Raw genomic sequence first — 115343 nt, 5'->3', positions numbered from 1 at the left:
TCTGGATCGGATCGGCCAATCATGACGAGAGGGTGTTCGCCAGCCCGGAGATGTTCGATATTCGCCGCAAGCCGAATCCGCATCTCGCTTTCGGCCAAGGTATCCATTTCTGTCTGGGCGCCGCACTGGCCCGGCTGGAAGCGAAGGTCGCCTTGTCCGCCTTGCTGAACCGCTTCCGTATGGTGCGCAGAGATCGTTCAGTTCCATTGGAGAGGCTGGACAGCAGCATCATATTTGGCGTGAAGCGCTTGCCTATTGCGTTGATGTAAAGTAGTGTGAATATGTGCAAGAATCCCGGTCGATAGCGGCCGGGCTATTGTCCGTGCGTGGCCCCACTTCGCATGAGAGTGAGATATCGTTCGTTAATGTTTTGGGGAGCTAGTTGGCGAGTAGCGTTACCCCTTCCGGAGTAGAATGTTATTATCTGATGTTCGACGTTGGGCGTTGGGCGTACGGCGTTGGGCGTACTTTGTTTGGTTTTCGTCGTTCGGCTTTCGTCGTTCGGTGCATCTACATCTAACTGGATTTCATGTCGTTAATTATGTCGGAATATTGCTTTTGGTCACAGTGAAATGGATTTTATGCTACTATTTCGGCTAAAAGTCGAGATGTTGTGCGGTTTGTCCGGAATCAACTGTACTTAATCCAGTTATAGGATGCGAGGGCGAAGAAACAGTAACATTAATGGCATAAAATCCAGTTGAACGAAACCGCTTGACGCGGTAGTGTCGTGAGCGCTTCCAATTAGCGGTGTCCATTCTGTATGGATACAACTTTACGGTAACTTTATGGTGTACATCGAGTATTGCTCACTACAATCCGGCCATGGTTTTTTGACTGATCCGAGGGTTATAATAATAGTAATAGTTGAAAACTTCCGATGAAAGAGTTGATAGACGTGAAGTTGATTAATGAACTGATCGATGCTTATTTGGACAATCATCTTGAGCATCCCTACTATCTTGATCTGCAGACAGGGGAAGTCGTTCTGGATTTGGGCGCAGTGTATACAGGTGAACCGGGTATCGATTGGGACGATGAAGAAAACGAGGAACGATATGTCGATATTCCCAAGGTCGGCTCGGACGAGGCATACCGAATAATGATTAAATTTGCTCAGCGGACGCCCTCCGACCCGGAGGACAAGCTGTTTGACGCTTTGAACGAAAATAGACCTTTTCGCAAGTTTAAAGATATGATCTATAGATTGGATTTGGAAGACGAGTGGTATGCGTTTGAACGTGACTATGCTGCGGAACAGTTGAAATACTGGCTAGAGCGCAATGATTTGGACTATAAAGAGCTAAGCGAAAAGTACAATCAACATCATACTGACAGTAAGTGGGATCTGTAACAATTGGGGGGGAAGATATGTTGAACATGAGCTGCAGAAGCTGCACCCTATTGACAAAGCATCCCGTATTTATGTCGACTTTGTAGGCGTTCACCCTTTCATTGAATGAGACTAACCTCGGTAATAACTCCCACGCATTTTCCATCCGTCCCCATTTGCCAAATGTAGACAGCAGCTTATAAAATGATAGACATATGATAAGGAGAGTGGACGGAGGGAAAAGGATGTCATCAGGAATGACGGGCTTGCCGGCGCAATCTTTGCGAGGTGTGCCGGAACTGAAATACATTAACGCAGACAACTTGGTGCGTTATCGCGCCATCATGCGATTTTTCTACCAAGAGTACAAGAAGCTGAGATACTGGCTGAAGCCGGAAGAGGTATACGAAGCGCTCTTAGTCTGGAAGGTGTGGCCGGATTACACGCTGGATATGTGTCAGAACGATCTGAATCAGCTGGTAGAATGGCAGAATCTTACTTCTCGGCACGACGGCGGTCGCTCTTCTACGCTGGAGGAGTATTTGAAGAAGAAGATGCAATATTTTCTCCGGCCCTATTCCATCGAGATTGAGCGTCTGCTGGAGTCGCTGGAGAAGGTGACGGGCTTCGGCGGCTCTTTGGAGGCTTCGCTATTCGATACGATTGCCGAGAAGCTGTTCCAGATTCGCGGCGAGCATCACGAGCTGGACGGGGAGCAAGCGCTGGAGCTCTGGAATACGCTCTATCGTTCCTTTGTCAGTCTGCATGAGAATGCGGCCGACTATATGGCGAGTCTGCATACGGCTCGTGCGGAAGAGATGATGGTGGCGGAATCGTTCCTTATTTTCAAAGAAAAGCTGACGGACTATCTGCAAAACTTCGTTCAGGCGCTGCAAAGGAGCGCTTATCAGATCGAGGGTAATTTGCTGCGCGTAAATGACTCGGTAAGGGATATGTTCCTGGAGCGTGTCGTGGAAGGCGAGCTGAATAAGCCGCGTCTGGAGGAGGCGCCGGAGCGGGAGGAACTGCTGGATGAGCTGCGGCAAGGGTGGACGAACATTAGACGCTGGTTCGTCGGAGAAGGCAACTCTCCCAGCGAGCTCACGCTGCTGGAGCGTGCGACCAAGGATGCGATAGCCCGTATCGTTCGCAGCGCAATTCGGATACAGGAGCGGAAGCGCTCCGGCCTGAGCAGGAAGAAGGAGCTGGAGCATCTGGCCCGGTGGTTCCACGATATGGACACGGTAGACGATGCGCATCGACTGGCGGCATTCGCATTCGGTCTGTTCCCTACGAGACATCTGCAAGGGGAAGACTTGCGCGATTCCGATCAGGCGGATATGTCATCCTGGGACGAACGGCCGATGATTCGCATGCTCCGCTCGCGCAGTCGCAAGCGCGGCTCGCGCCCGCAGTCCGAGCCGGTGCGGAACAATGAGGAGCGGAAGCAGCGAGAACGCGAAGCCTTCCGTCTGAAGCAAGCGGAGGAACGAAGAATGCTGGAGGAGATGCTTCGGCGAGGCAGAGTGCGAATCTCTGAGCTTGGCGTCGTGACGACGAAGGAACGGCTGCGGCTGCTGCAATGGATCAGCCGATGCATGACGGCGGGACGAACGCATGCCTTCGTTACGCCGGAAGGTGTCCGCATCCGCCTGGCTCATACTCGGGCGGTGGAGCGAACGGTACTGCGGTCTGAGGATGGAGAGCTGGAGATGGCCGATTACGAGCTGTATTTCACACTGGCTGAAGCGGAGAGTCTGCAGGAAGCGGCGGCGGCGACGGAATTGCAGCTAGAGGAAGGGGGAGAGGTCGGATGGCATCAAGAGCAGTAAGCCGAGCCGCCCGGAAAGCCCGCAATGCAGAGCAGTTGGCCGAGCGCAAGCGTGCTTGCATGCACGCCTTGCTGAATCGACCATGGATTACGAAGGAAGATGACTCCGATATGTACTATGCCGTTAAGGAGCATTATGAAGAGCTGCGGGACTGGTTCATGGATAAAGCGGGGTTCCCTCTTCTTGTGACCAGAACGATTGCGAAGCTGGACAAGACGCCGGTGAGAGTTTATCCGTGGATGGGCATCGAAGAGTTCCGGGAGAAGAAGGATTACATTTTCTTTACCTATGGATTATGGTATATGGAAGGCAAGACGGAGCTGGATCAATTCCTGCTCTCCGATATTGTGGAGGAGATCCGCGAGCAGATGGTGACGGATGGCATGGAGGCGGACTGGCGCGTTTATTATGACCGATTGTCGATGGCCAGAGCGCTTAAGAAGCTACGATCGCTGGGCGTGTTGTACAGTGTAGACGGCGATGAGAGCGGCTGGGCGCAGGATGCGGAGCGCAACGCGCTCTATGAGTGCTCACCTACGGTCAGATATGTGCTGCGACGGTTCCCGCGCGACTTGACGGAATGTTCCCGTCTGGAAGAGCTGGAGGACCCGATTCCTTATGCGGATACGCAAGACGGACAGTCGATGCGCCGCAGGCATCGCGTCTATCGCAGGCTGCTGCTGGAGCCGGCCGTCACCGACCGGCAGTGGGACGAGGACGATCTGAATTATGTGCTATGGCAGAGAAGGGCGATCATCGATCAGTTGGACAAGAATTTTGGCTGGGAGGGCAGAAGGTATCGGGAAGGTCTGTTCTTCTTCCATCCGGAGCTGACGGGCGTGAGCGAGCTGTTCCCTACGCTGTCTGCAATGTCGGATCTGGCGCTGCTAGTCGCTGGCGAAGTTCGGAAGAGGCTGGCTGACGGAAGCGGACTGTATGTGGAGGAGAACGGTACGGTCAGACTGACGAGGGCGGAGATGGAGATGTTACTGTACCGGCTGCAGGAGAGACATAAGGAATACTGGAGCAAGGAGCTGAGGGAATCCGCATCGCAGGACATAGCCCGCCAGGTGATGAATCATCTCGGCGAGTGGGGGCTAGGAGAGTGGGAATCGGATCATTCCTTCCTCCTCTCCCCGGTGCTGGGCAGATGGAATGCGGAGTACGGAAATACGGAATTTGACGCATGAGGGGAGAGACGAAGTTGGATAAGCGAACAACGGATGCGCAGGCGTCCGGCAGGTGGATGATGAATCGAGTAGGCATTCTGAACTTCTGGTATTACGATGAAGAAGAATTCCAGCTGGAGGATGGAAGGCTTATTCTCCGAGGTGCGAACGGCTCGGGCAAGTCGGTAACGATGCAGAGCTTCCTGCCGCTAGTGCTGGATGGGGACAAGCGGGCGCATCGGCTTGATCCGTTCGGGTCGCGAGACCGGCGGATCGAGTTCTACTTGCTCGGAGACGATGAGGGGGGCAAGGGCAAGACGGATGCGACAGGCTATCTGTGGATGGAATTCAAGCACGGGACGACAGGCGCGTACAAGACGGTCGGCATTGGACTTCGGGCGAGAAGGAATGCGGCCAGCGTGCAGTTCTGGGGATTTCTGCTGGAGGATGGGAGACGTATCGGGCATGACTTCTGGCTGTATGACCATAACCGTTGGCTGGAAGAGGGAGTGCGGATGCCCCTGGACAGGAAAGAGCTGGACGGGAAGATGGGGAACGGCGGACAAGTTGTCCAGGATCAGAAGTCTTATCAGGATATGGTCAACAAGCATATATTCGGATTCGCCGATGTGGAGGCTTATCAGGATCTGCTGCAGCTTATGATTCAACTGCGCAGCCCGAAGCTGTCCAAGGACTTCAAGCCAACAGCGATCTACGATATTCTCCATGAGGCGCTTCCGCCGCTTATGGAGGACGAGCTGAGGCCGTTGTCCGAAGTGCTGGAAGATATGGACCAGATGACCGATCGGTTGGATGAGATCAGAAGACATTATAGTGAAGTGGTCAAGCTTCAGGAGCGATATGACTTCTATAATAAACATATTCTGTACAGCGGCTCGGAGGAACTGTTGCATGCGAAGTCATCATATGACGAAGTGGCCTCGCGAATAAAGGCTAGTCAAGCGGCCTATGCGGAGGCGGAGGAGGACCAGTCTGCGGCTGCTTCCGAGCGGGACGGCATTAGCGGCAGACTGCAGGAAATTGCGGCGGAGCGAGAGCTGCTGGAGAAGCATGAGGCGATCGGCAAGCAGAGGGAGTATGAAGCGGTGCAGCAAGCGCTGGAGGATACGGAGAAGCAACTGGAGCGTTCCAGGGATAAGGCGGAGCGGGCGTATCGTAAGCAACAGAGCTTGGAGCGGGAACAGGGGGATGCTTCGAGCCGAGCTGACGCTTCCGAGCGGGAGCAGCGCGAGCTGTTGGACGAGATGGAAGAGATGGCCGGGGATATGGAGTTCGCCGGGCATGCCGTCTATCATCGCTATTGGATGCCGGAGGTTCCTTCCGGCGATGCCTGGAGAGAGAGCTGGCGTAAGGATATTCGCCAGCATCGCGCGGCAGTGGAGACAGCGCTGGCCAAGGCAGTGCAAGCGAGAGAAGCCGGCGCCATGGCGAAGGAGCGTGAGATTGAACTGGGCGAGGCCAGCAGGCTGCGTGACGAGGCCGAGCGTGTCAAGGGCGAGCGAGAAGAGCAACTGGAAGCGATGAAAGAGCGGTATCGCGATGAAGTTGTGCGTTGGCGCAGCGGATTGCAGCTGCTGCAGTTCGGAGATGAAGCGGTGCGGGAGACATTCGGCGCGGTCCGGGAATACGGTCCGGAGCAGCCTTCTCAGGAGCCGATACGAGAGACGATGCTGAAGCAATACGCAGCCAGTCGCGAGGCGATGGTGGAGAAGCGGCTCGGTATGGAGCGGCAGCGGACATCGCTGATCGAGCTGCGGGACGGGCTGCAGGAGGAGCAGCGCAGCTGGGAACAGAGCAGAGAGCCGGAACCGACACGGAGCAGTGCGCGAGCGGAGTTCCGCAGCCGGACCGGGCTTGGCGGTGCGCCGTTGTATGAAGTGTGCGACTTCAAGGCGGATGTACACGACGAAGTGCGTGCGCGGATCGAAGATGCGCTGGAGCGCTCCGGCTTGCTGGATGCCTGGATAGCGCCGGATGGGCGAGTGACGGAATGCTTGCACGGCGATGAGGAAGCTTGGATCGTGCCTAGACCTGTAGCATTCGGCTATACGCTGGCGGATATGCTCGCGCCTGTTCCTTCGGAGGAGAGCGGACTGTCGGCAGAGGCGATAGATGCAGTGCTTCGAAGCTTCTTGTGGGAGGAAGACGGCGGCGAGCAAGGGTATGAAGAGTGGAGCGGGTTCGTCTCTGCCGACGGATCTTACCGGATCGGGCCGCTTGCAGGCAAGGCCGGCGTGAAGCCTCGCGCCGAATATATCGGCAAGGAGACGCGCAAGCGGACGAGACTGCTGGAGATTGCGCGGCTGGCCGATGAGATTGCAGCAGTGGAGTCCGAGCTGGCAGCGCTGGAGAGCAGCCTGCAGCAATGCAGGGAATCCGAGCAGCGATTACAGGCTGAGCGGGACGAGTTCCCGGTCGGTAAGGAGCTGGCAGACGGAGTGCGTATATTGCAGGAAGCCGGCTACCAGCTGCAGGCTGCGTTCCGGCAAGAGGAGCTGGCCAATGAGCGATACAAGGCGAAGTCGGAGGAATGGCGCGCGCTTCAGCGAGAGCTGTACGATCTGACTGCCGGATGGACGCGGTTGAAGCGTGAACGCGAATTGAGCGAAGCTGCGGCAGTCATTCGCGATTACGAAGGCGCCGTGTCCGAGTTGCACTCGGCTTGGCGGCAATACCGGGATGCGCATGCGGCATGGCAGCGGCATAAGACGGAGCTGGAGTCGGTTATGACGGAACGCGAGGACGAGGAAGCGCTGAGCGATGAACTGGATGAGCGCCGCCGTCGTCAGCGCGCTCAGCGGGATACGTTGAAGAGTCTGATCGAGGAGCTGGGTCTTGCCGATGTGGCGCGGAAGCTGGAAGAACTGAGATCGGAGCAGAATTCGCATCTGCAGCAACGCAAGAAGCTCGAAGAGCGTCTGGAAGGGGCGAGAGACCGATTGTCTCGCGCGGCAGCGCAATTGGAGCTATTGGGTGAACAAGCTGACGATCGAGAGCATAGACTTCGGCAAGCGGCGGATCTTCTCTGGCGGGAGCTGGACAGAGGATTGGTGGGCGAATGGCGCGAGGTGCTTCAAGCGATAGCTGACCGTACGTTGACAAGCGCTGCGCAGGGGCTTGCCAAGGAGATTCGTCGAGCGTATGAACCTGTATTCGCTGGACGTATCGCGGAGAACATCATTAATCGGCTGCTGGAGCAGTTCACCTCGGCTAGAATGCTGCTGACGGAATATGTGCTGCAGACCGTGGAGGATGAGGCGACAGGACGCATCCTGGTGCTATCCATGCGCAACCCGAATCAGCCTCTGCCGCCTCAGGCGCTGTTAAGCGAGCTGGAGCAGGATGAAGCGCAGCAGAGCGCCTTGCTCAGCGAGCGGGATCGCGAGCTGTATGAGGAGATCATCTTGCGGAGTGTCGGCAAGGCGATCCGCCAGCGTATTCATCGCGCCGAGCAGTGGGTGCGGGAGATGAACCGGCTTATGGAAGAGCGGGATACGTCAAGCGGCTTGAGATTGAAGCTGGAATGGGAGCCGAAGCCTTCAAGTGGCGAGCAGCAGCTCGACGTTCTGGATCTGGTCGAGCTGCTGAAGCGTGATGCGCACAGGCTTCGGGAGGACGAGATTGATGCCATGATACAGCATTTCCGTTCACAGATATCCGGAGCCAAGCAGTCCGCGCAGGAGGAGCAGGAGTCGCTGCGCCATCATCTGTACAAGGTGCTTGACTACCGCAACTGGTTCCGCTTCGAATTGAAGTATAAGAAGGGGGAGCAGACGGGTTATCGCCCGCTGACAGACGCGCGATTCAACGTGCTCAGCGGCGGCGAGAAGGCGATGGCGATGTATATTCCGTTATTCGCCGCTACGTGGTCGCGTTATTCCGATGCGCGCCATGACGCTCCTCGCCTTATCTCGCTGGACGAAGCGTTCGCAGGCGTGGATGAAGAGAATATGAGGGACATGTTCAAGCTGCTCACCGATATGGGCTTCGATTACATGATGACCTCCCAAGTGCTGTGGGGCTGCTTCGATACGGTGCCGAAGCTAGCCATCTATGAGATCTATCGTCCGAAGGATGTGGATTTCGTCACCTTGTTCCGCTACAGGTGGAACGGCAAGCGAAGAGAGTATGTGGAGAGCGGCGCAGAATCATGACGGGCGAAGGGACGCGAGCTGCCCGAGCGAGGTCTTACTTCTCTCAGCCCGGATTCGGACGGATACTCCGGGAGATCTGGGATAAGTATGCCGGTCTGGAGAAGGCGGGTGGCCACGCGGTCATTAAGTCCGCATCGGCGGAGGAGTGCGAAGTCATTAATGCCTTCATGGGCTGGTATAAGCGGGCGGGCGAAGATGTGCGCATTCCGCTGGCGGAGTTCCAGCGCGAGCTTCTGAACTCCGCTTTTCCTTATACAATTCCAGAGCTGCATGTTGTGATTACAGGAAGACCACTGCTGACGAAGAGTGACCGCAAGCTGGTGTCGGCAGAAAAGTGGCGAAGCCTGTTCAGCTCGATTAAACGGCTGCTAGGGCGGGAAGGGGCGGATTGTCCTTCCGTCGTCGCAGAGTGGATAAGCGGGCTGGAGCAAGGTGCTGCGGCGGGATACCGCACGCTTCGGGAGCTGTGGCGGCAATCGCCGGACAAGGCGGAGAAGGAGCTGTGGTATGCCGTTCGCGCTTGGACATTGTTGATCGCGATGCGAAGAGATGCCCCATTCGGCAACGGCAGGAATGAAGGCGACATGGCCATTCGGCTGCCGGTGCTTGCGGCGCAAGCTGTCGGCGATCCCCATGCACTGGACCGTAATACAGCGGCAGGAAGGCTGCTGTTTCAAGCCCTTCAGGCTTCGCAGTCGTCCCCGCTGGAAGAAGGCATTCATGGCGCTTCGGATGTTGCAGACGATTCCGGCATGGCGGCTGCAGCTTCACTTGGTGCAGATAGCTTGAAGGTGCGGGAGATTTATCGAGGGGCAGGAGTGCTTGATGACGACATATCTTCATCTGTCCATTACTATCTCCCTGTGAGCAGGCAAGCGCGAGGGCCTGGGGTGTTGACTTTAAGGCAGGTTGAGGCGGATCTGTGTCTGGAAGCGGTGACGAGAATTTATATTGTGGAGAATCCGGCGGTATTCTCTAGTCTGGTCGATTGGTCGGAGCAACGCATAAGAGATGGCATCGTCGGCAGTGACCGTCATACGGGACCCTTGTTGTTATGTACAAGCGGTCCGGCTAGCGCGGCGGCTCTGCGATGGATAGATCGTTATGTACAAGAAGAGCGGCTGGGAGGGAATATCTATTATTCCGGCGATTTCGACGTGAAGGGGATTGAGATCGGCAATGTGCTGGCGACTCGCTATGCCTCCTGCTTCAAGCCGTGGAGGTTCGACGCTGCTGCTTACGAATCCGGCTGCGACCATGCTTTCTCACCGGGAGTTGTGTTCTCCGACGAGGACTGCATGCGGCTTGGCAAGCTACAGGCAGTATGGGATCAGTTGTTATGCGACAAGATGAGCCGGAAGAAGCGCAAGCTGTATCAGGAAGAGATATTAACCAGCCTGATTTTCGATTGGCGGGCGGCATTAGGAATAGAGTAATGACTAATAGACGGTATACAGGAGAACGAAATGGCAAAGGGGAAGCCGGCATGATCGTAACAGTACTGACGATCTCGCCACCCAACTAAATGAAATGGATTTCATGTCGTTAATTATGTCGGAATATTGCTTTTGGTCACAGTGAAATGGATTTTATGCTACTATTTCGGCTAAAAGTCGAGATGTTGTGCGGTTTGTCCGGAATCAACTGTACTTAATCCAGTTATAGGATGCGAGGGCGAAGAAACAGTAACATTAATGGCATAAAATCCAGTTAGCAGTCTCGGTGTCACAATACTTCCCCCTTCATAACGGCGAGGGCGGGCAAGGGGAAACGGCGAGAGCGGGCAAGGAGAAACGGCGAGGGCGGACGAGGGGATCGGGCAGTGGAAGTTCACGATTGAAAAGCGCTTAACCGGATGATTCCGGACAGGCGCTTATTTTTTCGTTGGCGAAAAAAGTGCGAATAAAGGTGTTGACAGCGATATGTCTTTATATTAAGATAAATACAACAACATGATTATAGTTAGTTAATCACTATTAGTTAGTATTGGATGAAAAAACGAAAGCGGAGGTAATGACAATGACAAGAACGGCATGGACAGTAGACGCATCGCACAGTTCGGTGGATTTCTCGGTGAAGCATATGATGATTGCGAAGGTAAAGGGGACGTTCCATCAATTTCAATCCAGCATTGTGGCGGATGTGAACGATCTGACTACGGCGGACATCTCATTCAACATCGATCTGAGCAGCATTGATACCCGCAACGGAGACCGCGACGCTCATCTGAAATCGACAGACTTCTTCGATGTCGAGAAGTTCCCGACGCTCGACTTCAAGGCAACATCCATTGTGAAGACAGGGGAAGGCGAATACGAGGTCACGGGCAATGTGACACTGCATGGTGTGACCCGGCCAGAGACGTTCGAGGTGGCTTTCGAAGGCTCCGGCAAGGACCCATGGGGTAATATGAAAGCAGGCTTCAGTGCGACAGGCGCCATCAAGCGCAGCGATTACGGCTTGACGTACAATGCCGCTCTGGAGACGGGCGGGGTGCTTATTGGGGATGAAGTGAAAATCTCGCTGGATATCGAAGTTCATCAACAAGCCTAATGTTCATGTCGATGACCCTGGCCCGACGCTACCTGCCGCCACGGAACTTGTAGCCGACGCCGCGCACCGTAAGGATATAACGGGGAAGACTGACGTCTTCCTCTATTTTCCGTCTCACATTGTGGATATGCACCATGACGGTCCGCTGGTCGCTCCAGCCATCCATTCCCCAGACGGACTCGTACAGTTGCTCGACGTTGAACACTTGATCGGGATGCTCCGCCAGCAGGAATAGCAGCTGCAGCTCCTTCGCAGGCAAGCGCAGTTCCTCGCCGTTCACCCTTATCTCCCGTCGTCCGAAGTGAAGCTCCAGCCTGCCATCCGTCCATTGCCGTTCTTTATCCGTCTTGGCATGCCCATCGCCGCCGGCCGAAGCTGAGCGTCTCAGCTGAGCCTTCACTCTGGCGACCATAACGTCGGGGTCGAACGGCTTGGTCATATAGTCGTCGCCGCCCAGCTCCAGACCGGCGATAATATCCTTCGGCTCCTTCCTGCTGCTCAAGAAAATAACCGGCAATGCGGAGCTCTGCCGCCGCACGCTCTGCACCCAATCCGTCCCTTCTCCGTCCGGAAGCATAATATCGCATAATACCAGCTGCGGCTGCAGCTTCTCGAGCAAGCGGTCAGCTTCCTTCAATGTGCCGGCTGTAGATGTATGAAAGCCCGCATTGTGCAAATAGATGGCGATCAGCTCGGCAATGTCAGCATCGTCTTCGACGATCAGAATGTGATGCTGTTCGAGTGAATGGTCTGTCGTGGTCATGCTTCTGTTGCTCCCTTCTCCATGCGCTCGTATACCGGCAGTCTGAAGTAGAATTCGCTGCCTCCGGGGGTACCGCTTCTAACCCCGATCTCCCCTTGGTGATAATCCATAATCTCTCTGCAGATTGCAAGTCCCAATCCCGAGCCGTTATGCGGCTTGCCGGCGTTCTGGCCCTGCAATTGCCCGAACCTCTCGAATATATGCTCATGCATGGACGGAGGAATGCCCGTCCCCGTATCGATGACGGATACTTCCGCTATCCATTGACTCTCTTCGCAGGGAATCAGCCTTGCTCGAACGGTAATTATGCCGCCTTCGGGCGTATGTCTGATCGCATTGGAGATCAGATTGGCGAATACTTGCTCCATGCGAATGGGATCGATGCGAGCATTCATAGAATTGGCCATAAGAGGAAAGTCGGAGCGATAGCGGATGCGCTGCTCCTCCATCTCCCATTCGTATTGCTGGAACAGCTCTTGCAGGAACGGTACGAGCTCACGCTCTTCCATAGTGAACTTCACCTGCTTCGTCTCCAGCTTGGTTAGCTCGATCAGATCGTGAATAAGCCGTTCCAGAAGAAGCGAGCGCTCATAGATTCTGCTGGCATATTTATGTGTATCAACCGTAATAATGCCGTCGCGCAACGCTTTGGCGAAGCCCTTAATGGACGTAATCGGCGTATTCAGCTCATGCGAGATATTGGACAACAGCCGGGTGCGGAATTGCTCGATATCGGCCATGCGCGCATTGGCTTCCGACAGCTGCGCATTGCTCTGCCGCAGTGATTGCGTCCGCTCCTCGACGGTGCGCTCCAAGATGCGGTTGTACTGCTGCAGCTTCTCCGACAGCTGCTCAGATTCCTGCATGGCGCGCGAGAAGCGGGCGGACAGATTGAGTGCTTGCGCCACCAGGAAGCAGAGCAAGCCGATGGACAGCAGATCGTCTGTCGCAAGCATGTCATTGTAGAACAGCATGTCGTTCACCGCGAACAACGTGAAGAACAGGAAGCCGATGGCGTTCATAAGCGAGCCTCTTCGGCGTCTGATCGCAGACAAGATATATACGCCCATCGTATACATAAGCACAGGAAACAGCACCCCCCACGTGAAGGGAGACAAATAGTAGGTGTAGACGCGAGCTGGCGTTAACAGAAAAAAGAGCATGCAGGCGAATAAGGCAATGCCGGCCATTCTCGTCGCCCATGGCGTGGAATCCTTGGGATATTCCTTGTTAATGAACAGCATGAGCAACAGAGCGGTTGCCGCGATAGAGAGATACTCTGCCTTGACAGCCCATTCCCAGGGAAGTTGGGGCAGCAGGTAGAGCGCGGTCGACTCCCCCAGCACAACCGTTCGAACGGCGACCGATAAGCAGAGCAGACCTAGCATGAGTGCGGAGATTTCCCGCCGGTAATTGAAGTAGACGAAGACGTAATAGAACGCCATGATGGTGAAAATGCCGACGACGAACAATTGAATGGCGACCCGAGCAGTGCGCAATCGGGATATGTCATCAGTCGCACCGAGCTCCATGTCCTGCCATATGCCGGCATTGCGCTGTGAGAAATTGGAGACTTGAATGATCAGCTCGTTCCACCCGGGCTGCGGCTCGAAGTAAATAACTTTGGGATAGCTGGACGGCTTCATGCTGTCTCGATTCATTCCGACCGTTCCGTTGCCGCCCTTTACACTGCCATTCACCCATAAGCGGTAAGCAGAGGCAATGCTCTTGGGATAGAGAGCGAGCGTACGGCTTGCCTCCAGATCATCCGGCAAGCGAATCATCAGGCGGTACGTGGCGTAGCCTTCGTTCGGCAGCGGCCGACCGTTCAGCCGGTAACTTGTCCATGGCCGGGGGACGTGGACGGCTTCGGCATCGGGGGCGGCAGCATCGCCTTGGAAGTGCCGAGGTTCCAGAAGCTCCTCCCAATAGAAGCTCCACTCGCCGGACAATGGGACAATGGGCCGTTCGTCAATTTTCCAGTCGCTTAAGTCCACGCTTCCGCCCTCCACCTGGAACGAGGCTGCAGCAGGCAAGGAAGGGAGGAGAAGCGATAGGATGATGAGCCCGATGACCAGAAAGATGAATCTGGCGGCAATTCTCAGACGGCGGATCAATTCCATGGTGACCGAACTCCTTCATGCTATAGATACGCTTGTCGCGTCTCATACAATATCGCTTTGACTAGTGCCATTATAGCAGGAGCGATGCGGACAGATTGGTTCTTTTTGCAAAAAAAAACGAAACTTAAACAAGAATTAAACAACGGCTGCTACTATTGGAGATCATATGTCCCAGTTTTGCGGGACTTCGGAACTGGATACCGCATATCGGATCTAGTCGTGAAGGAGGATGGACTTGGACTATTATTTGGCCGAATGTGCTACTGAAATGTACATGCGCAACTATATGGAGTTCTTGCTAGAGAACTATACTGAGCTTAAGCTGCCTTATTCGTTCCCCGTCGCATTCAGCTATCTTGCAAGTCCGGTGCTGCTGAGCAGAGAGTCCTTCCTGTGCTTCAATGAAGAGGACGAGGTTATAGGGGCGTTCGGTTATATCCACGGGACAGGGGAGCATGATTACGAGGATGTGCATGTCATTCAGCTTCAGGTTGCTTATATAAAGGAAGGGCATCGCCGTACGAGACTGTTCCTGGAGGGACTGCGATATTTATCGGAGTATCTGGCGGAGCGGGATGAAGGCGTGAGAGAGATTCGATTCTGGACAGGGGAGGATGCCTATTCCGAGCGGCTGTTCTCGAAGTTCGCCCGGCAGACGGCACGGGTGGAGAGCGAGCGCGGCATACTCTACGGCTATAATGTAGCCGTCCCTGATCTGCAAGACTATATTGCACGATTTCAAGTAGCCGTCCATTAGACTATTGCACAAGGGGACAAGCTTATGCTGGCAGTGATAGGGAAGCTATGGTCATTCATGCAGTCATGCAGAAGCAGGGTTGCGCTGTTCTTGCTGGCCGCTGCGGTAGAGATGACCGTTCTTGCACTGGCTCCGCTCAGCTTCAAGTTCATCATTGACCGCGCTATCATACCCGGCGATAGAGAAGTGTTCGCTCTTATCCTGCTCATCATCGGCACAGTAGGCATCTTCGGCATCGCAGCGGGTGTGGTAGGCGATCGCTTGCTGGCGGGAATCAATGCTGCAGTGCAGCAGCGGTTAAGGATGCGGCTGTTCTCCGCCATGCAGAGAATGGGGACGGAGCGCTTCCAGGCGACTCCATCAGGCGAGCATGTCTCCCGCTTCTCGGTGGATCTCCCCGCCATTGAAGGCGCGATGACGTCGATGATGACGATCGGGCTTCAATCGCTTTCCGTGGTGGCGATGAGCGCGGTTGTCCTGTTCTCGCTCCAATGGAGTATGGCGCTCATTATTCTGCTCGGGGCGGCTCTCATCTATCTCGGTCCCCAACTGCTGGAGAGGCGGGCTCGTTCGGCCTTCGCGGCTTATCGGGAAGAGTTCGGTGAGATGACGGCCGATGTAGGTGAATCCGTGAGGGGCCATGCCATCATTCAAGGATTCAGCTTGCAGCAGACGGTCATGGTCAGGTTCGCCGACAGGCTTCGCGGCTTGTTCGTTAGCCACTACCGGCGCAATGCAGCGTCGGCGACGCTGGATCGCGTGCCTATGGTCAGTCTGCTGCTGATGAACTTCGGCATTATCGGGTTCGGCTCTTATTTGGCGCTCACGCAAGTCATTACGCTGGGCGATCTGGTTGCTTTCTTCACCATCTATACTTCGATGGGCAACGCGGTCTACAATCTGACGGCCGTGCTTCCATCGGTCGTAGATGCCCGAGTGAGCCTGGATCGCGTGACGGAGCTGCTGGATATGCAAGAAGTGGAGGGGGGCGGCTTGCAGACGGTGCTGCCGCTGCAGACCGGACCGAAGCTCCGAATGGACAGCCTGTCATATGCTTATTCCGACGGCAGGGAGGCGTTGAAGCGGGTCAGCTTGACGATCGAAGCCGGTTCTACCGTCGCCTTCGTCGGTCCCAGCGGATCGGGCAAGAGCACACTGTTGCAGCTGCTGCTCGGGCTTCGCGAGCCAAGCGAGGGGACATTGCTGCTGAATGAAGCCGATCTGCGCGCTCTGGATGGCGAGTTATACAGGAGTTGCATCGGCGCGGTATTCCAGGAGCCGTTCCTGTTCCGCGGCACGCTGCTGGACAACATTCGGATCGGCAAGCCGGATTCGTCTATGGAAGAAGTGGCCGCGGCAGCTCAGCAAGCCGACATCGCCTCTTACATCGAAGCTTTGCCGGACGGCTACATGACGAAGGTTAGCGAGGACGGAGGCAATCTGTCCGGCGGGCAGAAGCAACGCATCGCGCTGGCCAGAGCCCTGCTGCGGAATCCTGCCTTGCTGCTGCTGGATGAGGTCACTTCGGCTCTCGATCCTCTATCGGAGGCTGCGGTAGGACGGACGATAAGCAAGCTGTCGCGCGGCAAGCGAACAATCGTCATCGTCTCTCATCGGCTTGCGACGATAGCGAATGCGGATCGCATATTCGTGCTGAGGGACGGGGAAGTGGCAGAGTGGGGCACGCATGACGAGCTGAGGAAGAAGAGAGGTCTCTACGATCAGATGTGGGAGCAACAGAGTGGCGATTCTACGATAGAAACAGGTGGGACAAGGAGGTGCATGCGATGCTGAAGCTAAAGGCGAACGATTGTCTGTGCGATGACGACTACGCGCGCTTTGCCAGATTTTATATTGCGCACAGCAAGGAGTTCCATAGCCTGTATTCCCTGCACGATGCCTTGCTGTATGTGATGGATACCGTTACTTCCTCCCGTCTCATGCTGCTTGACAACGAGGACGGACAGCTAAGCGCGTTCATTCAATACCGGTATGAAGATAACGGGACAGTCGCGCTCATTGATTCCGCCATTCTGGAGAGGACGTATCGTTCCAGCCGCATCTTCTTCACGGGGTTCCGCGATATCGTGCGCCAGATCGATCTGGAGAACGAGAGCGTGTGCAGAGTGAGATTCCATGCGCTGACGGATCATGCTTATCTGAATCGGCTGTATGGCAAGTTCGCCCGCCGCATAGGCGAGCGGGAAGGGACGAACGGCCGTGAAAATGTATATGAGACTTCCATGCAGGAGCTGCGGCGTTATTTAAGACTATAAATAATCGATATTGAAAGGAGGTGAACACCTATGTATCCAGCTAAACCGCAATTAAAAGAAGGTAAATTTGGAAGCAAAATTCTAAGAATTCTTATGCAAAACGAGCAGCAAAGAGTCGTTGCGACTCCTGCGAAGTAAGCAAGTCAAGCAAGCCCTGTTCAGGATGAACAGGTAGGTAAGTACAAACAAGCCGAGGAAATCCCCCGGCTTGTTTGTGCTCCTCAGCCATTTTCTTAAGAATGGACGGTTCAAACTTATAAATGAACAGCAGGTTCGCGCTATACCCTCTTTCTATATGGGATTAACTATCCCATATAGAAAGAGGGTAATTTTTTTATGTTCAGCAATCAACCGGCAATGCGTTGGCATTCTGTTGTATTAGCCAGCCTGTTTTGGCTCGTCCCCGGAGTCTATGAAGTCGAGAGAGCAGCTTATGGCGAATACGACATTCAACTGGGCGATGGGCATGGTGAAGACGCCGCCGGCTGATTCGGAAGAGAGCATCATCGCAGCCAATATCAAGACGATGATGGCCAATGAGGAAGCGAGAATCTATCTGGCGAATTCGGAAGAGGAAGCGCGCTAGGCTTACGCCAGTATGGTAGAGAAGGCGGAGAAGATGGGGCTGGAGAAGCTTATGGAATGGGCGAATGCCAAATATGCGGAAGCTCAAAAGCTGTTCCAGTAGCTTGCAAAGTCAATCGTATCGAGGCACAGCTTAGTCTGTGCCTTATTTCATGAAGCTGTGCCTGGGAGTCAGGTGGTTAGAATTCGATAAATAGGCGTTCATTCCCTCCATTCCCTCTGCGCCGCATAAGAACGATAATAAGGAGAATCTCTCGGAAAGCCGGTTATTCCGGCAGTATCCGTTCATTAGAAGCAGGCGGGGAATCTTCAAGAAGTCCGCGGTATTCGGAAGGAGAATAGCCGGTATGCTGCTTGAAGATGCGGGATAAGTAGTAGACGTCCATTCCGATCTCCGCCGCAATCTGTCCGACCGGCTGACGGGTAGAGGTGAGCAGCAGCTTCGCTTTTCTAATCCGGGCTCGTTGAATGTAGTGAACGGGAGTCATGCCCGTCATGCGTTTGAATATGCGTATGAAGTAATTGGGATGGAAGTGGGCGGACTCCGCCAGACGGGCGATGGACAGCTCTTCGTGCAGATGCTCCTCGATATGGCGGATCGCCAGCTTGACCCGGTCCATGTAGGCCGGCGTGCTCCATGAGATGAGTTGATTCGGGCAATGAGAGAAGTATTGCATGACGATCTCGTACAGCAGCGATCTGACACGAAGCGGGGCGTTCCAGTCCTCGCATGCGAAGGCGACAATCAGCTCGTCGAACAGGCTGTGAAGAACGTCGGCATTATCGGGCTCGATCACCCAAGGAAGCTGGAGCATATGGAACAGATTGAGCTCCCCTACCGTCGCAGTGAAGTGACACCAGTATTTCGTCAGTGCGCTGCCGGGCAGGGCGGAGAATGACAGCTTGCGTCCGGCAGGAAGCAGCAGCCATTGTCCTTGGCGCGGACGGAATTCCTCTCCGTCGATCTTCACCCAGCATTCGCCTTCGGTGATCAGGAAGAAGCGATTGAATGGACTTACGATATCGTAGGCTTGCCAATGCTTCGATACGGCATGGTATTCGACGATTTCCAGGTGGAGCTCCAGATTCTCGATCAGATTCCGCGCGAGAGAATGGGCTTGTGTCATGGCGGCGGTCCTTTCTCCGGGAGATGTTAGGAGTACGATAGCACAATTCGGATGAAAAAAGAAGTGAAAAACGCAGGGAGGGTACGATCTATGCATTATCGCAGATTGGGAAACAGCGGACTGAAAGTAAGTGAAATCGCTCTTGGGAGCTGGCTGACATACGGAGGCTCGGTGGAGGCGGCTTCGGCGGAAGCGGTCATTCATAAAGCCTACGAGCTTGGCATTAACTACTTCGATACAGCCAATATGTACGCGCGGGGCGAGGCCGAACGGATCGTAGGCCGTGCGCTTGCCTCCTACGATAGAGACTCCTATGTGCTCGGGACGAAGGTGTACTTCGACATGGGAGACGGACCGAACGACAGAGGCTTGTCGAGAAAGCATATTATGGAACAGTGCAATGCGAGCCTTAGACGGCTTGGCGTGGATTATATCGACTTGTATTACTGCCATAGATACGACGGCAATACGCCGCTGGAAGAAACGCTTCGTGCGATGGACGATCTGATTACGCAAGGCAAAGTGCTGTATGCCGGCATTAGCGAATGGAACGCCGGACAGATCGCAGACGCATGCGGTCTGGCGAAACAGCTGAACTTTGACCCGATCGTTGTCAATCAGCCGGAATACAATATGTTCACCAGAAGCATAGAGAAGGAAGTCGTGCCGATGTGCGAAGAGAAGGGCATCGGTCAAGTGGTTTTCTCCCCGCTTGCTCATGGCGTATTGACGGGCAAATACCGTAAGGGAGAGACACCTCCCCCGGGGACGCGGGCTGCGAATCCGGAGCATAATCATTGGATCAAGAGCCAGGGGCTGCTGTCGGAGCGTCGGCTGGATCAGATCGAGCAGCTGCAAGGAATTGCGAATCGGAACGGCATAAGCATGCCGCAGCTGGCGCTTGCCTGGAATCTGAGGCTGCCGAATGTGGCCAGCTGCATTATCGGAGCGACCCGTCCGGAGCAAGTGGAGCAGAATGCTTCCGCGGCAGGAATTCGGCTGTCGCCGGAGGACTTGGCGGAGATTGAAGGCATTTTGGCCTAGAGAACGTTACTATCGTTGAAGCGGTGAGTATATGGGAATGGTCAAAAAAATGATTGCCGGTTATATCTGCATCATCTTTATTCCCGTGCTCGCATTCGGATTCTGGCTGTACAACACCTCCTATCAAAGCTTGGCCGAGCAGTATATGAGGGGGAAGCAGCAAGTGCTGGAGCAGTCCTACGGCAACCTGAAGGTGCAGCTGGCCCAGATGGAAGCGGCGTACGGACTGTTCCAATATAACGGGAATGTGACGGAATACTTGAGCGGAGCGCATACTTCGGCGCTTGCAGCTATGGGAGAAGGAGGCTTGTCCGACGATCTATGGAACCAGGAGCTGTACGTGGAGGAGTTGGACTTGAATCTAATCATTGCAGATTCCGGCAGCGAGCTGTTCGCCGACATTCGGAAGAAGAAGAATACATCTGTTATCGTCATCGCGCTGTTATTGCTCGTCTTATCCTATTTATACTATATGTTCGCTTCCTTCGTTACGCGCAGGACTGAGACGGCGAATGAACGGAGAAGCGGGATTGGCGGAAGCGTCTCCTTCAGGGGGAGGCTTGGGGTTATGGAATGTTCACGAGAGAATCGGCATGTATTACGGCGAGAGCTCTGGGATTGAAGTGGAGAGTTCAATGGGAGAAGGGACGGTGGTGGTGCTGACACTTTAAGAGAAAAGAGGGGCCATGATGAAGATGATGATTGTGGATGACGAGCCGATTATTCTAAGAGGGATTGCGGCTATGGTGAGAGGCGGCATGGATCAACCGGATATAATGGAGGCGGCTGACGGATATGAGGCATTGGAGCGACTGCCTGACTTCAAGCCCGATCTGCTGATGGCCGATGTCAATATGCCGGAGATGTCAGGCTTGCAGCTTATCGAGGAAGCGCAACGGAGAGGCTACTGCAGCAGATTCATTATACTGACCGGATATGATGAATTTGAATATGCCCGCAAGGCGCTTCGGCTAGGGGTCAAGGATTATCTGCTGAAGCCGGTGCAGAGGGAAGAACTGCTGGGCGCTATATTCCAAGCTTCCGGCTATGGGGAGGAAGCCGCTGAAGGGAGGAATGCTGCTTCGGGCGGACAGGATGGCGGGGTGATAGACGCCGTGCTGTACTATCTTCGCCAGCATTATCAGCGGGATCTGTCACTGGATGAGGCGGCTCGGCATGCCGGCGTTCATCCCAATTATTTATGCCATATGATGAAGCGGGATCTGGGCATCGGCTTCGTAGCTTATCTGCGGCAGATCCGCATAGAGAAAGCGAAGGAACTGCTGGCTGGGGGGCCGGCTGTTCCGATCGGCGATGTCGCCCAAGCTGTCGGATATGAGCAGGCCCGCCACTTCTTCAAGGTGTTCAAGCGAATGACGGGCATGACGCCCGGGCAATACAGAAGCGCCAGCGATTCGCCGGGACGATAATCGCTTGTGTCAATGCCGATGACAGCAATGCGGCTGTTGCCGATTGCTTCGCGACCATCCTTGCAGATGAACCGCTGTACATATTTTTCCTGTGCAGTGGTACATTATGAGTAGCTATATGATCGATATAGCGCCAAGGATGGGAAGGGGATGACGTAACGGGATGGATTACTTGTTGTTGCTTGTCGGATTCGGCTTGCTTATTGCCGGGGCCAACTATTTCGTAGAGGGCTCCTCCAATATCGCAACGCTGCTGAAAGTGCCTCCCATGATTATCGGACTAACGATTGTCGCCTTCGGAACGGGTTCTCCGGAAGCGACGGTGAGCATTATTGCAGCTCTGAATGGCAGTGCGGGCGTATCGGTCGGCAATGTCATTGGCAGCAATGTGTTCAATACGACGCTGGTGATCGGAATGACTGCCATCATCCTGGCTGTGCAGGTGGAGAAGGAGACGCTCAGGAAGCAGATTCCCTTCACATTGTTGGCAAGCGTAGCGCTGCTGGTGCTCGTGGGCGACGTCCAACTGCAAGGGGACGCATTCGGCGTATTGACAAGAGGCGACGGTGTCGTCTTGTTATTGTTCTTCGGCATCTTCCTGTATTATCTGTTCGAGGTGGCCAGAGAGGGCCGGGCAGAGGGGAGCGTTGCAGAGAGAGCTGCGGATTCGGGCCAAGAAGGATCGAGGAAGGAAGCCGTGACTTCCGGAACCAAGGGCCGAAGCTCCTGGAGCAAGAATATTCTGTTCACCGTTGCCGGTCTGGCGGCCATTATATATGGCGGTCATCTGGTCGTTCAGAAGAGCACCAATATCGCATTGGCATGGGGCATGTCGGAGACGCTGGTCGGCCTTACTATCGTGTCGATCGGCACATCGCTGCCGGAGCTCGTTACGTCCATTACCGCAGCCTTGAAGAAGCAGAACGATATTGCCGTGGGCAACATTATCGGCAGCAACATCTTCAACATATTATTCGTACTGGGCGTATCCGCTGTCATCTTCCCCTTGCAGGTGGAGAGCGGCCTTATGATCGATATTCTGATCGTCATCGCACTCACGGTACTGCTCTTCATCGTCTCCAGAACGCAATATCGCGTGGGTCGAATCGAAGGCTCGCTGCTCGTGCTCAGCTACATCGTTTACATGGTCTATGTGGTGATACGGGGGTAGGGAAAAAGTGGCAGTTGAACTCGTAAGCTCAGAAATAGTGGAAAGGGAGGATGGCGCTCGGCTGAGCTTGCTATCCTCCCCTTGTTGTCCGCTAGTAGGAAATGCCATCGGGTATAGCAAGTGCGGGAACTCTATTGTCTGCCGATTCTGAACCAGTGGCTTGTCGGGCGACCATTGCTGCCAATTCGACTACGCGGCAGGCGTAAGCCCACTCGTTATCGTACCAGGCAAGCACCTTGATATGCTGACCCTGCTGCATAATCGACAAGCCGTCGATGATGGCGGAATGCGCATTGCCGATGTAATCGGCCGATACTAAAGGCTCCTCCGAGTATGCCACATAACCGGCGAATGTATGCGCCGCCGCCAGCTTGAAGGCTTCCTTCACGTCTGCCGCGCTTGCGCTGCGGCCGACTTGCACTGTCAGATCGACCAGCGACACGTCTTGCGTCGGCACGCGCAGGGACAGTCCCTCCACATGCGGCGCAAGATGCGGCAGAACATCGGCGAGCGCTTTGCGCACCCCGGTCGATGTAGGGATAATGGATTGTGTACAGGCCCGTGCTCTGCGCAAGTCCTTGTGAGGGTTATCCAGCAGATTCTGATCCGATGTGACGGCATGAACGGTTGTCATCCAGCCGCTTTTCACCTGGAAGCTGTCGTCCAGTATTTTCAGGACGGGAGCGACGCAGTTCGTCGTGCAGGATGCGGCGGACAGGATGCGATGGCGTGCGGGATCGAATTGCCGGTCGTTCACGCCCATTACGATCGTCAGGTCCATCTCTTTCCCCGGCGCCGTTAGGATTACTCGGCTGGCGCCGGCGGCGATATGGCGGCTCGCGCCTTCTCTGTCATTGAACTTGCCGGTGGCGTCCATAACGAGCTGTACACCCAGCTTCTTCCATGGAATGTCCTTCGGGTTGCGATGGCTGACGCAAGGAATCAGCCTTCCGTTAATCCGCAGCTTGCCGTCCTCGGCGGAGACGTCGGCTTTCCAAGTGCCGTGTACGGAGTCGTATTTCAACAGATGGGCGACTGTCTCGGCAGGATAGATGCTGTTGATGGCCTTCAATTGCTCCGCTATTTCTGCCCTGTCTATCAGGCTGCGAATCAACAGCCGTCCTATCCGGCCTGTGCCGCTAATGCCGATTCCCATCATAATAATCCCCCTTGATCAGTAAATGTGAGTCATTTATTCTGTTTGTAACTGTATTATAAATATATATGATGTAATATATCAAGGGTTATTTTTGGATATATGATGTAATATATGTGTCTGTGAGGAAGAGCGGCTGTCAGGTATGCGAAATGGGCTGGAAAGCGATTAATGCGAGGAAAGTGGACAAAAGATGCGGAATTAGGCCATGTAGCCTTGGAACAATGGCGAAAAGCGTCCAAAATGATGAATTGAAGCGGAAAAACGGTAAAAATAGCAATAGTAAAAAATGTTAGCAGCTAGTAGAATGGGTGTATTACCTATCGAAAGGATTGACCTTACAATGCCGTTAGTAGATATGCCGCTCGAGAAGCTGAAAGCGTATACGGGAAGGAACCCCCGTCCCGCTGATTTCGATGCGTACTGGGACCGGGCGCTGGCGGAGCTGCGTGCTGTAGATCCGCAGCTTGAAATGGTGCCAAGCTCCTTCCAGACACCGAATGCGGAATGCTTCGACTTATACTTCACAGGAGTGCGGGGAGCTCGCATCCACGCCCACTATGTCCGTCCGAAAGGCGTGCAGGAGCCTCATCCGGCGGTCGTCCTGTTCCATGGCTATACGGGTCATGCCGGAGACTGGTCCGCCAAGCTGTCTTATGCGTCGCTGGGCTTCTCCGTGCTCGCCATGGATTGCCGCGGCCAAGGCGGTTCTTCCGAGGATGTGGGCGGCGTGAAGGGCAATACGCAACGCGGCCATATTATTCGCGGATTGGACGACCATCCCGACAATCTGCTGTTCCGTCACATTTATCTGGATACGGCTCAATTAGCGGGCATTGCCCTCGGTCTTCCCGAGGTCGACCCGGAACGAGTATATGCAGCGGGCGGTTCGCAAGGCGGGGCGCTGACCATCGCATGCGCCGCTCTGGAGCCGAGAGTGAAGAAGCTCGCGCCTCAGTATCCGTTTCTATGCGACTATAAGCGCGTATGGGAGATGGATTTGGCGAAGGATGCCTATGAAGAGCTTCGCACGTACTTCCGTCACTTCGATCCGACGCATGAGCGTGAGGACGAGGTGTTCGAGAAGCTGGGTTACATCGACCTGCAGTATTTGGCAGATCGCATACGCGGAGAAGTGCTCATGTTCGTGGGGATGATGGATACAGTCTGTCCGCCGTCTACGCAATTCGCAGCGTATAACAAAATAACCGCGCCGAAGGACCTTGTCATTTATCCCGACTTCGGGCATGAAGGTCTGCCCGGCGCATCCGATCGCACTCTTGCATTTTTCTTGAAATAGCGATCGCTCATTGAAAGGTCTGGATTATGCTCGTTCAAGCCCGGAACAAGGCTGCTGCCGCAGCTTTTGTTTCGGGTTTTTCGTGTTGGTGCGAGACAGGACATGGTATACTTCCAATAGATACGACATTGTAGCGGGAGAAGATTACAAGCTACGTTCTAACAGAGGGAAGTGCATAATGGTTAAGCATAAGAGAACCGTTCTGATCGTCATTCTGGTGATGATCGCAGCAACTGCAGTCGGAAGCTTCATCATCAGCGGCAACGTCGCCAGGCAGCCGGCGATAACAGTTGAACAGGGTGAGCTGGATCTGACGAAGTGGGATTACGAGCACACGAAAGTGATTATGCTGGCAGGACAATGGAGCTTCTATTGGCAGCAATTGCTTGCCGGTCATGACTTTTCCGGCAATGCCCCAATGCCGAACGCCATGTATGCGAATGTGCCCAGTGTGTGGAATCAGTATGAAATAGATGGCCGCAGCTTGCCCGGCTATGGATATGCGACTTATCGCCTGAGGGTGAAGACAGACGGCAATCTTCCGAATCTGGCATTGAAAATTCCGATCATGTCTACGGCATACAACATTATGATCAACAGGGAAAGTGTGGCCGTCAACGGCAAGGTGGCGGAAGATCGGGAGCGGGCCGAGGCAGCATACAAGCCGCAATCGATTACGTTCCAGCCCCCGGCGGAAGATTTCGATATTATTGTACAGATCTCCAACTATATATATGCCCGCGGGGGCATGTGGTTCGCCATCGAGCTCGGAACGGAGGAGGGCATCGCGAGCCGGAACAAGGAACAGTTCGCGGTTAGCATGTTCATCGTAGGAAGCACGTTCATGATCGGTCTCTATCATATCATTGTCTTCTTGCTGCGCCGCAACAACCGTTCCGCTCTTTACTTCGGGCTGATCTGCTTAGTCGTTGTATTCCGGACATTGGCAATGAAGGATATGTTCCTGCTTCACCTGCTGCCGGATCTTTCGATCAGAACGCTTGTCTTTATTGAATATATGACCTATTACGGCGGAATGACGCTTACGGCCATGTTCATACGCGAGCTGTATCCGGAGGAATTCTCGCACAAGGTCAATAGGGGAATGACGATCGTCAGCTGCCTCTTTATGCTGTCGGTCATTGCGACCCCATTGGAATGGTATACACGCTGGACGAATATGTATCATCTATTCATACTGGCCAGCTGCTTGTACTATTTATACGGGTTGATGCTTGCCGTCAAGAGGAAGCGAAGCGGCGCCATGCTGCAGGTCGTCGGGGCGATCATACTCATGTCGGCCATGTTCCACGATATCTTGCTGCTGGAGTATCCCAATTCGTACCATTGGCTGGGGAGGCAGTACTTTCTTATTGGCGTATTCGCGCTAATCGTGATCGAGGCGACGGAGCTCGCCAGACGTTTCTCCCACGCGTTCAGTACGGTGGAGACGCTATCGGAGAAGCTGCTGTCGCTGGACCGGATGAAGGATGAGTTTCTTGCCAACACCTCCCATGAGCTTCGCACGCCTCTCCATGGGATCATCAATTTGTCCCAATCGGTGCTTGAGCGGGCTTCCGATCGGCTGAATACGGCGGAGAAGCACAACGTCGGCACGATTATCTCCGTCTCCAGACGTCTGTCCAATCTCATTAACGATATTTTGGACATGTCCAAGATGAAGAATGGAACGCTCGCGCTCAGAAGGACGGAGGTGGAATTGGGGCCGCTCGTTCAAGTCGTGCTGGATATGTTCCGCTTCTTGGCCGGCGATAAGGATATTCGGCTAGTCAGCGGCTTGCCCGCCCGCCCGACCTGGATCTACGCGGATGAAGACAGGGTGCTGCAGATTATGTACAATCTCGTGGGCAATGCATTGAAGTTCACGAAGTCCGGAGAGATTCGGGTGGAAGCCTACGAGAGAGGCGGCATGGCGGTCATTGCCGTTCATGATACGGGCATCGGCATTGTCGGCAGCAAGCTTCACAGCATCTTCGATTCCTACGAGCAAGGAGACGCTTCCTACGGCGGAACGGGTCTTGGCCTCTCCGTGTCCAAGCAGCTGGTAGAGCTGCATGGCGGTACGATCCGAGCATCGTCGCAAGTGAATAAAGGCTCTGTGTTCACCTTCACGATTCCGCTCGCACGACAGAAGGACGAACAGTCTGCGGCAGGGGCGCAGATGGAGAGAGTGGAGGAGCCGGCGGAGTATCCGCCGGACATGAGGGAAGCGGCTGCGGGCAGGATGGAGATTCTTCCGCAGGATGTGTTATTGTCGAAGGACGAGAATGCCTATACGATTCTTGTCGCCGACGACGATCCCGTCAATCGTCAGGTGCTGCATCATCTGCTGACTGCCGACAACTGCCAGGTGATAGCCGTGCCCGATGGCACCAAGGCGCTGGAGGCGCTGGAGAGCAATCACCGCATCGATCTCGCTGTGCTTGATCTGATGATGCCGGGATTGACCGGCTATGAGGTGTGCCGGGCTATCCGCAAGCGTTACCCTCTGTCCGAGCTTCCTGTGCTATTGCTGACAGCAAGAAGCAGGCCGGAGGATAAGCTGGCTGCGTTCGATGCGGGCGTGAACGACTTCTTGAGCAAGCCGGTTGAGGCGGGAGAGCTGCGGGCCCGTATCCGGACGCTGCTTAGCATGAAGACGTCCATTAGCGAGCTGATCAGCTCCGAGATGGCTTTCCTGCAAGCGCAGATCAAGCCGCATTTCCTATTCAATGCCTTCTCTACAATTCTATCGGTCAGCTATAAGGATATTGGCAAGGCGCAAAGCTTGCTGGTCGAGCTCAGTCTGTTCCTGCGCCACAGCTTCGACTTCCATAACCGGGACAAGCTTATTCCGATTCGTCAAGAGCTGGAGCTGGTGCATTCCTATCTCATGATCGAGAAGGCGCGATTCGGCGACCGGCTGCGGATGGTGATGGATGTGGAGGAAGGGCTCGATGGCCAGATACCGCCCCTCATTATTCAGCCGCTGGTCGAGAATGCCGTAAGGCACGGCATTATGGGCAAGGTGGAGGGCGGAGAGGTGCGATTGTCTATGCGGCGTGACGAAGCCCGGCTGTACATTGCAATTACCGATGATGGAATCGGAATTTCCGCAGATGTGCTTGCGCATCTGGGGGACAGGCGGCACACGCACTCAGGCGGCGGTGTAGGTCTGATCAATATCGAACGCAGGCTGCGCAATCATTACGGCGTTGGGCTGGAGATCGAAAGCGAGCAGGGGAAAGGCACGACGATCATCATCCGTATTCCGAACGTATAAAGCGGGGACTGGAGAAGGAGGTCCGATGCATGAACGGCATTCATTGCTACGAGGCCAAGCATCTGCAAGGGTATACGATCAAGGAGCATATGCACGATTACTATCAATTGCTGTACGTTATTGAAGGGGAGGGCGCATTGCGGCTGGACGGCAAGAGCCGCCCTCTTGGCGCAGGCCATGCCGCCGTCATCCCGCCGCATGCTTCCCACAGCGTCGCATCGGACAATGGCTTAACCTTGCTGGTGCTGGCTTACGACAAGGAGAGCGCAGGTGAACATGCGATGCCGCAAGGCTTGCAGAAGCCGTGGACAAGTCCGATGCATATGAAGCTGAACGTCATGGCTGCGGGTGAACTGCGGCTCTTGCTGCGCAAGGCGCTGTTCGAGCAGAAGCGAATGGATGCGTTCAGCGAATGGGCGCTGCGCATTCATCTGCAGGCGATGCTGCTGTTGCTGGCCAGAGCGGAGCAATCCGCTCTGGTTACGGATGCGGACGGGCTTCGTGCGGAACGGATCAGAGACTATATCGACTCCCATTATTACGAGCCGCTGACGCTGCGGGATCTGGCTTACAAGCTGGGGGTAAGCACCCGCCATACGACGACGATCTTCAAGAAGCAGTACCATCAGACGCCGATGCATTATTTGACGGAGGTTCGAATCGGAGTGGCCAAGAAGCTGCTGGCGGAGACGGAAGGAGAGATTGCATCGATCTGCTTCGAGATCGGGTACGAATCGGTTCCCGCCTTCTACCGTGCGTTCAAAAACAGCGCAGGCATGTCTCCCCACAAATACAGGCTGCAGCAGCAACACGGAGCTGCGGAGTAATGCGGAAAGCGACCGCTTCCGAATATGAGAAAAGCAATCGCAATACGATAAGACAGGGTCCCTCTCTTCCGGTAGGATAAAGAAAATCAAGCCGAAGGAGAGGGATTTTCATATGGGAATAATTCAAGTCGGAATCATTATGAATGGCGTAACGGGGCGTATGGGGACGAATCAGCATCTGATCCGGTCAATCAAGGCAATTCGGGAGGAAGGCGGCATCGTGCTGCCGGATGGCGATGTGATCATGCCGGACCCCGTTCTGGTGGGCAGGCAGGCGCATAAGGTGCAAGCGCTGGCGGAGAAGCACGGCATCTCGCGATGGAGCACGGATCTGGACGCCTGTCTGGCCGATTCTCATAATGTGATCTACTTCGACTCCCAGACGACGGTGCAGCGGGCGGCCGGCGTAGAGCGCGCCATTGCTGCGGGCAAGCATATATATTGCGAGAAGCCTACCGCTACGAATCTGGAGGAATCGCTTCGCTTGGCCCGGCTAGCCCGGGAGAAGGGCGTGAAGAACGGGGTAGTGCAGGACAAGCTGTTCCTGCCGGGGCTGCTGAAGCTGAAGCGATTGATCGATGCCGGCTTCTTCGGGAAAATATTGTCTGTGCGCATGGAGTTCGGCTACTGGGTGTTCGAAGGGGACTGGCAGCCCGGCCAGCGTCCGTCGTGGAACTATCGGAAGGAAGACGGCGGCGGCATTATTGTGGACATGTTCGCGCACTGGCGATATGTGCTGGATAACCTGTTCGGCGAGGTGAAGGCGGTATCCTGCTACGGGACGACGCATATACCGGAGCGGGTGGATGAGAAGGGAGAGCGGTATGCCTGTACAGCCGACGATGCTGCATACGCCACCTTCCTGCTGGAAGGGGATATTGTCGTGCAGGCGAACTCTTCTTGGGCGGTGCGGGTCAATCGTGAGGATCTGCTGACCATTCAGGTGGACGGTACGGAAGGAAGCGCCGTGGCAGGCTTGCGCGATTGCAAGACGCAGCATCGGATCAATACGCCGAAGCCGGTCTGGAATCCGGACATCCCCAATCCGATTCGATTCGTGGAGCAGTGGCAGGAAGTTCCGGACAACGCTTCGTTCGACAACGGCTTCAAGGTGCAGTGGGAAATGTTCCTGAAGCATGTTGTGACGGACTCGCCGTTCCCGTGGGATCTTCTGGAGGGAGCGAAGGGGACGCAGATGTCGGACCTGGGGCTTCAATCGTGGCGGGAGCGCCGCTTCGTCGACGTGCCGGAATTGACGCTATAGGAGGGATGGAAGATGACCAGCGTATTGCAACTGCCGGCAGCCGGCGGCACGGTTCACCCCTACACATTGAACCACACAGCACCCGTATTCACTAGTGGGCATGAAGCGCAGCGAGGGAGCGGCGGCCGCTTCCAGAGCAGGATCGCTTATGCCGCGGCACATGTCGTCTGCGACCCGCTTGCCGCGTACGATCCGCTGCACGACGTCTCCATCGACTGGGAGGCGACGATGGCGTACCGCCGCCATCTCTGGTCGCTGGGCTTCGCAGTGGCGGAGGCGATGGACACGGCACAGCGCGGAATGGGGCTGGATTGGTCGCGCGCGCAGGAATTGATCGCCCGTTCCATACGGGAAGCCGAAGCGGTAGGCGGTACGGTCGCTTGCGGTGCGGGAACCGATCATCTTCCGCCGGGGCCGTCGGTCAAGGTGGAGGACGTCATTGCCGCATACGAGGAGCAGTGCAGCTTCGTCGAGGAGCGCGGCGGAAGAATCATTCTGATGGCGAGCCGTGCTCTTGCCGCTTGCGCGCAGGGACCGGACGATTACGAGCGCGTATACGGCGCGATCTTGAGCCAAGTATCCTGGCCTGTCATCCTACATTGGCTCGGCGACATGTTCGATCCCGCTCTTGCAGGCTACTGGGGCTACGACGATACGGCAAGTGCAATGGACGTGTGCCTTCGCGTCATTCACAGCCATGCGGACAAGGTGGACGGCATCAAAATATCGCTGCTCGACGCAGCGCAGGAAATTAAAATGCGCCGGCTGCTGCCGGAAGGGGTAAAAATGTACACCGGCGACGACTTCAACTATCCGTCGCTCATTGAGGGTGATGAAGCGGGTTACAGCCATGCGCTTCTGGGCATCTTCGACGCCATCGCACCTGCGGCATCTGCGGCATTGGAGGCTCTGGACGGAGGAGACCTGCGGCGCTATCGCACCCTCATGGAGCCGACGGTCGCGTTGTCCAGACATATTTTCCGGAAGCCGACTTATGCGTATAAGACCGGCATTGTGTTCATGGCTTATTTGAACGGCCATCAGAATCACTTCCGCATGGTTGGAGGAGCCGAAGGGGCAAGGTCGATGCTTCATCTCGCCGAGCTGTTCAAGCTGGCCGATGCGGCGGGCTTGTTGGCCGATCCGGAGCTTGCCGTGCAGCGGATGAAGCGCGTGCTGGCGATTGCGGGGGTGGAGCAATGAAGCGGACAGCTAGCGAGGAGATGGCAGTGGAGCGGACACATAGACGGCATGAGGTGGAACCGCTGCAGACGATTGATCGGCTGAGCTTGAACCAGATTACGACAGACCGTTGGAGCCTGCGCGAGGCGGCCGAAGGCTGCGTCAGGGCGGGCGTGCCGTGGATCGCGTTGTGGCGGCATAAGGTGGCGGAGGCGGGACTGCAGGAGAGCCGGCGGATCATTCGCGATACGGGCTTGCAGGTATCCAGCTTATGCCGCGGCGGCATGTTCCCGGCGGCGACGGCCGCCGAGCGCGAAGCGCGAATCGACGATAACCGCCGCGCCGTGGACGAGGCGGCGGAGCTGGGCGCCGATACGCTGGTGCTCGTCTGCGGTCCCGCGCCCGACCGGGACATTGACGCAGCCCGCGCGATGGTGGAGGCGGGCATTGAACGGCTTGTCCCTTACGCCGAGTCTTGCGGCATCCGGCTTGGCATCGAACCGCTGCATCCTATGTATGCGGCGGAGCGGTCCGTCATCGTGACGTTGGAACAAGCGAATGCGGTCGCTCGCGCTTATGCGCCTGAGCAAGTCGGCGTCGTGATCGACGTGTTCCATGTATGGTGGGACCCGAAGCTGTACGAAGGCATTGCGGATGCAGCGGGCCGGATCGTCGGCTATCATGTATCGGACTGGATCGTGCCCACTCCGGATCTGCTCATGGGCCGCGGCATGATGGGCGACGGCGTGATCGAGCTCAGACGCATTCGCGCAGCCGTAGAAGCTGCCGGTTATAATGGACCGATTGAAGTGGAGATTTTCAACCGGGAACTGTGGGACCGGCCAGGCGACGAAGTGCTTGCGCTTATGAAGGAGCGTTACCTGGAGCATGTGTAGCATAAGATGATGCTTGAAGCCGAAGGACGGCGGACGCCAGCAACTCGCGCAGGCGGCGCCGTTCTTCGTTATTATGGCTGCTCTGGCTATGTTCGATGTAGAATTGCATGCGCTGCATCGTTCGCAATTCCCTTCGCAGAGCGGCGATTTCCCGCAGATCGGAGAAGTCGGTTCGGCGAAAGCGCAAGTCGTCGATGTGATATTGCAGCAGAGTGGCCAACTCGCTTAACGATCTGTCCTTCAAGGCGTGCTTCGGCATATGCTGCCCGCGAAGCGCTTGGCGAGACAGTTCCAGCATGCGCGGAACATGCCCGCCGAACATGCTGCGAAGCTCTGCGGTGTAATTGGGCCGGAAGAGCAGATAGTTGACAAGCGCGGAGACGATGACGCCGGTCATTGTCGTGCCGAGACGTATAAAGAAATTGATCAGGAAGTGATGATCGGTCAGCGGAATCATGTTGACGGCCGTTAATGTGGCGACGACGATCGTATCCCTCCAGCCGAGGCGATAGCAGACATAGATGGTCGCCAATGCCGACAAAGCGAAAGTAATCGGCTGCGGTCCGAGCCAGGCGTCGAACAGCATGGCGAAGGCAGCGCCGATTGCGGTCGAGGGAATGCGTATCCATCCTTTGGAGACGGATGCGTGTACGGTAGGCTCGATAGAGACGATGGCCGCTATGACGGCGAATATCATCGGCCAGCCCAGCAGATAGCATATTTCGGCGGTTATATATACCGCAACAGCGGTTTTGAGCAGTCGTTTTCCTTTTCGAAGTTGATTCATGGAAGCCTCCAGTCGAGGGAGTGGGGGACGGTGCGACTCCGCACATCTTATTACTATACCATATCCCCTACCAACCGTATCGCTCAGGTTCCCATGCTGCAGATGCCAGCTCTTGCTTCAAGCTGATGATGGTGCGGTCAGGCACGTCCTTATTCTTTTTTGCCATGCATCCATTACTTCAATGCCCCTTCTGTCAGTCCCGCGACGATATAGCGATGGAAGAAAATATACAAAATAATCATCGGAATGGTGATGATCGCGAGTGCGGAGAACAACAGCTTGTAATCTGTCATATACCGGCTGGAGAAGGCGAGCAGACCGACGGGAATCGTCTTGAGCTCGTCGTTCTGAATATAGAGCATCGCAAGCAGCAGCTCGTTCCAGGTATTCAAAGCAGAGAAAATGCCCACCGTTGCCATGCTCGGAATGAGCAAAGGGAAGATGACGCGGGCGAACAACGTTGCTTCGCCGCAGCCGTCGATCTTGGCCGCTTCCATTAGCTCGCGGGGGACGGAGTCCAGATAAGCCTTAAGCAGGAAAATGGCCAGCGGCAGCCCGACGCCGATATAAGGCAAAATGAGCCCCATATAGCTGTCCTTCAAGTTAAGTTGGTCGAAAATATAGCTCTGTGCAATGATGAAAGATTGCAGCGGCATGAACAGGCCAAATACGAACAGCAGCATAAGCGTCTTGCTTCCTTTGAACTTCAGCTTGCTGAAGGCGAATGCGGCCATGCTGGCGAATAGCAAAATGCCGATAATCGTCAAGGCGGTGACGATGACGCTGTTTTGGGCATAAGTGTTCATGTTGCCGGCTTGCCATGCATCGGCCCAGTTCTGCAGATTGATCTCGCTGGGGAGACGGAAAGGCGAAGCGAATATCTCCCTGTTCTGCCGGAAGGAAGAGAGCACAAGCCAGATCATGGGATAGAAAAACAGGCTGGACAATACGATCATGAAAGCATAATAGCCTATTCTGGAAGCTAAGCGCTGTGTCCGGTCTGAAGCTGCCGCCTTCCTTTCGTTTCTGTGAATGGCTGCGGTTGTCACGTTCTGCACCTCTTTTCTTCAATACTCCAACGCGCTCTCCTTGCGCTGCAGCTTACTGGCAATGAAACCGATAATTGCGATGACAAGGGTCATGATGACAGCCAGCGCGGAGCCATAACCGATGCTCATATGGCTAAAGACGACTTTAATGAGATAAGTCGTAACAATTTCCGTCGAGCTGTAAGGCCCTCCGTTTGTCATGACATAGAACAGGTCGAATGCCTGGAAGCCGGTAAGCACGCAAAGCATCGTGCCTGTGCTGATTAATCCTTTTATCATCGGGATTTTGATACTGAAAAAAATTGCACGTTCGCTTGCGCCGTCGAGATAGGCGGATTCATAGATGTCCTTAGGAATGCGTTGAATGCCGGAATAAAAAATCGTCATATAGAAGCCGGCGTATACCCATCCGGAGACGAGGCAGATCGCAAACAGAGCTGTATCGGGGTTGCCGAGCCATACCTGCGCCCAACTGTCCATCCCGATTGCTCTCAAAACGGAGTTGATCAGTCCGAAGTCGGAGTTGTAAACAAACTTCCACAGAAAGGATACGACGATCATAGGCAGCATGACAGGGGTGAAGAAGGCGATGCGGAATAATCCGCTGCCTCTGCGCTTCATCGTAATTAAGCCGGCCAGCCCGAGCCCGACGAGAACTTCCAGAAAGACGGTTGAGACGATATAGATCAAAATGTGTCCATACGAATCCAAATACACACGGTCCTGCAGCGCCCGGGCATAGTTATCCATGCCGGTGAAGGTCATCTCGCCATAGCCGTTCCAGTCATAGAAGCTGAAGGCGAAAGTCATCACGATGGGGAGCAGGATCGTAAAACCGAACAGCAGAAGCGCTGGTGCGATGAATAGATAAGGAGTGATAAGTTTTCGGGACATCTGCCCACCTCCAGGGTACGTTTAAGCAGAAAGACCGGCGAGTATGAACGCCGCCGGTCTTTTCGTCATTTTTTTAGAGGGGCAACAGTGGTGTCGACCTCAGCCAAAGCGTCTTCCGGCGACTTGGCGCCGCCCAGCACTTGAGAGGTTGCTTTGTTCAGCGCATTGGCCACCTCTATGTCATAACCCGTGTCAGGCGGCGATACGAGCATCGGGGCATTTTGCATCAGTTTATTCAAGCTCAAGGATAGAGGGTGCATAGATTCTTCATCTATGCCGTCCTTCGTAATTGGAACGGCGCCGGCTTCGGTCAGCTTCTTGGAAGATTCCGCGGAGCTGTAAACTTTCATGAATGCGATTGCTTCGTCAATATGCTTCGAATTTTTGTTGACGACCATGCCGTTCAGAACGCCGATTACACTGTTAAGATCGCCTTTGCCACCGGGGATGGCCGGCAGGTTGAAGTAATCCATCTCTATATTCGGCGCTTCCTCCACCGCAATTGGCACTAGCCAGCTTCCTATAGGATGCATCGCCGCCTGGCCGTTGAAGAACATCATATCCCCTTCATTGTCGGCAATCGCGTTAACGCTGTCATTGATATAACCTTTGTCCCAAAGTTCTTGCACATACCCATAAGCTGTAACAAAATCAGCAGAGTTGAATGGCTGTTTCAGTTGCAGGGCGTCACTGTATGCTTGTTCCCCGACAACTCTGGAAATCAGGTGGCCGATCCAGTTGCCGGCAGGCCACAGATCCTTGTTGCCAGATACGATCGGCGTAATGTCGGCTGCTTTCACTTTTTCACAGATTTCCAAAAATTCATCCCAAGTAGATGGAGGCTGCAAACCGAGGTCATTGAATATTTTCTTATTGTAGAACATGACATTGGTCACATCGCCGGCTGTTGGAATCATATATGTTTTTCCGTCAAATATCATGCCGTTGAAGGTGCCTTCGGAAAATTGATCTCTTAAGCCCGAGCTTTGCAGTTGATCTGTTATATCTGCGGCAAAGCCGTCATCGACTTTTGTTTTCAGCCTCTGTCCGGCCCACTCGAAGTAAAGGTCAGGAGCATTTTTGCCGTTCAGCAAGTTTTGCAGGCCAATCGTTTGATAAGTGTCGTCGTCCTGGAAGATGAACTCTACTTTTACGCTTTTATTCTCTTGCTCGAATTGCTCTCCGATGTCCTCCCATACTTTGATCAGTCCTTCACCCGGCGATACCATGGCAATGCGAAGAGTAACCTCGTCGCTGCTTGCATTGGAGCAGCCTGCTGAAGCGATAGCTAGCATGAGAGCAACAAGCCAGATCCCCCGCCTTCTCATTTTTCATCACTCCCTTTTCATAATGAATGAAAATTTGTTGTAACAATGTAACTTAATATTATTAATCTTCACTACCTATTGTCAATCATTTTGTTGCGGTAACTTATCGTTTGTTATAATGGCTAGTTATCGCGCCGTACTGTCGAATGACGTCGTTTATGGCATTATATCAATGAATTTGTCGTATTTCCGGGGAAATAATACTATTGTGTCGGGATTGCCGGAATAGGTTGACAATATGTTATGTTTATAAATACAATGTGAATGAAATGTTACTACAAATTAGACACGAGTATATAAAGTGGGAGGTGTGCATTTAATACAACAGCATTGCTGAAACCGCTGTCAAGTGATTTGGCTTTGACGAGAAGGACTTGCAGCATAGGCGAGATGAGGAGATGAGAATGGTGTTTGTACTGAGGAATGCAAAGAGGGAGGAAGGCCAATGAAATGGAAATGGAAGCAAGCGGTTGTACTCATCGCATTAGTGTCCGCAATGTCTGTGACGTCCGCGGCTGCAACAGGCGCTGCAGCGATGAAGGAAGAAATTCCTGAATGGGCATCCGAAGAAATTGCCGTCTGGCAGGAGCTTGGCCTGTTGAAGGGGAACGAGCGCGGGCAAGTGCTGCCATATGAGAAGGTGAAGAAAGCGGAGTTTGTTGCCTTTATCAATCGAGTATTTCAATATAAAGCGCAAAGCGGCGAGAGCTTCAAGGATGTTCCTCAAGATGCTTGGTATGCTGCGGATATAAGCAAGGCTGTCGCTTCAGGCGCTATTATTGGCGATGGCGACAGGAGGATTGCTCCGCTGGAATACCTGACAAGGGAAAAGGCGGCTATTATTGTTCAGCGCGTATTTCAAGTCCCAACAGCGAATGATGAGACTTCGTTGTTCAAGGATGATGATGACATATCGTCATGGGCGAAGGAAGCGGTTTATGCTCTCAAAGAAAAGGGGTACATGGAAGGTACGCCGGCAGGAGAGTTTTTGCCAAAGAAGTCGCTGTCCCGCGCGGAAGCGGTGAAGATGATCCATAACGCTATGGGGCGGCTCATTGCCGATCATGAGAGCTATTCGGATGTGACAGGCGATAATCTTGTGGTCAATACGGCTGGAGGAACGTTTGCAGCTATGGATTTAACAGGGGATATGTATATTGCGCCCGGTGTGGGTGATGGGGATTTATCGATATCAGATTCCGACATTGCAGGCACGCTGTTTGTGAATGGAGGAGGCGCTGAGAGCATTTATATTTCCAATAGTATGGTGAACAAGCTGGTTATTCTAAAGCCGCTGTCGCCTGTAAGGGTTGTACTCAGCGGCACAACACATGTGTCAACGATTATCGTGCGCTCGGACAGTGAGCTTGTAGTGGAGAATGAAGCTTCGGTAGAGGAATTGCATGCACATGCCGCTGTTGAAGTGTCTGGCAAGGGTATGATTGAGTCGGCTGTCATTCATGCATCTGGCGTGGTGTTCGAGCACTCTCCAAGACAATGGGCATTAAACGGCAATAAGACCAAGATTGCGGGCAAGCTCGTGACAGAAGACGGAAGTGTCAAGTCTCCTATTATTATTTATCCTTCTCCAAACCCGAACCCGGGGACAGTCAAGGAGCCTGATCACTACACTTATGCGGAAGCGACGGAACAGTTTGGATCGGATGGCGCGGAAGGACTCGTCAAAAGGTATATTGCTTTCTTGGAGGACCCTACTTACACGCCGTCGATCGCCAATCCGAATGTGTCTATGCCTGATTTTGCCAATGCCGTTACCTTTGTAGATTATCAGTTCGAGGTGCAGCCTTCTATCTTCGCAACGATGCCGGCGGTGAATACATCGCTATTGAATGAAGACCGGACGATGCTGTGGATTGGCACAGATGAAGGCATTACGAGCATTTCGCTCGGCAACAACAGGATGAAGAGCTACTCGAAGGAAGGCGGCCAACTGCTTGACGATAAAGTGCTGCTGCTTCTGTCCGATGGGGATGCAGGCGTGTTCGTGATAACGGAGACGGGTGTTACGCATATTTATCAGTGAGGAAAGGGGATATCTTCATGATGACTATATGGTCAAAGCGAGGGAAATGGATGGCCGGCGCATTGGCAATAGCGGTTGCGATGACGCTAGTCGCGATGCCGGTACATGCGGCTAAGCTGCCTTCAGCGGCATACAAGCCGATTCAATTGGAAGCTGTGCCGACGAAGGAAGTGGCTTATTACAGGAATGGCTCTGTTTCTTTGCCAGATACGATTGAATGGGTAACGGATAACAAAGCGCTGACTTTTCTGCCGCTGGCGGCGGTTGAGGGAGTTACCAGCGTTGTTCGGGATGCAGGCGATGTGTACTGGATCGGTACGGACAATGGCTTGCAGCGGGTGAATTTCTCTGAGGAGGATCCTGGAGACATCGTGCAGTATATGGCAGGTCCCCGTTATCTGTACGGAGGGGACAATCATATTACAGGATTGGCCAGTGACGGCAATGGCGGCATCTGGGCCCGTACGGACAGCGGCGTAACTCACATCACGATGCCGATGCGCACGATGTATGACAAGACGATCGTGTACGAGGAGTTGGATCAAACCGTCAACAACCGGTTGAATATGATTGCCGACACGACATTTATATTCCAGGAGAATGACCTGGCTAAAGATTACATTGATTACCATTCGCCTACGGGTGAATTTATATCTGTCCCCAAGACGCACGACAATGACGGTCTATGGACGAGCATGTACGCTATCGGCGAAATTTACCGGTATGCAACGTTATTGGAACAATACGGAGCTAACCCGACGAATGAACAGGAGCAAGAAATAGAGGAGGCAAAGGAGGTTGCGCTGCGCGCAACCAAAGCGGTTCTGTTGCTTGACTACGTCTCGGGAAGGGGCAACGGATTTCCTGCTCGCTCCTATATGCTGACTGACGATTCATACGCACAGACGGTAGATGGTTCGGTGTACGGCTATCAAGGGCAAAACGGATTTTGGTTCCAGCATTTCGTAGGTGAAGAGCATGTGAATCCGAATGGCATTATACCGAGCATGCAGCGTGATGACAGGGAGCCGATCGGTTACTCCATGGTGCGCGTTACGAAAGACTCCATGACGAAGAAGGGCTCCAACATCTTCGCCTCGGAAGGCAATGGGGTGATGAATTATAACGGTCTTGGCCTTAGCCCGGATTCCATCGAGGAGTTGAATAAATCAAGGCCCGACGGCCAGAAGCTGGGGATGAATATTCGCACGCAAGTGGATACGGAGGACGGAACGCCGGTCTATCAAGTGCTCCCGGTCGTTACGGCGGCTACGAATGACGCCCCGGCCTTTGAAGACAAGTCGACGGGAGAGGGCAATAAGCCGCTGTTCCAGCTGACGGTGCCGGTGTACGAGCGCATTCCAGCGTTTTTCAATGATCTGGTTCCGCTCTCAGCGCTTAAGGACGGACATATAGACATGAATCAAGTGGTGTACAAGGCGGATACGTCATCCGATGAAGTGGTCGGACACTATGCTCTGTTCTTCACGGCTTACAAATATCTGGTCGCAGACAGCATAGACCCTGAGTTGCTGGAGCTGAAGGGCTACATTGAAGAAGCGACCAAGCGAATGACAGATCTCATTCTGAAGAATGGACACTACTATATTGAGGATGCGACGGGCAAGTCGACTTCGTGGTCGAAGTGGTATGCGAAGTACTTCAATGACCATATGGCGGTCATGGAGCAGCAGCCGGAGTGGCAGTCGAAGGTAGGCGTAAGCGCGGATAAGGAGGACGCTCTGTCCTATGGTTTCGAAGACGGACCACTGAACGCGCTGGAGCTGATGTCGGCGCTGAAGACGGCGGGCTATGTGACGGAGAGCGCTTATCCGAGCGATGCGCAGAGGTATAAGGAAGCGTACGCTGCGGTGTTCGAGGGTGGCTACAGCAAGGAAGCGCCTTACGTGAACGGCAAGGGGTATATTGATCTGGCCTTGGAATATATCGACCGCAGGCTGATCCGTCAGGCGACGAATGCCTATGCGGTTAATGGCAACGAGGTGGTCGCGGAAGAGAGCTACACGTACACCAATGATATTGGAGACAATTCCAATATGAACGCAACTATTCACGGCGACTGGACGCAGTATATTAATTATTCGGATGAGGAGCTTGCCTGGTTCTCGATCTATCCCCTCCTATTGCTGGAGAACGACCCGGATAGACATGAGCTGATTACGGCTGCATTCGATCAATGGTATGAGAATATGGGGCGGGAGCACAATCCGTTCTACACATTCCTGTATCAGCTCGCTCATCCGGAACGAACGGATATCGACCTGGAATCGGCGGTGCGTTATCTGTACAAAATGCCGCAGTATCCCATCACGTTCCCCGCGAATTGGAACCGGCAAGACGTATTCTATATTGAGCCGGGCGATCGAGACAAGGAGAGGAAGCAGACCAACTATGTTCTGGACTTCGATGAGAGGGCGCTGATGAAAAATAACGGAAATCCGTTCGCGGCTTATAACCAAGCGGGCGGAGCCAATCCGAACTTCAATTATAATAACGGCGTATTCGAAGGAGGCACCATCTTCACCTTGCCTTATTGGATGGGACGTTATTTCGAGATGATCAAGGAATAAGCGAAGAGGGATGCTCTCGCCAGGTCGTTATTGACCCGGGGGAGCATCCTTCTTTCCTTCCTCAGAAGTGCCGTTCGATGGTGTAGCTGGAGAAGTCGCCGCGAAAAACGCCAAAGCTGTATTCCAGCGGGGTATCGTCTGTCAGGTAGGTGAAGCTCTTCACCTGCAGGCAAGGCGAGCCTTCTTTAATGCCAAGCAATTTATTGGCGGTTTTGTCGGCCAGTATCGGCTTCAGCTGTTCGACGGAGCGCTTTGGCTTCAATTGATATTTGGTTTCCAGGAAAGTGAACAGGGAGCCTTCCTTATAATCGTTAACGAGTCCAGGAGCCAAATTCCAAGGGATATATGTTCTTTCGTAGATGAGCGGCTCATTGTCGGCGTACCGGACGCGGAGAAGCTCATTGATCGGCGCGTGAAGCGGAGCTTGCAGGAATTCATGCAAAGGCATCTCGGCAGGCACCACCTTTGCCTCGACGATTTGGCTTGTCGGCTCTTTTCCTTGCATAAGCACATCCTCGGTAAAGCTGCGCGTATGGATAAGTTGCAGCTCTTTTCGCTTCACGAAGGTGCCTTTGCCCTGGATCCGCTCAACGATGCCTTGTACTTCAAGCTCGCTGAGGGCAAGCCGTATCGTCGTTCTACTGGCGGAGAAGATCTGGCATAGCTCAGCTTCCGTCGGCAGCCGCTCGCCGACCTTGTAGACGCCGGATTCGATCTGCTTCAGCAATTGCTCTTGAATATTAAAGTATAAAGAGTTCCCTGTTCTCTTTGTCATAACAAATTCCCCCGCGATTAAGTTGATCCTATTATATCATACTGAAACGCGGGATAAAACAAGAGGAAACAGGACCAATTATAGATTATAAGTCATAATGTTATGTGATACGTCCGTTAGATTAAATATATGCATCGTATCAAATGTTTCGATTGTTATAACCTATGTCTTTGATAGGGCAGGCTGGGGAGCTAGTTGCAGTCCCCACTGAATCCGTCGTTGTCCGCTTGCAATACGCGGTCGATAAAGGCTTGCAGCCCTTGCGACAGCCATCTGTCCCGATGATAGCCGGCGTATATGTTGCGCTCGATATAAGGAGCCGGCAGTGGTGCGTAGGCCAGCAAGCCGTGCTTGACTTCCTCCGTGACGGCTTGACGGGATATGAAAGAGATTCCGGCGCCCAGCATTAGCGCCCGCTTGATTGACTCCAGCGAATCCAGCTCCATGCTGGAGCTAAGCTGCAGTTGGTGCGCTTCAGACCATTGCTCGGTCATCCGTCGGGTGGTGGATTTCGTGCCGTGCAGAATGAATGGCTCTTTGGCGATGTCTTCAGCCTGAATGTTCGTCAGCCGAGCCAATCTGTGCTCTGCGGAGAAGACGACAACGAGCTCGTCGCTGCACAGGAAGTGCGTCTTGAGCTTGTCCTCCCGGAAGGGCTGCGAGGAGACAAAGCCAAGATCGATTTCATGCTCCAGCAGCAGCTGTTGAATGACAGGCGCTGGTTTGATCAGCAGCTTCATAGATACTCCCGGATAGTCGAAGCTGAAGTTGCTAATCATTCCTGGCAGCATGTACGTTCCCGGCACATAACTGGCGCCAATGACAATTGTGCCGCGTTCCACTTTGCGGTATTCCCGAAGCACCCGCTCCGTTTCATTGGCCAGAGCAGTCATTTTGCCGGCGTAATGCAGCAGCGCCTTGCCTGCCTCCGTTAGCATCATTCCCCCGCCTCGCGACTCGAACAGCTTGACGCCGTACTGCTTCTCCAGGCTCTTCATGTGGAAAGTGACTGTAGGCTGCTTCATCCCCAATATATCCGCAACGGCAGAGACCTTCCTGTATTGCGCAATGAGCAGGATGATCTCCAGCTTCTTAGTATTCACGTCATGAGGCCCCCTTCGCTTGGTGATTCCACAATTATAGAGAAAATCTATGACAATGAATATAAATTAACAAAACATTTAACAACCCCATAATAAAGACTTAACACTAGCAAGAAACTTCCATCGTACACTTGTAGCAGATTGTGAGATAGGAAGGGACTTGTCCATGAATGTTGTATTGAAGCAGGTGACAAAGTCGTTCGGTGAGATGCAAGTGCTCCAGCCGCTGAACCTGAGCATCGATTCGGGGGCGTTCACGACATTGCTAGGTCCGTCCGGCTGCGGCAAGACGACATTGTTGCGGATGATTGCGGGGCTTGAGACGCCGGACAGCGGCGAGATCTGGTTCGGCGGGGAGTGTGTATTCTCTTCGGCGGACGGTATCTCCATGCCGGTGCATAAGCGGATGCTGGGCATGGTGTTTCAAGATTTTGCGCTATGGCCGCATCTGACCGTCTACGAGAATGTCGCTTTCGGCTTAAGGGCAAGGAAGCTGACGGCGCGGCTGCAGGAGCGTGTTATGGATGCGATAAGCGCCGTGCGGCTTCAGGGGCTCGAGCAGCGCAAGCCGAATCAGTTGTCCGGCGGACAGCAGCAGAGAGTAGCGTTCGCCAGAGCAATCGCGGTTCAGCCGAGTCTTATCTTGTTCGATGAGCCGCTTAGTGCGCTGGACGCGCTTCTGAGAGAAGAGATGCGGGAAGAACTGCTGCAGCTTGTAAGCGCCAGAGGGCTGACGGCTGTCTATGTGACTCATGATCAGTTGGAAGCGATGTCGATGTCGGATCAGATCCTCGTCATGCAAGGCGGAAGATTGCTGCAGCAAGGCGCTCCGGAGTCCATCTACGGGGAGCCTGCCGATCCGTTCGTCGCCCGCTTCGTAGGCAAGTCGAACTGGGTGGAAGAAGGCGAGCTGATGATCCGTCCGGAGAAGCTTCGCTGGTCAGGGCGTCCGGGAGATTCGTTATGGAAGGTCCGTGTGAGGCGGATCAGCTATGCGGGGGACCGGTATGAAGTAGGGCTGGAGTTGGAAGACGGCAAGCAGTGGACGGCTTATCACGACAAGCGTCTACGGGTGGGAGAGCGAATGATTGTGTATGCCGCACCAGGCGATATGCACGCAATACAATCTATTAGGGAGGCTATAACAGGATGAACATGTTTTCATTAATGTCGGGCAAGAAGTGTGCTGCGGTTATGATGCTTATGCTCGTCATGGTGCTGTCTGCATGTACGGGCAATGGGGTCGTGGAGGAGAACGGCGGCAATAACTCGGCAACCACGGAGGCACCCGAGTCGGGGAAGACGGCTCAGATGGAAGCATCTGCTGCACCGAAGTCGGATAAGCTTGTCGTCTATACGGCAGGTCCGGCGGGCATGGCAGCCGGAATTAAGGAAGGCTTCGAAGCGGCTACAGGCATCAAGGTGGAGCAGTTCGACGGAACGACGGGCAAGGTGCTGGCACGACTGGAAGCGGAGAAGGGCAATCCTGTCGCGGATGTGGTCATTCTGGCTTCATGGCCGTCCGGCTTGTCGCTGAAGGAGCAGGGGATGACACAGAGCTACGTGGGAGCGGCTAATGCTGACCGGCTCTATGAGACGTGGGTAGACGGCGACAAGCATCTGTTCGGCTACAGCGCCTCGGCGCTCGGCATGACGTACAACACGAAGCTGGTGGACAATCCTCCCGTCGACTGGTCTGATCTGGCGAAGCCGGAGTGGAAGGATGCGGTCAATATTCCCGATCCCTCCTTGTCCGGTTCGGCGCTGGACTTCATCTCCGGTTACTTGAACGAGCGTGGCGATGCAGGCTGGGAGCTGTTCCAATCGCTGAAGGACAACGGCGTTGCGCTGGCCGGGGCGAATAAGGAAGCGTTGAACCCTGTTGTGACCGGCGCGAAGTCGGCCGTTATGGCCGGAGTCGATTATATGGCATACAGCGCTATAGCCAAGGGTGAGCCGATCGGCATCGCCTATCCGGCAAGCGGAACGGTAATCAACCCCCGTCCGGCCATGATATTGAAAGACGCGAAAAATGTGGAGAATGCCAAGCTGTTCATCGATTACCTGCTGTCGGATGAAGCGCAGAAGCTGGTGGCGGAAGCCTATCTGCTGCCGGGACGCTCCGATATAGAAGCGCATGCGGATCGGGTGGGCGTGAAGGATATTAAGCTTCTACAATACGATTGGAACTGGATGACCGAGCAAGGCGAGGCCATTACGGACAAATTCTTGACCATGTTCAAATAAGATAGGTAGATCCTAATGTGAAAAACGGAGTCTGACGCTCATGAAAACTACTTCTGCAAAAACGGCTCTGCCGTGGGGCATGGCGCTGGCGCTTATCCTGCTCGCCGTGCTGGTTCTGATGCCGCTCGTGTTCATATTAATGGAGAGCGTTAAACCGGATGGTCGGTGGAATCCGCTGGCGCCGCTGAACGTTATTGCACAGTCTGATCTAAGCGCCGTCTTCGTCAATTCGCTGCTGCTCGGCTTCTGGGTGGTGCTGGGAGCGTCGCTGCTGGCGCTGCCGATGGCATTCCTGACGGCGAAGACGGAGCTGTCCCGTCACAGATGGCTCGACGTGGTGCTCATTATCCCGTTCATGACGCCTCCCTATATCGGTTCGATGGGGTGGATGCTGTTCATGGAGCGGCGCGGCTTCCTGGAGCAGCTGCTTCCGTCCTCAGAGGCGCTGACGCCGTATTTCTTCTCTCTGGCCGGCATGGTCGCGATTATGAGCCTTCATCTATATCCCTTCCTGTATCTGATCCTGCGCAATGCGATGCGCCGGATCGGGGCGGGCTACGAGGAGGCGGGAGCCGTGTATGGCGGAGGCTTCGCCTACCGCTTCCGCAGAATACTGATGCCACTGCTGCTGGGGAGCTACGCGATGGGGGCGCTGCTCGTCTTCGTGAAGACGATAGCGGAGTTCGGCACGCCGGCGACGTTCGGCCGCAAGATCGGCTATTATGTGCTGACAAGCGAGATTCACCGGTTCACCTCCAGCTGGCCGATCGACTTCGGCAAGGCGACCGCCCTCGCTTCCGTGCTGCTGACGACTTGTCTGTTGTTCTGGTACATTCAGAACGTCATATCGAGACGCTACGACTATCAGACGGTGGGCGGCAAGGGAGCGAGACTGGTCCTGATGCCGCTGAAGGGATGGAAGCGGGCGCTGGCCTGGCTGTATATCCTGTTGCTGTTGGGTGCTTCTATCGGAATACCGTACTTCTCCGTCATTGTTGCCTCTCTGCAGAAGTTGAGGGGAGACGGCTTAAGTGCCGGTAATTTCACTCTGGCCCACTACAGCAAGCTGCTGGAGCCGGGGTCGCCGGGGCTCGATGCACTGCTGAACAGTCTGTGGCTGGCACTGGCTGCGGCCACGATAGCCATGCTCATCGGCCTCTTCCTCTCCTTGCAGATCAAGCGCGCGAACCGGCTTGGCGAGCGGCTGACGGACATATTCAGTCTGTTGCCCAATACCGTGCCCGGCATTGTGACGGTTGTCGGTCTTATTCTGCTGTGGAACGCCCCCTGGATGCCTGTTCCCCTCTACAACACGTACGGCATGGTAGTGCTGACCTATGTCGTTCTGTTCCTGCCGTACAGTGTGCAGTATGTGAAGGCGGCATATGGGCAGATTGACGGATCGCTAGCCTCCGCAAGCCGCGTATGCGGGGGAACGCCATGGTATACCGTGCGCAGAGTGGTGCTGCCGCTGCTCGTACCCGGCATGCTGGCGGGCTGGATGATGACTTTCACCATCTCCATACGAGAGCTTGTCGCGTCCTTGCTTATTCTGCCTCCTTCCATGAAGGTGTCGGCGACATATATTTTCTCGCAGTTCGAGCAAGGAGAAGTGTCGATGGGCATGGCGATGGCGGTTGTATCCGTAGGACTGACGACCGTCGTGCTGGCGATTATGAATCATCTGGGTGCTGACGGGAAGTGAACAAGCTATGATAAGTGCGAGGGTGTGGGGCGGTGCGGGCGAGCACGGACGTTCCTGCTACTGTATCCAGTTCCGCAACGATGCCGTATTGCTGGATTGCGGAGTGAAGAAAGGAAAGCAGCAAGACCATTATCCGCTGATGGATGAGGCGATGATCGGCGAGCTAAGCGCAGTTGTGCTGTCGCATGCCCATGAAGATCATTCCGCCGCCATTCCGCTGCTGTACCGGATGGGATTCGGGGGAGAAGTGTGGACGACGCGCGCGACTGCGGGCCAGCTCCCGCACTACTATGCCAGATGGCAGCGGACGGAGCGGGGAGCGACAGGAGTGAACGCTTATGCGGATGAACATATATCACAGGTCCGTTACCGCTTCATGGAGGAAGAAGCGGAGCCGGGGCGCTGGCTGGCGGTTAAGGACGGTCTGGAGCTCTGCTGGGGGCCAAGTGGTCATATGATCGGCGGAGTATGGACGATGCTGCGGCAGGCAGGAGAGATTGTATTCTATTCCGGAGATTTCTGCCAGCAGTCACGGCTGCTGGAATGGTCGTTCCCCCAACTGCCGTGCGAGGAAGCGATTGCGCTTGCTATCGTGGATGCGGCCTACGGAGACGACAAGCGGGAGCAGGAGCAGCTTGTCGGGGAATTGGCGGCAAGCTGCAGAGGGGTGTTGCAAGGCGGCGGACATGTCTGGCTCCCGGTTCCGCTGCAAGGCCGCGGCCATGAATTCATCCATCTGCTGGCGCAGCATCTGCCGGAATCAGAGCTAATATGCGACGAAGGGCTTGAAGCGGGCTATCAAGCGTTGCTGCAGGAGAGGCGCTGGCTCTGGCCGGAGGCTGCACGGCAGTTGGAGAGCGTCTGGCGCGAGCGATTGCGCGTAATGCCTGCGGAGGGGATGCTGTGCCGCGCCCGCCAAGGCAAGGGTGCGATCTTCCTCACATCGGACCCGCTGCTTCAATCTCCGGGATCGCGGCAGCTGCTTGAAGCGCTGCAAGAGAACGACAAGCATGCCGTGCTGCTAACGGGCCATGTCTATGCCGGTACGCTTGTTTCAGAGCTGCTTGCCCATCCTGCTCCGGCCATACAAGTGCTGCAATGCAGCTATAAAGTTCATCAAGGCTTGCCCGATGTGCGTCGTATGCTGGATGCGCTGCAGCCCGTCAATACACTGCTTGTCCACGGGGACAAGGGGAAGACGGATCGGCTGCAGACCGAACTGCAGGCATGCGGCTACCACGGCCTGATTTCATGCAGGCCGGGCCGAGAGATCAGGCATACACAGCTTTCCTAGTTACGGTTAGTGGCTCTCGTTTCCATTATTGGAGACGGGAGTCTTTTGTCATCCCCATATTAAATCCCAACCAACTCCAACCCCCAAGCGCCCCGAGAGAACTCCCAAATAAATAAAATCAAACAAAATCCTTTACAAATCATCAGCTTGCATTTAATTCCGGGTTGATAGTCCAACCGCAAAATAGAAATTGCAAGACTGGTTCAACAAATGCGGAGGTGGTCGTTGAGGACTTTTCTCTTAAAAATAGATTGTATGTCTATAGCGAGGTGCAGGAATGTCATTAATCGGTGAGGAACGAAAACGGATCATACTCGACATGCTGAACCTGGAAGGCAAGGTCCGGTCGGCGGATCTGGCCGTCAAGCTTCAAGTGTCGGGTGAGATGATCCGCCGCTATCTGGAGGATCTGGAGGCGGAGAAGAAGCTTCGCCGCATCTACGGCGGGGCCGTGAAGATGGAGTTGACGCGCGAGGAGCCTCCTTATCTGAAGCGCGAAGTCGTCAGGGTGGAGGAGAAGAAGCGGATCGGCAGGGCTGCCGCCGAGCTGGTGGAAGACAATGATGTCATCTTTATCGATGACGGAACGACGACGATGCAGATCATTCATTTTTTGCAGAACAAGCAGAATATTACGATTGTCTTATTCTCCTTTCATGTGCTTCATTTGCTGATGGACTACCAGAACGAGGGATTGTTCACGGGCCAGATTTATTTTCTGGGCGGCAGAGTGATGTCGAAGTACTCGCGGGTAACGGGCGGCATGGCGGAGAGCATGGCGGGCAATTTCCGGGTGGACAAGGCCTTTATCTCGGTGGACGGCCTTATGATGGACAGCGGCATTACGGGGTTCGACCTGGAGCGCGGATATTTGATTCGGAAGATCTCGGATCTTGCTCAGCTAACCGTCGCGATGACGGACCATACGAAGTTCGGAGGGGTACACCCCTACCAGATTATTGAGATGAAGGACATCGATGTGATTGTGACGGATGTTGCGGCGCCTTCGCAGTGGATGGCGGCTTTGAAGAAGAGCAGCGTGTCGTGGATACACGCCGAATAATCAGGAAAGCACAGGTGAGAAGATGAAAAAGTTTAAATTTATGTTTCTGTTAACGATTGTGATGGCAACCTTGCTGTCCGCTTGCGGATCAGGGGCGGGGAATACGAGTAACGGCGGCAATGCCGGAGGTCAAGGGAATGAAGCGGCACAAAATGGAAAAGGGAAAGGGAGTGAAACGTTGACGATTGCATGGCTGCCGAATGAGTCCAGCGGCGACTTGAAGGATACGCGCGATGCAATCGGCGAGGTTATTGAGGCGGCAACTGGCAAGAAGGTAGAGCATTTCACGACGACGGACTACATTATTGCAATTGAAGCGCTGGCGAACGGAAGCGCAGATATGGCGTATATGGGCGCCACCGCTTACGTGGAAGCGAAGAAGAAGAATGACAACCTGAAGCCGCTTGTAGTAAATTCCGGTGAATCCGGTACGCTTGACGATGCGGTATACTACGGCTGGATTGCCGTGAATGAAGAGAACAAGGAGCAATACATGGAGGGTGACGGCTATTCCATCAAGGGAATTAAAGGCCAGCGCTTCTCGTTCGTGTCCAACAGCTCTACATCCGGCTTCAAAGTACCTTCCAGCGGTATCGTTGCTGCATTCTCCAAGCAAGACGAGCATAAGGATATCAGTGCGGAAGATTTGCTGGAAGGCGGCAAAAACCAATTTTTCTCTGAAGTGCTGTATGGCGGTTCCCATCAAGGATCTGCAGTTAATCTGTTGACAGGAAAAGCGGATGCAGCGGCTTTCTGTGATACTTGCGTCGGCAATTATGTGGAACTGAAGGAAGGCGAGGCGAATCGTCCAGGAGCGATGTATGCCGTGAAGGACAATGCGGAGCAGCCGTTCGACAAGCTCGGCGGCAAGCCGTTCCGCCTCATCGCCGTTACCCCGGTATTGAACGGCCCGTTCGTAGCGAATCTCGATCAAGTCAGCGAAGAAGACTTTCAGGCGATTGTGGACGCGATGACATCCGACGAGACGACGAACAATGCGCGCATTTTCTTGCCGGAAGACTCGGAAGCTTCAGGCCTATTCTGGAAATCGGGCGATACGAAGTTCATGACGGTGGAAGATGCCTGGTTCAATCCGATTCGGGAACTGTCGAAGTAATGACGACCGGGATGATGATCAGTGGTCATCGTACAGCGATTAAAGGCATCTTGTTCGACAAAGACGGTACGCTGCTTGATTTCATCTCCTTATGGGGCAGCTGGACGGAATTATTGATGAATGGCGTATATGCCAGATTGCGGCAGGAGGTTCCGGCACACCGCTTGCCGGAATCTCTGGCCGCGCTGTTCGGTGTGGAGTGCGACATCGACGGCAAGGTTGTCTCCTATAATACGGAGGGATTATTGTCGACCGGATCAAGCGGAGCTATCCGGCAAGCGATCATCCGGTATGCGCAGCAGGCCGGCATGGATTCGTCGACCGCCGTCGCCATCGCGGACGAAAGTCTGGAAGAAGCCTATATCTGGATGGAGCAGCTTCGGCCCGTGCGGATTAAGCCGCATTTGATTCATGTGCTGAAGCACTTCAGTTCCCGGGGCTTGAAGCTTGCTGTCGTCACGGCCGACGAGACGGCGGATGCGGTGAAGCACTTGGAATGGCTCGGCATCGGAGAATATTTCGAGACGATTATCGGCAATGACAGTGTGCCGAACGGCAAGCCGAATCCCGATATGATTCATCTTGCTTGCCGCCGAATCGGCGTATCTCCGTCGGAGGTCGTCATGATCGGCGATACGGACTCCGATATGCGCATGGGCAAGGCGGCGGGCGTCGCATGGACGGTAGCGATCGTACCGGAGGAGCTTCCAGAGAATCAAGGGACGGAGTCGAGACCTTTCGGAAGCGCGGATGCTATTATTTCTTCCTACGATCAGTTGTTAGCCTCATTAACCCATATCAATCACGAAGGCGAGGAAATGCTCACATGAACAGGACACACCCAGCATGGCGCGCGCTCAGTATTATGCTGTCGTTCAGCATGCTGCTTGCAGTATTAAGCGTCGTTGGGCCGCAGCAGGCGCAAGCTTCAGGCTATGCACTGTCACCCGGGAAGTCCGCTTATATGAAAGGCGAGCCGATAACGATCTCGTACAGCGGAGCGGTCAATGCGACGGACTGGATCGGCATCTATGAAGCTGACCGGGAGCCGGGACCGGCGAATAATCCGATCGCTTCTCTGGATTGGAAGTATACGCCGGTAGGCGAAGGCGAGGTCGCCTTCTACACCGAGCTTCCTGCCGGAGATTACAAAGCGTATTTCCTGAAGAACGGTGGCTATGAATACGATGCGTTCGCAGCTTTCAGCATCTTCGAGCTGGCGGCTCCCGCAGCGCTTGCCGTGAACGGTGAGCGATCACAGGAGCAAGTGCTGAGTGGTCAGGCGGTTATTATGCCTTCTGCAGGCAATAGCACGGTGAAGGAGTATCGGCTGTATTGGGGAGGAACATCGGGAGCGCTGCCAGGCGAGCCGGCTATTGCGACCGTAACCTCGGCGACATACGACGAACAAGCGGTATTTGATTTTCCTGCTAATACGGTCATTCCGGAGGGAGCGGTGTCTGTGCTTGCATTCTCGCAATATGAGGGCAATCAGTCTCAAGGCTATGCGGCGGCGATACTGCCGGGCTATGAGCCTCCATCCCAGATGCAATTGACAATGATGAGCTTTAACATCTGGCAGTGGAAGATCGTCAGTGAGTTCGGTGAAGACGCGGCGGCGCAATATATTGCCGATGCCATTACCGCGACCGGGGCAGACGTAACGGGCATTCAGGAGACGAATGCGTCCGTCGTCCGCAAAGCGGCCAAGCTGTTAGGCTATCATATCAATGTAAGAGCGGGAACGGACCTGAGTCTGATCAGCAAATATCCTGTATTGGAACCGGACAGCAACAACGATTATTACTTTATTGAAGTGGCCCCCGGCAGAGCGGTGGCATTCGCCAATGTCCACTTGTCCCACGCGCCTTATGGCCCGTATGACATTGCGGATGGCAAGACGGTGGAAGAAGTGGTCAACAACGAATACGCCTTCCATATGAAGGAGATGGCCAATACGTTCAGCAAGCTTCCGGCGCTGGCGGAGCAAGGGATGCCGGTGTTCCTGACCGGTGATTTCAATGTGGCTTCTCATCTGGATTGGACGGAGGCGAACAAGGACAGATACTTCGGCCAGATTGTGGAGTGGCCGGTATCGAAGAAGCTTAAGGAATTAGGGATGAGAGATTCCTATCGGGAAGTGTATCCCGATCCCGTTGCGACCCCTGGCATAACCTGGGCAGCAGAAGGGACAGAGTGGAGAACCCCTGAAGTATACGACCGTATCGACTTTGTCTACACGGACGGTCCCTCGACAACGCTGGATAGTCAGGTTGTAGGCGAGAAGCCGGTGAACGGCGGTCCGTCTCCCGCAGACTTGGTGTTCGAAGGCTGGCTGTCCGATCATCGCGCAGTGCTGTCTACATTCCTGGTGGAGCCTCGTTCATACGATGATCTGACGCTGCCGGAAGGTCCCGTCCTGGAGCGGGCGACATTGCAAATGGATGATGCGGTTGTTGTGCAAGGCGAGCCGATTACGGTGAAGTATGAAGGAGCTCAAAGTACGCAGGATTGGATCGGCATTTATCGCAGCGGCGATACGCCAGGCACCGCAACACCTTCATTAAAGTGGGACTATACGCGCCAATTGCCTGACGGCGAGATGACGTTCCATGACGGCAGCATGGGGGACATCACTGCGATGGAGAATCTTTCGCCGGGCGAATATTATATGACCTTAATGCTTAACGGTGGTTATAAAGAGAATTCTGATCGTCTAGGCTTTGAGATCGTTCCAGTAGCGGTAACTAGTCTCAAGGCGACACCGGAATCGGTGGAGCTGGAGTTTGCAAACGGGATGGATAGCGTTCAATTGCTAGTGGAAGCGATCTTCAACAACGGGGAGATCACGGATGTGACGGCAGCCGAGGGCATTGTCTACGAGAGTGCGAATACCGAGATTGCAGCTGTGAATGAGCAAGGAACGGTCCAGGCTGTTGCAGCCGGAACAACAGCAATTACGGCTGCTTATGAGGGGATGAAGGTCCAAGTAGACATTGCTGTTCAGCAACAAGAGCCGGAGCCGACGCCGGAGCCGACGCCGGAGCCAACGCCGGAGCCAACGCCAGAACCAACGCCGGAGACGGGAGAGGGCGGCAAGAAGGTTGAAGAAGTGTTCACCGATATTGAGGCGGACGATAAGGCGAAAGAAGCGATTCAATCGCTGTATGACCTCGGTGTCGTGAAGGGCATGCCGGGCAATAAGTTCAATGGCGACAAGCCGCTTATTCGAGCCGACGCCGTCATTATGCTCAATCGTCTGTTCGGGATTGCAGGCAAGTCTGCCGCCGTATTCGCGGATGTGGCTACCGACAGCTACTATGCGCAAGCGATTGCCGGCGCCAGCGAGCTGGGGCTTGTGAACGGAATGGGCACGAATACGTTCAATCCGCATGGCGAGGTGCAACAACTGGATTATCTGGTCATGTTCTATCGTTATACAAGCCGGATGAAGCCGGCGGCGGACGAAGGAAGCAAGCGCGCTACCGAGGAAGAGCAAGCCAAGCTCCGGCATGTTCCGGCGTATGCGAGAGAAGCTGTAGCTTATTTCCTGCAAGAGGGCTTGCTGGATGAAGAAGAAGTATCGACCGGACTGGAGAAGAGCATAAACCGGAGAAATGCGGTCGTTCTTCTGGAGAAGCTGTACCGCACCTATATGAGGAACGATTAATGAATGAACAGAGCGGCCCCCGTACAACGATGTGCGGGGTTGCTCTTACTTCAAACAGGGGAGTTCTTATGACAACTTTATTAAAGCTGGACAATGTGTCCAAACAATACGGCAAGGACAGTTGGGCGCTGCAGGATGTTAGCTTCTCTGCGAAGAGCGGGGAGTTCGTATCCATTATCGGGCCGTCCGGTGCGGGCAAATCCACCATGCTGCGATGCGTGAACCGGATGATTGAGCCGAGCCAAGGCAGCATACAATTCCAGGGCAAGGAGACGACAAGCATGGGGCGTCAGGAGCTGCGCCGGCTGAGAAGAAGCATCGGCATGGTATTCCAGCACTTTAATCTTGTGGAGCGGCTAAGTGTGATCGAGAATGTGCTGCACGGACGTCTGGGGTACAAAAACCCGCTGGCAGGCGCTATCGGCATATACAGCCAGGTCGAGAAGCGGAAAGCGCAGGATATTCTGCATGCGCTGGGACTGACCGACCATATGTTCAAGCGATGCGACCAGCTGAGCGGCGGACAGAAGCAGCGTGTCGGCATTGCCCGCGCACTCGTACAAGAGCCTGAGCTGCTGCTGTGCGACGAGCCGATCGCCTCGCTTGATCCAAGCGCTTCGAAGACAATTATGGACCATCTTCGCAGCATTACGGAGTCTATGGGCATTACCGTACTGGTCAATCTCCACCAGGTTGATGTGGCGTTGCACTACTCCGACACCATCATCGGAGTGAACGGCGGGAAGGTTGTCTTCCGTGGAACGCCTGACGAGCTGACGCAAGATCGCATTCACCATATTTACGGCTCGGCATCCGGGGAGCTCATTATGGATGCGCCCGCGCAAGGGAAGCTGAAAGGGGAGGCGCAGCTGGCCTATGAGATTGGATAGCTATTTCGCCAGGAAACGGCTGCACACTATCCTGTTCACAGGTATTGTATTGCTGATCGGCTATGGCGCATCGCTGCTTACGCAATTCGATCCTCTGCAAGGCATTGCCTCCGTGCCGGAAGCGGCGTCGTGGGCTTGGCAGAATTTCTATCCCGATGCGAAAGCGATGGAGAGGCTGCCGCAGATTTTGCCCCGGCTGTTGGATACGGTTCTGATTTCCATTGCTTCCGCGGCTGTTGGAGCGGTGGCGGCGATAATATTCGCTGTGCTGGGCTCATCCACGACGAAGGTGAACGGCTTCTTCAGCGCCGCATGTCGCTTGATCGCCACCTTGTTTCGCAATATCGATGTGTCGGTATGGTCGCTCGTGCTGCTGTTTTCCTTTGGCCCTACAGATGTGACGGGATTCCTGGCGCTCTTCTTCGCAAGCTTCGGCTTCCTGACGAGAGCTTTCATGGAGACGATTGACGAGGTTGGCGGCGGCTCTGTGGAAGCGCTGCGGGCATCGGGAGCAGGTTATCTGTCCGTCGTCTGTCGTGCAGTCATTCCATCGGCATCTCCGCAGTTGATGAGCTGGCTGCTCTATATGATGGAGTCCAATATCCGCAGCGCCACGTTAGTAGGTCTGTTGACCGGGACGGGCATCGGATTTTCTTTCGATCTGTATTACAAGAGCTTGAATTACAGCTCCGCCAGTCTGGTCGTGCTGCTGATCGTTATAACCATCGTGCTGATCGAATGGGTTTCCGGTTCGATTCGCAAAGTGATCAAGTAGAAAGGTTGGGATTTCTATTCGTTCTCAGGGAACTGGCAACAGCTTCGGCAGTGTTATCGCGGGGGGACCGCCCTTGCCGCTTCGCAAGAAGCCGTTTGACCCCTCCGGATTTGTCGTCAAGCTTACTTTGTTAATCGTAGCCGTGTTAACGGGATATACTCTCTGGACTATGGACACCAAAGACGCTTCTTTTCTGGAGGGGGTGCGCCATACATTAAGCAATTTCGGCTCTATGTTCGGGGAAGCGCACTTCAAGCACTTTACATTCCGGGATGCGGTCATGTCCGTGCTCATTACGATTGGCCTAGCCGTAGTCACGACGTTGCTTGGCGCCATTATTGCGCTAGGTACAGGGCTGCTGGCTGCGCGCAATATAAGCGGCAACGCCGTCTCGCAATTCGTCAAAGCGGTCATGGCCGTCATTCGGGCTGTGCCGACGATATTGTGGGTGCTTATATTCGCGGTATCTTCGGGACTAGGCAGCGTGGCGGCCGTTCTCGGGATGACCTTCCACACCGTCAGCTACTTGACGAAGGCATATTCGGAATCGTTCGAGGAGCTGAATCCCGGCGTGCTGGAGGCGCTCCAGGGAAGCGGGGCGGGCAAGCTGCATATCGTGTTCCAGGCGGTGCTCCCTTCCTCGATGACTTATCTGCTGTCGTGGACGTTCCTGCGGCTGGAGATTAACTTCTCCAATGCGCTGGCGATGGGGGCTGCCGCAGGAGCGGGCGGCATCGGGTATGACATGTTTATGGCGAGCAGCCTATACTTCGATATTCGGGAGATGGGGACGCTCACGTACTTCATTCTGTTCTTTGCCGTACTGCTGGAGCTGTTCTCCACGCAACTGAAGAAGCGTCTGAAGTCGGGCGGCATGCAGATGAATTTAACGGGGAAATAGACTTGGAGAATAATACGAACTCCTAAAACCATTAAAGTATGGAGGGTTTCACAAGTGAAAAGGATTCTATCGTTTACTCTCGCATTAACGATGTTATTCGGTATGTTTTCAAGCAACGGATACGCAGCAACGGATACTGATGGCGCCAATGAAAGTCCGCTTCTGGCATCGATGACATTCGATAATCATCTGAAGAATGATGTCAATCAAGAGGATTTGATAGCAAATGGAAGTTACAGTTATGTAGACGGCATATTGCCCGGGACCAAAGCTTTGCACTTGGAAGGCGGAAACGGCAATTATGTCGGTACGGCGAATAGCTTGAGTGTTGGCGAAGATAGTTTTTCCGTATCCTTCTGGTATAAGGGCGACACCAATAATAATGAGGTTATCTTATCCAACAAGGATTTTAGCGACGGTTCTAATGCGGGCTGGGCGATCTATACATCGGCCAATTCAGTCAATATGAATTTTGGCTTTCCGGACGCAAAAGTAAAGAACATTTCCTTTGGGCGCAACACGTTCGATGCTTCCGATTGGCGTTACGTGACTTTCGTGGTGGATAGAGATCAAATGCATGCGACGTTGTATATTGATGCGTACAAAATGGCAGAAACATCGCTGAGGCACGGATCTTTGGATACTTCGAATCCCTTAAATATTGGCAGCGACGGATTGGGCAACCACGGAGGCAACTCATTCGATATCGCCGATCTGATGATTTGGGAAGGCGTATTAAGCACAGATGAGGTTCAGGCGAATTACAACAACTACGCTGCACATTCAGTAGATATGAACGCACTTAACGATGCAATAGTGGAAGCAAAGACAATCCTAGATGGAGGTCTGAACACTGGCTTCAGCCACATCGACTTTGATTATTTGAAAAAGGTTTATCATTATGCCAATACAGTTGCAACAACGCAAAGTGTCAAATTCTATACACAGGAAACGATCAATTATTACGAGCGTGAACTAAACAACGCGATATTCATCTACCAAAAAAGCAATAAAACAGCAACTCCCCCGGATTTGAATATAACAGTGAACAGCGACACGGAGATCAGCAGCAATCCCGCAGCAATCGAGCGCGTGGAAACAGATTTCAGAAAAGCAATGGGCGTATTCCCGCAGGCCGATGTCATGTTAATTCCTGGCGACGTTACCGGCGGTAACCAGGCCAGTGAATATGTGTGGATGGGAGAGCTTAAGAAGGTATACGAAAAGCTTCAGGATGAGGGCTTATTTGACAGTACGGAGTTGTTGATGGTAAGAGGCAATCATGATATGGGCGGCGCCGAAAGCTTAATACCGATTGGTACGGCGGGCGCGTGGAACGAATCTACGCAATCGTACGACAACAATTTCTTTAACGATGCTTATCGGGTCAAAGTAAAAGGATTCAATATTATCGGTTTTGACGCCAATTACAACAACGAAAATACGGTGGGGAAAACCAAGAATTTCCTAAACACAATCGCAGATGAATCTGATTATGATCCAACAAAACCTATATTTGTCATGTCTCACTACCCTGTAAGGGGAACCGTTTGGAGTGAGAGATGGAACAGCTCGGCAAGTAATGCTTTCGGAGATTTTATTGACGAGAATGAATTTTCGCAGGTGGTCTATTTTTCAGGCCATACGCAATACGATCCAACGGACGAACGCTCTCTCTATCAAGGCTCGGCTACCTATCTCGATTCCGGTGCGTCGTCCTATTCCAGTTATATTGATGCCGGTCCGTATGGAGGATATATAGAAGGTTCGTATATCAAATATAAAACCACGCCTCGCATCGTGAATTTCTTGGAGGTGTATGGGCCGAAAATTATTATCAAGCAATATAATTTGAGCACGGATGAGTTTGTAGGCATACCGTTTGTGGTTAACGCAGGCAGCGGCAGAAATGCCTTTACGTATAGCCAAAACGATATAAGAGAACTCATACCTCCGCAGTTTGAAGAGGGTATTACGATCAATTCCATCAACAGCAACGAGGTTACTTTTACGATAAAGCAAGCAAATGATAATGTGCGCGTCCTGGAATATAATGTGGAGCTTATCAATAAGCTCACAGGGGATCTGGACAAAAAATTCAACAGCCTTTCGCTGCCGCTGGACAAGCCCTTCGATGAGTACAGGCAATATACGATTACAGAGTTATCGCCGAATACGCCATATTTACTCCGGGTATTCGCCGCGGATTCCATGTATAACCGTTCGTCGCAGCAAATTGACATTATAACGGACAGTGCCAGATTGGATAGCATTACTGCGCCTGAAGCGGTATTTGCGCTTAACGGAACAGCGAAGACAGCAGAGGCTCTTCGATTGCCGCAAACGGTACGATTGGTTCTTGATGGTGGCGGGAATATGGATGCCGATGTGACTTGGGATGTTGACGCTTCAAACTATGATCCGGATATAAAGACTGCACAAACCTTCACGATAACCGGAATAGTAACGTTGCCATCAGGGGTGGAAAACCCAGGCAACGTGTCATTGACAACGAGCGTCAGTGCAACAGTGGATAAGGCTGTCACCTTGAATGATTACACGGCGATGTGGACCTTCAACGGCAATAGTGACGACAGCAGTTCTAATGCGTTTCATGCCACGTTAAATGGCGGCGCGACGTATAGCGAAGCAGACAAGGTGGAAGGCACAGCTTCGCTTATGTTGAGCGAAAGCGGCAGTTATGCCAGTGCCGATCTGGTCACCGCTAGTGTAGATAATGTAACAATGTCAACTTGGGTGAAGTGGAATGGAGTCACGGATGGCTCTCAAGTATTCCTGGTGAACGGCAGTACAGGTGGAAGCGGCTATGCTCTAATGCTGGACAAAGGCACAAATTTTAAAGTTGCACTCTTGCTTGGAGGAAAGGTTAAGTTTTTCTCAGAGTCTGCTCTTCCTGTAGGTCAGTGGACACATGTCGCTGCGGTAAGACATAGTGGAACATGGAAGCTGTACATCAATGGCAGCAGTGTAGCGTTATCAGGAGGCGATATCTCGACTTCACCAAACATGCCCACAGGGGGTACTTTTATCGGAAACAGCGAGGGCGGCATCCATACATTCAATGGATTGATGGATGATGTGAGAATGTATAACGCGCCGTTGTCCTCGGAACAAATCCGGTCGTTGGCAAGTGGGCCTGCTCCAATTACTTTGGCAGGCTTGGAGCAGGTGGATGAAGGCCAAACCTTTGATGTAACAATGGTATTCAATGGCGTAACGCAAAGCGAATACCAGTCGGTGTATGCCCAAGATATGACGCTTGGCTATGATCCGGAAATTTTGCAGCTCGATTCGATTATATCGCTGAAAGACGGATTCCAGGTCATCAATCAAAAGGAGACAGCGCCGGGACAAATTCGGATTGTGGCTGCCAGCGCAGGCGCAAGTATGCCCGTCGAAGGCGATTTACTCTCATTCAAGTTTATGGCTAAAACAGTAACTGAAGCTACCTATAAGACGAAGATTTCTTTGGATCATGTTGTGATTGCAAATGAACAGGGAAATGAGCTAGAGATAGATGGTGCCTCCCATGATATAGAGGTGTTGGACCAAGACGGTAACGAAGATAAAATTCCTGCTGTGCCTGCAGGCTTGAACGCAACAGCAGTAAGCAAGTCGCAAATCAACGTAACCTGGAACAATGTAACAGACGCAACGAGTTATGACCTGATGGTGGATGGCGTTATTCAAACGGATCTTTCCAGTCCGTTCGAACATACAGGTCTTGCAGAAAACTCGACTCATACGTATAAGGTACGGGCTAAAAATTCGGCAGGAGCCAGCGAATGGAGTGCTCAGATTAATGCCAGTACGAAGAGTAGCACACTGCCGCCAATCCCGCCAATCATTACAGAACCGACGGAACCGACAGAACCAACAGAACCAACGGAACCATCGGAAAATGTTTTCAACAGTAATATAGTGAATGAAACAAATCTGATAGATGCGATCGAATCCAAGGTAAAGGAAGCCAATAAATCTGATGTTGAGATTGAACTGGCTGACATCGAAGGACACTGGGCCGAAAAGACCATGGGTACATTCGTAAAGCTGCACTTTATCAATGGTTTCGAGGATGGATCGTTCCGTCCAGACGGTAAAATCACACGCGCTGAGTTCGCAACGATCATCGCTCGTGTATTCAATGTCAGTGGAAGTGCTAATGATGCGGATGAACTGATAGACATTAACGGTCATTGGGCTAAAAACGCGATTAAGCGGCTTGCGAACGCAGGAGTGATTGCCGGATACGGAGACGGAACCTTCAAGCCGGACAAAACAATCAGCCGCGAAGAAATGGTCATCATGGTGTCCCGTATTGTTGACTTGAATCAGGTGGATAAGGATGATTCCAAAGGCAACTTCACGGATCTGTCAAGCGCAAGCTCTTATGCAAAAAAACAAATTAAAGATGCGGCGCAAGCCGGCATCATCAACGGCAAGCCAATGGGGGCATTTGATCCGAAAGGAACCTCTACACGCGCTGAGGCTCTGACGATCATTATGAATACATTGAACCTTAACCCTCAACTTCAAACACTATTGGACAGCTTGAACTAAATCCTCATCGGCACAGCGTTACATGGCTTTAGTCCAATAATAGCTGTATAACGCTGCTGCCGAGGATAGCTAAGGTTTAGGTTTCATTAAGATGAAAATTGGGAGAAATGGGGAATGGCAAATGAACATAAAACGAAACTCGGTGCGTTTGATCGCTTGTTTCGCGTCAGTCATGATATTGCTTCTCAACGTATCCGCTGCATCTTTCATTCATGTCGCTGAAGCAGCTGCCGATCAGACTTTAACCATGGACAAACTCAAGTACCTAAAGGAGGAAGCCATCACCCTGTCGTACACAGGTGCCGGCGAAAACGGGAAAGATTGGGTCGGCATCTACAAAACCGGAGATGTTCCTCCAGGTGCAGGTGCATCGTTGAGATGGAGTTATTTAAAGGCTGGTGACGGAACGGTCAGTATCGGCAATGGGCTGGCTCCGGGTACGTATGATGCGCTCTTTCTGCTCAATGACGGTTATACGGAAGTGGATCGCAAGACATTCGAAGTCGTGGAACAGATCCCCGTTAACGGGGTGACGCTTGATCAACAGGACGTCGTCTTGACGGAAGGCGAAACCAAAACCTTAACGGCTACGGTTACGCCGGCCAATGCGTACAATACCCAAGTGTCGTGGGAAAGCAGCGATCCTACAGTCGTATCTGTAACCTATACAGGCGGCACAGCTCTGCTTAACGGCCTTATTCCTGGAGAGGCGACTGTGACAGTCACGACTGCTGACGGCAACTTTACGGCTTCCGCCAATGTGACAGTAAAGCAAGAGCTGTCATTGCAGAGCTTGATCGCGAGCGCTCAAGCCAAGCGCGATGAGGCAGTGGAAGGCGATGAGGACGGTCTGTATGCGGCAGGTTCCAAAGCGCAATTGCAGTCGGCAATCGATGCGGCTACCGAAGTAGCAAACGACTCGAATGCTGCTCAGGAGCAGGTAGATAGTGCGAAAGCGGCATTGAAAACAGCGCTTCAAGAGTTTGACGAGCAGATCATCAACGCAGATGTCAATGGCGACGAAAAACGCTCTGTTGGTGACCTGGGCATTGTTGCAGGGGCACACGGCCAATTGCAAGGTCAGGAGAACTGGAATGAAAATGCGGATGTGAATCATGACGGCAAGGTGGATCAAGTCGACCTTGAAATTGTAGCCAGAGCAATATTGCAATAAGATTGCTTTGCATATGTTGAAGTCTGCGAGAGGGAGATCCTTTGTCTTCCTCTCCTGGTCTTAATCTGGTCATTTTTTGAAAAGAGGCATATCTGATGAATGTACGAACTATGAATGCACGAACTTTCCTGTCCTTGTTGATGTTCGTATTGCTTCTTGGAACTTCAACACCTGTACTTGCGCATTCCGAAAGCTTGGGTTACTCCGCAATTACCGTTAAGGGAAATGAGATCAACTATGAGCTGTTTCTGGATAAACGAGATCTGCTGCCGCAGTTTGATGCCAACAAGGATGGCGAAATGGATAACGAGGAGGTGTCCTCGCAAAAAGAAGGTATCGCGACGTTTTTACGGAAATATCTTCGCATAGCTGTCGATTCCAACCCTTTGACAATGGAATTGCTGTCGATAGAAGCGGTAACCAGAGATGCTACAAGAGGCGTGGTGTTCCAATTGCAATTTACCGCCGATGAAGCAATCGAGCAATTTGATATGCATTACAATCTGGTGTACGAGGACGCCCCTTTCCATAAGAGCATACTCTCGGTCCAGGCAGGGGAATTTCTCTATCAGGACATTCTTGAGAATCATAGAAAAGATATTCAGGTAACCATGCCTCTGTCCCAGATTGACGCCTCTGCTCAGGCGGGTACCGGCTCTGTCTTGTGGAAGTACTTCGTAATTGGAATCGAGCATATTTTAATCGGCTATGATCACTTGCTGTTTCTGTTAGCGTTAGTATTAATCGCACCTCGCTTTAAGGATGCGTTAAAGATTGTTACCGCATTTACAATCGCCCATAGCATCACACTATTCCTGGTGGCGTCGGGCCGCATTCACGTCATCCCGTCATGGGTCGAAGCCTTGATCGCCCTATCCATCTGTTATGTGGCGGTGGAGAATCTGTTTGTGCACAAGGCGAAATGGCGGTGGATATGGACAACCGTATTTGGCCTGATTCACGGCATGGGCTTCGCCGGAGCCTTGGCTGACATTGGACTTCCCGAGCACAATCTGATCGGCTCGCTCGTGACGTTTAATTTAGGAGTGGAAGCGGGTCAGATCATGGTGCTGTGCTTATTGCTTCCAAGCTTGATATGGCTGCAGAGATTTCCGTGGTATCGTAAATTCATGCTCTCGACATCTTGCCTGATTTTCCTGGTAGCATTGTATTGGTTAATCGAAAGGCTGCAATGAGGCAAGCCTCCAACCCCGCTCTCATGCGGGTTTGGAGGCTTATTTGTTTGAAGCTGGGACAACCCCTTTATGGTTGGAAGCGTGCTTCACGCTTTTGTTATAGCGACAACCGCATTATGCTCGGCATTCTCCAAGGAGCATACGGCTGCGAAGATAGAACCGTCAGGTGCAAATGCGGGCGCGGACAGTACCGCAGACCCTGGCGCGTACGCGAAGGCCTGTGCCTTATCGAACGCATCGCCTGATGGCGCAAGCATATAGAGGGCATTATTGCCGAAGGGAGCATATGCGCCCTGGTGAAGCTGCTCGGCCGTTATATCCGTCGCCACCCACAATCGACCGAAAGGATCGAATGCCAGCGGACCGGGAGAGCTGATCGCCGAACGAAGGCCGCCTGTCACCATTTGATCGGATTGAAAGCCGGTTGCCGCAGCATCGTTATTCTTTTCCAGGATTCTAATAATGCTGCCATGGCCGTGTCCGGCCCGGTCATTGCCCGTCTGTGAGAGGAATACGGATTGATCGACGGGATGAAGCGCGATTCCCCGAGCATGCTCCAGCAACGTTGCTCCCAGCACCAGTGCCGATTCCTCCGCATAGGCCAGCACATCAGCCTGCTCCTTCAGCAAGCCGAGCAGTTCTTCGCGCAAACGTTGTACCCCTGCCGGCATCCGATAAGACGGGTCGCCCAGTATGCGTCTTATGGGCTCAACGGACAGTTCAAGCCACTGTCCTCCGCCCAGATCGGCTGCGTACAGCTTGCCATCCTCCAGCAAGCGAGAATTTCCTATTCCTGCGGCCGGATCGTATTTTCCGCGGCTAACATATTTGAAGAATACTTGTCCCCCCGTCATATAGACTACAGCATGTCCGCTTGCCGCGATGGCGATATTCATGCTGCCATGCGAGAACCGTCCCAAGGCGGTATGCTTATAAGCGGTGATGCCGGTGTCGGCGGAGTGGATTTCAGCCGTCCATCCGTACGACTGCGGATTGATGCCGGCGATATGAGCGCCCTTGTTGTATGTCGATTCCCCTGCCAGCATGGTGCCCCATGGCGTCATCCCGCCATAACCGTTGCTCCATACGCCTTGCGCGATTGAAGCTCCGTTCAGTGAACGAGCGTTTTTGCCCGGTCCGGTAAAGGCAAGCCGGCTATTCGCATTCAGCTCCCGGAAGCTGTCAGACTTCGTCCAAAGCCCATTGTGCCGGCGCTGTATGTCGATTAGAAGAGATCCGGAATCCGACAATGACGCTTCATGAGCAACGGTTTGACCGCATGCCCATAGGACTCCGGTATTTTCACGGTTGCCCTGCCAATATTCTACCTGACGTATATATTTGGCGTTAGACATAAGAGACGACGGGTCCGTGATTGGGCTTGCTATGTATCCCGATGCAACAGTCAGCCGATTAGTCTTTTGCGGAGCTAATTGCGGGAATGCAATAGGTTTGACCGCGGCTGGCGAGGCCGAGCCGGAAGCTGCCGCCGATTCTACCAGAGGGGACAGAGCGGAAGATGCGATAGCCGCGGTAGCTGCAGTAGAGCCTAGATAAGCTAAAAATTTCCGGCGTGATATAGATTGTTGGTTGCGGTTTTCGTTCATGGAAACCTCCATATTATTGTATTCATTGCAATAACAATAAGAGCGGGATTATAGAATTAATTGTTATTTTTGTATATTATCTTTCCCTATCATACATTCGACGCTATAATATTGGAAGGGAAATGATAGAAATTAATTCTTTTATATGATATTGAATATATCTGCTTTTAAGGAGGCTGCTATGCTGTTATCAACAGAAGAACAATGGCAACAGGAGCTGAACACGCCTTTCACCGCTCGCATTGCTGAGTCGTTTGCTACATTTCGACTTGTGGAAGTGAAGAGTCTTGGATGCGCTTCGGGTTATCGTACATACAGTTTATTATTTCAAGGCCCGCAAGAACCGTTGCTGGAGCAGCAGATGATTTCTTTATCTCATGAGGAGCGGGGCGATTGCAATCTCTTCTTGGTGCCTATAGCCAGGGAACAATCCGGCGTAATCTACGAGGCCGTCATGAACAACAGAGACGAGGAGGCAGATTCGTGTCAAGTAATCCGTTAGTTGGTGAAATTCAAATGTTTGCAGGCAACTTTGCGCCGAGTGGCTGGGCGTTTTGTGATGGTCGACTCTTGGCTATCTCGGAACATGACACCTTATACAGTCTGATCGGAACAACGTACGGAGGCGACGGGATAACGACATTCGGCTTGCCGGATTTGCGCGGACGGATTCCCATTCATCAAGGGACGGGACCTGGATTGTCAACATACCACTTAGGAGCGAAAGGCGGAGCGGAGAGCGTTACACTAACCGTCAATCAGGTTCCTCCGCACAGTCACAGCATGCGGGCGCGAGGCGAGCAAGGCAATACGAGCAATCCTGTCGACGCAGTGCCGGCCCTCTCGGCATTGGCCTCTTACAGTGAAGCCGGAAGTGCTCCGATTGGCGATATGGACAGCACAGCTCTGCTAGGTACCGGGGGCAGTCAGCCCCATAACAACATGATGCCGTTTGTATGCGTTCATTTTATTATTTCGTTATTTGGCATTTACCCTTCAAGGAGTTAAATAGAGGCTGGAAGATTAAAAGAGTTTATTACATGGAGGAGATATAATGGAAGCGCAATTAGGAGAAATTCGCATGGTTTCCTTTAATTTTGCGCCGCGGGGCTGGGCGCAGTGCGACGGCCAACTACTGCCTATCAATCAGAATCAAGCCCTGTTCAGTCTGCTTGGAACGACGTACGGCGGGGATGGACGTACGACTTTTGCCCTGCCGGATTTAAGAGGCAGGTCTCCATTGCATGTTGGATCGTCGAATTACGGCGGTCAATATTCCCCAGGGCAGAGAAGCGGCTCGGAGACACACACGCTTTCTGGGGCAGAGCTGCCTCCCCATACCCATGGATTGAAAACAACCAGCGCAGCAGCGTCGCTTCGATCGCCGGTCGGCGCTGTCTATGGCGCAACAGCGGTCAGCAACTACCATAGCTGGGGAGGCGGCGCTGGCGGTGTGGATCGTACGATGAGCGTCTCGGCAGTGGCAGCTGTTGGCGGAGGACAGCCGCATGAGAACAGGCAGCCTTATTTGGTTATAAACTTTGTTATTGCTCTGCAGGGAGTATTCCCGTCCAGCAATTAACTGAGGATAAGAGAACGGAGGATATTTACATATGATTGAACCATTTATCGGAACGATTATGATGTTCGGCGGCAACTTCGCTCCGCGGGGCTGGGCATTTTGCAATGGACAACTGTTGCCCATTTCTCAGAACACAGCATTGTTCTCCTTGCTTGGCATTACGTATGGCGGTGACGGTCGATCGACTTTCGCTCTGCCGAACCTTCAGGGAAGAGTTCCTATGCATCCTGAACAGGGGCCGGGCTTAACACTAAGAGGCTTAGGTGAGCAAGGGGGAGCTTCAACGGTTACATTAACAGAGGCGCAAATCCCTCAGCATGCCCATCAATTAAAGCATGGGTCCGCGGTTGTCCCGCAAGGAAATCCGTTAAATGCACTCCCGAGCGAGACCTCGGGGAGAAGAGGGGGCGAGCTTTATGCTGCGCCGGCAGTCGGAGAACTGATGCATCGCGATGTCTTGTCGACAGCCGGCGGTGGACAAGCGCACTCCAATATGAGCCCTTATTTGGGAATCAATTTTGTCATTGCTTTGTACGGGGTGTATCCTAGCCGATCGTAAGGGGAACCAACGTGGAAGAAGGAGACGAGGAGATGGGATTGCAAAAAGGCAGGAGAGGATCAGCTCGTGGTGTGGTTGCGCGTGCAAGCTTATTGTTGGCCATTGCTCTGCTGGCGATGTCGGGAATCGCGACGACGGCAGAGGCGGGAACGGTAGGGTGCGGCCCGGATCGCGTGAACGAATTGCGGGCGGCCATTACAGCGAGCAATGCATCAGCAGCTGTGGATACGATTCATCTGGGGGCTTGCGATTATGAACTGTCCGGTGGACCGTTGCAAGTGGAAGCGGCCGTTAGCCTGATCGGTTCCGGCAGCGGCGCCGGAGGGACGAGGCTTATTGGCAATGGCGATCGTGCCGTCGTGATTAACGAGCATGCATCGGATTCATTCGGGGATGTCCATATGGAAGCGTTGTCGATTATGAACGGACAAGCTCCTGACGGGATGGCTTTCGGCGGAGCAGGCATATTCGCGGATACGGGTGACGGAACTTTAACGCTACGAGATGTCGTAGTGAGTAACAATAGGACGGGGAATGACGGCTCCGGAGGCGGTTTGTATGTATCCGGACCGTCCGGCGGCAAGCTTGTATTGGACCGTGCGGTAATAGAAGACAACTTTGCCGCTGTTAACGGAGGCGGTTTATTCGTTGACGGCGATATCGCTCTAACGATTGATTCTACTAACTTCCAGAATAATGTAGCGGATCGATGGGCGGGTGGAGGCATGGCTGCAATGCCTGATGCCGGTACTGGAAAGCATGAAATTAAAAACAGCTCATTCATCGGCAATGAGGCAAGGGGAACGCTCGGCGGAGGCATGGGGGTCGGCGGAGGCGCTGCTGTATATGCTGCAGATACGGTTATCGTGAACAGTACGTTCAGCGGCAACCAAGCCAGAGATGGAGGCGGCGGTATGCTGATCGCTGCCAATCCTGTTCCGCAGAGTGCCGTTAGTCCGCGCTTGAGCCATATAACGATGACGAATAATAATAGTCAGTTAAAGCCCGGGGGCGGTATATTGCTTGCTGCCGGCTCTGCGGTATTAACCAGTTCGATTATATCCGGAAATACGGCCCCGTCTTGGCCGGACCGGGCGGATATCGGACTTGGCGCCGGCAATGTGCCGCAGCTTGACGCTGCAAGCAGTCAATACAATGTGCTGACGATGGCGGCAGGGGTGTTCAACGGAGATATGGAGTCGGGGCATAATATCATCGTGGGCAATGCCGGACTGCTTCCGCTGGCGGATAATGGGGGGTACACCCCTACTCATGCACTTGCGGCGGACAGTGCGGCAAGGAGCGTTGGAGGTCCAGTGACGACAGATTCAGAGTACGATCAGCGAGGATTTCCGCGTCTAGTGGATGACGCCGCTGCTGCCGGTTCATTCGAAGGGTGGAGCTTCGAAGTCACGGCTAATAACGCCTTCTCGCAATTGTTGAATATGAGAGATGCGACGGACTTGTCAGCCATGAGGAGCAGCGAGAATCCAAGCGGTCTTATTGCGAGCGACTTGCCGCTCGAAGAGATAGGGACGAATCGCACATTGAAGGTGACACCTGCGACAGGTAGAGCCGGGCATGTATCGTATACGTTAACGGCGACAAGAACGATAGACGGCGTCCCTCATTCCTTGAGCTCGACCTTGGAGCTGGAGGTTGTCGCTTATCCGGATCTGACAGTGGACATTACACCGATCGGCAGCTTCTATCAGACGCAGACAGGGGCGCAATATGAGATACAAGTAGCGAACAATGGAATTGTGGACACCAATGAAGCAGTAACATTGATGCGCGGGGCGCATAGCGGCTTAACGGTCACTGGTATTGATACGTCCGATGGCTGGTCATGCGTCGGCTTGACAGGCGCTTGCACGCGCTCTGTTCCGCTGGCGGCGGGTGCGACTTCTACGCTGACTGTCACTGTTGACGTTGCGGCCAATGCGACGAGCCCGGTCAATCTGACAGCACAGGTATCTGGCGGCGGAGAAAAGGCGACAAGCAACAACGAGGCTGCCGTACCGGTGCAGATTCATACCATTCCTCATGTGCAATCGCTGTCCGTGCCTGCCAATGCTGTGTACAAAGCGGGGGACACTCTTGCCTTCGAAGTGCTATATGATGGCAATGTGTCAGTCAACGAGACAGGCGGCAAGCCGGCCTTGATGCTTGACATTGGAGGGGAGCCGAAGCAAGCGCTATATAGCGGCGGCAGCGGCACCGCCGTACTCCGGTTTGCCTATACGATTGAAGAGGGAATGCAGGATTCCAACGGGATTGGATTAACGGGATTAGATCTGAATGGCGGTACGATGTTAAGCGATAACGGGGTGCCGGTTGGACTCGCATTAGCTGGAGTGCCTGCGCTCGGAGGCGTTCAGATCGATGCGAAGAGACCTGTTATAACAACGGTCGCCGTTCCTGCTGCAGCATGGTATAAGGAAGGCGATGAATGGATCTTCCAGGCGCAATTCGATGAGACCATCGAGGTTACGGGATCGCCTGTGCTGAAGCTTCGGATCGGAAGCTCCAGTATTGAAGCGCCGTTTGATACGCATAGCGGATCATCAGCAAGCTTCAAGCTGACCGTCCCAAGTGGGCAGATGGATGCGGACGGAATTGAAATGACAGGGCTTGAGCTGAATGGCGCAACGATTAAGGATGCGGCAGGCAATGCGGCCAATCTGGCGCTTCCGGGCAGCTTGGACACTTCAGGGATTAAAGTGGATAGTGTAGTTCCTTCTATAACGGGGATCATGACTATTGTCGTCAACGGAACCTATTCAGCAGGCGCTGAGCTTGACTTCAAGGTCAGCTTCCAAGAACCAGTGCATGTGGCGGGTGCGGGAACATCGAGATTGGCACTGCAAATAGGTGATGACAGGAAGTATGCCGACTATGTACAAGGTTCGAACAGCCAAGAACTTATCTATCGCTACACGGTGCAGTCCGGCGATCTGGACGGCGACGGCATAGCATTCGCAGGGATCGCGCCGCTGGAGCTGAACGGAGCAACGATTAAGGATGCGGCGGGCAATGCGGCGGATATAAGCTTCACGGCGCTGCCGGACATAAGCGGCATTATAGTGGATGCGACGGCACCGGCCATCACAAGCGTGGCAATCACGCCAGGCACCTACTTGACTGGGGCTACACTGCGCTTGACGGTGAACTACGATGAAGCGGTTATCGTAACGGGCGGCATGCCAAAGCTGCCGCTGACGATAGGCAGCCGGTCGGTTGAAGCAGCGTATGCTTCGGGAACAGGAAGCTCGGCGCTTGTCTTCACGTATACGCTGGAGGCGAATCTGGAGGATGCCGACGGCATCGAGTTGGCCGCGGCGGTGCTGCCGGGTACGGCGGAAGTGAAGGATGCCGCAGGCAACGAGGCTTCCCATGCCGTGCCGGCGCCGCTGCATCTGACGGACGTGCTGGTGGATACCGTTGTGCCAGTGGTGCAGTCGGTTGCACTGATAGACGGCGTATACCGGACGGGGGACGAACTGGCGATCACCGTCACTTATAGCGAAGCGGTAGAAGTGGATGCGGTGAACGGCACGCCGTTCATTGCATTCCGGATCGGCGGTACCGGCTACCGGGCATCCTACGATTCCGGCAGCGGCACCAATGCGCTGAAGTTTCTGTACACCGTTGCTGTGAATGATGGGAACGGGGAATCTGTGGATCTAAGCGGGGCAGCAGCCATTGAGCTGAACGGCGGAACGGTGAAGGATGCCAGCGGCAATGCGGCTGCGTTGACGCTGTCCGGCATTGGGGATACGTCCGAAGTCGTCGTGGACAGCACGATTCCGGCGATGACGGGAATGACAGTGCCAGCAGATGGCACGTATGTAGCAGGTGATGTACTTACCTTCCGTGTCACGGTCAGCGAGCCGGCAGCCGTGAATACGACAGGCGGCAAGCCCCTCTTGCAGCTTGATATGGGAGGCATTGCGAAGGAAGCGCAATATGATGGGACTGCATCCAGCCCTACTGAATTGGTGTTCGCGTACGAGGTGCAGTCCGGCGATCTGGACGGCGACGGCATAGCATTCGCAGGGATCGCGCCGCTGGAGCTGAACGGAGCAACGATTAAGGATGCGGCGGGCAATGCGGCGGATATAAGCTTCACGGCGCTGCCGGACATAAGCGGCATTATAGTGGATGCGACGGCACCTAACGCAGTGGAAGCGGATATTCCTTTGGAAGGCATCTATAAGGCTGGAGAAAAGCTGGAGTTCCATATTACAGTTAGCGAACCTGTAGTTGTCCATAATATTGGTGGTACACCATCGATAGAGCTTATTATCGGAGGGACAACGGTTCAAGCTGAATACGCAGGATCGAGTGCAATGCCAACTGACAAGCTGACGTTTGTCTACACAATTGCCGAAGGTGTGAACGATGAGGACGGCATAGAGTGGGGAACAACTATGAAGCTGAACGGCGGAGCTATAGCGGATGCGGCAGGCAATGCCCTTATGCTGTCATTGCCGTCTGTTGATCTGAGCGGTATACATGTGGATACGAAAGCGCCAGATGCTCCCGTATTTACGATAACGGATGGAGAAGCGTTCTTCACCCGCAATCCAATGATTAACGGTACTGCAGAAGCGGGAAGCGAGGTCACCGTTACAGCCGTTGATCTTCATATTCAAGGCGTCGCTACGACAGCGGCTGACGGAACGTGGTCCATTGAGTTGGTTGATGTGCCTCTTGGCAAAGTTGAACTGTTCGCAACGGCAACAGATGCGGCCGGCAATGTCAGTGAGGAGAGCAGCATGTTCATCTCTGTACAGACAATCGGCAGCGTTCATATCCCTTGGCACGAGCTTTCTGTTATTCGAATCGTGTCAGATGCTGGGAGTACGTCTTATGCGATCGCGCCGGAGCAAGCCCGTTCCGGACATAAGGTCATACATGTGGATACGGATAGCGAAACGCAGGTGAATATTAGTAGAAAAGTTCTAAATGATACATTAGCCATGAATAAGGACTTTGCTCTGGAGGTTCGAAATAATCGTGGTAGTGTGCTGCTTTCGTTCGCAAATGTAAAGAAGGCGTTCGCGGACAAAACAACGGCCGATATGGAGACGATCACCTTGAAGATTGGCGAGTCGGACAAGGCGGTTCATGCTAAAGTTCAACAGATCGCAAAGCGGCTTGGGGCTAGAACGGTGATTAGTCCTGTAACCTTTACTGTCCAGTATCGCGATATGCTAGGTGAAGAAGGGGGACTGGATGCGGAGGAGATGCTCAGCCTGTCGGTAACGGTAAGCGGAGAGAAGCCTGTGGAAGGCTCCATATTGGCTCAATGGGATGAGATTGCTCAGGAATTGAAGTTTATATCTTCCAACTTCCAGTATGATGAGCAACAGCACAAATGGTACGTTCAATCCAGTGGCCATTCAGCTGGAACTTATATGATCTTAAATCGTCCTGTAGCATTTCCTGATCTCGCGGATCATTGGTCCCGCCATGATGTGGAACTATTAGCTTCTATGCTCATTATTGAGGGGCGGAGCGATTCCAGATTTGATCCGGAAAGTTCAATTACTCGAGCGGAATTCACTTCTCTGCTGTCCAGGATATTAGGACTGGAAGCTGAAGAAGCAGAATCGCCATTCAGCGATGTGAACGGACGATGGTATGAGAAGGCTGTAACCGGAGCGACGAATGCAGGAATCGTTACGGGGTATCAGGATGGAACGTTCCGTCCGAATGCGGTCGTTACCCGTCAGGAAATGGCTATTATGATTGTTCGAACATTGCGTTACTTAAATATTGCTCTGGAAAACACGGACCAGTCATTCAACGATCAGGATGACATAGCAGATTGGGCAGAAGAGGCCGTTCAGCTTGCCGCTGCCGCCGGTATTGTCCGGGGGGACGAGCAAGGCAACTACCAGCCTGCTGACTATGCCAGCCGTGCTGAAGCGGCAGTCATGCTGATCAGACTAATGCGTTACAGCGGCTTGTCCATATGGTGAAGAGGTTAAAGCGAAGAAAGAGGGCGGCCGGGATGCCGCCCTCTTTCTTCCATTACAGGATGCTGTCATTATTCGAAAATCTGCCATCCTTCGGGATCGGACTCCAGCTCCACATCCTCGGAAGCCATCTCGTAGCTGAGCGTTGCGGAGGCATAAGAATGCTGACCGAATACGACGTAGGTGAAGCATTCGTCGACACCCAGCACATCGCCCCAGTGGGCTTGCGCGTAACCGTTCATGAAGGCGATCTTGTCTTCCTGCGACAGCTCGTTGAACTGCTGCAGATGCTCTTCCGAGCCCAGCTCGATGAACATCATCGCCTGCTGCGGAGTAAGTCCCAGATTATTGTTTTCGAAGCCGTCAATAACAAAATGATCCGCCCACATCCGCAGCTGCTTTATCGTATAAGCGGTGCTGTTGGACGTCTCCTCGGGATTCTCGTCGATCTCGCCGTCGAAGAACTGCCCAGCGTGGATAACGGTTCCGTCTGAAGCCTTCAGGACGCCCTGACCTTCCACCATGCCCTCGAACACATCGCCAATGTATCGTCTGCCGTCATCGTAGTAGAGGATGCCTACACCCGATTGCTCGAAGAAGGTTACGCTTCCACGGTATGTGAGCTCGCCTGCTTCATTGTAGAACGCGCCCATGCCATGCGGGTTGTTGTTCCGATAGTCGCCCTTGTACCACAGCTTCCCGTCTGCATAAGTCTCTCCCGCTATTTTGGAGCCATGGTACCATTCGCCCGTATTCGTCAGCTCCCCGTCTATATACTCCCGCCCGTTGCCATGGGCATAGCCGAGATAGAAGCCTCCTTCGTACTTGAAGCCTTCCCCGTGGTACGTGCCTTCCCCGTGGAATGCATCGTGCTGGAACATGCCTTCATAAATCAATTGATCTTCGGCTGTATACAGCTTGCCTTCACCTTTTCGCATGCCGTCAGCGTATTCGCCGATATGGTACGAGCCGTTGTCATAGACGGCCTTTCCAAGTCCATGGAAGCGGTTGTTGCGGAACTTTCCTTCATAGTAGGAATCGGGGTTGGCGGCATCGTACATGATGCCGTTGCCTTCAATGACGCCGTTGACGACTTCGCCCTCATACAGCAGAGTGTCTTTATAGAAGTACTTACCTTTTCCATCCGGCTTGCCGTCCACGTTGTCGCCTTCGTATACGGTATCGTTCGAGAACAGCATGCCGAAGTTATAGGAAATCACCGTCTGGTTAATGCCGACTGTCCGCGTATCGCCGTCCCACAGCACTCTTCTGCCTGTCGCCTCACCGACGAAGCGAAGCGGAATCATCGTATTGCCGTCCTTCAGCACCGGAGCTTGCAGCAGCGTTACCTCCAAGCCATTCACGCGGGCCGTCTTGCTGCCGATGATCAATTCGATCTTCAGCCGTTCCTTCGTGCCGGTGACCGTTCTTGTCTCTCCGTCCCAGCCGAGCTCCAGTCCGAATGCTTCGAAGAGCGGCCGGAATTGGACCATTGTCGTGCCGCTCTCGATATAGGGATCAATCTCGAACGTCAACTGCTCGGCATCATTGAAGACGGCGATAGGCTGCGGTTCGGGCTCCGGCAGGAGCGTATTCTCAACGGTAACGCCTCTCGCCTGCAATTCCGCTACTGCATATCAGAATAAACGAGCTTAACCATTTCTTACTGTGTGTTTGCAACAATTTGCATTTCTCCACCTTTCGACAGTCATGTATAATATAACGTAACTATAATTCGCTGTTGCTTTGGTATTTCCTTCTAATATTAGGGATGATGGTATGCGGGCAGGAGGCGTGCATATGAGAATAATGCTGGTTGATGACGAGAAGCTGTCGATTGTTCAGATGAGGATGCTGCTGGAGAAGATTGAAGGCATTGAAATTGCAGGAACCTATATGGACGCCATAGAGGCTATTCAGGCGGTGAAGGAGCTGCGGCCGGATGTGGTGTTCCTTGATATATCCATGCCCGTCATGAACGGGCTGCAAGCGGGCGTTCATATTCAGAATGAGCTGCCCGATATCGAGATCGTATTCGTGACTGCTTATGACAGCTATGCCATACAGGCTTTCGAGCTGAATGCGCTGGACTATCTGCTCAAGCCCGTTCATCATGAGCGGCTGCAGAAGACGATCGGACGGCTTCGTACGCGCATACAATCCGCCCCGTCGTCGGCGGGTCAGGCCAAGGAAGGGGAGCAGCGGATCTGCTTCTTCCAGAACATTCGCATCCAGCAGCCGGGGCGAGAGCCGGAGCTGATCAAGTGGCGCACGAACAAAGCGCAGGAGCTGTTCGCTTACTTGTTCCACTATCGCAACCAGATTGTAAGGAAGGATAGTCTGCTGGAGCTGCTGTGGTCGGGGATAGAGGAGAAGAAAGCTTCGCAGCAGCTCTATACGACAATCTATCAGACCCGCCGCACGTTGAAGGAGATTAGCGGCGAGGAGATACAGATTCAGAATGCGAGATTGACCGAGGGCTACAAGCTGTATTGGGGCAATGTTGCCGCCGATGTGAGCGAGTGGGAGGAGAAGCTCGGTGCTCTGGCGCCGCTTCACGCAAGCGGTATTCAAGGCTATGAACAGGTTCTTGCCGATTATGAGGGCGGTTATTTGGCGGATTACGACTATGCCTGGGCGCAAGCGGAGCAGGACCGGCTGAGACGGCTCTGGATTGCGCATGCCATCAAGCTGAGCGACTACTATATGGCAGAGGGGGCATGGGAAGATGCGATTCGCATTCAGCTGCATATGCAACGAGTGGACCCGCTGGTAGAGGAAAGCTATTTCAACCTTATGAAGCTGTATTACGATATTCAACATCCGACAGGGATGGAGGAGCAATACCGCTCGCTGGCCGCCATACTGGAGCAGGAGCTTGATGCGGTTCCAAGCGAAGAAGTGACGAAGTGGTATCATGCCCATCGTGCGTAGAGGAATAAAGAATAAAGGAGTTATCTATGAAGAGTTCTATCGATCATAACATTCCATTTATAGTACAAGGATTGGATTCGGAGCATCGCAAGTCCAATTCCGCATCCTACTTTCATTACCCTGCCGTCGTGCAGCGCATAAAGGATACGCTTCAGCAGCGATTCTCGACATCCTTCCAGCTGTATGAGGAGGACAATCAGGATCTGTGGCATGCGCTGGAGGAGGATATTCGCAGCGGTTACCCCGGAGTGGAGCATTGCGCAAGCCTGTTCGATCTGGCCAGTACGCGGACATTCAGCTATGTGCAGGAGGCCGGATTCCAGTCCGCTTATCATCTGCGTCCGTCCGTATTGAACAATTTGTTCCTGTACCCGGAGTATTGCGTCGCCTTCGCCAGAATTCCGTACGAGATGCACTACGGATTGGGCCATGAAGAGCTGATCTTCGCGGAGAATGACGATTGTATGCGGATGTTCCTGGAACATATTCGCAAGCGGCAGCTATCCGAGGGCAAGGTGCACGTGTTCACGGATACCGACGACGGGCTGGAGCAGGAGCGCAAGGGGGCGATGCAGGACGTCACGCGCGACGACGTATTCATGGAGGATTCGCTGAAGACGCATATCTATCGATCGGTGGACGAATTCTTCTCCAAGGACGGGGCGTTCTTCCGGCAATACGGCATCCCTTACAAGAGAGGAATTCTATTGTACGGCAAGCCGGGCAACGGCAAGACGACGCTGGTGAAGTCGATTGCGACAACAGTGAAAGCGCCGATCGCGTATTGGCAGATTACGGAGTATACCTCCAGCGATTCCATTAAGGAAGTATTCGCGGCGGCGATGAAGATGGCGCCGATGGTGCTGGTTATCGAGGATATCGATTCCATGCCGGAATCGTGCCGTTCCTACTTCCTGAATACGCTGGACGGGGCGAGCTCCAAGGAAGGCATATTCCTCATCGGCACGACGAATTACCCGGAGCGGATCGATCCGGCGCTTATGAATCGCGCCGGTCGCTTCGACCGGGCCTATGAGGTGAAGTCGCCGGTCGAGCAGCAGCGCCATGCTTATCTCATCCGCAAAGGTCTTGGCGGATTCCTCTGCGAAGAGCAGGTTGACGCCGCAGCGGAGCTGACGGAAGGCTTCACCTACGCCCAGCTCGGTGAGCTGTATGTGTCTGCCGCTCTGCAGATGCATTACGAGAGCGAAGTGCAGCTGGAAGGGCTCATTGCGGAGATGAAGTCCGACTTCTCCAAAGGTCACAGCGGCGATTGGATAAGCAAGGAGCGCTCCAGAACGTTGGGATTCGTATAACCGGCAGGCATGGCGGACTAAGTATCGTTCCAGGGAATGCGGAACGATACTGTCGTGCCTTCACCTTGCCTGGAGGATATCGCTAGGCCGCTGCCGTATAGCTGCAGCAGCCTTCTGTTCGTATTGTATACCCCGATCCCCCCGCTGTTCTTATGAGCCGTAAGCAACAGCTTATCCGCCATATGCTGATCCATGCCTTTCCCGTTATCCTCCACCTCAATCCGAATATCGCTGCCCTGCCGAGAGATGCGTATACAGATCTTCACACCTTCCCGCTGTGCATGAAGCCCGTGCTTGACGGCATTCTCCACCAGCGGCTGAATCGTCAGCGGAGGGAGGAGTACCCCGATGGACGAATCCGCTTCCCAGCGAATGTCCAGTCTTTCTTCGAAGCGCTGCTTCTCGATATAGAGATACGTCCGAACGAGCTCCAGCTCATACTGGAGCGGAACTAGCTCCCCGGCGTTCAGGAAGTCGAAGCTTATCCGCAAGTATGAGGTGAAAGCTTTTATCAGCTTAGACATCTTATCCTGATCGATATGGCTGAGCGCCATGATGGAATTCAACGTGTTGAACAGGAAGTGCGGCTGAATCTGGGCCTGCAAGTAGGCAGCCTCCAGCTGCAGTCTTTCCTTGACGGAATGCTTCAAGGCGGCAAGCGCTTCGATGCGGGCATTCAGCTCTGCAACATTGACCGGCTTGGCGATGTAATCGTTCGCTCCGGCCATGAAGCCAGCGTAAATATCGGTTGGCTGACTTCGTGCCGTCAACAGCAGAATCGGCAGCTCCGGCAGGGCATACTGCTCTCTTATTCTTCGCGTTAATTCATAGCCGGACATGTGCGGCATCATGACATCTATGATGAGCAAGTCCCACGGATTCATGCGCAGCAATCGAAGTGCCTCCTGGCCGGATGAGACGCAGGTGATCGAGTATTGCTCCGATGGCAGTATGCTTGTCAGCACCTTCAAGTTGATAGGATCATCGTCCACTGCCAAGATGTGAAATGTCCTCGCGGAGACAGCAACCGTCCTGGTATCGTTAAGCATCTCTTCTTCCAATCGCGATGATGGAAGCGGCTTGTAAGGATCAACTGTTGCAGGCTCCTCCCGAAGCAAAGGCTGCTGCCTCGCTGCCTCGATCATGCCGGAGTTGCTTAGCGGCAATGTGAAGCTGAAGGTCGATCCTCTTCCCGGTTCCGAGATAACGGCAATATCGCCGCCATGAAGTATGACGAGTTGTTTGCTGATGCTCAATCCTAGCCCGATGCCGCCTCTGCTGCTTGATTCTGTTATCCCTTGTTCGTAAGGCTGGAATAGGTTCGCTTGCGTATCCTTATCCATGCCTATGCCGCTATCTGTGACGGAGATGATGGCCATGCTTCCGCTTGTAGCGGCAGCAATTTCTATTACTCCTTCGTCCGTATAAGTGACTGCATTCTGCACAAGATTGATGAGAATCTGTACAAGCCGTTGTTCATCCGCTTCGATAAGCGGGAAGTCATCCCTGATATTCATCTGCAATTCAACCGGTTTCCCTTGTATCCGATAATGCAGCATATCGATGATTCCCGAAGCAATCGGGCCGATTCGCAGCTGCTCCTTCTGCAGGACAATCCGGCCTTCTCTCAACTGGGCGATCTCCAGCAAGTCGTCCAACAGATACGACATTCGCCTACTGATACTGACCAGCAGCTCCATATCCTTGCGATTGCTGCTGCTCATGGAAGCCTTCTCGCTAGTGGCAACATTCTGGGCGATGCTAATAATGCCGTGAAGAGGCGTTCTCAGCTCATGCGAAGTGTTGGCGAGGAACTGGTCCTTCAGCTTGTCGGCTTCCATCAGCTTCATGTTCATTCCGGCATTTTCTTCGGCATTGAGTATATACTTCTTGAACCAGTAGGACGAGAATCCGATAATCGCTGTAATAATATCGATGGGATAATACATACCGACTTTCTCGTAAGGCAAGAATATCCCCCATAAGACGCTGGATGCCACACTGGCGGCGGCAATCAGCAGGAATACGGCATTGCGGTGCTCCATTGCGACCAGCTTGCCGAACAGCCAGATGCACCATGTTAAAGGGAAGAGGTAGAGAAGCAAGGGCAGCCGTGTCAGAAGCGAGTAATAAACGGGTACGATAGGCGCTGCGAGAATAAATAGGGAATATAGAATGAGCGCAGCCCGATAGATTCCCCATAGCCGCTTTGCCGCTTTGGCGCGCAAGAAACTTTTGGCCAGCATCAGAGTGAAGAAAGGAAACCAAAGATAAGCCAATAACGTCAGCTTGGTTGACCATGTATAATTGATGAACAGCCATGTGTGCAGCAGTCCATCGTGACTTGTGATAATGGTCGCACCGGCTGTTAGAAGCAGCAGCAGAAATACCAGGAATAATGTCTGCTTGCGATTAAAGAAATAAAGGATGCAGCAATATAAGCTATGCAGCAACAGAATAATGAAGGTTGCAAGCTGAAGGCCGATGGAATTAAACCGCTTCTTATCAAGTTCGTACACCGAGGCGAATTGAATCGAATTCGTTAATCCTCCACTCCGCGGATTGACGTAATTGCCTACCTGGATCAGCAAGTCCATCTGGGACTGGCCTTCCGGCTCATAAGTGACAGTATAGGAACCCGTTCTGGGGGAGGTATCGCGACGGGAAGTTCCGGGCTTGCCATACTCGGCAAGCTTCTCCCCATTAATCTCCACAATAGATGAAGATTCCACGTCAAGCAACCATAAGGCAAGCGGATCTTGGATATCCGGGTTCAGCAGGATGCGCAATCGATACGTTCCCGTGCCGTAAGAAAGATGGTCGCCGCTTACAGAGTCCTTCCAATCACTAGGAACCGATATGAATTGCGGGATGTCTCCGCTGAGCTGCGCCAAATCCTGCTGCAACAAGAGCTGGTTCGGATAAAACTCCCATTCCCCGTCCAAGGTGATAGGAGGGGAGTGCTTGAAGTCCCATCCCCGAAGGTCGACAACACCTTGAACCGCGTGCGGGTGCTCGGGCGGAGTGTTGTCGGTCAGCCACCAAAGGCGGAGGGACAGCATGACAGTAAGATAGAGTATGATGAGCAATAAGTACTTGATCACTTTTCGTCGGTTTATAGGCTTCATAAGTGATGTTAATTCGACAAATTTCTTCATTTTCCTTCCATTTTATTGTGATACGGGCTGTGAACCGTAGCTTGGAATGCGGAAGGATACCGTCGTGCCCGCGCCAACTTCCGAGACTATATGCAGACCGTTGCCGTATAGCTGCATCAGCCTTCGGTTCGTATTATGGATTCCGATGCCGCCGGCGCTCCTCGCACCTTTGCCCAGCAGCGCATTGATTTGTTGCTGGCTCATGCCGCTGCCGTTGTCTTCGACTTCGACTATAACGGACTCGCCGCCATGCACGACTCGAATGACAACGGTCACGCCTTCACGCTGCGCATGAAGCCCGTGCTTGACGGCATTCTCCACCAGCGGCTGAATCGTCAGGGGCGGCAGCGGCGTCTCGATTGACGAATCTACCTCCCAGACGATAGTCAGCCTGTCGTCGAATCTCTCCTTCTCGATGAACAGATACGCTTGCACCAGCTTCAGCTCATGGGCAATCGGAACCTGCTCCCCGGCGTTCAGGAAGTCGAAGCTGATACGCAAGTAAGAGGTGAACGCTTCTACCAGCTCGGACATCTTGTTCTGATCAATATGGCTTAATGCCATTATGGAGTTCAAGGTGTTGAACAGGAAGTGCGGCTGTATCTGGGCTTGCAGGTAGGCCGCCTCCAGACGGAGCCTCTCCTTGACGGAATGCTTCAAGGCGGCAAGCGCCTTGATCCGGTAGTTCAACTCCAAGGCGTTGACCGGCTTGGTGACGTAATCGTTCGCTCCGGCCATGAAGCCGGCGTAGATGTCGGACGGCTGGCTTCGTGCCGTCAACAGCAGGATCGGCAGCTCCGACATGGTGAAGTGCTCTCTAATTCTACGTGTTAATTCGTAGCCGGACATATGTGGCATCATGACATCGGCCAAGACGAGATCCCATGACTGCGAGCGCAGAAGGCGAAGCGCTTCCTGAGCGGACGTGACGCAGGTAACCTGATAATGCTCTGCGGGCAGAATGCCGGTCAGCACCTTCAGGTTGACGGGATCGTCATCGATGGCCAGCAGCTGAATGCGAGACAAGACTTCTTCTGATGCGGCGGCATGAATGCTATCGCCGGCGACCGGTTCCTCGGTCCATAGGTCTGCGCGCAATGGCAGCTCGTAGCTACGCTCGGCATTCGGACTGTCCTTGCGCATAACCGTCGTACCGCTCGACGCTTCGCTCAGCGGGAGGGAGAAGCGGAAGACGGTACCCTTGCCAGGAGCGGATGTTACTGTCAGCTCGCTGCCATGCAGCTCGAGGAGCTGCTTGCAGATGCTGAGTCCAAGGCCGATACCGCTGCTTATGTTGACGGAGCCCTGCTCATAGGGCAGGAATATGCGCGATTGTGTTGCCGCGTCCATGCCTATGCCCGTATCCGATACCTGAATGATGGCTGAATTGCCGCTTCTCTCCGCCGAGACGGAGATTTCCCCTTCGTCTGTGAATTTGATCGCATTTTGCACCAGATTGATCAGCACTTGCGCCACACGCTTCTCATCTGCTGACACTGGCGGGAAGGATTCGTCAATCTTCATCAGAAGGCGTACAGGCTTGCCTTCTACCCGATAAGACAGCATGTCTAACGCTCCAGACGCTACTGACTGCAGATGTACAGCTTCCCTATACAGCACAATGCGATTCTCCCGCAGCTGGGCCATCTCCAGCAGATCGTCCAGCAGGTGCGACATCTGCCGGCTGATGCGTATGAGCAGTTCCAGATTCTTATAGCTCTGTTCATCCATATTCTCTCTCGCGCTGGCAGCCAGAGTCTGAGCGATATTCATCATGCCATGCAGCGGCGTTCTAAGCTCATGGGAGGTATTGGCCAGGAACTGATCCTTCAGCTTGTCGGTTTCCAGCAGCTGCTTGTTCAGTTGAATGTTGTCCTCCGAATTATGCATGAACTCCCTGAACCAATACGTCGAGAATCCAATAATCGCAATAATAATATCGAGCGGATAATACATGCCTACCTCGGTATGAGAGGAATAGAGCATTCCCCACAACACGCTGGAGATGACGCTGGCCGAAGCGAATAGCAATAGCATCGCATTGCGTTGCCTGGTCAGCACCAGCTTGCCCGACAGCCACACGCACCATGCCAGCGGCAGCAGATAGAGAGCGATTGTAATCGGATTGGTTTTCAGCTTGTCCATGATGGGAATAGACGTCAGGCACACCAGCAGCGTATAAGCAATCAATGCCGTCAAGTACAGACTATGCAATGGGCTGCTGATCCGCTTTCTCAGGAACGTTGTAATTAGATTCAGCAGGAAATACGGGAACCACAAGTAGGTAATCGTAAGGATTTTCACAGACCATTCGTATGAGATGGGAAACCATAGGAACAGGATGCGATCATGGTCGGCAATAATCGTAATTGCCGCGGCAATGAGCAGCAAGAACAAGCTTAGAAAGGATTGGTGCTTGGGGTTCAGCGGATTGATAAAGTAGAGAATACCGGCATACAAGGCGTGAAGCATAAGAATGATAAAGGTTGCCAGTTGAAAGCCAATGGAGTACCATCTCTGCGAATCCACCTCTGCCTGTTCACCGAATCGGATAGATCCGGTAATGCCCCCATAGTGCGGATGATCGTAATTGCTTACGCCAACCAGCAGTTCGATTGTCGTCTCCGTATCCGACTCATAGGTCACGGTATATGACGAATTGTCGGGTCTATAGCCTTCCTTGTCGGAAGAGGGCAGGCCGATAGGGTCCATCCGCTCGCCATTCACGACGATCATGGACGATGTCTGAATCTCCTGAATCCAGAAGGAAAGCGGCTCGGATGGAGGCTTGTCCAGCAATATGCGCAGCCTGTAAGTGCCATAACCGAAGGAAGGCTGTTCCTCACCCTGCATGACATCTCCCCAGTCTCCGGGCACAGCGATATAGTTGGGACGAATGAAATTCTCCGGCCTCCACGGTGCATCGGTTAACAGTTGATCCGGGTATAGCTCCCATTCTCCGTCCAGTGTAATCGGCAAGGAGCGGTCATTGCTCCATCCGCGCAAGTCAAGTACTCCCTGTACCGCGTTGGGATGGGCAGCGGGTGTATTGCTTGACAGCCACCACCAACGCAAGGTCAACAGCAGCGCTATAAACAATAGAAGTGCAATTGTCAGGAGAACATATCTTTTAGGTTGTATACGTATCATACTACTTAATATACGACAAACATTAGCCTATTCCAATCGTTTTTGGCGCGGGTATTGTCGAAGGTGAGCGAACTTATTCATTGACGGTCAGTACGATGTTGCCGTATTGCTCGCCCAGCTGCATTCTGGCGACCGCTCGGGCGGCTTCCTGCAGCGGGAATGTCGAATCGACAATCGGCCTCAACTGATGGCTCTCCATGAATTGAAGCATGGCCCGGAATTCCTCGCTACTGCCCATAGAGCTGCCCAGTACGTTGATTTGCGGGAAGAAGAGCGCCCGCATTGGAATGGTGAGATGATCGCCGGAGCTGGCCCCGAAGACGACGATGCGGCCATTCGGCTTGACGATATCCCAGTATTTATGGAAGGTGGCAGGTCCGATGCTGTCCAATATGAGATCGGCACGATCGCCGTTCCATGCTGCGCTCCAATCTCCGGCGCTGTCCACAGCATAGTGAGCGCCATGCTGCAGCGCCTTGTTTCTTTTGTACTCGCTCCTGGATGAGACGGTGACGGTCGCTCCTGCAGCCCGGGCCATCATCATGGCATAGGTGGCGACGCCTCCGCCGATGCCGGGGATGAACACATGTTGACCGCTCTGCAGTCCTCCTTTCGTGAACAGCAGCCGGTACGCGGTCAGCGCGGACAAGGGGAGTCCGCCGGCTTCCTCCCATGAGAGGTAGCGCGGCTTCGGCAGAGCATTGTGCGCCGGTACCGTGATATATTCCGCGAAAGTGCCGGGCGAGGGGCCGCCGACAATGGCCAAGTGCCGGGGAACTTCATCGGTTATCGGCCAGTTCAGGCTGGGATTGATGATGACTTCGGTTCCAGTGGCAAGCTCCGTCACGCCTTCTCCGACCGCATCCACTACTCCCGCCCCGTCTGAGCCGATAATCAGGGGTTCGTCCGTTTGACTGCGGCTGTCCATCAGGAACAGATCGCGATGGTTCAGCCCGGCAGCCCGTATGCGGATTTTCACTTCTCCCGGTCCGGGCGATGTGTCGTTGATTTCTCTTAAGCGCAATCCTTTAATTCCTGAGACTCCTTCGTGTACAATAGCTTTCATGTTCATTTCCTCCATTTCCATGACCGTTGCCTTAGATTATAGAGGGCGGAATCTCATGTATCAAATGGGGGATTTTCATATCCGTCATGAGCAAAAGCTCATGAAGTGGGGAGAGTGAAGGTGAGATGGGGGAGAGTGGGCAGTCGGTGAGCTGCAGACGATGAAACCTTGGTTGGAGGAGCGGAAGTAGCTAAATTGGGTGCTGCAAGGCATGTGGCATCGGCTGGAGTGTGACAGCTTACCAGTCCAGCGTCCAGCTATAAAGAAAAGAGAGCAGTAGGGCAGGTGTTGCCTACCCTATTGCTCTCTCTTGTACAGCGGAGATGACTATCCCGCGCAATTCGGCGTCAACGGGCCTGCCGCCCGCCAGCTCCAGCGCCCACAGAACTGCTCCGGCGGCGGGAGGAACCTCCAGCAGAATGTAGCGGCAAGGTCGATCAACCAGTTCGTCCACGTATTGCATATACAGGTCCCGCATGACCGGCGACTTCGCCTTCACCCAGACCGAACCGGCCATGACGATGTCGATGGCCTCCCCGGCGGCGAAATCCAGCTCCCGTGCACAGCCGGCCGTGGATAGTGCCATCTGTCGAGCGGAATGAGCGACAATGTCCCGCGAGACGGAATCTCCGCTCTCCGCACAAGTGAACAGAGCAGTAACCAGATCCGTATAAGGCAAGCTCTTGGCGAGCAAGCCCTGAAGCGCATGCTCGATGAATGACTCCTTATTCGCAATGCCTAGCAAGTTCATAACGGACGGAGTCAGCGTTGTCTCAGGGCCGAACCGGTAGAAGGCGTCATAGACGGCTCTCAGCACGCGGCGGGACAAGTAGTATCCGCCCGCCTCATCGCCGGACAATTCGCTGCCCACGCCGCCGATCTGCAGCCGGAGCCCGCTCGGCGAGATGCCGCCCGTACATGCTCCTGACCCGTTAATGGAGCAGATGCCGTAGCCTTTGCCGCTGGCGGCCTTTACCCCCAGGAAGGAGTCGTTATCCATCGCGTAGCGAGTGAAGCCTAGCCGCTCCACCACTTGCTCCAGCTGCTTCTTCTGCGGAGGGATGTCCGCTCCGGCCAGTCCGAAGGCGCCCGCGGCGACGTCCTTCATCTCTACGCCGTTGCGGGACAGCAGCTGCGCAATATTTTCGCGCATAATGCGGAATGCGCTCTCATACCCGTCGGGGAACTGCTCGTGGCTGCAAGTGCCGGAGCGAATATGATCCTTATAATGCCCGTTGCCATCGAACAGGAAGTAATCCGTCTTGCTATTGCCGCCGTCTACTCCGATTACATATGTCTGGCTTGTCATGTCGACATTCCTCCTCAAGCGAACTGCGGCAAATACGCGCGATGCGCTTGCTTCAGCTCCTGGAAGCATTCGTATGCGGCCGTATAGTCGAATACGAGCGGGTTCATCATGAGAGCGCGCATCGCCGCTTCCTCGCTTCCCGTCACCGCAGCATTGACTGTCTCCCGTTCATACGCCTTTACCATGCGCATATAGTCGACAATATGCCGATTGGCGAATCCGGGCAGTGGCACGGGCTTCGCGCCATCCTTCCCGATAACCGCCGCGATCTCGACGGCGTCCGAATCTTCCATGAAGTCCAGTGCGCCGCGATTCAGCAAGTTGACGACGTGCGTCTCCTGCTTGTCGTTGTAGATGGCGTCGACGAGACTGATCGCCACCTCGGAATAATTAGCACCGCCGCGCGAGGAGAGCAGTTCCGGCTTCGTATGAAGCTCCGCATTGGAGTAAATATCCAGAAGCTCATCTTCGATCTGCATGCATTTTTCCCCGCGCGACAGCTCGCTGTCCTTCAACAGCTTCAGCTTCTTGTCCTTGAAGTAGTAATACTCCAGATAGGAGGATGGAATGGCGCCTACCGATTGAATCAGCTGCTGGCTGAAGCCGCTGGACGGGATGTTCTTCATCGCTTCGCTATTCAATCCCATGCTTAGCGCTTCCTGCAGGTAGTCCTTGCCTCCATGCTGAATGCCGGTAATCCAGCTTAAGTGATTGAGTCCGATATAAGTCAGGTCGGCATCGGGGAGCTGAAGCGTCTCGCGGATGCTCTTGAACATATTGTAAGGCACATTGCACAAGCCCAGCATATTCACCCGGCTGTGTGTCAGCAGCGCTTCTGACAGTATGCCCGCCGGATTGGAGAAGTTAATGAGCCAGGCATTCGGGCATAGCTGCTCCATACGCCGCGCGATGTCCAGCATAACGGGAATAGTGCGCATCGCTTTGAAGAAGCCGCCAATACCGCATGTTTCCTGACCGATCAGTCCATATTTCAGTGGAATTTGCTCATCCAGCACCCGAGCGGGAAGCTTGCCGACACGGATTTGTCCCAATACGAAATCGGCTTTCGTGAGCGCTTCGTCCAATTGCTGCGTTTTCACAACCTTGGTCGGCATACCCGCCGCTTCTACCATACGCTCGCATAGTCCTCCGACGATGTCGAGCTTTCGCTCGTCAATGTCCATCAAGGCCAATTCATCCAGAGGCAATTGGAGCTTGCGTTTAATGATGCCTTCCATCAATTCAGGAGTGTACGTGCTTCCGGCGCCGATAATGGCGATTTTGAATGGTTTGGTCATGTCACCCATCCTTTTACAGAAATAGTAGAGTAGATTTCGGTTGAATTGTGACGATAGTATAGCACAGCTCAGCCTTGACCAACAATAATTTTTGTAATAAATTTATCATAATGATAATTTTATTTTGAAATAAATTTTTATTTTAAGGTGTGCAAGAGTGCTCGAAGTTGCTGCGAGTATGCGCGTGGTACTTGTAATTTATCGGGAATACGTATACGATTTAGATGCAAAAAAATGATACGGTTAAGGAGCGGCTGCCGATGGCGATAAACGATAATGTGTTGATCAAAATTCGGGACAGGAAAGATAGCCTGACGCCCGTGGAGCGCTTGGTCGCGGAATATATATTGGCGAATAAGGAAGAAATTCCTCATCTCTCGATAAAAAGTCTGGCCCAGGCGAGCAAGACAAGCGACGCATCGGTGCTGCGATTCTGCAAAACGATGGGCTATAACGGCTATCGAAGCTTTATCGTAAGCATATCCGCTTCGCTGGGGTCGATGGACGACGAGTCCGGAGAGCAGTATACGGACATTCAGCCCGGTGACGATCTGGGTACAATTATTTCGAATGTAAGCCGCAACAATATGCGTTCTATCGAGGATACGCTTAGCGTCATCGATCGTGGAGCCGTGGAGAAGGCCGTTCAAGCGCTTCGCATCAGCAAGCGAATTGTATTCTTCGGGATCGGTGCGTCGGGCCTCGTCTGTCAGGATGCGGAGCAGAAATTCACTAGAATCAATAAGATCTGTCATGCCTATACCGACGGTCATAGCCAATTGACGGCCTCTACGCTGCTGGAGAAAGGGGACGTCGCGATCTTCATCTCTAATTCCGGAGAGACGCCCGAAGTGCTGGAGGCGCTGGATATTGCCCGCAAGAACGGGGCCAAGGTGATTGCGATTACAAAGTATAACAAGAGCGAGCTGTCGGAGCGGGCGCATATATTGCTTAGCATATCGACACCCGAGATTTCCATTCGAAGCGGAGCTATGGGCTCGCGGATAGCGATGCTGACGATTATCGACATTTTGTTCGCCGGAGTGGCAAGCGCGGATTACGGACAAGTGAAGAAGTATTTGGCGAAAACGCATAATATTATCGCGGGCAAGCGGCGGAAATGATTTGATTCATCAGTCTTTCCAGTGAAACGTCAAAGAAGGAGCTCAATGTGCGAGCTCCTTCTTTGGCGTTCTCTTTTCTTCAGACAAGTAATATTGCTTGTACATGCGAGGTGTAACGCTATAGGTCTCTTTGAATTTTTTGATGAAATATGCAGAGCTATTGAAGCCTGCATGTGCGGATATTTGCTCAATGGTCATGTCGGAAGTGAGAATGTACCGCTCCGCCAGTTCCAATCTTTTTCGGTTTACGTATTCGGAGAAGTTCAGTCCCGTCTCTTCCTTGAACAACCGGCTCAAATATTTGCCGCTGATGCGGACATGTTCGGCGGCAGATTCAAGAGAGATGGATTGTTGCAGATTATCGGATATATATTGCTTTGCGGACGTGACCATGTTGCGGTTTTTTTGATTTGACAGTGCTTCGATGTTTTGATAGGTATCTTCAATCGCCTGTATCAGCATGGACTTGCAGCTTATGATGTCGACTGGGTATACACTGGTTTTCAGCCACTCATCGTATTGGCTCTCGCTCCCCTTCAATGGCAGATCCTCCAGATAGGACCGGTAAGCGTCCGTCAACCCCGTCCACATGGCCCAACAATGGTCGGCAGAATAGGCTCCGGATTGCGCTAAATGCGTAAATTCCTCTACTACCGCCTTCACCTGAGACAGCCGTCCTGAACGGAGCTCGCTTGAGAAGCGTGCCGTCAGCTCCGCCGGCATTTCTTCGTCTCTTTCCTCCATCGGCATCCATACCTCCGCGAAGAACAACGACTGTTCGGGATGAATTGGTGCGTACTTGAGCGCCGCCGCCGCTTCCCGGCATGAAGGTTCCAGCTCCAGCAGCGATGATGCGGGTCTTCCTGCCGAGAAGGTCAGCTTCATCATAAAGTTGTCATGCACGTACTCCTTCGCGTCTTTGTGGAGCCGCTCCAGTTTTTTTGTCACATCGTCATTCGCATTCACGATAGCGCATAATTCATATTCGGACAACTCCGCCGCAAGCAGCCTCGTGTTATCCTTGTCCCACTGTTCCAGCTCCTTGATTAAATTAAATTTGATGAACTGGCGGTTTTCCAGCGTCAACTGGGACATGGTTGCTCCATCAAGCCTTATTAGCACTGCCGTGTGCTTCAAGTAAGGCAACTGCAGACCGATTAATCGCATCGTCCCCTCCAGTTCGCTTTTGGAGGGGATTTTGCCATGAAGAAGCCCAAGTACGAAATGATGCTTGATCAATGGCGCATTAGAATCGATCGTATTCTCAAGATCATAAATTTTCACGGATAAATTGTTGATTACGCGATCCAATAGCGAGAACTCATTCTCATCAAGCTGGTGACCGGCTTTTCCTTGATCGAAAGCACTTTTCGCTTTGTTGATAATAGGGCGAAGCGGGTTATAGATACGCATCGTGAATATGTTCGAGATGACAATGCCTATTGCTATAGCCGCGATACAGATGGTAAGCAATGTATGGCGAAGCGGCACTGTTTTTTTGTAGAACTCGCTGACTGGCGTTGCGCTCACAAGCTTCCATTCCGTATTCGGGACCGTAACCGACGTTACCATCGTCTCGGTGTTGCCGACACTCGTAATAAAGCTGCCGTCCCTGCTGTCCGGAGCGGTTACTTGGCGGTAAAAAGGCAGGGCTGTCAACGAGCTGCTTACATCCTCGGGGAAATTATGGGTCAGAATCGTACCATCTTTGCCGATCAACAGCATATTTCCTTCCGAGCTTTTCTCGGAATGGATGAGCTTTTGCAGCATGCTTTCTTTAATATGCAGGGCTATATACCCCTTGGCCTCCCCGGTTCGAATGGTATACGGGTACGGACGAATGAACGTTACAAGCTTGGCGGTATGCGAATTAGAATGAATGTTGCGCGGGACCGATCTGGCCTCTACCCATATTGTCGCATCCGCATCCTCCCGGTTATGAACGCGTTCCAGCCATTCCAGATCAATCGATGCGTTCTCTTCATCCAGATACGTTACCCCTGACAGGGACGATACGACAATATCATTTGAACGATAGTAGATACTGATGGAATCGAGCACCTCCGGATAGGAGGCGGCTATTTTTTTAAGATACTGCTGCGAAATATGTATTTTCTCATGATTTCCATTCAAGGGCTGATCGAATAAATAGGCAGCGGGACTGATCTGCGAGTCGCCCATTGCAACAAGAATATAGCTTCTTTCTACAATATCTACAATCTCGTTCAATAAGTTTTGGCTGGTATGGTTCAATATTTTAGATTCCATCTTTTTCAATTCTTCATTGTAAATATTGGAGAAGTAATGATAGGAAGCCAATCCGACAAATAGGATTGTAATGAAGATTAACGCGACATATGACATGACAAGCTTGTAAAAAACGGTATTCAACCGGCTGAACCATCTCATGGCAAGCGCTCCTTGATGTGTTTGTTACCGTTTACTTTATCACGTCAGTATTAAGAGGATTTATGGGGTTCGTTAACATATTGTAAAGTTGATTGAGCAGTGCAAGTGCGTTAATTAGGCTGAAAAAAATTGAAAAACATTGTTGAGTTATCGTAAATATTCACGATTAATTGTATAAAAAGAAGAAAATGTATCAAAATCGGCCGAAATTCGGCTTTTTTTATATGTTGTAGAGAAATTTAAGTTGTCCAAGTTCCTTTTTTTATACCTTTTGCGTTCTTTCCTATTCCTCGTTCCAAACGGTTTGTGTACGTTTAAGCGAGGGAGCGATCCCGGAAAGAAAAAAGCGAGAGAGAGGTGAATGAAGGTGTCTGTTGCAGTGGGGAGTAAGGATTCTCCGAGGGAACGATCGAAACGCAGATGGTGGGTCTCTTATTACAAGCAGAAGTATTTGGTGCTCCTTTTTGTGCCGGCGATTATCTATTATATTGTCTTTCAATATCTTCCGATTTACGGCATTATGATCGCTTTCAAGGATTACCGCTTCAGTGAAGGGATATGGGGAAGCCAGTGGGTCGGTTTAGAGCATTTCCGCGATTTGTTTTCTCTGGGCAGCTTTTGGGAAGTGTTCCGCAATACGATCGTCATCAGCTTCTATAAGCTCATATTCGGCTTCCCGGCGCCGATCATTCTGGCGCTTCTGTTGAATGAGGTCAGGCATGTCCTGTTCAAGCGAACGGTTCAAACGATCAGTTATATGCCGCATTTTTTATCTTGGGTTGTCATTGCGGGCTTATTCGTTCAATTTTTGTCGCCTTCGATAGGTCCGATCAATATTTTTCTGCAATCCATTGGGTTGAAGCCGATTTATTTTTTGGCCGACCCATCGTGGTTTCGCGGCGTGCTGGTCGCTTCGGATATATGGAAGGATGTCGGCTGGGGAACCATTATTTATTTGGCGGCGCTCACTTCCATCAATCCTGAGCTGTACGAAGCATCAACAGTTGACGGGGCCAACCGTATTCAGAACATATTTTATATTACTTTGCCGTCCATGCTGCCGGTTATTACAATTATGTTTATTTTTGCCGTCGGCAAAATCGTGAATGATGATTTTGACCAAATATTCAACATGTATAATCCGGCTGTATACAGTGTCGGGGATGTGCTGAGCACATATACGTACCGGCGGGGCATGGTGGAGATGGAGTACAGCTTCGCTACTGCTGTCGGTTTATTCAAAAATGTTATCGCGTTCGTGCTGATCGTCATGACCAATGCTCTGGCCAAGAAGTGGAATGACTATGGTCTATGGTAGACAGCTGCCGCAGAAGGAGATGTAGGAATGGGGCATGTGAAATCTACCGCTATTGAAAAGGGATTCGATGTTTTGAACTACACCGTTTTAATCGTGTTGTGCCTTTCGACGATTTATCCGTTCATGTTTTTGCTTTCATTATCGTTAAGTCCCGGCGATGTCTCGCTCACGCAGATTCGTATCATTCCTTCCAAGGTCACATTCGACAACTACATGAAGGTGCTTACGAATGATTTTATCGCATCCGGGTTCGCCAATACGATGGTTCGCACGCTAATTGGAACAGCCTTAACTGTGCTGGTAACGATATTTACGGCATATCCGCTGGCGAAAAAGCAGTTTCCCCATCGGGGGTTCTGGACGGCGTTCATCGTTTTTACGATGTTTTTCTCCGGGGGCTTGATTCCAAGCTACTTCCTGGTCAAATCGCTTGGCTTGATGAACTCCGTATGGGCGCTTGTATTGCCAGGATTAATTCATACGTTCCAAATGATTATCGCGAGAAATTTCTTCATGTCGATACCGGAAAGTCTGGAGGAGTCGGCCAAGATCGATGGGGCTAACGAAATCCGCATATTATTCCAGATTGTCATCCCGCTGTCGATGCCGATTGTGGCCACGCTCAGTCTATGGACGGCTGTCGGGCATTGGAATGCATGGTTTGACAGCATGATCTATATATCGGATGCCGACAAGCATGTTCTACAAGTTGTCCTTCGCAGAATCGTGCTCGAGGGAACGCAGGACATGATGGACTTGAATGCGATGGCGGATGAAGATTTGGTGGCCAATCCGGAGACGATTAAAGCTACGACAGTCATGGTTGCCACGATACCGATCATCATGGTCTATCCCTTCGTGCAAAAGTATTTTGTCAAAGGGATGATGATCGGTTCTCTTAAAGGTTAATCGGCGAGATCATTCAATCGCTTGATTATAAAAAAACAGTGGAGGTAGATGGTGTTGTTGAACAAATCCGGCAAGTCTTTCATTGGGGTATTGGCGCTCAGTCTGGCGGTTGTTGCCACATTATCGGGGTGCAGCGGATCAAACAATCAGGACAACCAGTCGAATGGAGGGGGCAATGGCGCAGCACAAGGCTCGAATAACGTTCAGGCCGATGCGGGAGGCGACCAGAAGGAAGATAAGAAGTATACGATCTCTGTTGCCAAATCGGCTGTTGTTCCTGTCGATGAAAACGGCGAGATGCTGAAATATTGGGAAGAAAAACTGAACGTCGATTACGATGTCTGGAATATTGAAGGCGGCAAGTGGCACGAAATTATGAATTTGAGGTTTGCATCGGGAGAAGTGCCGGACCTCATGGATGTAAATGGCTTCGAGACATTGCAAAAATATGTGAAGCAGGATCTGCTCGCGGAAATTCCAGAGGATATGCTGAAAGAAAATGCTCCGTTCCTGTATAACGAGATGATCGAGAAGCAGCTTCCGGGCGGATTGAAATACGGAAAGGTTGACGGCAAGCTGTATGGCATACCGAAGCCGAACAGTTTCCCGCTGCGAAAGCCGATCGTATGGCGAGGAGACTGGCTGAAGGGAATCGGCATGGATAAGGCTCCAGAGACGCTGGAACAATTCGAGGAGGCGATGTATAAATTTGCACTCGAAGATCCTGACAACAACGGTAAGAAAGATACGTACGGATTGTCCCAGACAGGAATGGAGTCGGTATACGGCGCATTCGGCTATGTGCCCGGCATATGGCAAGAGAGAGACGGCAAGCTCGTGTACGCATCCGTGCAGCCGGAAGTGAAGGAAGCGTTGAAGCTGCTAAGCAAATGGTATAAGGACGGCGTGCTCGATCCGGAGTTTATTACCGGCGAGAATCAAGGCGGATACTACGCTTTCTCCCATGCATTCTTCAATAGCAGAATCGGGTTAACGAGCATCGGCGCCTTCTACCATTGGAAGCCGCTTCTCCATGAAGGAGATACGAAGTCGGAGAACTATCTGGAATTCAGCAAAATCAATTCCGAAGCGGCGGAAAGCCTTGTCTACGGCAAGCCGCCAGTCGGACCGGATGGCCTGATGGGCATTGGCGGACCGAGTGTAGTTGGCTCGACGCTTGTCGGCTTTGGCAAGCAACTGGAGAAGGAACCGGACAAGCTGGCTAAAATTCTTCAAACCTTGGATGCCATGAACGCATCTTACGAGGATTACTTGACCAGCATTTTCGGCAAAAAAGGCGAGCATTGGGATTATAACGAGGAAACGGGCTTCCCGGGTTTCATCAATGATATGGATGCGAAGAAATTGACGGAAATGGGCGTTATGCTGAATCCGTTCGAGCCGGCTGAATATGCGATCAAACGGGCGAAACCAAGATTTGATTGGGCGGAGGAAAATTACTTCGGCATAGGCGGGATATCCAATGCGTTGCTGTCTCCGCTGCCTTCGGATAGCAAATACAAGGAAGAGCTGAAGAAAATCGAAGATGAGGCATTCATCAACATTATTACAGGAGACAAGCCGGTTGACTACTTCGATGAATTCGTGGAGAAGTGGAGAGCAAGCGGCGGCGAGAAGCTGGAGCAAGAAGCAAATGAATGGTTCGCCAACATCCAATAATTTCATCATAACGGAGTGAGGGGCATGAGCAGTAATCGGGAGAGCCGTCACGTAATCTATATCAATTGGGACGGGTTCGCTTATACATGGTACAAAATGGTTAACGATCAATATAGCGGCACACCGCATTTGAATGCCCTGATAGATAACGGAGCGTTATGCACAAAATCCGGGACAGGGGTGCCCTCGATTACAGGAGCGATGCAGCAATGCATCGTCTCCGGCGCCTGGCCTGTCGATACGGGCAATCATTACAAATACTACAGCAAAGAGCAGAACAGCGTCATTCAGTACGCAAGGGATAACCGTCTGGAGAACATAGTGGAAGCGGCTCATCGCCACGATATAACGGTAGCTTCCGTGAACGCATGGTACTTCGAGAACAGGGGGACGGCGGAAGGGGACACAAGCCGGCCTTATATCAAGAAGCTGCCGAGCAACTTCAGCGTCCGGATTGATGAAATGATCAAGATCATTAATGGCGAGCCGGTCGAAACCGGGGATAAGAGCATCGTGTTCGAAGAGCTGCCCCGGCTATTGTCGGTATACGCCGACGATATTGATTCCGTCGGACATAATTTCAAGACGACCTATGCCGGGCTGAGTCCGGCAAGAACACGCCAGCAGTGGTACGACAATATCGCAGAGACGATCATGCGGATGGATGCGGATCTCGGAAGGCTTGTTGCGGCATTGCGCCAACAGGGACTGCTTGAGACCACGACGATCATACTTACGACAGATCACGGCATGATCCATTACGGATTGGAGTCACGCGATCCGGATGGGTATGTCGGGCCTGGAGGACTAACAAGCTTGCATGATCTGGCGGATACGATTGCGCAATGCGGCCAGCGCTGGCTTGGAAGAAGCTACAACGTTGAAGTTCTTGCTCAGGGAGGCATGCAGGCGAAGGAGGATACCGAGATCGTTGTCGTTCCTGTGGCGGTTCAGGCGCAGATCAGCTTCAGGTGTCCGATTCCTTCTGAAGCGGTGGATGATATGCTGTCGCAGCTGAAGGGGAAAACGTATTACGGAAAGCACTTGATGAACGATGAGCTTATCATGAGGGGTGTGGCGGCGGGATATGCCGATCTGCTTATTTCCGCATGCCCGCCATACCACTTCAGGCCGGGCAGCGAGACGAGAATGGTAGAAGGCAATCATGATTCTCTTCACGAGCAGGTAAGGCATATTTTCACCATGTTCTCCGGTGCGGACATCCTGCCGGGCATACTCTACGACAGTCCGGTATCTATTGTGGATATTGCCCCTACGATTGCAAGATTGCTAGGCTTCGAAGGGCCTGGAGACGCGGTAGGGACGGCCTTGGACGGAGTTATGAGAAGTTCGCTCAGAGGGCCTAAGCTTCAAGTGAAGCGGCTGGAAGAGCATTTGGACGCGGGAGATACCGTTGTATTCGCCGGCATGACCGAGGCGGAAGCGGAGTTGAAGGTCAACGGCAAGCTGGCTGGACAGGCAGACGCCAAGGGAGAATTCGTATTGACGGCGGATCTATTGCCGGGAATGAACCGATTCGTCATCCAGGCGAAGAGCCGGGAGAAATTCAGCCGGAAAACGATCTATGTCTATCGGGAGGAATGAATAAGATGTCAGCGATAAAGAAGCGGATTATTCACATAATGTTGATGCTTTCGATCGTGATGGGCAGTATCGGCGGTCCTGCTGTCATTCATGCCGAAGCGGGGAGCTACGATAAGGTCATCCATATTACATGGGATGGATTCTACAGCGAGCTGTACAGCTTGGCCAAGCAAAATCTGATTCCTACGCCTCATCTGGATCAATTGGTGAATACGGGCATGCTCTTGTCCAATCATCATACGACGCTGCCTTCAGTGGAAAGTGCCCGGTATTCCGCGATGACGGGCGCATACCCTATGACAACGGGCAATACGTATAAATATTTCGACGGCAGCAGCGTTCTGGGATTGAACAGCACCGTGAACAATGCCCAGACATTGACGGAATCGATACAAAACGTCAGGACGGCTCTTGTGATCAATGAACAATCGGTAGCGCAGGAGCAAGCGGACTCTTATACGTATATTTCTACTCCCAATCAATTCGAGGCAACGGTTGCGGAAGCTGTCTATCAATTGTCCAACTATGGACAGCCGGATTATATCAACTTATATTCCAATGATCTGTACATGCTGAACCGAAGCAGTGTCGTATCAGACAAAGAAGTCTATATGCAAGATCTGCTTCACATTGTGGAGGGATTAGACATTCAGCTTGGCAAGCTGATGGACGCGGTCAATCAGTACGGCGCGCCGGGGCAAACGACCTATGTGCTGAGCTCGCACAGCGGAGTAGCGCTTACGGAAGCGAAAAAGCAATCCACGCTATATGCCGTATTGAATGATGCCGGATATACGGTGAAAGAAGTGAGCGGAGGCGATGCCTCAGGGGATCACGCTTTGGTCTCCATTAAAAATTATGAGGCGAAGTACATGCAGCTGCGCTTCAATCAGTTATTGCCGGAGCAAGTCGGCGGATTGGTTGCGTTAATCGAAAGCCAGCCTTACGTGAAAGACGTGCTGGAGCGGCATGAGCTGGACGCCATGGGCGTACATCCGTTGTTCGCCGATCTTCTTGTCGTGCCAGAGGATGGCTATGGCTTCAATCCGGCAAGCGTCGGGGTGTCGCGTCCGGATTCACTGGAGTCATCCGCCCAAAAAATGTTTGGTGTTATTGCGGGGCCGAAGGTGACTGAATTGGACAAGGTAGGCGTAGTTGCCGGTGAGACGAGCATTGTCGATCTTGCCCCCACGATTGCCTATCTACTGAATGTGCCAGCACCTCTTCATACTCAAGGAAACAATTTGATGTTGTCCGAAGTAAGCAATAATTATGTGCTGTATGTGAATTGGGACGGCTTCTCCTACCATTGGTATGAGTTGGCCAATGCGGACGGACATCAAGGGACACCGAATTTGAATGCGTTAATGCAAGAGGGCGTATTGTTCACGCATGCCCGGACAGGCATTCCTTCGATAACGGGGCCGATGCAGCAGGCCATCGTATCCGGCGCTTGGCCCGTTGATACGGGGAACAGCTACCGTTACTTCGATGAGGAGAAGAATGCGGTGATCCAGTACGGCAGAGACAATCAATTGGAGAATATTGCGGAGGCCGCCGTTAAGCGGGGAATTCGCCTTGCCGCAGTCAATGCCTGGTACTTCCAGGAGCGGGGAGCATTCGCCGGCAATGAGCAGCAGCCCTATATCGAAGGCGGAGGCGTTAGCGGCTTTACCGAGCGTGTGGACGAGATGATCAAGGTCATTATGGGCGAATCGTTTGTATCCGGCGGCAAGACGATGACGATGCCGGATGTGCCGCGCTTCCTGGCTATTTATGGCGACGACATTGACAGTGTCGGACACAACGAGCATGATACGCGCGATGATGAAGTGGTGTCTCCATCCATCCCGGAGCATAATGATGCGATGGCAAGAACCGTAAGCCGAATGGATGCGGATCTGGGACGTCTCGTGCAAGCATTGAAGGACAGGGGCATTTACGACAAGACGACAATTTTCCTGACGACAGATCACGGGATGATCATGTATGGCGCCGATTCCGCGGATGCGCAAGAGCCGGTTCCGCCTGCAACCTCCAGCTTGCCCGATCTGCTGGGGACGATTGCAGAGATTGGAACGGAGACGAGGGGAAGTCAGTTCAAGGTGGAATCCTTGTATAAGGAAGGGGAAGGCGCCCAACCGGACACGGAAATCGTGGTTACTTCCGTTGGCTTGCAGGCGCAAATCAAATATTTGATTCCGCTTGAGAACGAGGTGAAGCAGAGAATCATTGAAGAGGTGCAGAAGAAGGAGTATTACGGGACTCATCTGTTGAAGGAAGAGCTGATGAGGCGCGGAGCGCCGGCTCACTTTGCGGATGTATTAATATCTCCAAAAGCGCCATACAACTTTAAAACGGGTGATCCTTCTCAGGTGAGAACGGTTCGGGGACAGCACGATTCGCTGGATGAACGCGCACAGCGTGTATTTACGATGATTTCCGGCGAAGCGGTTAATAATGGCATCATCTACGACCAGCCTGTATCGATTATCGATGTGGCGCCTACGATGGCGCGAGTGCTGGGCTTCGAAGGGCCATCCGGAGCGACTGGCAGAGTTCTGGACGATGTGTTGATTGAGAAGTATAAGGGACCGAACCTGACGGTTCATTATCCGGCGGATAACGGTATCGTCTCGGAAGGCTCAATCACGGTTCAAGGGCAGACGGAGCCGAAGGCGATGATCAAGGTGAACGATCAATTGCTCGGCACGGCTGATGCTTCAGGGCATTTCGCTGTCCCGTTCACGCTGATGCATGGCTTGAATCGAGTGATTGTCGAGGTCGAGAGTGGCGGTAAGGAAACGAGGGAAGTGCTGTTCGTTACGTTCTTGGAGCCGCGACAGGAGTTGGAGACGGCAATTGCCGAGGCCAAGCAGCTTCATCTTGAAGCTGTGGAAGGAACGGAAGACGGGCAGTATACTCCGGGCTCCAAAGCGGTATTCCGGGAAGCGATTTCTCAAGCGGTGCTGGTCGCGGAGAACAATCAATCGACCAGGGATATGCTTGATGCGGCCGGTGTAGCGTTGCAAGAAGCGTTGTTGGTATTCGAGAAGGGGAGAAGTATGCCCGCCGTGCATGCGTTCGGGGAGATTGTATTGAACGGAGCCGACAAGGAATCCGTATCGGTTACGATTCGAAGCAGTGACGGCAGTGTCGAGCATACGGCTGATTATGGTGCTGGCTGGGGCTCTACGGCCCTTGGGCGGTTCGAATTGACGGATGCAACGGATGACTATGGAAATGTGCTGCCGGACAGGCTTTCCTACTATTTCGATCTCGGGCCGGGAAGCTATACGCTATCCGTCTCGGCGCCATCCTCAGAAGGAACGTGGACGTCTTCCTTCCAAGTGGCGATTAACTCGACCGTATCAGGCCAATTGCCTTGGGGGAAATATGCGCTGCAGCAACTGAAGGATGCAGAGCTTCTGCCGTCGTATGAGGGAGGAGCAGAGTTTCTGTTGATGGACGGCGCATTGAGCAGAGAAGGCGGGATTGCGGCCTCCGTAACCGTACAGCCTCATTCCGGTGCGGCTATGCTGCAGGAAGGGACAGAGGTAGTCGTGTTCCAATTGTTGAACGGGGATGTGCCTGCCGGCATTATTGCGATGGAGAAGGATATTCGCACAGCCGAGCGGTTGACGGCGCACTTCAATGCAGTGGGAGCAGGGTACAGAGTAAAGGTGTATGTGGTGGACAGCTACGGCAACAGCCTGATGGACGTCGGCAACAACCTGGCTGATCCGATCGTCCTGCAGTAATCATTCCAGGCAGAAGTGAAAGGGGTGTAGACGAGTGAAGCTTCGAATCAGCGCTACGATGATAGCCCTTCTGTTGCTGATCATGACGGTGCCGACGGCAGTCTTGGCGGAATCCGGGCAAGTCGTTCTTCATAATATCGGGGAAAAGCATAGAAGTGAGGCGGTCCGCATTACAGGGTCGTCTTCATTCGATGAAGTTATTGTGAAAGTGATTGGACCGAATCGTGCCGTTTTATTGTATGACATGGACACGGTGGATGAACAAGGGGAATTCCTTGTTGCGTTCACATTGCCCGCTGACGCTCCGCTTGGCGACTACCAAGTCGTTGCCGGCAAAGGGGTGGACGTAGCGACAAGCAGCTTCTCCGTTGTGAAAAACACAGGTGGAGGCGGATGGGTTCCGCCAATCGAGGGTGGCAGTCAGGACGGAGAAGACACGGATCACTTGTTAGACGAGCGTGACTATATTGTTGTGAGTAATGTGACCGCAGAGGGGCAATCCAAGGTGAAGCTGTCGCTTGACTCGACCAAGCTTGTGAACGCCTTGGAGACACTAGCCGAGCGGAATGAGCGGATGCCATTGCATCTGCAGATCAAGGAAGATGCATCCGTCACGGAACTGGAGCTGGACGTGGAAGCATTGCTTGCAGCCGACCGGGGATTATGGTCCGGTGCCCATCTCTCCATACAGTGGAATAATGGCGGTTATGAGCTTCCGCTTCGGCTCATTGCGGATGCGTTCCCTGATGGGCGGCCGGGTACCGGTACTGATGACGCGAAGGTGACATTGGTTATTTCTCAGATGGATGAGCCGTTCCTGAAGGAACTGGCTGACAAGGTTCATGCGGAAGGCGGTCGGTTGCTCAGCGGCGCGGTTGAATTCAAGCTCTTCGCAGAGCTTGCGGGTAGAAGGACAGAGCTTCGCCATTTCGGGTTGCCGTCCAGCTCATTCGCAATGGACAGTGAAGCGGACGGGGTGTCCTGGACTGCGGTTGCCTATGATTCGGAGACCGGCCAACTCCGATTCGTTCCTTCCATCTTTGATTGGAAGGGAGAGAGTGCGATTGTGACGATGCGTCATCATGCGGACGGCGTCTATGCCATTGCAGTCTTCGACAAAACGTTTGCCGATCTGCAAGATCATTGGGCGAGGGAGGAAGTGGAGGCGCTGGCTTCGAAGTTGGTTGTGAATGGGGTGTCTGACAAACGGTTTGCCCCTGATGATCAGGTGACGAGAGCGCAGTTCACTGCCCTGCTGGTTCGTTCGTTAGGCATAGCTGATCAATCCGGCCGAATGGCATTCACGGATGTAGACTCATCCGATTGGTACATCGGCGAAGTTGGCGCCGCGGTCTCCGCCGGACTCGTCACGGGCTTTGATGACGGGACCTTCCGACCCGATGATATAGTGACACGGGAGCAAGCCGCTGCCATGTTGTCCCGCGCTTTGCAATTGATAGAGCGCACAGCTGCCCAAGCGGATTCGTCGCCATCGCTTGAGCGCTTCCGCGACCGGAATGAAATCAGCCAATGGGCGGAAGCGGATATTGCCCGCCTGGTAGAATACGGCATTTTGACCGGGGTAACGCCGGAATTGTTCAAGCCGGGGGATTCGGCAAGCCGCGCACAATCGGTCGTCATGCTATACAGAATGCTTATGTTCACAGAGTACATTCATGTACCGGATGGTGGAGGTAGATAACCAGTGATCTTATATATTATTCGCCACGCGGATCCAGACTACGAGAACGGTACGATCACGGAGGCTGGACACCGCGAGGCCGAAGCGTTGGCGGCATGGATGGCTGCTCAGAAGCTGGATGCCATATACAGCTCGCCGCTGGGCAGAGCTGTGCATACGATGGAGTACACAGCCGAGCGCTGCGGCAAGACATATCGGCTATTGGACTGGGCGGAGGAAATTACGGGGATGTACCAGCATATCGAAGGAGTCGGCAAAGTCAGTCCGTTTAATGTGCCTGGAGAGATCATTATGAATCAACCGGCACTTCCTTCTCACGATACATGGGGAGAGCATCCTTGCTTCACGGTCCATCAGCCGCAGTTGAATGAGCGAATAGAGGAAATTCGGCAAGGCTCGGACCGTTTGCTGGAGCAGCATGGCTATAGACGGGAAGGTGCCGTCTATGCTTGCGAGCGCCCCAACAAAGAGAGGATTGCCGTTTACTGTCACGGCGGTCTAGGCGTAACCTGGCTCGCTCATCTGCTGAACATTCCGGTATCCATCGCATGGTCGGGCTTCTGGCTTGCCCCGAGCTCTGTGACGACCGTGGTCATGGATCGGAGTTCGGAGCAATGGGCGATGCCTCGCTGTGTCGCGGTTGGTGAAACTGCGCATTTGTATAAGAGCGGTTTGCCTGTGCAATATAGAGGCATTGCTTCGGACAATTTTTAAACTTGTTGGTTTTGGAGGAGCTGCGAAGGTCAGAACGGGCCTTTGCAGCTTCTTGTGCGCTTACCGCCGGAGTGTCGAAATGGTGCGTGCGAGGCGAAATAGTGTATGTGGCATACAACGGAGCGTCGAAATGGTGCGTGCGAGCAGAATTAGTGTAGGTGGCATACATTGGAGTGTCGAAATGTTGCGTGCGAGGCGAAATAGTGTAGGTGGCATACATTGGAGCGTCGAAAAGGTGCGTGCATGCAGAATTAGTGTAGGTGGCATACATTGGAGCGTCGAAAAGGTGCGTGCGAGCAGAATTAGTGTAGGTGGCATACATTGGAGCGCCGAAAAGATGCGAACGAGCAGAATTAGTGTAGGTGGCATACATTGGAGCGCCGAAAAGATGCGAACGAGCAGAATTAGTGTAGGTGGCATACATTGGAGCACTAAAATGGTGCGTGCGAGGCGAAATAGTGTAGGTGGCATACATTGGAGCACTAAAATGGTGCGTGCGAGGCGAAATAGTGTAGGTGGCATACACTGGAGCGCCGAAATGGTTCGTGCGAGGCGAAATAGTGTAGGTGGCATACATTGGAGCACTAAAATGGTGCGAACGAGCAGAATTAGTGTAGGTGGCATACACTGGAGCGCTGAAATGTTGCATGCGAGCGGAATTGGTGTAGGCGGCATACATTGGAGCGTCGAAATGGTGCGTGCGAGCAGAATTAGTGTAGGCGGCATACATTGGAGCGCCGAAATGTTGCATGCGAGCGGAATTGGTGTAGGTGGCATACATTGGAGCGTCGAAAAGGTGCGTGCGAGGCGAAATAGTGTAGGTGGCATACACTGGAGCACTAAAATGGTTCGTGCGAGGCGAAATAGTGTAGGTGGCATACATTGGAGCACCGAAATGGTGCGAACGAGCAGAATTGGTGTAGGCGGCATACATTGGAGCGTCGAAAAGGTGCGTGCACGCCCAATTAAGTGTCGGCGCAACGCGACCTCCGAGGTGCTGAAAGACAGACGCAAAGAGGCTTGAGCGGTTATTCGAGCCGCTATTTGGCGTGCTGTCGAATTGTGCGATTTTTCGATATAAAAAACCAATAGTTTGCTCCAACATAAAAAAATATTTCAAAATGTATTGACGAATTTGATGGAAACGTTTTAAGATAGAACTGTGCTTCACAAGTAGAAACAATTGATCAGCTGGGCCGGCCGGTCCTATACATGATCAGGTTAGGGGAATAACGATGAATGACTACCTGGCAAGCCTTACGACGGAGGGAATCAACCCTAATACGAGTATGATTGACGAATGCACGACGGAGGAAATGCTGACGCTGCTTAACGCTGAGGATGCCAAAGTGCCGGTCGCCGTAGCCGCCGAGACGCCTCGTATTGCGCAAGCTGTGGAAGCGCTTCACAAGGTGCTGTCGAGCGGAGGGCGTATGTACTACATCGGAGCGGGAACTTCCGGGCGGCTTGGCGTGCTTGACGCATCGGAGTGTCCGCCGACCTTCGGCACGGAGCCTTCGCTCGTCCAGGGACATATTGCCGGGGGCGATCAAGCGTTGCGAACAGCTGTGGAAGGCTGCGAGGATGACGGTGAAGCCGGAAGGAATCTGATTGATTCCATCGGCGTAACAGACAAGGATGCGGTAGTCGGCATTTCCGCCAGCGGCAGCGCCGCCTTCGTCATCGAAGGATTGAAGAGAGCGAAGGAACTAGGAGCTGTGGCGATCGGAGTGGTCAACAATAAAGGCTCGCGGCTGGAAGAAGCGTGCGATATATGCATCGCGCCGGTCGTCGGCCCGGAGGTCATAGCAGGCTCCACCAGATTGAAGGCAGGGACGGCGCAGAAGCTGGTGCTGAACATGCTGACGACTTGCACGATGGTGAAGCTGGGCAAGACCTACAATAACTTGATGGTTGATTTGAAGGCAAGCAACAAGAAGCTGTTCGATCGGTCCCTGCGCATCATCAAGACGGCAACGGGCGCGGATGAAGAGACGGCAGCGAGCTATCTGAAGCAATCCTCCATGGATTGCAAGCTGGCGATTATGATGATCAAGTCCGGTCTTAACGCTTCGGAAGCGAAGCAGGTTCTGGCACAGACGGACGGCAACCTGAAGGAGGCTATACGGGTCTGCACCAAAGTTATTTAAATTTCGGGGCAGACTGTATATAGTATTAGTTCAAAGGGAGGATCTTGAAAAATGAACAGAAAAACAAGATTTGCGGCATCAATGATGGCTCTTATGCTGTTATCGGGAGCAGTGACCGCATGCTCCGGCGGCGGCAATAATAACCCTGAGCCAACGAACTCCACAGGCACGAATACCAGCAAGCCGGGTGACGACAAGCAGACGGAGGCGCCGAAGAAAGATACCATTACAGCGCTGCTGCCTCCTGTGTCTCCGACTTACCAAGAGAATTTTAAGAAGATGGAAGAGGACTTCAACAAGCTGTATCCTCATCTGACGCTTAAGATTGAACCAGCCAGCTGGGAGGACATGACGCAGAAGCTGGATACGCAAGTGAACGCGGGCAGCCCGCCGGACATTGCATTCATCAACTCGGAGGGCATCTCCAAGTACGCTCAGATGGGCATGGTGCTGGACATTAAGGATCTCGTCACGCCGGAGATGGCGGAAGACTTCGATGAGGCTCCATTGAATTATATGAAGAAAGGCGACGGCCTGTACGGCTTCCCGGCCTATATGGAAGTTCATGCGCTGGGCGGCAACAAGCAGTTCCTGGAGGATGCCGGCATCGACTGGCAGAAGGTGCAGCAGGAAGGCTGGACTTACGAGCAGTTCCGTGAAGAGATCAAGAAGGGCGTCGTGAAGAATGGCGACGACTACTCCCGTTACGGCTTCGTATTCGCAACTGCGGGCGTAGCGTCCAAGGACTATCTGGGTATTATGGTCAAGGGCGGAGGCATGCCTTCTCCGTTCACGGACGATCTGAAATATGCTTACACGCATCCGAATTACCTGGAAGTGCTGAAAGGGATTAGGCAAATGATCGACGACGGCTCCATGCCGAAAGAGCTGAGCTCTGTGGATGCCGGCAAGCGCTGGAACATGTTCCTGACAGGACAGACGATGATTACGGGCAAAGGCTTGGCCGTATTCGAGAATTCCGCGAACAAGAACAATGCGAAGATCGATGCCAACGATGGCAGCGCTGTCAAAGACAGCATTAAAGTGGACTATATCGTGCTTCCTACGCCATCCTTCGCAGGCTCGCCGCCAGCATACCATGCGGTCGTCGACGGTTATGTAGCGTTCCGCGGCAAGAAGGAGCCTACCGAAGAGCATAAAGCCAACATCGTGAAAGCAGCATACTTCCTGGCAAGCGGCGAAGTGGCGGCTACTACGAATAATGATCTGTTCGCGGCTCATATTACAGATAGCGGACGCAAGGCGGCAGAGAGCATGGAGACGAACCGCAACCCTGCCAACGTGGCTGCTGTTGAAGCGATGCTGAAGCATGCGGCACCAGCCCGTCCGGACATTCCGGTTGATCTTGGCGCCAAAGCGATTAAAATTGAAAATGAAGTCGTCGTTCCGAAGCTGCAAGCGCTGCTGGCGAACGAAATTACGCCGGAGGAAATGTATGATGCGGTGAAGAAAGCCGCGATCGAGGCATTCGGCGAAGACGGGGTAGTGAAGTAAGACAGGAGTGTGGATAGCCGCCCCATGCGAAGGCGGCTATCCTTTCTTCATCTTTGCAAGCAAATGCAATACTGACCGCGAAGTAAAGCGAGTGTCTGACTGCCGGCATCGGCGGTATAACAGTCTATGCGCAAGGCGCGGCGGTTACAGGAGGGAGAGTCCCGCTTATGGCTCGAGCAGCAACAAGAAGCAAAGGACGATTGAACAGAGGAGACGGAGCATGGGCGTATGCCTTTATAGCCGTCGCGCTGGTCGTATACGCCATGTTCACGGCGTACCCGGTTGTGAGCGCATTCATCATCAGCTTTCAGCAATACAGTCCGCTCGGTTCGACGTATGTCGGCCTGGACAATTATGCATCCATATTCCACAGCGAGCTGTTCGGCAAGGCGGTATGGAATACGGTCATCTATACGATACTGACCGTACCTGTGGCATTGATACTGTCATTCGGCGTAGCGATTATGATCATGCCGCTGAAGAAGTGGCTGCAGACGACGTTCAAGGCGATTTATTATTTGCCGGCTGTCGCCTCCGGCGTAGCATTGTCCGTCGTATGGCTGTGGATTTACGATCCGATGCCGGCGGGCATACTGAACGAAGTCATCGGGTGGTTCGGCATCGAGAACCAGAACTGGCTCGGCTCCAGCTCCACTTCGATGTTCTCGCTCGTGCTCATGTCATGGCTGTCCAGCCACGGCACCAGCATTATTATCTATGTCGCGGCTCTGCTGGGTATCGACGAGAGCTATTATGAAGCGGCGGAGATCGACGGAGCGAGCTTCCTGCAGAAGATGTGGCATATCGTCATTCCATGCCTGAAGCCGACGACGCTGTTCCTGCTTGTGACGGGAGTGATCGGCTCCTTCCAAGTATTCCAGAATGCGTATCTGATGACGGGCGGCGGTCCGAATCATTCCACGACGATGGTTGGCTTGCTTATTTTCGATACGGCGTTCAAATACTTCGAGTTCGGCACGGCAGCGGCGCAATCGCTTATTTTGGCGCTTATTATCGGTATTATCGCATTTATTCAGTTCAAATTTCTCGGCAAAGACGTGGAATATTGAGGTAGAAGGGGGAATGGGACTTGGCTTTATACAACAATCACTTAGGTAACCGAACAGCCAGATATGTGCGCAATACGATCATTATCGTCCTCCTTCTGCTGTTCGCGCTCGCGACTTTGTTCCCGATCTATTTCATGGTCATCTCGTCGTTCGGCGATCCCGTGGAGGCGGGGGCGGTCAGCTATTCGTTATGGCCCGGCAAGTTCTCTTTGGAATCCTACAAGTTCTTCTTCGAGTATAGCGAATATTCCTATCGCTGGCTGTGGAATTCATTATTAGTAGCCACTTGCGTGATGGTGTCCAATGTCTTGTTCGCCACGATGGCGGGATACGCTTTCTCGAAAATCAATTTCAAAGGCCGCAACGTGCTCTTCGCCGTGCTGCTCTGTGCGATGATGATTCCTTATCAGGTGACGCAGGTGCCTCTGTATATTCTAATCGTCAATATATTCGAAATTCAGAATACGTACGGCGCGCTGATTATGCCATCGCTGGTAACCGTCTATAACATCTTCCTTGCGAAGCAGTTCATGAGCACGATTCCGAAGGAAATTCTGGAAAGCGCCAAAGTGGAAGGATGCAACCAGCTTCAGATTCTGTTCCGCATTATTATGCCGCTGTCGAAGACGGTCATGGCAGTTATGGCGATTCTGACGTTCATGGAGACATGGAATACGTTCTTCTGGCCGTTCCTTGTCACCAATACGATGGATATGCAGACGATCCAGGTCGGACTGAAAAATTTCCGCTTCGCGAATACGACGTATTTCGCTCCGATGATGGCCGGTGCGACTATATCCGCCCTGCCGATGTTCATCCTCTTCTTCAGCTTGCAGCGCTACTTCCTGGAAGGGGTAACCGTCGGCGCGGTGAAAGGTTAGGAGGCGAGCCATGCTTATTACGTGGCAAGATCATTACATGCCCGAAGTCATCGCGTTATGGAACGCTGAGATGGTGAAGGACAGCTATAAGGAGATGACGGAGGAAAGCCTCGGCTCTATAATTTGGCACAATCACTATTTCGATAAGGAATCGACCTTCCTATGGCTGGAGGATGGCGTTCCTCAAGGCTTCGGCTGCGGTTGTACGGGCAGCGATCTGCCTTATGGCGATGTGGCGGGATACATCACTTGCCTAACTGTTGGCGAGGGAGTTGTGAACCGGGATGATGTCTATGCGGCGCTGCTGACGGCTTTGGAAGGACGGTTCCGGTCGTTGGGCAAATCCCAGGCTGAGGTGCTGTTCTTCAATCCTATGCAGTTGCCTTGGTATGTACCGAATACGCCGGGGCATGAGCATAATAACGCGCCCGGCGTACCTGCCGGCAGCGAGCTTCATAAATTTTTGGGCAGCGTCGGCTATGCGGAGCGAGCGATCGAGCACGCGATGTATATGCGGCTTGATAGCTACGAGATTCCTGACAGCGTGCCTGCCAAGGAGGAACGGGCCGGGGAGGCGGGTTACTCGGTAGCCTTATACGATCCGGAATGCCATAGCGGCGTGGAAGAGATGCTGGCTGCACTTGGCAATCCGCTATGGAGCAAAGATATTGCCGATAGCGTTGCCGGCGGAGTACCGTTTCTGGTGGCCGCTCATGCTGGGCGGGCTGTCGGATTCGCAGGGCCGCTTATTCGGAGCGAGAGCGGCAGGGGGTATTTTACCGGAATCGGCGTTATGCAGGAGCACGAGGGCCGCGGACTGGGCTCGTTGTTGTTCTTCCGGCTGTGCGAAGCGTTCCGCGACATCGGAGCGGATTACATGTCTCTGTATACGGGCAGCACGAATCCGGCCATCGGCATTTATGAGAAGGCGGGATTTGAGACAGTGAAGGAATTTGCGGTAATGAGAAGGGAGCTTGGATCATGAGTCAGCGTGAACCGATCACGATATTGGGCATCGGCGCCCATGTAGGCGATATGGAGCTGGTGGCCGGCGGGGTTATGGCCAGTCATTATTTGAAAGGGGACCGCATCGTCACCTTGGCGCTAACGGCAGGAGAGCGCGGGGTTCCCGAAGGGCAGGATGTGGCGGATTACCGGGAGCAGAAGGTGCGTGAGGCGCATACTTTCGCGTCGATGCTGGGCGGCGAGGCCCGTGTATTCGAGATTCCGGACGGACAAGTTCCCGACGATGAGGCGATACGCCTTCGCGTATGCGATGTGATACGCGAGGTGAAGCCGACGATTATTATTACCCATCATCGCAACAGTATGCACAAGGATCATGCGACGACGCACCGAATTGTGAATGATGCCAGATTTTTCGCCGGCTTGCGCGCGATGGAGAGAGAGCTTCCCGCTCACTTCACTCCCAAGCTATACTACGGGGAGAATTGGGAGGATGCCGTTGACTATATACCTTATGTGTATGTGGATTTCGACCAGGAAGCGTTCGACCTATGGATCAAGGCGTTATCGACGCACTGGTTCGTGACAGGCAGCAAATCGTTCAATTATATGGACTATTATAAGTCTCTGGCGCGGGTGCGCGGCCTTGAAGCGCGTAAGGAGTACGCCGAGACGTTCATGATTCCGGAGGAGAGCAAGCGGCTTCGCCAGTCGGAGCTGTAGATGGCAAGTGAGACGAATGAGCGTCGCAAAAGGTTGGGGCGGTTGAGCGGGCGCTGCCCGCTTAAGCTGCTCGCTGGAGCGGACGGCAAGTTGAACAGCAGGGTGGGGATGAACGTATGATTCGAAACGGCATAGACAACATAAAGGAATATTCGCGATTGTTGCGCGGCAAGCGGCTCGGGCTCATTACGTCCCCGACAGGCCTTGCCGCCGACTTTCGTTCTACGATCGATATTTTGCACGAGCAATTTCAACTCACGGCGCTGTTCTCCCCGGAGCATGGCGTAAGGGGCGATCAGGAAGCGGGCGCGCTTGTGGGTGCATACAGGGACCCCGCCACAGGCGCGACTGTACACAGCTTATACCGGAAAGATTCCAAGCGGTTGACGAAGGAAATGCTGGATGAAGTGGACATCGTCGTCTACGATATCGCGGATGTCGGCACAAGGTACTATACCTTTATTTATACGATGCTGTACGCGCTTGAGGACTGCGCGGCAAGCGGCAAGCCGTTCGTCGTGCTGGACCGCTGCAATCCGCTGGATGGCGTGACGGTGGAAGGCAATGTGCTGAAGGAAGGCTTCCGCTCCTTCGTCGGCAATTATTCGCTCGCGGTGCGTTACGGCTTGACGGCAGGGGAGATTGCGGTCATGGCCAACGAAGAGATGGGCTGGGGAGCGGAGCTGCATGTCATTCGCTGCCAAGGGTGGGAGCGATCCATGCTGCACCCGGACACGGGCCGCGTCTGGATTCCTCCTTCCATGGGCATTCCGCGCTTCCATTCCGCCTTGCTCTACCCCGGCACTTGCTTGTTCGAAGGAACGAATATGTCCGAGGGCAGGGGGACGACGGCTCCGTTCGAGATCATCGGCGCGCCGTTCGTCGAGCCGGAGCGGCTGGCCAAGGAGATGAATGCCAAGGGACTGTCCGGCGTACATTTTCGCCCGGTCTACTTCAAGCCGACGGCTTCCAAGAATGCCGGTGAGCTGTGCGGCGGCGTCTATGTGCATGTGATGGATGAGCGGGCTGTCCGGCCTGTGGAGACGGGGGTGCAGCTGCTGTATACGGTTCGAAGACTATTCGAGAAGGAGTTCCAGTACTTGCCTCCGTTCCGGGAGAATGGCAGGCCGTTCATTGACTTACTGTGCGGGGACGCTCTGTACCGGGAGGAAGGCACTGATGTCGGGGCACTGCTGGAGCGCTTCCGGGAGGAGAGCGCCGGATTCGCACTGCGCAAGCGGGATTACCATTTGTATAACTAGGTGAACCAGGTGCCGCCCCTTGCTGCAGCTATAGGGGCGGCGCTTGTTCGCATGCAGGGCGTATATGGCTGCTGCAAGCATAAGACAATAGATACGTAGCAGAGGTGATGCGGGGATGCGTTATGTGGCAGGGCTTGACGGCGGAGGCACGAAGACGGCCGTCACGATAGCGGATGAGCGGGGCGCAGTCGTGCGTACGTTCACGGCAGGACCGCTTAACGGCAATGGATTAAGCGATGAAAGCGTGCGTGCGGCAGTATTGGCGATATGCGGAGAGATCGCTGAAGCGTGCAGTACGTTAGATGCTTGCGCTCACATCTGTGTTGGAGCTGCAGGCATCAGCAATCCGGCCGCAAGCGGCAGGCTGATGGAATATCTTCGGGAGGGCGGTTATGCAAGCGAGGTGCTGCTGGTCGGCGATCATGAGACAGCGCTGTGCGGCGCCCATGGCGGGCTGAACGGCATGATCCTGATTGCTGGAACGGGATCTATCTGTTACGGCAGGGTGGCTTCGGGCATTAGCCATCGCGCTGGCGGCTTCGGTCATCTCATCGACGATGAGGGAAGCGGCTACAGCATTGGGCGCGAGCTGTTGTCCGCGATCGTGAGGGCCGAGGACGGCCGCCTTCCCGCTACGCGCATAAAGAAGCTGGTATTCGACAGGCTTCAAATGTCGAGCGTGCAGGAGCTGGTCGGTTACGTATATGCCAAGGAGAGAAGCAAAGGCGAGATCGCGGCGATTGCCCCTCTGCTGTCGGAGGCTTGCGATGCCGAAGACGAAGCGGCTCTCGGCATCGTGGAGCGAAGTGCGGAGGCGCTGACGGAGCTGGCTTCGGCCGTTATCGGGCGGCTGGGGCTGTCTCAAGGCGAACTGGCGCTGGCAGGCAGCGTGCTCGTTCATAACCGCTACGTGAGAGATGCGTTCGTCGAGCGGCTGGCAAGCCGGCATCCGGAAGTGCGTTGTATATCCGCTCGGCACGATGCGGCGTATGGCGCCGTTCTGCTGGCTCTGGACGGCTTGAAGGAAGGCAAGTAGCATGGACTGAGCAGGAAAGCAGCTGACTTGGGGCTGCAGGGTAAGTGGCATAGGCTGGAGCGCCAGAAGTGTGCGTGTACGGGTCTGCAAGCGATGAATCCTCGGCTGGAGAGTGGGAAGCAGCTGACTTGGGGCTGCAGGTTATGTGGCATCGGTTGGAGCAGGGAAGTTTGTAAAGAGGAGTGATAACTTGTTGCAATGGGAAAATGACAAATCTGTCGTAACGGCCGTGGGACTGATGTCGGGAACATCGCTTGACGGAGTGGATGCTGCGATCGTACGAATTGAAGGGAGCGGCCTGGAGTCTCAGGTACGGCTCCTTCATTTTTATTCGAAGGCTTATGACGATGCATTGCGCGGTACATTGAAGGAGCTGTGCGATCCGCAGCGTTCGAACGTGCAGCTGGTATGCGGCTTGAACGCTTACTTGGGCGAGCTGTTCGCTGACGCAGCGCTGAAAGCTGTGGAGGAAGCCGGCATGCGGATGGAGGAAATCGACTTCATCAGCTCGCACGGACAGACGGCCTGGCATATGCCGGATGCCGTGCCTGGCGTCCCTCATCTGCCAAGCTCCACCTTGCAGCTCGGCGACCTGTCCGTCATCGCCAAGCGCACGGGCGTAATTGCCATAGGCGACTTCCGCCCCGCCGATATGGCGGTGGGCGGGCAAGGTGCTCCGCTTGTGCCCTATGGCGATCTGGTGCTGTTCCGCCATCCCGAGAAGGGGCGGCTGCTTCAGAATATTGGCGGCATTGGCAATTGTACCGTGCTGCCGCCCAACGCTTCGATGCACCAGTTGCTGGCCTTCGATACGGGACCGGGCAATATGGTCATAGACAGTCTCGTTCATGCCTTATCCGACGGGCGTCTGCATTATGACGAGAGCGGCAAGTGGGCAGCCGAAGGGACGGCGGATGAAGCGCTGCTGCAAGAGCTGATGACGCATCCCTACTTCAGGCTGCCGCCGCCGAAGTCTACGGGACGCGAGATGTTCGGCGCGGAGTACGCCGTCGCTTTGCTGGAGCGCGTCTCCCACCTGCCTCCCGCGGACATCATCGCGACGGCAACGGCCTTCACGGCGCATACGATTGCGGACGCATGCCGCAAGCTCGTCATGCCCCGTTGCCAGATCGATGAAGTCATCGTCAGTGGCGGAGGAGCGCACAATAAGACATTGCTCTCGCTGCTCCAATCGCTGCTGCCCGAGGTGAATGTGACGACGGCAAGCGCACTTGGCGTCAACGATGACGCCAAGGAAGCGATCATCTTCGCTTTGCTGGGGCACGCTTGTCTGCTTGGCCACAACAACAATGTTCCTACGGCGACAGGTGCCGGCCGTCCTACGGTAATGGGTAAGCTGGCGCTGCCTTGACGCGCAGCTTGTTACAGCCGATAATGGCTACAAAGGCGAGGCGGTTACCGCTTCAAGAGCATCAGGGACGGCAATGAATCCCCGGAGCTTGAGACAGGTCCGTCCGCATAACCATGATCAGCAAAGGATGTGTGGGGATATGGATTTGGGATTGCAGGACAAGTCGGTGTTCGTGGCGGCAGCGAGCAAAGGGCTTGGCAAGGCGAGCGCGCTTGCCTTCGCCAGCGAAGGAGCGAAGGTAACTATCGCGAGCCGAAGCCTGGAGCAACTGGAAGCAGCCCGGGATGATATTCATGCGGCGACGGGCAGCAAGGTGGAAATCGTGCAGATGGATGTATTCCGGGAGGAGGACATCCGCCAAGCTGTGTTAGCGGCGGCTTCGGCGCATGGGGGCATCGATGTGCTGGTAACGAATACGGGCGGCCCGTCGCCCGGTACCTTCGCTACGCTTGCGAATGAGGATTGGGAGCGCGGATTCCAGCTCTGCCTGATGAGCGCCATCAAGCTCATTCGGGAGGCGTTGCCGCATATGCGCAAGGCTGGCGAAGGCCGGATCGTCAATCTGGCTTCTTCTTCGGTCAAGCAGCCGATTGACGGTCTCTTGCTGTCCAACGTCTTCCGTGCCGGCATCGCCGCCTTGACGAAGAGCCTCGCTTCTGAACTGGCTGGCGACCGCATTCTTATTAATACGGTGGCGCCGGGCAGAATCGCGACTGACCGTCTGCTGCAGCTGGACGAAGCGAAGGCGAAGGAGATCGGCCGCTCTATGGAGGAGGTCCAAGCTCAAGCGATAGCACAGATTCCGCTGGGACGATTGGGCGATCCTGCGGAGTTCGCCCGCATGGTCGCGTTCTACGGATCATTCGCCAATACGTATGTAACGGGTCAATCTCTGCTCGTGGACGGTGGTATGGTGAAGGCATTGTAGAATGCTGGAAAGTGCGATATCCTTTTTCTTAACCATACAGATAAACCGGTTATTGCTGGCCGGCTTGGCAACGTATCGGAAGAGAGGGAGCTAGGAGAATGTCTGGGAAAACCATATTGCTGGTAGACGATGAGAAAGAGATTGTCGAGTTGCTGGAAATCTACGTGCGCAATGAGGGGTACCATCTGTTAAAGGGCTCCAATGGGCTGGAAGCGCTGGAGCTTCTTCAGAATCACCATGTCGATCTAATTATTCTGGATGTCATGATGCCCCATATGGACGGCATACAGGCATGTATGAAAATACGCCAGGAGCGGGATACGCCGATCATTATGCTGTCCGCCAAAGGGCAGGATATGGACAAGATTACGGGGCTTAGTGTCGGAGCTGACGATTACGAGACGAAGCCGTTCAATCCGCTTGTGCTGATGGCCCGCATCAAGTCCCTGCTTCGCAGGTACAACGGATTGAACAACGGGCCAGCCAAGAAGCCCGATTACGAGATTGTCATCGATGGTCTGGTCATTAATGTGCTGACGCATTCGGTTACGGTGGAGGAGGAGCCGGTGAGGCTTACTCCGCGCGAATTCGCCATCTTGCGGATGCTCGCTGAGAATCAGGGCATTGTACTAAGCATGGAGCGGATTTATCAGGAGGTATGGAACGAGCCGTTCATGGAATCCAAAAATACGGTGATGGTACACGTCCGCAAGCTGAGGGAGAAGATTGAGAGCGATCCGCGCACCCCCCGATATATTAAGACGGTATGGGGCATCGGCTATAAAATGGAGTCTTTGTAGGAGGGGTCATGAAAAACTATTT

Annotated in this window: 82 protein-coding genes (2 of these 82 cut by a window edge); 64 read left to right on the top strand and 18 right to left on the bottom strand. The window is 53.5% G+C overall.

The features are described 5' to 3' along the window. The 7 genes from M6D81_RS08125 to M6D81_RS08095 form a co-directional block, all read left to right on the top strand. Window positions 1-269 carry the end of a cytochrome P450 gene (locus tag M6D81_RS08125; protein WP_262676356.1) on the top strand. 862 nt of this gene lie to the left of the window's left edge, so the window shows 269 of its 1131 coding nt (coding positions 863-1131); its start codon lies beyond the left edge, outside the window; its stop codon occupies window positions 267-269. Between the two features lie 629 nt (window positions 270-898). Further along, the gene (locus tag M6D81_RS08120) at window positions 899-1354 is read left to right on the top strand and encodes a UPF0158 family protein (RefSeq protein WP_262676355.1); all 456 of its coding nucleotides are present in this window, start codon (window positions 899-901) and stop codon (window positions 1352-1354) included. 224 nt (window positions 1355-1578) lie between these two features. Next, complete coding sequence (locus M6D81_RS08115; RefSeq protein ID WP_262676354.1) at window positions 1579-3165, top strand: TIGR02677 family protein; 1587 nt, start codon at window positions 1579-1581, stop codon at window positions 3163-3165. Continuing rightward, a complete protein-coding gene (locus M6D81_RS08110; RefSeq protein WP_262676353.1) occupies window positions 3147-4355 on the top strand; it encodes a TIGR02678 family protein in 1209 nt (402 codons plus the stop codon). Before M6D81_RS08115 ends, M6D81_RS08110 begins: the two co-directional genes overlap by 19 nt. A 14-nt stretch (window positions 4356-4369) precedes the next feature. Then, entirely contained in the window at window positions 4370-8509 is a 4140-nt protein-coding gene (locus M6D81_RS08105) for a TIGR02680 family protein (RefSeq protein WP_262676352.1), read from the top strand. Further along, window positions 8506-9945, top strand: coding sequence for a TIGR02679 domain-containing protein (locus tag M6D81_RS08100; protein ID WP_262676351.1), 1440 nt, complete (start codon window positions 8506-8508; stop codon window positions 9943-9945). The genes M6D81_RS08105 and M6D81_RS08100 overlap by 4 nt, the downstream gene beginning before the upstream one ends. A gap of 583 nt (window positions 9946-10528) precedes the next feature. Then, window positions 10529-11062, top strand: a complete 534-nt coding sequence (locus tag M6D81_RS08095) for a YceI family protein (RefSeq protein ID WP_262676350.1) — start codon at window positions 10529-10531, stop codon at window positions 11060-11062. A 28-nt stretch (window positions 11063-11090) separates the two neighbouring features. Here the strand turns inward: M6D81_RS08095 and M6D81_RS08090 are convergent, their stop codons facing one another. Together M6D81_RS08090 and M6D81_RS08085 are read right to left on the bottom strand one after the other, a co-directional pair. Continuing rightward, the gene (locus M6D81_RS08090; protein ID WP_262676349.1) at window positions 11091-11825 is read right to left on the bottom strand and encodes a response regulator transcription factor; all 735 of its coding nucleotides are present in this window, start codon (window positions 11823-11825) and stop codon (window positions 11091-11093) included. Further along, a complete protein-coding gene (locus tag M6D81_RS08085; protein ID WP_262676348.1) occupies window positions 11822-13948 on the bottom strand; it encodes an ATP-binding protein in 2127 nt (708 codons plus the stop codon). The genes M6D81_RS08090 and M6D81_RS08085 overlap by 4 nt, the downstream gene beginning before the upstream one ends. Window positions 13949-14183: 235 nt before the next feature. Here M6D81_RS08085 and M6D81_RS08080 point away from each other — a divergent pair, with 235 nt between their 5' ends. From M6D81_RS08080 to M6D81_RS08065, 4 genes are all read left to right on the top strand, one after another. Beyond that, window positions 14184-14705 carry a hypothetical protein gene (locus M6D81_RS08080; protein WP_262676347.1) on the top strand — a complete coding sequence of 174 codons (522 nt, stop codon included), beginning with the start codon at window positions 14184-14186 and terminating at the stop codon, window positions 14703-14705. A gap of 24 nt (window positions 14706-14729) precedes the next feature. Continuing rightward, window positions 14730-16499, top strand: a complete 1770-nt coding sequence (locus tag M6D81_RS08075; protein WP_262676346.1) for an ABC transporter ATP-binding protein — start codon at window positions 14730-14732, stop codon at window positions 16497-16499. After that, entirely contained in the window at window positions 16493-16981 is a 489-nt protein-coding gene (locus tag M6D81_RS08070; RefSeq protein WP_262676345.1) for a GNAT family N-acetyltransferase, read from the top strand. The genes M6D81_RS08075 and M6D81_RS08070 overlap by 7 nt, the downstream gene beginning before the upstream one ends. A 433-nt stretch (window positions 16982-17414) precedes the next feature. Beyond that, complete coding sequence (locus tag M6D81_RS08065) at window positions 17415-17567, top strand: hypothetical protein (RefSeq protein ID WP_262676344.1); 153 nt, start codon at window positions 17415-17417, stop codon at window positions 17565-17567. A gap of 265 nt (window positions 17568-17832) precedes the next feature. On the opposite strand, the gene M6D81_RS08060 is transcribed toward M6D81_RS08065, so the two are convergent. Continuing rightward, the gene (locus tag M6D81_RS08060) at window positions 17833-18693 is read right to left on the bottom strand and encodes an AraC family transcriptional regulator (protein ID WP_262676343.1); all 861 of its coding nucleotides are present in this window, start codon (window positions 18691-18693) and stop codon (window positions 17833-17835) included. A gap of 90 nt (window positions 18694-18783) precedes the next feature. Between M6D81_RS08060 and M6D81_RS08055 the strand changes: the two genes are divergently transcribed. The 4 genes from M6D81_RS08055 to M6D81_RS08040 all read left to right on the top strand — a co-directional run bounded on the left by M6D81_RS08055 (window position 18784) and on the right by M6D81_RS08040 (window position 22338). Then, entirely contained in the window at window positions 18784-19737 is a 954-nt protein-coding gene (locus M6D81_RS08055) for an aldo/keto reductase family protein (protein WP_262676342.1), read from the top strand. Between the two features lie 37 nt (window positions 19738-19774). Continuing rightward, window positions 19775-20359 carry a hypothetical protein gene (locus M6D81_RS08050; protein WP_262676341.1) on the top strand — a complete coding sequence of 195 codons (585 nt, stop codon included), beginning with the start codon at window positions 19775-19777 and terminating at the stop codon, window positions 20357-20359. Between the two features lie 64 nt (window positions 20360-20423). After that, a complete protein-coding gene (locus tag M6D81_RS08045; RefSeq protein WP_262676340.1) occupies window positions 20424-21167 on the top strand; it encodes a response regulator transcription factor in 744 nt (247 codons plus the stop codon). Window positions 21168-21330: 163 nt separating this feature from the next. After that, the gene (locus tag M6D81_RS08040) at window positions 21331-22338 is read left to right on the top strand and encodes a calcium/sodium antiporter (RefSeq protein WP_262676339.1); all 1008 of its coding nucleotides are present in this window, start codon (window positions 21331-21333) and stop codon (window positions 22336-22338) included. Between the two features lie 91 nt (window positions 22339-22429). Here the strand turns inward: M6D81_RS08040 and gap are convergent, their stop codons facing one another. Then, window positions 22430-23494: a type I glyceraldehyde-3-phosphate dehydrogenase gene (gene gap / locus M6D81_RS08035; RefSeq protein ID WP_410795705.1), complete on the bottom strand. Its 1065-nt coding sequence runs from the start codon at window positions 23492-23494 to the stop codon at window positions 22430-22432. A gap of 343 nt (window positions 23495-23837) precedes the next feature. On the opposite strand from gap, the gene M6D81_RS08030 reads away from it, so the two are divergent. The 6 genes from M6D81_RS08030 (at window position 23838) to M6D81_RS08005 (ending at window position 32246) form a co-directional block, all read left to right on the top strand. Further along, complete coding sequence (locus tag M6D81_RS08030; RefSeq protein ID WP_262676337.1) at window positions 23838-24794, top strand: acetylxylan esterase; 957 nt, start codon at window positions 23838-23840, stop codon at window positions 24792-24794. Window positions 24795-24972: 178 nt separating this feature from the next. Further along, window positions 24973-28077, top strand: coding sequence for an ATP-binding protein (locus M6D81_RS08025; protein ID WP_262676336.1), 3105 nt, complete (start codon window positions 24973-24975; stop codon window positions 28075-28077). Window positions 28078-28106: 29 nt separating this feature from the next. Further along, entirely contained in the window at window positions 28107-28904 is a 798-nt protein-coding gene (locus M6D81_RS08020) for an AraC family transcriptional regulator (RefSeq protein ID WP_262676335.1), read from the top strand. Between the two features lie 112 nt (window positions 28905-29016). Next, window positions 29017-30168: a Gfo/Idh/MocA family protein gene (locus M6D81_RS08015; RefSeq protein WP_262676334.1), complete on the top strand. Its 1152-nt coding sequence runs from the start codon at window positions 29017-29019 to the stop codon at window positions 30166-30168. Between the two features lie 12 nt (window positions 30169-30180). Beyond that, a complete protein-coding gene (locus M6D81_RS08010; RefSeq protein ID WP_262676333.1) occupies window positions 30181-31371 on the top strand; it encodes a dihydrodipicolinate synthase family protein in 1191 nt (396 codons plus the stop codon). 53 nt (window positions 31372-31424) lie between these two features. After that, window positions 31425-32246: a sugar phosphate isomerase/epimerase family protein gene (locus M6D81_RS08005; protein ID WP_262676411.1), complete on the top strand. Its 822-nt coding sequence runs from the start codon at window positions 31425-31427 to the stop codon at window positions 32244-32246. Here M6D81_RS08005 and M6D81_RS08000 read toward each other — a convergent pair. The 4 genes from M6D81_RS08000 to M6D81_RS07985 all read right to left on the bottom strand — a co-directional run bounded on the left by M6D81_RS08000 (window position 32215) and on the right by M6D81_RS07985 (window position 36304). After that, window positions 32215-33033: an FUSC family protein gene (locus tag M6D81_RS08000; protein WP_262676332.1), complete on the bottom strand. Its 819-nt coding sequence runs from the start codon at window positions 33031-33033 to the stop codon at window positions 32215-32217. The genes M6D81_RS08005 and M6D81_RS08000 overlap by 32 nt on opposite strands. A gap of 173 nt (window positions 33034-33206) precedes the next feature. Beyond that, complete coding sequence (locus M6D81_RS07995) at window positions 33207-34082, bottom strand: carbohydrate ABC transporter permease (RefSeq protein ID WP_262676330.1); 876 nt, start codon at window positions 34080-34082, stop codon at window positions 33207-33209. Between the two features lie 18 nt (window positions 34083-34100). Continuing rightward, on the bottom strand, window positions 34101-34976 hold the full coding sequence (locus tag M6D81_RS07990) for a carbohydrate ABC transporter permease (RefSeq protein WP_262676329.1): 876 nt from the start codon (window positions 34974-34976) through the stop codon (window positions 34101-34103). Between the two features lie 65 nt (window positions 34977-35041). Then, window positions 35042-36304 (bottom strand): ABC transporter substrate-binding protein, encoded by a 1263-nt coding sequence (locus M6D81_RS07985; RefSeq protein WP_262676328.1) that lies wholly within the window; start codon window positions 36302-36304, stop codon window positions 35042-35044. 445 nt (window positions 36305-36749) lie between these two features. On the opposite strand from M6D81_RS07985, the gene M6D81_RS07980 reads away from it, so the two are divergent. Continuing rightward, window positions 36750-38348: an S-layer homology domain-containing protein gene (locus tag M6D81_RS07980; RefSeq protein WP_262676327.1), complete on the top strand. Its 1599-nt coding sequence runs from the start codon at window positions 36750-36752 to the stop codon at window positions 38346-38348. 17 nt (window positions 38349-38365) lie between these two features. Next, on the top strand, window positions 38366-40939 hold the full coding sequence (locus M6D81_RS07975; RefSeq protein WP_262676326.1) for a hypothetical protein: 2574 nt from the start codon (window positions 38366-38368) through the stop codon (window positions 40937-40939). Between the two features lie 61 nt (window positions 40940-41000). Here the strand turns inward: M6D81_RS07975 and M6D81_RS07970 are convergent, their stop codons facing one another. Continuing rightward, window positions 41001-41714, bottom strand: coding sequence for a GntR family transcriptional regulator (locus tag M6D81_RS07970; RefSeq protein WP_262676325.1), 714 nt, complete (start codon window positions 41712-41714; stop codon window positions 41001-41003). 191 nt (window positions 41715-41905) lie between these two features. Then, on the bottom strand, window positions 41906-42817 hold the full coding sequence (locus M6D81_RS07965) for a LysR family transcriptional regulator (RefSeq protein WP_262676324.1): 912 nt from the start codon (window positions 42815-42817) through the stop codon (window positions 41906-41908). 166 nt (window positions 42818-42983) lie between these two features. Here M6D81_RS07965 and M6D81_RS07960 point away from each other — a divergent pair, with 166 nt between their 5' ends. The 14 genes from M6D81_RS07960 to M6D81_RS07895 all read left to right on the top strand — a co-directional run bounded on the left by M6D81_RS07960 (window position 42984) and on the right by M6D81_RS07895 (window position 63430). Continuing rightward, the gene (locus M6D81_RS07960) at window positions 42984-43970 is read left to right on the top strand and encodes an ABC transporter ATP-binding protein (RefSeq protein ID WP_262676323.1); all 987 of its coding nucleotides are present in this window, start codon (window positions 42984-42986) and stop codon (window positions 43968-43970) included. Beyond that, window positions 43967-45064 carry an ABC transporter substrate-binding protein gene (locus tag M6D81_RS07955; RefSeq protein ID WP_262676321.1) on the top strand — a complete coding sequence of 366 codons (1098 nt, stop codon included), beginning with the start codon at window positions 43967-43969 and terminating at the stop codon, window positions 45062-45064. Before M6D81_RS07960 ends, M6D81_RS07955 begins: the two co-directional genes overlap by 4 nt. Window positions 45065-45104: 40 nt before the next feature. Then, a complete protein-coding gene (locus M6D81_RS07950; RefSeq protein ID WP_262676320.1) occupies window positions 45105-46769 on the top strand; it encodes an ABC transporter permease in 1665 nt (554 codons plus the stop codon). Window positions 46770-46776: 7 nt separating this feature from the next. Then, window positions 46777-48063, top strand: coding sequence for an MBL fold metallo-hydrolase (locus M6D81_RS07945; RefSeq protein ID WP_262676319.1), 1287 nt, complete (start codon window positions 46777-46779; stop codon window positions 48061-48063). Window positions 48064-48340: 277 nt separating this feature from the next. Further along, window positions 48341-49126 (top strand): DeoR/GlpR family DNA-binding transcription regulator, encoded by a 786-nt coding sequence (locus tag M6D81_RS07940; RefSeq protein ID WP_262676318.1) that lies wholly within the window; start codon window positions 48341-48343, stop codon window positions 49124-49126. A 22-nt stretch (window positions 49127-49148) separates the two neighbouring features. Further along, entirely contained in the window at window positions 49149-50243 is a 1095-nt protein-coding gene (locus M6D81_RS07935; protein ID WP_262676317.1) for a PhnD/SsuA/transferrin family substrate-binding protein, read from the top strand. Then, entirely contained in the window at window positions 50243-51073 is an 831-nt protein-coding gene (locus M6D81_RS07930; RefSeq protein WP_262676316.1) for an HAD family hydrolase, read from the top strand. Before M6D81_RS07935 ends, M6D81_RS07930 begins: the two co-directional genes overlap by 1 nt. Then, window positions 51070-53913 carry an S-layer homology domain-containing protein gene (locus M6D81_RS07925; protein ID WP_262676315.1) on the top strand — a complete coding sequence of 948 codons (2844 nt, stop codon included), beginning with the start codon at window positions 51070-51072 and terminating at the stop codon, window positions 53911-53913. Before M6D81_RS07930 ends, M6D81_RS07925 begins: the two co-directional genes overlap by 4 nt. 68 nt (window positions 53914-53981) lie before the next feature. After that, window positions 53982-54803, top strand: a complete 822-nt coding sequence (phnC, locus tag M6D81_RS07920; protein WP_262676314.1) for a phosphonate ABC transporter ATP-binding protein — start codon at window positions 53982-53984, stop codon at window positions 54801-54803. Further along, window positions 54790-55578 (top strand): ABC transporter permease subunit, encoded by a 789-nt coding sequence (locus M6D81_RS07915; RefSeq protein WP_262676313.1) that lies wholly within the window; start codon window positions 54790-54792, stop codon window positions 55576-55578. Before phnC ends, M6D81_RS07915 begins: the two co-directional genes overlap by 14 nt. Window positions 55579-55651: 73 nt before the next feature. Next, entirely contained in the window at window positions 55652-56479 is an 828-nt protein-coding gene (locus M6D81_RS07910; RefSeq protein ID WP_262676312.1) for a PhnE/PtxC family ABC transporter permease, read from the top strand. Between the two features lie 54 nt (window positions 56480-56533). After that, the gene (locus tag M6D81_RS07905) at window positions 56534-61060 is read left to right on the top strand and encodes a LamG-like jellyroll fold domain-containing protein (RefSeq protein WP_262676311.1); all 4527 of its coding nucleotides are present in this window, start codon (window positions 56534-56536) and stop codon (window positions 61058-61060) included. A 121-nt stretch (window positions 61061-61181) separates the two neighbouring features. Beyond that, window positions 61182-62234: an Ig-like domain-containing protein gene (locus tag M6D81_RS07900; RefSeq protein ID WP_262676310.1), complete on the top strand. Its 1053-nt coding sequence runs from the start codon at window positions 61182-61184 to the stop codon at window positions 62232-62234. Window positions 62235-62329: 95 nt separating this feature from the next. Further along, on the top strand, window positions 62330-63430 hold the full coding sequence (locus M6D81_RS07895; protein WP_262676309.1) for a HupE/UreJ family protein: 1101 nt from the start codon (window positions 62330-62332) through the stop codon (window positions 63428-63430). Window positions 63431-63516: 86 nt separating this feature from the next. Here M6D81_RS07895 and M6D81_RS07890 read toward each other — a convergent pair whose 3' ends face one another. Next, the gene (locus M6D81_RS07890) at window positions 63517-65037 is read right to left on the bottom strand and encodes a PhoX family protein (RefSeq protein ID WP_262676308.1); all 1521 of its coding nucleotides are present in this window, start codon (window positions 65035-65037) and stop codon (window positions 63517-63519) included. Window positions 65038-65218: 181 nt separating this feature from the next. Here M6D81_RS07890 and M6D81_RS07885 point away from each other — a divergent pair, with 181 nt between their 5' ends. Genes M6D81_RS07885 through M6D81_RS07865 form a run of 5 tightly spaced genes read left to right on the top strand, consistent with a single transcriptional unit; the run spans window position 65219 to window position 73168 of the window. Beyond that, window positions 65219-65539 carry a DUF6916 family protein gene (locus tag M6D81_RS07885; protein ID WP_262676307.1) on the top strand — a complete coding sequence of 107 codons (321 nt, stop codon included), beginning with the start codon at window positions 65219-65221 and terminating at the stop codon, window positions 65537-65539. A 14-nt stretch (window positions 65540-65553) separates the two neighbouring features. After that, a complete protein-coding gene (locus M6D81_RS07880; RefSeq protein ID WP_262676410.1) occupies window positions 65554-66045 on the top strand; it encodes a phage tail protein in 492 nt (163 codons plus the stop codon). Between the two features lie 46 nt (window positions 66046-66091). Continuing rightward, window positions 66092-66619, top strand: a complete 528-nt coding sequence (locus M6D81_RS07875) for a phage tail protein (RefSeq protein ID WP_317259104.1) — start codon at window positions 66092-66094, stop codon at window positions 66617-66619. Window positions 66620-66650: 31 nt separating this feature from the next. After that, window positions 66651-67178, top strand: a complete 528-nt coding sequence (locus M6D81_RS07870; RefSeq protein ID WP_262676306.1) for a phage tail protein — start codon at window positions 66651-66653, stop codon at window positions 67176-67178. A 32-nt stretch (window positions 67179-67210) separates the two neighbouring features. After that, the gene (locus M6D81_RS07865; protein ID WP_262676305.1) at window positions 67211-73168 is read left to right on the top strand and encodes an S-layer homology domain-containing protein; all 5958 of its coding nucleotides are present in this window, start codon (window positions 67211-67213) and stop codon (window positions 73166-73168) included. Between the two features lie 68 nt (window positions 73169-73236). On the opposite strand, the gene M6D81_RS07860 is transcribed toward M6D81_RS07865, so the two are convergent. Continuing rightward, complete coding sequence (locus M6D81_RS07860; protein ID WP_262676304.1) at window positions 73237-74787, bottom strand: stalk domain-containing protein; 1551 nt, start codon at window positions 74785-74787, stop codon at window positions 73237-73239. A 178-nt stretch (window positions 74788-74965) separates the two neighbouring features. Between M6D81_RS07860 and M6D81_RS07855 the strand changes: the two genes are divergently transcribed. Beyond that, a complete protein-coding gene (locus M6D81_RS07855; RefSeq protein WP_262676303.1) occupies window positions 74966-76099 on the top strand; it encodes a response regulator in 1134 nt (377 codons plus the stop codon). 26 nt (window positions 76100-76125) lie between these two features. Continuing rightward, complete coding sequence (locus M6D81_RS07850; protein WP_262676302.1) at window positions 76126-77415, top strand: ATP-binding protein; 1290 nt, start codon at window positions 76126-76128, stop codon at window positions 77413-77415. A gap of 17 nt (window positions 77416-77432) precedes the next feature. Here M6D81_RS07850 and M6D81_RS07845 read toward each other — a convergent pair whose 3' ends face one another. The 5 genes from M6D81_RS07845 to M6D81_RS07825 all read right to left on the bottom strand — a co-directional run bounded on the left by M6D81_RS07845 (window position 77433) and on the right by M6D81_RS07825 (window position 87396). After that, entirely contained in the window at window positions 77433-80573 is a 3141-nt protein-coding gene (locus M6D81_RS07845; RefSeq protein WP_262676301.1) for a hybrid sensor histidine kinase/response regulator, read from the bottom strand. 12 nt (window positions 80574-80585) lie between these two features. After that, window positions 80586-83579, bottom strand: a complete 2994-nt coding sequence (locus M6D81_RS07840) for an ATP-binding response regulator (RefSeq protein WP_317259103.1) — start codon at window positions 83577-83579, stop codon at window positions 80586-80588. 217 nt (window positions 83580-83796) lie between these two features. Beyond that, window positions 83797-84789, bottom strand: a complete 993-nt coding sequence (locus M6D81_RS07835; protein ID WP_262676298.1) for a zinc-binding dehydrogenase — start codon at window positions 84787-84789, stop codon at window positions 83797-83799. Window positions 84790-85081: 292 nt separating this feature from the next. Beyond that, window positions 85082-86098, bottom strand: a complete 1017-nt coding sequence (locus M6D81_RS07830; RefSeq protein ID WP_262676297.1) for an N-acetylglucosamine kinase — start codon at window positions 86096-86098, stop codon at window positions 85082-85084. 14 nt (window positions 86099-86112) lie between these two features. Next, entirely contained in the window at window positions 86113-87396 is a 1284-nt protein-coding gene (locus M6D81_RS07825) for a 6-phospho-beta-glucosidase (RefSeq protein ID WP_262676296.1), read from the bottom strand. A gap of 260 nt (window positions 87397-87656) precedes the next feature. Here M6D81_RS07825 and M6D81_RS07820 point away from each other — a divergent pair, with 260 nt between their 5' ends. Continuing rightward, window positions 87657-88520: a MurR/RpiR family transcriptional regulator gene (locus tag M6D81_RS07820; RefSeq protein WP_262676295.1), complete on the top strand. Its 864-nt coding sequence runs from the start codon at window positions 87657-87659 to the stop codon at window positions 88518-88520. A gap of 42 nt (window positions 88521-88562) precedes the next feature. Here M6D81_RS07820 and M6D81_RS07815 read toward each other — a convergent pair whose 3' ends face one another. Beyond that, window positions 88563-90929: an AraC family transcriptional regulator gene (locus M6D81_RS07815; protein ID WP_262676294.1), complete on the bottom strand. Its 2367-nt coding sequence runs from the start codon at window positions 90927-90929 to the stop codon at window positions 88563-88565. Between the two features lie 367 nt (window positions 90930-91296). Between M6D81_RS07815 and M6D81_RS07810 the strand changes: the two genes are divergently transcribed. From M6D81_RS07810 to M6D81_RS07720, 19 genes are all read left to right on the top strand, one after another. Beyond that, window positions 91297-92247 carry an ABC transporter permease gene (locus M6D81_RS07810; RefSeq protein WP_262676293.1) on the top strand — a complete coding sequence of 317 codons (951 nt, stop codon included), beginning with the start codon at window positions 91297-91299 and terminating at the stop codon, window positions 92245-92247. A 27-nt stretch (window positions 92248-92274) separates the two neighbouring features. Continuing rightward, window positions 92275-93156 (top strand): carbohydrate ABC transporter permease, encoded by an 882-nt coding sequence (locus M6D81_RS07805; protein ID WP_262676292.1) that lies wholly within the window; start codon window positions 92275-92277, stop codon window positions 93154-93156. A gap of 54 nt (window positions 93157-93210) precedes the next feature. Next, window positions 93211-94836 (top strand): extracellular solute-binding protein, encoded by a 1626-nt coding sequence (locus M6D81_RS07800; RefSeq protein WP_262676291.1) that lies wholly within the window; start codon window positions 93211-93213, stop codon window positions 94834-94836. A 24-nt stretch (window positions 94837-94860) separates the two neighbouring features. After that, window positions 94861-96441 carry an alkaline phosphatase family protein gene (locus tag M6D81_RS07795; RefSeq protein WP_262676290.1) on the top strand — a complete coding sequence of 527 codons (1581 nt, stop codon included), beginning with the start codon at window positions 94861-94863 and terminating at the stop codon, window positions 96439-96441. 5 nt (window positions 96442-96446) lie between these two features. Next, entirely contained in the window at window positions 96447-100202 is a 3756-nt protein-coding gene (locus M6D81_RS07790; protein ID WP_262676289.1) for an alkaline phosphatase family protein, read from the top strand. 34 nt (window positions 100203-100236) lie between these two features. Continuing rightward, window positions 100237-101904: an S-layer homology domain-containing protein gene (locus tag M6D81_RS07785; protein WP_262676288.1), complete on the top strand. Its 1668-nt coding sequence runs from the start codon at window positions 100237-100239 to the stop codon at window positions 101902-101904. 3 nt (window positions 101905-101907) lie between these two features. Then, a complete protein-coding gene (locus tag M6D81_RS07780) occupies window positions 101908-102618 on the top strand; it encodes a histidine phosphatase family protein (protein WP_262676287.1) in 711 nt (236 codons plus the stop codon). 1235 nt (window positions 102619-103853) lie between these two features. Then, complete coding sequence (gene murQ / locus M6D81_RS07775; protein ID WP_262676286.1) at window positions 103854-104768, top strand: N-acetylmuramic acid 6-phosphate etherase; 915 nt, start codon at window positions 103854-103856, stop codon at window positions 104766-104768. Between the two features lie 51 nt (window positions 104769-104819). Then, window positions 104820-106283 (top strand): ABC transporter substrate-binding protein, encoded by a 1464-nt coding sequence (locus tag M6D81_RS07770; protein WP_262676285.1) that lies wholly within the window; start codon window positions 104820-104822, stop codon window positions 106281-106283. Window positions 106284-106450: 167 nt separating this feature from the next. Continuing rightward, the gene (locus M6D81_RS07765; protein ID WP_262676284.1) at window positions 106451-107353 is read left to right on the top strand and encodes a carbohydrate ABC transporter permease; all 903 of its coding nucleotides are present in this window, start codon (window positions 106451-106453) and stop codon (window positions 107351-107353) included. 20 nt (window positions 107354-107373) lie between these two features. Further along, the gene (locus M6D81_RS07760) at window positions 107374-108234 is read left to right on the top strand and encodes a carbohydrate ABC transporter permease (RefSeq protein WP_262676283.1); all 861 of its coding nucleotides are present in this window, start codon (window positions 107374-107376) and stop codon (window positions 108232-108234) included. Between the two features lie 10 nt (window positions 108235-108244). Further along, a complete protein-coding gene (locus M6D81_RS07755) occupies window positions 108245-109219 on the top strand; it encodes a GNAT family N-acetyltransferase (protein WP_262676282.1) in 975 nt (324 codons plus the stop codon). After that, window positions 109216-109923 carry a PIG-L deacetylase family protein gene (locus tag M6D81_RS07750; protein WP_262676281.1) on the top strand — a complete coding sequence of 236 codons (708 nt, stop codon included), beginning with the start codon at window positions 109216-109218 and terminating at the stop codon, window positions 109921-109923. Before M6D81_RS07755 ends, M6D81_RS07750 begins: the two co-directional genes overlap by 4 nt. Window positions 109924-110039: 116 nt before the next feature. Beyond that, window positions 110040-111185, top strand: a complete 1146-nt coding sequence (locus M6D81_RS07745; RefSeq protein ID WP_262676280.1) for an exo-beta-N-acetylmuramidase NamZ family protein — start codon at window positions 110040-110042, stop codon at window positions 111183-111185. Between the two features lie 115 nt (window positions 111186-111300). Then, window positions 111301-112221, top strand: a complete 921-nt coding sequence (locus tag M6D81_RS07740) for an N-acetylglucosamine kinase (RefSeq protein ID WP_262676279.1) — start codon at window positions 111301-111303, stop codon at window positions 112219-112221. A 190-nt stretch (window positions 112222-112411) separates the two neighbouring features. Continuing rightward, window positions 112412-113593: an anhydro-N-acetylmuramic acid kinase gene (locus M6D81_RS07735; protein ID WP_262676278.1), complete on the top strand. Its 1182-nt coding sequence runs from the start codon at window positions 112412-112414 to the stop codon at window positions 113591-113593. A gap of 139 nt (window positions 113594-113732) precedes the next feature. Continuing rightward, complete coding sequence (locus M6D81_RS07730; RefSeq protein ID WP_262676277.1) at window positions 113733-114521, top strand: SDR family oxidoreductase; 789 nt, start codon at window positions 113733-113735, stop codon at window positions 114519-114521. Window positions 114522-114619: 98 nt separating this feature from the next. Continuing rightward, entirely contained in the window at window positions 114620-115321 is a 702-nt protein-coding gene (locus tag M6D81_RS07725) for a response regulator transcription factor (protein ID WP_262676276.1), read from the top strand. Between the two features lie 8 nt (window positions 115322-115329). Beyond that, window positions 115330-115343, top strand: the start of a protein-coding gene (locus M6D81_RS07720; RefSeq protein WP_262676275.1) for a sensor histidine kinase. It continues 1213 nt past the right edge of the window; only the first 14 of its 1227 coding nucleotides appear in the window; its start codon is at window positions 115330-115332; its stop codon lies beyond the right edge, outside the window.

This window comes from Paenibacillus sp. J5C2022 (assembly GCF_025567625.1).
Lineage (GTDB): Bacteria > Bacillota > Bacilli > Paenibacillales > Paenibacillaceae > Pristimantibacillus.
This window is presented reverse-complemented; position numbering and strand designations above follow the sequence as displayed.

Bases quoted from the DNA above. Each gene is read 5' to 3' on its own strand.
- M6D81_RS08115 (WP_262676354.1), top strand. From the start codon at position 1,579: ATGTCATCAGGAATGACGGGCTTGCCGGCGCAATCTTTGCGAGGTGTG.
- M6D81_RS08110 (WP_262676353.1), top strand. From the start codon at position 3,147: ATGGCATCAAGAGCAGTAAGCCGAGCCGCCCGGAAAGCCCGCAATGCA.
- M6D81_RS08100 (WP_262676351.1), top strand. From the start codon at position 8,506: ATGACGGGCGAAGGGACGCGAGCTGCCCGAGCGAGGTCTTACTTCTCT.
- M6D81_RS08095 (WP_262676350.1), top strand. From the start codon at position 10,529: ATGACAAGAACGGCATGGACAGTAGACGCATCGCACAGTTCGGTGGAT.
- M6D81_RS08090 (WP_262676349.1), bottom strand. From the start codon at position 11,825: ATGACCACGACAGACCATTCACTCGAACAGCATCACATTCTGATCGTC.
- M6D81_RS08085 (WP_262676348.1), bottom strand. From the start codon at position 13,948: ATGGAATTGATCCGCCGTCTGAGAATTGCCGCCAGATTCATCTTTCTG.
- M6D81_RS08075 (WP_262676346.1), top strand. From the start codon at position 14,730: ATGCTGGCAGTGATAGGGAAGCTATGGTCATTCATGCAGTCATGCAGA.
- M6D81_RS08070 (WP_262676345.1), top strand. From the start codon at position 16,493: ATGCTGAAGCTAAAGGCGAACGATTGTCTGTGCGATGACGACTACGCG.
- M6D81_RS08065 (WP_262676344.1), top strand. From the start codon at position 17,415: ATGGCGAATACGACATTCAACTGGGCGATGGGCATGGTGAAGACGCCG.
- M6D81_RS08060 (WP_262676343.1), bottom strand. From the start codon at position 18,693: ATGACACAAGCCCATTCTCTCGCGCGGAATCTGATCGAGAATCTGGAG.
- M6D81_RS08055 (WP_262676342.1), top strand. From the start codon at position 18,784: ATGCATTATCGCAGATTGGGAAACAGCGGACTGAAAGTAAGTGAAATC.
- M6D81_RS08050 (WP_262676341.1), top strand. From the start codon at position 19,775: ATGGTCAAAAAAATGATTGCCGGTTATATCTGCATCATCTTTATTCCC.
- M6D81_RS08045 (WP_262676340.1), top strand. From the start codon at position 20,424: ATGATGAAGATGATGATTGTGGATGACGAGCCGATTATTCTAAGAGGG.
- M6D81_RS08040 (WP_262676339.1), top strand. From the start codon at position 21,331: ATGGATTACTTGTTGTTGCTTGTCGGATTCGGCTTGCTTATTGCCGGG.
- gap (WP_410795705.1), bottom strand. From the start codon at position 23,494: ATGGGAATCGGCATTAGCGGCACAGGCCGGATAGGACGGCTGTTGATT.
- M6D81_RS08030 (WP_262676337.1), top strand. From the start codon at position 23,838: ATGCCGTTAGTAGATATGCCGCTCGAGAAGCTGAAAGCGTATACGGGA.
- M6D81_RS08025 (WP_262676336.1), top strand. From the start codon at position 24,973: ATGGTTAAGCATAAGAGAACCGTTCTGATCGTCATTCTGGTGATGATC.
- M6D81_RS08020 (WP_262676335.1), top strand. From the start codon at position 28,107: ATGAACGGCATTCATTGCTACGAGGCCAAGCATCTGCAAGGGTATACG.
- M6D81_RS08015 (WP_262676334.1), top strand. From the start codon at position 29,017: ATGGGAATAATTCAAGTCGGAATCATTATGAATGGCGTAACGGGGCGT.
- M6D81_RS08010 (WP_262676333.1), top strand. From the start codon at position 30,181: ATGACCAGCGTATTGCAACTGCCGGCAGCCGGCGGCACGGTTCACCCC.
- M6D81_RS08000 (WP_262676332.1), bottom strand. From the start codon at position 33,033: ATGAATCAACTTCGAAAAGGAAAACGACTGCTCAAAACCGCTGTTGCG.
- M6D81_RS07990 (WP_262676329.1), bottom strand. From the start codon at position 34,976: ATGTCCCGAAAACTTATCACTCCTTATCTATTCATCGCACCAGCGCTT.
- M6D81_RS07985 (WP_262676328.1), bottom strand. From the start codon at position 36,304: ATGAGAAGGCGGGGGATCTGGCTTGTTGCTCTCATGCTAGCTATCGCT.
- M6D81_RS07980 (WP_262676327.1), top strand. From the start codon at position 36,750: ATGAAATGGAAATGGAAGCAAGCGGTTGTACTCATCGCATTAGTGTCC.
- M6D81_RS07975 (WP_262676326.1), top strand. From the start codon at position 38,366: ATGATGACTATATGGTCAAAGCGAGGGAAATGGATGGCCGGCGCATTG.
- M6D81_RS07970 (WP_262676325.1), bottom strand. From the start codon at position 41,714: ATGACAAAGAGAACAGGGAACTCTTTATACTTTAATATTCAAGAGCAA.
- M6D81_RS07960 (WP_262676323.1), top strand. From the start codon at position 42,984: ATGAATGTTGTATTGAAGCAGGTGACAAAGTCGTTCGGTGAGATGCAA.
- M6D81_RS07955 (WP_262676321.1), top strand. From the start codon at position 43,967: ATGAACATGTTTTCATTAATGTCGGGCAAGAAGTGTGCTGCGGTTATG.
- M6D81_RS07950 (WP_262676320.1), top strand. From the start codon at position 45,105: ATGAAAACTACTTCTGCAAAAACGGCTCTGCCGTGGGGCATGGCGCTG.
- M6D81_RS07945 (WP_262676319.1), top strand. From the start codon at position 46,777: ATGATAAGTGCGAGGGTGTGGGGCGGTGCGGGCGAGCACGGACGTTCC.
- M6D81_RS07940 (WP_262676318.1), top strand. From the start codon at position 48,341: ATGTCATTAATCGGTGAGGAACGAAAACGGATCATACTCGACATGCTG.
- M6D81_RS07935 (WP_262676317.1), top strand. From the start codon at position 49,149: ATGAAAAAGTTTAAATTTATGTTTCTGTTAACGATTGTGATGGCAACC.
- M6D81_RS07930 (WP_262676316.1), top strand. From the start codon at position 50,243: ATGACGACCGGGATGATGATCAGTGGTCATCGTACAGCGATTAAAGGC.
- M6D81_RS07925 (WP_262676315.1), top strand. From the start codon at position 51,070: ATGAACAGGACACACCCAGCATGGCGCGCGCTCAGTATTATGCTGTCG.
- phnC (WP_262676314.1), top strand. From the start codon at position 53,982: ATGACAACTTTATTAAAGCTGGACAATGTGTCCAAACAATACGGCAAG.
- M6D81_RS07915 (WP_262676313.1), top strand. From the start codon at position 54,790: ATGAGATTGGATAGCTATTTCGCCAGGAAACGGCTGCACACTATCCTG.
- M6D81_RS07900 (WP_262676310.1), top strand. From the start codon at position 61,182: ATGAACATAAAACGAAACTCGGTGCGTTTGATCGCTTGTTTCGCGTCA.
- M6D81_RS07895 (WP_262676309.1), top strand. From the start codon at position 62,330: ATGAATGTACGAACTATGAATGCACGAACTTTCCTGTCCTTGTTGATG.
- M6D81_RS07890 (WP_262676308.1), bottom strand. From the start codon at position 65,037: ATGAACGAAAACCGCAACCAACAATCTATATCACGCCGGAAATTTTTA.
- M6D81_RS07885 (WP_262676307.1), top strand. From the start codon at position 65,219: ATGCTGTTATCAACAGAAGAACAATGGCAACAGGAGCTGAACACGCCT.
- M6D81_RS07880 (WP_262676410.1), top strand. From the start codon at position 65,554: ATGTTTGCAGGCAACTTTGCGCCGAGTGGCTGGGCGTTTTGTGATGGT.
- M6D81_RS07875 (WP_317259104.1), top strand. From the start codon at position 66,092: ATGGAAGCGCAATTAGGAGAAATTCGCATGGTTTCCTTTAATTTTGCG.
- M6D81_RS07870 (WP_262676306.1), top strand. From the start codon at position 66,651: ATGATTGAACCATTTATCGGAACGATTATGATGTTCGGCGGCAACTTC.
- M6D81_RS07865 (WP_262676305.1), top strand. From the start codon at position 67,211: ATGGGATTGCAAAAAGGCAGGAGAGGATCAGCTCGTGGTGTGGTTGCG.
- M6D81_RS07855 (WP_262676303.1), top strand. From the start codon at position 74,966: ATGAGAATAATGCTGGTTGATGACGAGAAGCTGTCGATTGTTCAGATG.
- M6D81_RS07850 (WP_262676302.1), top strand. From the start codon at position 76,126: ATGAAGAGTTCTATCGATCATAACATTCCATTTATAGTACAAGGATTG.
- M6D81_RS07845 (WP_262676301.1), bottom strand. From the start codon at position 80,573: ATGAAGAAATTTGTCGAATTAACATCACTTATGAAGCCTATAAACCGA.
- M6D81_RS07835 (WP_262676298.1), bottom strand. From the start codon at position 84,789: ATGAAAGCTATTGTACACGAAGGAGTCTCAGGAATTAAAGGATTGCGC.
- M6D81_RS07830 (WP_262676297.1), bottom strand. From the start codon at position 86,098: ATGACAAGCCAGACATATGTAATCGGAGTAGACGGCGGCAATAGCAAG.
- M6D81_RS07825 (WP_262676296.1), bottom strand. From the start codon at position 87,396: ATGACCAAACCATTCAAAATCGCCATTATCGGCGCCGGAAGCACGTAC.
- M6D81_RS07820 (WP_262676295.1), top strand. From the start codon at position 87,657: ATGGCGATAAACGATAATGTGTTGATCAAAATTCGGGACAGGAAAGAT.
- M6D81_RS07815 (WP_262676294.1), bottom strand. From the start codon at position 90,929: ATGAGATGGTTCAGCCGGTTGAATACCGTTTTTTACAAGCTTGTCATG.
- M6D81_RS07805 (WP_262676292.1), top strand. From the start codon at position 92,275: ATGGGGCATGTGAAATCTACCGCTATTGAAAAGGGATTCGATGTTTTG.
- M6D81_RS07795 (WP_262676290.1), top strand. From the start codon at position 94,861: ATGAGCAGTAATCGGGAGAGCCGTCACGTAATCTATATCAATTGGGAC.
- M6D81_RS07790 (WP_262676289.1), top strand. From the start codon at position 96,447: ATGTCAGCGATAAAGAAGCGGATTATTCACATAATGTTGATGCTTTCG.
- murQ (WP_262676286.1), top strand. From the start codon at position 103,854: ATGAATGACTACCTGGCAAGCCTTACGACGGAGGGAATCAACCCTAAT.
- M6D81_RS07770 (WP_262676285.1), top strand. From the start codon at position 104,820: ATGAACAGAAAAACAAGATTTGCGGCATCAATGATGGCTCTTATGCTG.
- M6D81_RS07765 (WP_262676284.1), top strand. From the start codon at position 106,451: ATGGCTCGAGCAGCAACAAGAAGCAAAGGACGATTGAACAGAGGAGAC.
- M6D81_RS07755 (WP_262676282.1), top strand. From the start codon at position 108,245: ATGCTTATTACGTGGCAAGATCATTACATGCCCGAAGTCATCGCGTTA.
- M6D81_RS07750 (WP_262676281.1), top strand. From the start codon at position 109,216: ATGAGTCAGCGTGAACCGATCACGATATTGGGCATCGGCGCCCATGTA.
- M6D81_RS07745 (WP_262676280.1), top strand. From the start codon at position 110,040: ATGATTCGAAACGGCATAGACAACATAAAGGAATATTCGCGATTGTTG.
- M6D81_RS07740 (WP_262676279.1), top strand. From the start codon at position 111,301: ATGCGTTATGTGGCAGGGCTTGACGGCGGAGGCACGAAGACGGCCGTC.
- M6D81_RS07730 (WP_262676277.1), top strand. From the start codon at position 113,733: ATGGATTTGGGATTGCAGGACAAGTCGGTGTTCGTGGCGGCAGCGAGC.
- M6D81_RS07725 (WP_262676276.1), top strand. From the start codon at position 114,620: ATGTCTGGGAAAACCATATTGCTGGTAGACGATGAGAAAGAGATTGTC.